This is a genomic window from Streptomyces cirratus (assembly GCF_014650775.1).
GTDB lineage: Bacteria > Actinomycetota > Actinomycetes > Streptomycetales > Streptomycetaceae > Streptomyces > Streptomyces cirratus.
In genome coordinates this window covers 115,344-228,683 of record NZ_BMVP01000007.1, presented here as the reverse complement: position 1 = coordinate 228,683, position 113,340 = coordinate 115,344, and the positions used below count along the sequence as shown (strand labels likewise).

Sequence of the window (113,340 nt, the reverse complement as noted above, 5' to 3'; positions counted from 1 at the left end):
CCAGATCCAGCCGTACATCGCGCCTGCTTCCCTCTCGTTCCACGTTCCTCCCACGCACCGCGGGAGCGGTACCGCAACAGACTAAAGCCAGTGGCCGTAAGAGGGGGGTCACCTCGGCAATCCCCCGGGCGGTCCCTGGGCGGCCGGCCGGGTCCCCGTGAGCTCCGCCCACACCACCAGGCGGTGGCTGTGGCCCCACTCGGGTTCGCAGGTGGTCAGCGTCAGGTACCGGCCGGGGGCGCTGAAGGGGGACCCTTGCGGCACCGGGTCGACCACCCCCGTCTCGGTGGGCAAGACGCGCAGCGGCTCGGCCCGGACGGTGTACGTGTACCAGGCCACGGCGTCCTTGATGATCACGGCGTCCCCGGGGCGCAGCTCCGGCACGTCCTTGAAGGGGTCCCCGTACGTCCGGCGGTGCCCGGCCACCGCGAAGTTCCCCGTCTCGCCGGGACGGGCCGAGCGCGGGTAGTGGCCGAGGCCCTTCTTCAACGGCTCCGGGCCGGTGCCCTCCAGCACGGGCTTGTTCCAGTCCGCGCCGAAGCGGGGGACGTACATCTCGGCGAAGGCCCGCCCCTCGGCGAGCGACGCGGGTGGGTCGGGGGCGGTGGCGGGCGCGGGTGGGGCGGGCCCGGTGGCCTGTGGGGGCGCGGCGGGGGCCGACCAGCGCTCGTGCAGCCGGGCCACCTCGCCGTCCATGGCCCGGTCGGCCCGGACCCCCGTCCACAGCAGCAGGTACGCGACGAACAGCACGATCAGCGTGCCGGCCGTCAGGCACACCTCGCTGAACGTCCTTACCAGCAGGTGCAGTACGAGGTCAGGACGTCGGCGAGGACGTGGATGTGGATGAGGATGTGGACGTAGCGGATTCCACCGGCTTCGCATAGTGGAGGTCCACTGTGCCGGAGTAGCCGGGCAGTGTCAGTGCCTTGTGCTCGTCCACTTTCCAGCCGAGGCCGTACGCGGTGACGTACAGCTGGTAGTTCTGCAGGGCGGGCGAGGCGGCGAGCGCCTTGCGCAACGCACCCGGGTCGCCGACCGCGGAGACCTTGTACGGGGGCGAGTAGACCCGGCCCTGGAGGATCAGGGTGTTTCCGACGCAGCGCACGGCGCTGGTGGAGATCAGCCGCTGGTCCATGATCTGGATCCCGGTGGCTCCGCCCTGCCACAGCGCGTTCACCACGGCCTGGAGGTCCTGCTGGTGGATGACGAGGTCGTTGGGCTGGGGGTCGGGCACGTTGGGGATGCGCGGGGTGGCGTTCGGCGGGGCGTCGTTGAGGGTGACCGACAGTCCCTTGCCGGAGATCTCCTCGGTACCGGAGGCGGCGCGCAGGGCGGCCAGCTTGGCGTCCTCGGCCTTGGTGCTGCCGTCGTCGCGCTCGGCGAGGGCGTCCACCTGGCCGCGCACGGCCGCGGTGGTCTTCTCCAGCTCGGCGTTGTTCTGGCTGCGCTCGTGGATGAGGTCGGAGAGCTTGAGGAGCGAGGCGTCCGTGCGGATGTTCGTACCCTTGGACGTGTTGAAGCTGGTGACGAAGATGAGACCGGCGAGGGCGAAAACGGCGGCGGTCAGCAGCCGGACCGGCCGGAGCCGGCGGCGGGGACCCGCGGAGGAGTCGTGGGAATCGCTCAACGTACCCTTCTCCTTCAACGCCACAGGTCCACTACGCTAACGGACGCCCGGGGCAGGCAAGGTCCCCAGCGCATCGACAGGAGAGCCCCTCGTGCCGAAGTCACGTATCCGCAAGAAGGACGACTACACGCCGCCGCCGACGCGGCAGCCACAGGCGATCAGGTTGACGAACCGCAGCTGGGTGGCCCCGGTCATGCTGGCGTTCTTCCTGATCGGCCTCGCCTGGATCGTCGTCTTCTATGTGACCGACACCCAGCTGCCCATCGAATCCCTGGGCAACTGGAACATCGTGGTCGGTTTCGGCTTCATCGCGGCGGGATTCGGCGTCTCGACGCAGTGGAAGTAGCCCGGCGGGCATAGCGGAAATCCACCGCCGACGGAAGCTCTCCCCATGAGTTATCCACAGCGTCATCCACACCTGAGGAAAAGACAGAAGATCTGTGGATAACTCTGTGGAGAGTTGACGCCGGTGTGATCAGGTGAGTGCGGCCAGCCCGGCCGTCCTGACCACGATCAGCAGCACTGCCAGCAGGAACACCGCCGCGCAGCTCCCCCACTGGAGAAGGCCGCGCTTGCGTCCGGCGGCGGGCAGGAGCAGCCCCATCGTGGCCAGCGCCCCGGTGACCAGACCGCCCACGTGTGCCTGCCAGGAGACGCTGATGTCGCCGATCCGTACGAAGGTCAGCGCCAGCATCAGGGCGACCATGACGATCACCGGGCGCATCTCGTACCGCATCCGGCGCGCGAGGACGGCCGTCGCGCCGAGCAGGCCGAAGACGGCCCCCGACGCGCCGAGCGTCGCGGTGTTCGGCGCGGTCAGCAGGTAGACGAGGGCGCTGCCGCCGAGACCCGACAGCAGGTACACGGTGAGGTAGCGGACCCGGCCGAGGGCGGCTTCCAGCGGGCCGCCGAGCACCCACAGGCCGATCATGTTGCCGATCACGTGCCACCACTCGGTGTGCAGGAACACCGAGGTCAGCAGCCGGTAGTACTGGCCGGTGGACACCCCCTCCAGGGGACCTCCGTAGTACTCCACGTAGCGGCCGAGCAGCTCCAGCCGTACGGGCAGGCCCGGCGCCACCTGCGCGGCGAGGAAGACCGCGATGTTGATCCCGATGAGGATCTTGGTGACGAGGTGCGGATCGGCGGCGACGACGCCGCCCGCCAGTGTCCGCGGTGCGTTCACGGCGGGGTGGCGGCCCGCACCGGAGCCCTCACGCACGCATTCGGGGCACTGGAAGCCGACCGAGGCGCTGATCATGCACTCCGGGCAGATCGGGCGCTCGCAGCGGACACAGCGAATCCCCGTGTCGCGGTCCGGGTGGCGGTAACAGCCCGGCAGGCGGTCGGTGTCCATCGGTTCCCTCGGTTTACGGCGGGACGGGCGCGGGTGCCGCCCCACCGGTCCGGTCAAGGTACGTATCGAGGACGGACGGGCGGGGCGGAAAGGTTCCCGGTGCGGCGCCGCGAGGGATCAGCGCTTCTCGACGACCACCGTCCGGATGATCACGTCGTCCTGCGGCCGCTCGGTACGCGCTTTGGTCGGCAGGGCGGCGATCTCGTCCACGACCTTCCGGCTGGCCTGGTCGGTGACCTCGCCGAAAATGGTGTGCTTGCGGGTCAGCCAGGCGGTGGGCGCGACGGTGATGAAGAACTGGGAGCCGTTGGTGCCCGGGCCTGCGTTGGCCATGGCGACCAGGTACGGCTTGGTGAAGGCCAGGTCCGGGTGGAACTCGTCGGCGAACTGGTAGCCGGGGCCGCCGGTGCCGTTGCCGAGCGGGTCGCCGCCCTGGATCATGAAACCGCTGATGATGCGGTGGAAGACCGTGCCGTCGTACAGCGGATCCGTGGTCTTCTGACCGTCCGTAGGCCTGGTCCATTCGCGTGCGCCGGTGGCCAGCTCCACGAAGTTCCGTACGGTCTTGGGAGCGAAGTTCGCCAGCAGCTCGATCTCGATGTCGCCGTGGTTCGTCTTCAACGTGGCGTAGAGCTTCTCGGCCAACGGGATCTGCCTTCCCTAGTGCTCACTGTCGGTTCCCGATCCTCCCACGGTGCGGGCCGGCCCACGGAAACCCTCCACCCGAATGCCCTGTCTCACATGCCCGTTGGCGCGGGGACAGGCATGATCCGACAAAGGGTGGAAAGGTGAACTGTGTCCGCCACCGAGGAGGAGGATCCCGTGACCCGCAAGGACAGCGTGCGCCTGGCAGCCGAGAACGCCAGGGAAAGCATGCGGCACGCAGCGGAAGTGGTGGCGCCGTACGCAGAAACCGCCAAGGACGCTGCTGTGCACTACGCGCACGAGGCGAACGAGCGGCTGGCGCCGAAGGTCTCGTACGCGGCCGGAGAGGCCGCCCGCCAGGCCCGTACGACCTATGAGAGCCATCTGCACCCGCGCCTCCGGGCCGCGCGGGCCCACGTACCGCCGAACGTCGACCGCGCCGCGACGACCGCCGTGCACCAGACGCGCCGGGTGGCGCGCCAGGCCGCCGACTACACCCAGCCCCGGCTCGGAAGCGCGCTCGCGGCTGCCCAGCCCATGGCCGAGGAGGCTGCGTCGCGTTCCACCGCGGCGCTCGCGGCACTGCGCGGCCAGGTGACGGCCAAGGAGGTGCAGCGGCTGGTGCGCAAGCACGAGCGGCGGGCGCGCGCGGGCCGGCTGCTCAAGGGCGTCGCGATCGCCGGTGTCGTGGCGGGCGCCGCCTTCGCCGCGTGGAAGTGGTGGGACCAGCAGTCCAACCCCGACTGGCTCGTGGAACCCCCGGCGGCCACGGAGATGTCGGGGCGCGGGGCCGAACCGGCCAGCTTCGACGACGAGCTGGCGGCCAAGGAGAACGAGGCGAACTCGAACGGCGAAGCGCAGCAGTAAGCAAGCCGGCAGATACACGCACGGGCGCGGTGAAGGGGCCCGGATCCGGTGGATCCGGGCCCCTTCACCGTGTCGGCGTCTGCGCGGGTCAGCTCGGGAGCATGAGCACCATGCCCGGCCGGATCAGGTCGGGGTTCGGGCCGACGACGGACTTGTTCATGGCGTACAGCTCGCGCCACCGCCCCTCGTTGCCCAGCTCGCGACGGGCGATCGCGGAGAGCGAGTCGCCTGCCTTGACGATGTAGGTGCGCTGCGCCTCGGACGCCGGCTTCGGCGCCGCCGGCACCGCCTTGTGTGCGGCGGAGGCCGGGGTCGGCGTCTTGTGCTGCACGTGCCCGGGGGCCGGTTTCGGCGGGGCCGGGGCGGCCGCCGCCCTGGTTGCCGAGGTGGCGTCGGTGTACTTCCCGCCCATGTCGTTGGGTCCCGCCGCCCTGGCCGGGGACTGCTGCTCGACCTGCTCCCTCGCCTTCTCGGCGGCCTCTTCCTGCCTCTTCTTGTCGGACTTCAGGAAGTCGAAGATTCCCATGGTGTGTGCGCCTCCGGCGTGATGTCGCCCCCCTGGCCACAGTGCCTCACCCCACTCTCGGCCACCATCCCCGTCCCGGCCCCGCGGCGGACCCGTCCGGGCGACGCTGTTTCACGTGAAACAGCGGGCCGCCGAGGGACTCCCGGTACCCGGCCGGACAGACAAAAGACCCCCTTGACCAGCGTTTCCGCAGGTCAAGGGGGTCTCTCACGAGTGGAGCCTAGGAGATTCGAACTCCTGACATCTGCCTTGCAAAGGCAGCGCTCTACCAACTGAGCTAAGGCCCCGAAAACGGATACGCCCGTCCCCCGGTGAAGGAGTGGTCGTTCCGCAGAACAGAGTACCGGGTGTACCCCCTCATCCCGCAAAATGATAGGGACTCCCGCCCCGCGACCACTCTCCGTAAGATGCTCGCGAGGTTCGCACCAGCGAAGGGGAGTTGTCAGCGTGGACGCAGTACAGCAAGAGGCCACAGCCAGAGCCAGGGAGCTCCAGCGCAGTTGGTACGGCGAGCCTTTGGGCGCGCTCTTCCGCCGGCTCATAGACGACCTCGGGCTGAACCAGGCCCGCCTCGCTGCCGTCCTCGGGCTGTCGGCCCCGATGCTGTCCCAGCTGATGAGCGGCCAGCGCGCCAAGATCGGGAACCCTGCCGTCGTCCAGCGGGTCCAGGCGCTCCAGGACCTCGCCGGCCAGGTCGCCGACGGCAGCGTCAGCGCGGCGGAGGCCACCGACCGCATGGACGAGATCAAGCGGACCCAGGGCGGCTCGGTGCTCATCAACAGCGGTCAGACGACAACCGGTTCGGGCGCACCCACGGTCAAGCGGGTCGTGCGCGAGATCCAGTCCCTGCTGCGCTCGGTCTCCGCCGCGGGCGACATCATCGACGCGGCGGACACGCTCGCCACCAGCCATCCGGAACTCGCCGAGTTCCTGCGGGTGTACGGAGCCGGCCGCACCTCCGACGCGGTCGCCCACTACGAGGCCCACCAGAACTGACCGCACGGGCGACGACGGGGGACGGGGACGGGCAGAGCGATGGGTGAGATCTTCGCCGGCCGGTACGAGCTGGTCGACCCGATCGGACGGGGCGGCGCGGGCGCGGTGTGGCGGGCCTGGGACCACCGCCGTCGCCGGTACGTCGCCGCGAAGGTCCTCCTCCAGGGCGATGCCCACACCCTGCTGCGCTTCGTGCGCGAGCAGGCCCTGCGGATCGACCACCCGCACGTGCTGGCCCCGGCCAGCTGGGCGGCGGACGACGACAAGGTCCTGTTCACCATGGACCTGGTCGGCGGCGGCTCCCTCGCCCATGTGATCGCGGACTACGGACCGCTGCCGCCCCGCTTCGTGTGCACACTGCTCGACCAGCTCCTCGCGGGGCTGGCGGCGGTGCACGCGGAGGGCGTCGTCCACCGCGACATCAAACCGGCCAACATCCTGATGGAGGCGACCGGGAGGGGACGGCCCCACCTGCGGCTGTCCGACTTCGGGATCTCGATGCGCAAGGGTGAGCCCCGGCTCACCGACACCCACGTCGTCGTCGGCACTCCGGGGTACTTCGCCCCCGAGCAAATGCTGGGCGCCGAGCCGGACTTCCCCGCCGACCTGTTCGCCGTCGGCCTGCTCGCCCTGTACCTGCTGCAAGGGAGCAAGCCCGATTCCCAGGCGCTGGTGGAGCACTTCCTGGTCCAGGGCACACCCGGAGCACCCGAAGGCGTTTCCGGGCCCCTGTGGGACGTCATCGCGAGCCTCCTCCACCCGAACCCGGAAAACCGTTTCAGGACCGCCACAGGGGCCCGCAAGGCCCTTGCCGAGGCCGTGGGGCTGCTGCCGCCGCCCCCGGCGGACGAAGAGCCCGTGGAAGTGTTCGACCAACTCGGGCCGCTCCCGGCCGGTTTCGGCCCCCACGGGCCCGAAACCCCCGCCCACGGGCCCGAAGCCCCCGCCCACGGGGCGGGGGCTCCCAAGCGTCCGGGAGCCCAGGAGGCGGGACCGCGGGCGCCCGGGACGTCCCTCGGCACGGGAGCACCCCGGGGCACGCCACCAGCGGTCGCCGCCATCCCCGAAGTCGCGCCGCCGGCGGCGCCGCCGCACTCCACGTTCGGGCCGCCGGCGGGCTACGGCCCCTCCGAGACCGGGAGCTTCCACCTCGCGCCCCCGGCCGCGCCCCCGCAGCCGACCCCGGTGCGCTCCGCCATCGCCCCGCCCCCGCGCCGGGTCACGGCCGCCGTCCTCACCGCCGCCCTGCTCTGCTTCGCGCTGGGCACCTGGGCGCTGATGCGGATCTAACGTCGCGGGCCGGCGCTCCGACGGGCCAGCAGGAACCAGCCCCCGAGTCCGAGCAGCAGCACCACCCCGGTGCCGAACCCCGCGGCGGCCACCACCCGCATCAGCGAGCGGTCGTCCTCGGCCGCGGCGGCCTCCGGGCCCGTCAGGCCCTCCTTCGCGGCCGTCCGGTCGGCGGGGGCGACCCCGAACCCGGCCGCGGTCAGGCTCTCCCGGTACCCGGGTGCCTTGCCGGGGGCGCCGATGACGTCCATCCGCAGCGTCAGCGGAACCGGCGTCGCGTCCCGCGTGAACTCCCCGACCTTCCCGCCCAGCGTCACCGCGAGGTAGTACCAGCCGGCCACCCCCGTCCCGCGCACCCCTGCGTCGTTCGAGTAGCGGTTCTCGTACGCCACCGGCGCCGTCTTCGGCAGGGTGACGGCAGCCTGCTTGCCGTCGTAGGAGGTGTCCTCGGAGTCGACCAGTCCCCGGTAGGGGCTGTACAGCGAGACGGTGAGCCCGCCGGCGGCGGACCCGTACGGCTTGGTCATCTCGGCGGCCGCGACCTCCGCCCCGGCCCCCAACTGCTGTCCCCAGTCCAGCGGGACGCGGTAGTACCGGGTCTGCCCGGGCCGCAGGTCATCGCGCCACACCCCGCTCCCCAGGGCCCGTGCGTCGTTGAAGCCGGTCCCGCCGGTGCGGCCCACCGGTTCCGTGCCCGGCAGCGTGGGCGAGGCCGAGGGCCACACGCTGGGCGCGACCGTGGGCACGGCGCCGCCCAGCCCGGGCTCGCGCCGGACCAGGAGTTCCACCGGCCACGCTCCCTGGGCTGAGTCCTTGGCCGCGGTCCGCGTCACCTTGGCGTAGTAGATGCCGCCCGGCTGGCAATCGGCGTCCTCCCGGACCCGCCGGACGGCCGCCGCGCCGATGGGGACGGGGTCGTAACCGAGGCCCGCCCGGCCGGGGTTGGGGCAGTGCCGCCCCTCCTTCGTCATGATCTCGACCTCGACGCCGTCGCTGTAGCCCACTTTGGAGCCCCTGGCGGGCCGGACCACTGCCGAGACGTAGAAGTCGGAGGTGTCGTCGAGGGCGAGCCGGTAGAACCGCTCACCGGGGGAGACGGTGTCCTCGTAGACCGTCCCCGGCTCCAGCGGCGGGGCGTCGGCGCTGGAGGGCTTGCCCTGGATGGTGCGGGCTCCGTCGGCCGCGCGGTACTCGGGCAGCGGCCCGGGCGCCGGTCCGGCCGCGAACGCGGTCCCCGCCGCCCAGACGGCGAGCCCCACGGCGGCCGCCCCGGCCCCCGCCGTTCTCCGCATCCCGCCCCTCACGCGCACCCACACCCCGGATTCACTCCCGCAAGCCCGAACTTTGCGTACCGCAATTTTTCGCCGCAGAACAGCACAAAGCCCCGGCAGCAGCGGCAGCCGGGGCCTGGTGGGAAACAGTGGGTCTCACACGCCGGAACCAGAAGGCACGGAGTCGGTTGCCTCCGTCCACAGGTCCTGCTCGGCGCGGTCCGCCTGGATCTGGCGGTACACGAGGAGACCGCCGATGGCGGCCAGTGCGACCAGGAGCAGCTTCTTCACCGCGCGACCTCGTCTTTCGTTGACGTTGGGTACTTCTGACGGCCCACAATACACACCGACCGATACCGATCGGTTATCTGAGGGCCCCCTCCGGCGGCACTCGACCGGCCCAACGCGGAAGACGTTTGCGATCGACCGGGAGCGGGCGGGGAGACCTCCTCATCGGCCCGCACACAGCAGTGCGGCAGCAGGGCCGTGACGGCGGTGCTGCGCACCCCTTCGGTCGCGGGCACCAGGACGCGGACCCGCAGGTGACTTGAGGACAACGCGAAGACAACGCAGACGACAACGCAGGCGGCAACGAGGACAACGCAAAGACCCCCAACCGTTCCCGGTTGGGGGTCTTTGACACTGTGGGGCTAACAGGATTTGAACCTGTGGCCTCATCCTTATCAGGGATGCGCTCTAACCAACTGAGCTATAGCCCCATCCGCGCTGCGCGCTGACTCCTGAAGGTTAGCGTACAGACCCGGCAGGTCCCAAATCCGTTCCGCGAGGGCGTCCCCGCAGGTCAGTCAGGCTCACTCGTCCTCGGCGAGCGTGAGCTCCACACCACCCACGAAGCCGGCCGAGACGTTGTAGATGAACGCGCCCAGCGTCGCCAGAGCCGTCGCCAGCACGACGTCGATCACCGCGATCACCGAGGTGAAGATCAGCACGCGCGGCAGCGAAAGGAACGACTGGAGGTCGAAGCCGTTGCTCTCGTTGGAACCGGTCGCCTCGCTGATCGTGCCGCCGACGGTCGAGAAGACGCCCATGGCGTCCATGACCATCCACAACACCACGGCAGCCACGATCGTGCAGATGCCGAGCGCGATCGACAGCAGGAAGCTGACCTTCATCACCGACCACGGGTCGGCCTTCGCCACCCGCAGCCGCGCCTTGCGCGTCCGGGGCGCCGTACGGACCCCTGTGCGCGCCTGCCGCTGCGCCACCGGGCCCGCCGACGCCGCGTACGCCTGCGGCGGCGTGTGCGGCTGGGCGCCCGGATCCTGGCCCGCGCCGCCGGCCTTCGGCTTCGGCTTCGGCCCTCGGGTGTCGGTCACGGTGTTCCCCCTGCCCTTTGCGGGGGCGTCCCCGCCTTGAGAATCCGCGGCGGGGCCACGGGCACCGTTCGCTCCAGTCTTGGCCGGTCCGGCGCCCGTGGCTCCACTCACGACTTACTCCTCGTGCTCCCCAGCCGAAGGCTGCGTGCCCTCGGCGGCCTCAGCGGCCTGTCCTTCGGCTTCCTCGGTCTGCGACGGATTCTCGTCGTCGACCTCGTCGGCCTCCTGACCGGCCTCGGCGTTCCGCGCGATGCCCACCACGGCGTCCCGCTTGCCCAGGTTGATCAGCTGGACGCCCATGGTGTCACGGCCGGTCTCCCTGACTTCATTGACGCGCGTACGAATCACACCACCGCTGAGGGTGATGGCGAGAATCTCGTCCGTTTCGTCGACCACGAGCGCGCCGACGAGCGAACCGCGGTCCTCGACGATCTTCGCGGCCTTGATGCCCAGACCACCACGGCCCTGGACCCGGTACTCGTCCACCGGCGTCCGCTTGGCGTAACCGCCGTCGGTCGCGGTGAAGACGAAGGTACCCGGCCGGACCACGCTCATGGAGAGCAGTTCGTCCCCGCCGCGGAAACTCATGCCCTTCACGCCGGAAGTGGCACGGCCCATCGGACGCAGCGCGTCGTCGGTCGCGGTGAAGCGGATCGACTGCGCCTTCTTGCTGATGAGCAGCAGGTCGTCCTCGGCGGACACCAGCTCGGCGCCGATCAGCTCGTCATCGCTGCCGTCCTCCGTCTCGCGGAGGTTGATGGCGATGACACCACCCGAACGGGGGGAGTCGTAGTCCTTGAGCGCCGTCTTCTTCACCAGGCCGCCCTTGGTGGCCAGGATCAGGTAGGGCGCCGCCTCGTAGTCGCGGATCGCGAGGATCTGGGCGATCTTCTCGTCCGGCTGGAAGGCCAGCAGGTTCGCGACGTGCTGACCGCGCGCGTCCCGCCCGGCGTCCGGGAGCTCGTACGCCTTGGACCGGTAGACACGGCCCTTGTTGGTGAAGAACAGCAGCCAGTGGTGCGTGGTGGACACGAAGAAGTGGTCGACCAGGTCGTCCTGCTTGAGCTTCGTGCCGCGAACGCCCTTGCCGCCGCGCTTCTGCGAGCGGTAGTCCTCGGTCTTGGTGCGCTTGACGTAACCGCCGTGGGTGATCGTGACGACGATGTCCTCTTCGGCGATCAGGTCCTCGATGGACATGTCACCGTCGAAGGGCACCAGCTTGGAGCGCCGGTCGTCGCCGAACTTCTCGACGATGGCCGCCAGCTCCTCGCTGACGATCGAGCGCTGGCGCTCCTCGGAGGCGAGGATCGCGTTGTACTCGTTGATCTTGGCCTGGAGCTCGTCGTGCTCGGCGACGATCTTCTGCCGCTCCAGCGCGGCGAGGCGGCGCAGCTGCATCTCCAGGATCGCGTTCGCCTGGATCTCGTCGATCTCCAGCAGGCCCATCAGGCCCTCGCGCGCGATCTCGACCGTGTTGCTGCGCCGGATGAGCGCGATGACCTCGTCGATCGCGTCCAGCGCCTTGAGCAGACCGCGCAGGATGTGCGCGCGCTCCTCCGCCTTCCGCAGGCGGAAGCGGGTGCGCCGGACGATGACCTCGATCTGGTGCTGCACCCAGTGACGGATGAACGCGTCGATCGACAGGGTGCGCGGCACCCCGTCCACCAGCGCCAGCATGTTCGCGCCGAAGTTCGTCTGGAGGTCGGTGTGCTTGTACAGGTTGTTCAGCACGACCTTGGCGACCGCGTCCCGCTTGAGGACGATGACCAGACGCTGGCCGGTCCGCGAGGAGGTCTCGTCGCGGACGTCGGCGATGCCGCCGATCTTGCCGTCCTTGACCAGGTCGGCGATCTTCTGCGCGAGGTTGTCCGGGTTGGTCTGGTACGGGAGTTCGGTGACCACCAGGCACTGGCGGTTCTGGATCTCCTCGACCTCGACCACCGCGCGCATCGTGATGGAGCCGCGACCGGTCCGGTACGCCTCCTCGATGCCCTTGCGGCCGACGACGAGGGCGCCGGACGGGAAGTCAGGGCCCTTGATCCGCTCGATGAGCGCGTCCTGGAGCTCCTCGTGGGAGGCCTCCGGGTGCTCCAGCGCCCACTGCGCGCCCGCCGCGACCTCGCGCAGGTTGTGCGGCGGGATGTTGGTGGCCATGCCGACCGCGATACCGGCGCTACCGTTGACCAGCAGGTTCGGGAAGCGCGCCGGCAGGACCGTCGGCTCCTGGTTGCGGCCGTCGTAGTTGTCCGTGAAGTCGACGGTCTCCTCGTCGATGTCCCGGAGCATCTCCATGGCCTGCGGCATCAGCTTGCACTCGGTGTAGCGCATCGCCGCCGCCGGGTCGTTGCCCGGGGAGCCGAAGTTGCCGTTGCTGTCCACCAGCGGCATCCGCATCGACCACGGCTGGGCCAGGCGGACCAGGGCGTCGTAGATCGAGGAGTCCCCGTGCGGGTGGTAGGTGCCCATGACGTCGCCGACGACGCGGGCGCACTTGTAGAAGCCCTTCTCGGGCCGGTAGCCGCCGTCGTACATCGCGTACAACACGCGACGGTGGACGGGCTTGAGGCCGTCCCGTACGTCGGGCAGCGCGCGGGAGACGATGACGGACATCGCGTAGTCGAGGTAGGAGCGCTGCATCTCCGTTTCGAGCCCGACGGGCTCGATCCGCAGCTGCTGGTCTTCCTCTTCGGTGTTCTCGGCGGTCGGGGTGGTTTCGTCGGCCATTGCTGGTCAGAAGTCCTTTCAGGCAGTCAGCTGAGCCGACTCAGATGTCGAGGAAGCGGACGTCCTTGGCGTTGCGCTGGATGAAGGAGCGCCGGGCTTCGACGTCCTCACCCATCAGCACCGAGAACAGGTCGTCGGCCTGCGCGGCGTCGTCCAGGGTGACCTGGCCGAGCACGCGGTGGTCCACGTCCATGGTGGTGACGCGCAGTTCCTCGGCGTTCATCTCGCCCAGACCCTTGAAGCGCTGGATGGAGTCTTCCTTGATCCGCTTGCCCTGCCCCTTGCCGTGCTCGACCAGGGCGTCGCGCTCACGGTCCGAGTACGCGTACTCGAAGTCGTCACGACCCCACTTGATCTTGTACAGGGGGGGACGCGACAGGTAGACGTGCCCGGCCTCGACCAACGGACGCATGAAGCGGAAGAGGAAGGTCAGCAGCAGGGTGTTGATGTGCTGGCCGTCGACGTCGGCGTCCGCCATCAAGATGATCTTGTGATAGCGGAGCTTCTCGATGTCGAAGTCCTCGTGCACACCGGTTCCGAAGGCGCTGATCAGCGCCTGGACCTCGGTGTTCTGGAGGATCTTGTCGATACGGGCCTTCTCGACGTTCAGGATCTTGCCGCGGATCGGCAGGATGGCCTGGTACATCGGATTGCGGCCGGACTTGGCGGAGCCGCCGGCCGAGTCGCCCTCGACGATGAAGATCTCGCACTTCGTCGGGTCGTTCGACTGGCAGTCGGACAGCTTGCCCGGCAGCGAGGCACTCTCCAGCAGGCCCTTGCGACGGGTGAGGTCACGGGCCTTGCGGGCCGCGACGCGCGCCGTGGCCGCCTGGATCGACTTGCGGATGATGTCCGCCGCCTCGACCGGGTTGCGGTCGAACCAGTCGTTGAGGTGCTCGTGCACGACCTTCTGCACGAAGGTCTTCGCCTCGGTGTTGCCCAGCTTGGTCTTCGTCTGGCCCTCGAACTGGGGCTCGCCCAGCTTGACCGAGATGATCGCCGTCAGACCCTCGCGGATGTCCTCGCCGGCGAGGTTGTCGTCCTTCTCGCGCAGCAGCTTCTTGTCGCGGGCGTAGCGGTTGACGAGGCCGGTCAGCGCGGCGCGGAAGCCCTCTTCGTGGGTTCCGCCCTCGTGCGTGTGGATCGTGTTCGCGAAGGAGTAGACACCCTCGGTGTACTGCGAGTTCCACTGCATCGCGATCTCGACCGAGAGCATGCGCTCCTTGTCCTCGGCCTCGACGTCGATGACGGTCGGGTGGATCAGCTCGCCCTTGCGCGAGTTGAGGTACTTCACGAAGTCGACGATGCCGCCCTCGTAGTAGTACTTCACCGTGCGCGCCACCGGCTCGGCCGCGTCGGCGTCCGGGTTGTCGGCGCCCACCGTCGCCTTGGCGGACTCCCGCTCGTCGGTCAGCGTCAGGGTCAGGCCCTTGTTGAGGAAGGCCATCTCCTGGAAGCGCCGCGACAGCGTCTCGAAGGAGTAGTCGGTCGTCTCGAAGATGTCCGGGTCGGCCCAGAAGGTGACGGACGTGCCGTGCTCGTCGGTCTCCTCGTTCTTGGCCAGGGGAGCCGTCGGGGCGCCGAGCTTGTAGTCCTGGCTCCAGCGGAAGCCGTCCCGCTTGACCTCGACGGCGACCTTCGTCGACAGCGCGTTCACGACGGAGACACCCACGCCGTGCAGACCGCCGGAGACGGCGTAGCCGCCGCCGCCGAACTTGCCGCCCGCGTGCAGGACCGTCAGCACGACCTCCAGCGCCGGCTTGCCCTCGGAGGGCACGATGTCGACGGGGATGCCGCGGCCGTTGTCCACCACGCGCACGCCGCCGTCGGCGAGGATCGTGACGTCGATGGTGTCCGCGTGCCCGGCCAGGGCCTCGTCGACCGAGTTGTCGACGACCTCGTAGACGAGGTGGTGCAGGCCGCGCTCACCGGTCGAGCCGATGTACATGCCGGGCCGCTTGCGGACCGCGTCCAGACCTTCGAGGACCTGGATGTTGCTGCCGGTGTATGAGGACTCACCGGCCTCGCCGCCGGCGGTGGACTCGTTCTTCTCGTTGGGGTTGCCGGAATCGGCCACGAAGCGCCCTTTCTGGCACAGCACAGGCCGTACTCCGGGCCAGCAGGCATGCAAGCAGGAGCGGCTGCGTCGATCTGCGTTGTCAGCGTTTGTCAGCGGATCCCGCAAGCGGGCGGGATTCGCTTCAGTCTACCGGTACCACGGACATGAATGGGGGTTTGCGGGTACCTGAGTCCGCATGTGCCGCCCTGAACCTCCTCTCTCCGACTCCCCATATCCGGGGAGGGGCTCAAAGAGGCTCACACGGGCGTTGAGCGCTTCGACCTGTCAACCTCTCACTACCGTGAGGGACACCACCTTCGGGAGCGCACCGGAGCAGGGCCGCGACCTGGCCGAAACCGTGCCGTCGCCGGCCCGTGATCACCATGCCGCAGCGCGGGCGCGAGGTACCGCTCAGCGGGCGTGGGGGAGGGAAAGAGGGGTGCGCGAGGGGGAAAAGGAGGGGCGCCGGCCGTACGTGCCGACCGAACGTCTCAGCCGTTCGTCTCAGCCGTACGTGTCGCCCGGGCCGGTGCCGCCCGGAACCCGCCACGGCCCGTACTGCTTCGGTCGGCCGCCCGGGCCGTGCACCTTGATCATCCGTACGGTGTCCTGGCCCAGCTCCGCGTTGAGCCGCGCGACCAGCTGCGGAGCCAGCAGTTTCAGCTGCGCCGCCCACGCCGAGGAATCGCAGCGGACCACCAGCTCCCGGTCCTCGTACCGCTCCGGCACGCAGTGCGCGGCGATCTCCGGACCGACGATCTCCGGCCAGCGCTCCATCACGCCGGCCACCGCCATCGGCATCTCCCAGCCGTGCTCGGTCCGCAGCCGGGCCAGCGCCGCCATCAACGGCATCGGATCCCGGCCGTCCGCACGGGCGCCCGACCGCAGTCCCTGCTGCTGCCGCTTCTTGCCCGGCGCCGCATTGCCGCGTGCCCGTGCCTGCTCGCGCGCCGCCGCCAGCGCCTGCCGCGCCAGGTCCACCCCGGACAGCGGCGGGGCCTTGCGCTCCGGGTGCTGCTCCTCGTGGTCGCTCACAGCAGGGTCACCTCACCGCCGGACACCCCGAACCGCGCCCCCGCCAACACATCCGGAACGTCATCGTCCACAGCCGCCGTCACCAGCACCTGCTCACCGGGGGCCACCAGCTCCGCCAGCCGCTCCCGGCGCCGGGTGTCGAGTTCAGCGAACACGTCGTCCAGGATCAGCACCGGCTCGTCGCCCTCCGAGCGCAGGAGCTCGTACGAGGCCAGCCGCAGCGCCAGCGCGTACGACCAGGACTCGCCGTGGCTCGCGTACCCCTTGGCCGGCAGCTCCCCGAGCCGCAGCAGTACGTCGTCGCGGTGCGGACCGACCAGCGTCACGCCCCGCTCGATCTCCTGCTTGCGCACCTCCGACAGGGCCGCCAGCAGTACCTCGTACAGCGCCTCCCGGGTGCGCGCCGCCCCGCTGTCCACGGCCTCGCCGGCCGAGGACCGGTACGCCAGCCCCAGCGGGCCGCCGCCGGGCGCGAGCTGCTCGTACGCCTTGTCCGCCAGCGGCAGCAGGGTGGCGATCAGGTCCAGCCGCTGCGCGAGCAGCTCCGCGCCCGCCCGGGCGAGGTGCTGGTCCCACACGTCGAGGGTCGACAGGTCCATGGAACGCCCGCCGTGGCGGCGGGCCATGGCCGCCGATTTGAGGAGGGTGTTGCGCTGCTTGAGCACCCGCTCGTAGTCGGAGCGGACCGCGGCCATCCGCGGTGAGCGGGCCGTGACGAGTTCGTCCAGGAAGCGGCGCCGCTCTCCCGGGTCGCCCTTCACCAGGGCCAGGTCCTCCGGCGCGAACAGCACCGTACGGACGATCCCCAACACATCACGGGGCCTGACCTGGGAGGACCGGTTGATACGGGCGCGGTTCGCACGCCCCGGATTGAGCTCCAGCTCGACCAGCTGCCGACGCTCGCCCTGCGCCACGGCCGCGCGGATGATCGCCCGGTCCGCGCCCATCCGTACCAGCGGGGCGTCCGAGGAGACCCGGTGGCTGCCCAGCGTCGCCAGGTAGCCGATCGCCTCGACGAGGTTCGTCTTGCCCTGGCCGTTGGGACCCACGAACGCGGTGACGCCCGGACCGAGGGGAACCTCGGCCCGGGCGTACGAGCGGAAGTCGGCCAGTGAGAGATGCGAAACGTGCATTCGGCGCCGACCTCCCCCGGCTTCCTGCTGCTTGCTGTCTTGCGAGTCGTGCTCGTGGTGCTGGTCGTACGGGTGCCGCTGTGGGCGGGTTACTTCTTCTCGACCGCGTGGCCGCCGAACTGGTTGCGCAGCGCGGCGATCATCTTCATCTGCGGGGAGTCGTCCTGCCGGGACGCGAACCGGGCGAACAGCGAGGCGGTGATGGCCGGCAGCGGAACGGCGTTGTCGATCGCCGCCTCGACCGTCCAGCGGCCCTCGCCCGAGTCCTGCGCGAAACCGCGCAGCTTCTCCAGGTGCTCGTCCTCGTCCAGCGCGTTCACGGCGAGGTCCAGCAGCCAGGAACGGATGACCGTCCCCTCCTGCCAGGACCGGAACACCTCGCGGACGTCGGTGACCGAGTCCACCTTCTCCAGCAGCTCCCAGCCCTCGGCGTAGGCCTGCATCATGGCGTACTCGATGCCGTTGTGGACCATCTTCGCGAAGTGGCCGGCGCCGACCTTGCCCGCGTGCACGGCGCCGAACTCGCCCTCCGGCTTGAGGGCGTCGAAGACCGGCTGTACGGCCGCGACGTGCTCCTTCTCGCCGCCGTACATCAGCGCGTAGCCGTTCTCCAGGCCCCACACGCCGCCCGAGACGCCGCAGTCGACGAAGCCGATGCCCTTGGCGGCCAGCTCCTCGGCGTGCTTCTCGTCATCCGTCCAGCGCGAGTTGCCTCCGTCGACGACGATGTCGCCGGGCGAGAGCAGCTCTCCCAGCTCGTCGACGGTGGACTGCGTCGCCGCACCGGCCGGGACCATCACCCACACCACGCGGGGGGCCTGGAGGCCGTCCACAAGTTCCCGCAGGCTGTGGACATCCGCGAGGTCCGGGTTGCGGTCGTATCCGATGACGGTGTGGCCTGCGCGGCGGATGCGCTCGCGCATGTTGCCGCCCATCTTGCCGAGACCGATGAGACCAAGCTCCATCAGGTGCTTCCTTAAGCGTTGTGGCCGTCTGTGCCGGGCTCCCCGGGATCCGGGGCCGTCCCCGGATCCGAGCCTACGCCGGGCCGTCGGGCGGGACCCCACCCAACGTGCCGGTACGCCGTCGGGCCCGGTCCGCGCGTTCGCGAGACCGGGCCCGACGGGACGGACTCAGCCGGACAGGCGGACCGGCATGATCAGGTACTTGTACGCCTCGTCCGCTTCGGCGTCGACGGCGGGACGGCCGCTGAGCAGTGCCGGCTTGGTGGAGGTGGTGAAGCTCAGCTGGGCGGCGGGCGAGTCGATCGCGCTCAGGCCGTCCAGCAGGAACGTCGGGTTGAAGGCGATCGAGATGTCGTCGCCCTCCAGCTTGGCGTCGACGCGTTCCACAGCCTGTGCATCGTCGCTGGAGCCCGCCTCCAGGATGAGCACGCCCTGCTCGAAGCTCAGGCGGACCGGGGTGTTGCGCTCGGCGACGAGGGCCACGCGCTTGACGGCCTCGACGAACGGGGCGGTCTCGATCACCGCGATGGAGTTGAACTCCGTCGGGAAGAGCGTGCGGTACTTCGGCAGGTCGCCTTCGAGCAGGCGGGTGGTGGTGCGGCGGCCCGCGCCCTCGAAGCCGATGAGGCCTTCGCCCGCGCCGGACCCCGACAGGGCAAGGGTGACCGTGTCGCCGCTGGTCAGGGACTTGGCAGTGTCCAGGAGGGTCTTCGCGGGCACCAGGGCCACGGCGGAGGCGTCGGGGTTCTCCGGCTTCCACAGGAACTCGCGGACCGCGAAGCGGTAGCGGTCGGTGGAGGCGAGGGTGACCCGGTCGCCCTCGATCTCGATGCGGACACCGGTCAGCACGGGCAGCGTGTCGTCGCGGCCGGCGGCGATGGCGACCTGGGCGGCGGCGGAGGCGAAGACCTCACCGGGGACGGTGCCGGTCGCGGTCGGCATCTGCGGCAGCGCCGGGTACTCCTCCACAGGCAGGGTGTGGAGTGTGAACCGCGAGGAGCCGCAGACCACGGTCGCCCGTACACCGTCTGTGGAAATCTCCACGGGGCGGTTGGGGAGGGCGCGGCAGATGTCGGCGAGGAGCCGGCCGGAGACCAGGACCGTGCCGTCTTCCTCGACGTCGGCCTCGACGGAGACGCGGGCGGAGACCTCGTAGTCGAAGCCGGAGAGGGACAGCGCGCTGTCCTCGGCCTTGAGCAGCAGGCCCGCGAGAACGGGCACCGGCGGCCGGGCCGGGAGGCTACGGGCAGCCCAAGCCACCGCCTCCGCGAGTACGTCGCGCTCCACCCGGATCTTCACCGGAACCGCCTCCTGCTGTTGCTCGCTCGTCTGCCGGCCTTCGTCGTCGGCTCTCGGCCCAGGGTCTCGACGGACCGAGGCCTCGGTGCCGGGGACCAGTCTGACGTACGGCGCCGACAGTCGGCGCTGTCGGCGGTCAAGTCGGGACCACGGCGTCGGGGCGGCCGGACGACGAGTTGTGCACAGGACCTGCTTGAAAACCGAATCCGGCCTAACTCTCTATGGGGGTAGTAGTAGGGCCTGTGGAAACGGTGGATAAGCCCGTCTTCGCAGGTCAGACCCAGTTTTTTATCCCCACACCCTGTGGGTGGCACCGGTGGACAACACGGTGTCCCTGTGGAGAACGAAAACTTCTGCACAGGCCGTCCCCAGACGACCCTCACTACTCCACAGGTGTGTCCCCAGCTTTTCCCCAGTACTCCACAGAGCAAACACCCGGATCCATGTGACGGCTTTCACTCGGGGCGGTGACGGCGGGGCCCTGGTTGCCGAACAGTGGACAACGGTGTGGAGAAGTCATCGGATCCTGTGCACAGGATGCGGCAACCTGTGAGTGGGCGGTGGACAGAGAGGTGGATGAGCCTGTGGAAGGATTTTCTGTCCACAGGTTGTGGACAGCGGTTGTGCACAATTCCACAGGCGGCTGAACTGCCCTGATGGCCCCTCAACGGGCCTCCCTGTGGACAGATTGTGGGCGACGGAACCCTTCCCCAGGGTGTGGACGGAAGAAAGTCGCCCAATCTGTGGATGAGTTGGCCTCCAGGGGGCGTATTCGAACAGAGCGACGGCGCGCGCATGAAGAAGGGCGCCCCCGGTTCAGTCCGGAAGCGCCCCTGTAGACGAGCGTGCGAAGGCCGCGAAGGCTCCTTGGAGAGGTCCTCGGGGGTCCTCGAAGGGATCCCCGGAGCCTGCCTCAGCCGTTCTTGATGCGGTTGGTGAGCTCCGTGACCTGGTTGTAGATCGAGCGCCGTTCCGCCATGAGGGCCCGGATCTTGCGGTCGGCGTGCATGACGGTGGTGTGGTCGCGGCCGCCGAACTGGGCCCCGATCTTGGGCAGGGAGAGGTCCGTGAGCTCCCGGCACAGGTACATCGCGATCTGCCGGGCCGTGACCAGGACCCGGCTGCGTGAGGAGCCGCACAGGTCGTCCACGGTGAGCCCGAAGTAGTCGGCCGTCGCGGCCATGATGTCCGAGGCGGTGATCTCGGGCGCGCTGTCCTCGCCGCCCGGGATCAGGTTCTTGAGCACGTCCTCCGTCAGACCGAGGTCCACCGGCTGCCGGTTGAGGCTCGCGAAGGCCGTGACGCGGATCAGCGCCCCCTCCAGCTCGCGGATGTTGCGCGAGATGCGGGAGGCGATGAACTCCAGTACCTCCGGCGGGGCGTTGAGCTGCTCCTGGACCGCCTTCTTGCGCAGGATCGCGATGCGGGTCTCCAGCTCGGGCGGCTGGACGTCGGTGATCAGGCCCCACTCGAAGCGGTTGCGGAGCCGGTCCTCCAGGGTGACGAGCTGCTTGGGCGGCCGGTCGGAGGACAGCACGATCTGCTTGTTGGCGTTGTGGAGGGTGTTGAAGGTGTGGAAGAACTCCTCCTGCGTCGACTCCTTGCTCGCGAGGAACTGGATGTCGTCGACGAGCAGGATGTCCATCTCGCGGTAGCGCTTGCGGAACGCGTCGCCCTTGCCGTCGCGGATCGAGTTGATGAACTCGTTGGTGAACTCCTCGGAGCTCACGTAGCGCACCCGGGTGCCCGGATAGAGGCTGCGCGCGTAGTGCCCGATGGCGTGCAGCAGGTGCGTCTTGCCGAGGCCGGACTCCCCGTAGATGAAGAGGGGGTTGTACGCCTTGGCGGGCGCCTCGGCGACGGCCACCGCGGCGGCGTGCGCGAACCGGTTCGAGGCGCCGATGACGAAGGTGTCGAAGAGGTACTTGGGGTTCAGCCGGGCGGTCGGCTCCAGCGGGCCCGATGTCGAACCGCCGGACGGGGCGGAGGGGGCGGGGCGGTTGGGGGCCGGCCGCGGGGAGGGCTGCTCGTACTGGTGCTGCTGGTGCTGCTGGTGTGGCTGGCCCTCGTACGGGGACTGCTCGTACTGCTGCTGCTCGAAGGAACCCTGCTCGTAGGACCCCTGCTCGTAGCCGCCGGGCTCGGACTGCTGGAGGTAGCCGGGCTGCGGGGAGGCGTAGGGGTCGCGCTCCGGGAAGCCGCCGAGGCGTGGCTGCTGCCAGCCGTAGTCGTCCTGCTGGCCGCCGCGGGGCCAGGAACCTGGCTCGGGGCGCTGCTGCTGGTAGTCCGGGTAGGCCGGGCGCGCGGTGGGCAGCCGTTCGTCGTCCGATCCGCCGGGGCCGGTGTGCCCGCCGGACCGCTGGCCGCCGTAGGGCTCGTAGGACTCGCGCTGCTGGGCGGAGGGGGCCGGCGACGTCGGTTCGCCCGCGGAGTCGTCCACGGTGATGGCGATCCGGATGGGCCGGCCGCACTCGCGGCTGAGCGCGTCACTGATGAGGGGGGCGAGCCGGCCTTCGAGGACCCGCTTGCCCCATTCATTGGGAACGGCGAGCAGAGCGGTGTCCGCGACGAGGGCCAGGGGCTGGCAGCGTTCGACCCACTGCTTGTCCTTGGGCTCGATGCCCGGCTGTCCCTCCCCCAGGAGCACGTCGAGCACGCGTGGCCACACTGCGGCAAGATCGGCAGGTACGTCAGCCACAGAGCACGCTCTCTCACAGGTCCCGGTTCCACGAATGTGTGGTTCTTTGGGACGGTCGGGACAAAAAATCCGGGATCAGACAACGGTAGTCAGGCCGGTGGGTACGGTTCAAGTCGTTGTCCACAGCCTGTGCACAGTGTGCGGCAGTCAGGGCTCGGTTTGACCGGATGGCGTAGCCGCGCGTACCGTAACGAGGTCGAGTTGTCGATGGCTGCTGCCGCCTGCCTACCGATGGGCGAAGATCACTGATCGTGGTCATGTAGCGGTGCCACTCGGGCGAACACGCGAGTTTTCCTTCGTGGGCGCACGGTGACAGCCAGGCGATGTCCCGCCACAACGATTCATTCTCTGGAGCCCCCGAGTGAGCAAGCGCACCTTCCAGCCGAACAACCGCCGTCGTGCCAAGACCCACGGCTTCCGCCTGCGGATGCGTACCCGCGCCGGCCGCGCCATCCTGGCGAACCGCCGCAGCAAGGGCCGCGCCGCCCTTTCCGCGTAACACGCGCAGGTCGTGACGTCGTGCTGTCTCCCGAAAATCGGCTGAGGCGGCGCGAGGACTTCGCGAGCGCGGTACGGCGGGGGCGGCGGGCTGGTCGCCCGCTCCTCGTCGTCCACCTACGTACAAGCGGTGCAACGGACCCGCACGAGCCGGGGGAGATCGATCCCTCGACGCGTGCGGGTTTCGTCGTCAGCAAGGCTGTCGGCAACGCCGTCGTACGGAACCGGGTCAAGCGCCGTTTGCGCCATCTCGTCCGGGAGCGGCTGTCCCAGCTGCCCGCCGGTAGCCTGGTGGTGGTACGGGCTTTGCCCGGTGCGGGTGACGCCGGCCTCGACGAGCTGGCCCGTGACCTGGATGCCGCTCTACAGCGGCTCCTGGGAGGCGTGGCTCGATGAAGTACCCGCTGCTCGCTTTGATCAAGCTGTACCAGTGGACGATCAGTCCGCTGCTCGGACCGGTGTGCCGTTACTACCCCTCGTGCTCGCACTACGGGTACACGGCCATCGACCGGCATGGTGCGGTGAAGGGGACGGTTCTTACCGCCTGGCGGATCCTTCGGTGCAATCCGTGGTCCCCGGGCGGTGTGGATCATGTCCCACCCCGGAAACGCCCGCGTTGGCACGAGCAGCTGCGCAGTGCGTTGCGTAGATCTCGCAATGCTCAAGGAGCCTGATTAGTGGACACGATTGCCAGTCTGTTCAGTTTCATCACCACACCCGTCTCGTGGGTCATCGTCCAGTTCCACTCGCTGTACGGCGCGATCTTCGGCCCTGACAGCGGATGGGCCTGGGGCCTGTCCATCGTGTCCCTGGTGGTCTTGATCCGTATCTGCCTGATCCCGCTCTTCGTGAAGCAGATCAAGGCGACGCGTGGCATGCAGGCGCTCCAGCCGAAGATGAAGGCGATCCAGGAGCGCTACAAGAACGACAAGCAGCGCCAGTCCGAAGAGATGATGAAGCTGTACAAGGAGACGGGTACCAACCCGTTGTCCTCGTGCCTTCCCATCCTGGCGCAGTCCCCGTTCTTCTTCGCGCTCTACCACGTGCTCTCGGCCATCGCCAACGGCAAGACCATCGGCGTCATCAACCAGTCGCTGCTGGAGAGCGCGCGTCAGGCGCACATCTTCGGTGCCCCGCTGGCGGCGAAGTTCACCGACAGCGAGGAGAAGGTCGCCGCGCTCGGCGCCTCCCTGACCGACGTCCGTGTCGTGACCGCGGTCATGATCATCATGATGTCGCTGTCGCAGTTCTACACCCAGCGTCAGCTGATGCAGAAGAACGTCGACCTCTCGGTCAAGACGCCGTTCATGCAGCAGCAGAAGATGCTGATGTACATCTTCCCGCTGATCTTCGCCTTCATGGGCATCAACTTCCCCGTCGGTGTCCTCGTCTACTGGCTGACCACGAACGTGTGGACCATGGGCCAGCAGATGTACGTGATCAACCAGAACCCGACGCCCGGAAGCAAGGCCCAGGACCAGTACCTGACCCGTCTGCTCAAGCACGTCGGCACGCACGGTGAGCTCAAGGGCCGGGGCAAGAAGAAGATCGTCGCGGCGATCGTGGCCAAGGGCCCGGACCGCAACGACAACGAGCGCAAGTTCATCACGGCGCTGACGAAGCAGGGCATGGCCGCTCAGCCGGACGGTTCCGTGATCAGGAGTGCCGAGGCGACCGCCGACGCGGATGCGGCGAGCGGCGGTGTAGCCACCAAGCGGCAGCAGCCGAAGCGGCAGACGAAGGCGAAGCGTCAGACGCCTCCCAGCAAGCCCACCAAGAAGTAAGCCCTCGAAGGCAAGCCCTCGAAGAAGCAAGAAGGAGCCCCTCCCGTGACGGAAGGCACCACCACCGCCGCCGCTGAGGGCGGCGACACCTTGACCCGCCTTGAGCAGGAGGGGGAGATCGCGGCCGACTACCTTGAGGGCCTGCTGGACATCGCCGATCTGGACGGCGACATCGACATGGACGTCGAGGCCGACCGGGCCGCGGTGTCGATCGTCAGTGACTCCGCCGGCCGCGACCTGCAGAAGCTCGTGGGCCGCGATGGTGAGGTCCTGGAGGCTCTGCAGGAGCTGACGCGCCTGGCCGTGCACCGGGAGACCGGGGACCGCAGCCGGCTGATGCTGGACATCGCCGGGTTCCGCGCCAAGAAGCGCGAGGAGCTGGCGGCACTGGGCGCCCAGGCGGCGGCCGACGTGAAGGCCTCGGGCGAGCCGCTCAAGCTGGCCCCGATGACGCCGTTCGAGCGGAAGGTCGTCCACGATGCCGTGGCGGCCGCCGGTCTCAAGAGCGAGTCCGAGGGCGAGGAGCCGCAGCGCTTCGTCGTTGTGCTCCCGGCCTGACCGGAAAGCGTGTGGTCGGCCCCGTCTGTCTCGCAGGCGGGGCCGATGTTTGTAAGCCTGGCAGTGCCCGTTGTGTGAAGAGTGAGTTCTGTACGGAAGGACGGTCCCCGTGACGGAGGCAGCAGAGCTTCCCCCGGCGCCCGAAGAGGCGCGTGCGGTATTCGGCGAGTTTTTCCCGGAAGCCGTGCGGTATGCGGAGCTGCTGGCGGACGCGGGGGTCAAGCGCGGTCTGATCGGCCCGCGTGAGGTGCCCCGGCTCTGGGAGCGGCACCTGCTGAACTGCGCGGTGCTGTCGGAGGCGGTGCCCGAAGGCGTCTCGGTGTGTGACGTGGGCTCGGGCGCCGGTCTGCCGGGTATTCCGCTGGCTCTGGTGCGCAGGGACCTCAAGATCACCTTGCTGGAGCCGCTGCTGCGGCGGACCAACTTCCTCCAGGAGGCCGTGGAGCTGCTGGGCCTGGACCACGTGACGGTGGTGCGTGGCCGTGCCGAAGAGGTGCTCGGCAAGCTCCAGCCCGTCCATGTGGTGACGGCGCGGGCGGTGGCTCCGCTTGACCGGCTGGCCGGCTGGGGTGTGCCGCTGCTGCGTCCCTATGGGGAGATGCTGGCGCTCAAGGGCGACACCGCCGACGAGGAGCTGGTGGCGGCCAAGGCGGCTCTGACGAAGCTGGGTGTGGTGAAGACCTCGGTGCTCCAGGTCGGTGAGGGTGTCGTGGACCCCCTGACGACGGTGGTGCGCGTCGAGGTGGGCGAGAGCCCGGGTGGGGTTCGGTTCGCTGCCAAGCGGGCGAAGGCCGCTCGTGTCGGGCGGACTCGGCGCCGCCGTTGATGATCGTCCTTTTGGGGTCGGCCCGCGCCGTTTAAGGCGTGTTGGGCCCTATAGGTATGGATTTCGGAGTGTCGTAGCGGGCGGAAGTCAGTGTCCGGGCATCGTGTTTCACGTGAAACGTCGCTCCCTGCTGCACGGAATCATCAGCCGCGGTCGTGTGGCCGCGTCCCCCCGCTCGCGTGATGGTGCGGGGGTGACGGAGTTGTCCACATCGGTGGATTCATCCACAGGAGTACGGGCCCCGCTGGTTCGTGACCCCGGTGACATGGCAGGCTCTGTTCATCGCGAGCCTGATGCCGAGGAGAGTGAAACCGTGCGGTCCGACGCCAACCTCGCGGGGCCGATGGCCGACCCGGTCCCCGGTCCCCGCTCTGAATCGCCCGGCGAGGACGTCTCCGCCCCAGCTGCCGCTGGGTACGAGACGCCACCTCCGCCCCTTGTGGACAATGACGACACCCCCATCGGGGGGACCGCCCAGCGGGCGGTGGACGCCCTGGGACGGACGGGTGAACCACTGCCGCGGCCGGCGCAGACCCGCGTGATGGTGGTGGCCAACCAGAAGGGCGGCGTCGGCAAGACCACGACGACCGTGAACCTGGCGGCTTCGCTGGCCCTTCACGGGGCCAAGGTCCTGGTGATCGACCTTGATCCGCAGGGCAACGCCTCCACGGCACTCGGAATCGACCACCACGCGGACGTGCCCTCCATCTACGACGTGCTCGTGGACAGCCGGCCGCTGCTGGAGGTCGTGCAGCCCGTGGTGGACGTGGAGGGTCTGTTCTGCGCTCCGGCCACGATCGACCTGGCGGGCGCGGAGATCGAGCTGGTCTCGCTGGTGGCCCGGGAGAGCCGGCTCCAGCGGGCGATCCAGGCGTACGGGCAGCCGCTCGACTACATCCTGATCGACTGCCCGCCGTCGCTGGGGCTGCTCACGGTGAACGCGCTGGTGGCAGGGGCGGAGGTGCTGATCCCCATCCAGTGCGAGTACTACGCGCTGGAGGGCCTGGGGCAGCTGCTGCGCAACGTCGACCTGGTGCGGGCCCACCTGAACCAGGCGCTGCACGTGTCGACGATTCTGCTGACGATGTACGACGGCAGGACGCGGCTGGCCTCGCAGGTTGCGGAGGAGGTACGCACGCACTTCGGCAAGGAGGTGCTGCGGACGAGCATTCCGCGTTCGGTGCGCATCTCGGAGGCGCCGAGCTATGGGCAGACGGTGCTCACCTATGACCCGGGTTCCAGCGGCTCCCTCTCCTATCTGGAAGCGGCGCGGGAGATCGCGCTGCGGGGGGCCGGAATCCATTACGACGCCCGGCAGGCCCATCTGGGCGCCGGCATGAACAGCACACAGAGTATGGCGGAGGGGATCCAGTGAGTGAGCGACGTAGGGGTCTGGGGCGGGGGCTCGGCGCGCTGATTCCCGCCGCTCCCCAGGAGAAGACGCCCATGGTGGGTGCCGGGTCGACGTCGCCGTCGGCGGTGCCGGTACTGACGTCGGAGCGCGGAATCGCTGCGGCGAAGCTGGCGGCGCTGGCACAGGCCGATGTTCCGCTCGGGGCGCCCCCGGCGGCAGGCGACGGAGAAACACTGCCGGCGCTCGTACCCGAGCCGTCGGCGCCGGCCGACGAGGTGGCAGGGGCGACCTTCGCGGAGCTCCCGATGGGCGCCATCACGCCGAACCCGCGGCAGCCTCGTGAGGTGTTCGACGAGGACGCGCTGGCGGAGCTGGTGACCTCCATCAAGGAAGTGGGTCTGCTCCAGCCGGTCGTGGTGCGGCAGTCCGGGCCGGGCCGCTATGAGCTGATCATGGGCGAGCGCCGCTGGCGGGCGTGCCGGGAAGCCGGACTGGAGCGGATTCCGGCGATCATCCGGGCGACGGACGACGAGAAGCTGCTGCTGGACGCCCTCTTGGAGAACCTGCACCGGGCGCAGCTCAACCCGCTGGAGGAGGCCGCTGCCTACGACCAGCTGTTGCAGGACTTCCACTGCACTCATGACCAGCTGGCGGACCGCATCGGGCGATCGCGACCGCAGGTGTCGAACACCCTGCGGCTGCTGAGGCTGTCCGCTCCGGTGCAGCGTCGGGTGGCCGCGGGGGTGCTCTCGGCGGGACACGCGCGGGCGCTGCTGTCGGTGGAGGACTCCGAGGCGCAGGATCGGCTGGCCCACCGGATCGTCGCCGAGGGTCTGTCGGTGCGCGCGGTCGAGGAGATCGTGTCGCTGATGGGTTCGGAGCCGGAGAGCCCGGTGAAGCCGAAGGGCCCGCGGGCGGGCGCCCGGGTGGCCCCGGCGCTCAGCGAGCTGGCGACGCGGCTCTCGGACCGGTTCGAGACGCGGGTGAAGGTGGATCTCGGCCAGAAGAAGGGCAAGATCACCGTTGAGTTCGCCTCGATGGAGGACTTGGAACGCATCCTGGGGACGCTGGCCCCGGGCGAGGGCCGGGTGCTGGAACAGGGCTTGTCCGGCGAGTAGCCCCGGAGCAGGCCCGGGATTCGGGAGGCGAGTCGTACGGCGCGAGCCGGTACGGCTCGCCTCTTTGCCGTAGCGGATACGATGCGTGTATGGGTCGTCGGTTGGTACCGCTCACGCTGGACAACCTCCAGGACCTGCCCCGGCGTTGCCGGACCTGTGTGTTCTGGGAGCTGGATCCGGTCAGTGGTGAGGCCGCCGTGAAGGCGGGCACCGCGGAGCTGGAGAAAGAGGCGTGGATCTCCGCCGTCCTACTGGAGTGGGGATCGTGCGGCCGCGTCGTGTACGTGGACGATGTCCCCGTGGGTTTCGTGCTCTACGCGCCGCCGGCCTATGTGCCGCGCGCGACGGCGTTCCCGACGAGCCCGGTCTCTCCTGACGCCGTCCAGCTCATCACGGCGTGGATCATGCCCGGCTATCAGGGGCAGGGCCTGGGACGGGTGATGGTCCAGACGGTGGCGAAGGATCTGCTGCGGCGTGGTTTCCGGGCGATCGAAGCCTTCGGCGACGCGCAGTGGGAGCGTCCGGCCTGTCTGCTTCCGGCCGACCATCTGCTGTCGGTGGGCTTCAAGACGGTGCGACCGCATCCGGTGCATCCCCGGCTCCGGCTGGAACTGCGCTCGACGCTGTCCTGGAAGGAAGACGTGGAACTCGCCCTGGACCGCCTGCTGGGCGGGGCGCGGGCACGCAAGGAGCCGGCGCTGCGTCCGCTGTGAGCGGCAGCCGCAGGATCTGCGAACGGGGCCGCTCCCATGGGGAGCGGCCCCGTTTCACGTGAAACATCAGACGGTCTTGACCTCGACGAAGGGGTCGAGGTCGCGCAGGATGGCGGCCTTCGGCTTGGCACCGACGATGGTCTTGACGACCTCGCCGCCCTGGTAGACGTTCAGCGTCGGGATGGACATGACGCCGTACTTGGCAGCCGTGGCCGGGTTCTGGTCGATGTTGAGCTTGACGATCTCGATCTGGTCGCCGTACTCGGCCGCGATGGCCTCCAGGGACGGGGCGATCTGGCGGCACGGGCCGCACCATTCGGCCCAGAAGTCGACCAGGACGGGCTTGTCGGCGGCGAGGACGTCGGCGTCGAAGCTGGCGTCGGTCACGTTCTTGAGGGTGCCGGCCACAGCGGCCTCCTTTTTCCTGCGGGGTGTGGGTGGGGTGGTGGGTGGTGGGGTGGTGCGGGGGTCAGACGGTCGCGTTCGCGTGCGCCTGCTCGGCGTCCGCGAGGGCGGCGAGGTAGCGCTCCGCGTCCAGGGCGGCGGAGCAGCCGGTACCAGCGGCGGTGATCGCCTGACGGTAGGTGTGGTCCACGACGTCGCCCGCGCCGAAGACGCCGGTGAGGTTGGTGCGCGTGGACGGGGCGTCGACCTTGAGGTAGCCCTCGTCGTCCAGGTCCAGCTGGCCGGTGAACAGCTCGGTGCGCGGGTCGTGTCCGACGGCGATGAAGAGGCCGGTCACGGGCAGCTGGGAGGTCTCGCCGGTCTTGGTGTTGCGCAGGGTGAGACCGGAGAGCTTCTGCTCACCGTGGATCTCGGCGACCTCGCTGTCCCAGGCGAACGAGATCTTCGGGTCGGCGAACGCCCGGTCCTGCATGGCCTTGGAGGCGCGCAGGCTGTCGCGGCGGTGGACGATGGTGACGGACTTGGCGAACCGGGAGAGGAAGGTGGCTTCCTCCATCGCGGTGTCGCCGCCGCCGACGACGGCGATGTCCTGGTCCTTGAAGAAGAACCCGTCACAGGTGGCGCACCAGGAGACGCCGCGACCGGAGAGGGCGTCCTCGTTGGGCAGGCCGAGCTTGCGGTGCTGGGAACCGGTGGTCACGATCACGGCCTTGGCGCGGTGCACGGTGCCGGCGGTGTCGGTGACCGTCTTGATGTCACCGGTGAGGTCCACGGCCACGACGTCGTCGGGGACGAGTTCGGCGCCGAAGCGCTCCGCCTGACCACGCATGTTGTCCATGAGGTCAGGACCCATGATGCCGTCCTGGAACCCGGGGAAGTTCTCGACCTCGGTGGTGTTCATCAGCGCACCGCCGGCGGTGACGGCACCCTCGAAGACGAGGGGGTTGAGCGAAGCGCGTGCGGTGTACAGGGCGGCCGTGTAACCGGCCGGCCCGGAGCCGATGATGATCACGTTTCGGACGTCGCTCACGGGTTCGTTCCTCGTCTCTGCGGACTGCGTGCTGCCTACCGGGGGGCCGGTGTGGACTGTCATCCCACCCAACGGATCCTACGGCGCTCGCATTCCCGGTCCGGCGCGGCTCAGACCTGAACGAGTCAGGGGCGGGAGTAGGTACCGGTGAGCAGTGGCGTGTCGGGGCCCGCCGAGGGGGTGGCGGCGCAGCCGCTGGGGACGAGGAAGGCGTCCACGCGGGCGGGATCCCCCGGGTGCGCGAGGACGACGAGGTAGACGTCGGTGCCCTGGTAGCTGCCGTGCTCGGCTGCGAGCGGGGTGTCGGAACGGCCGGTGGCCTGCTGGACGCAGGGCGGGACGGCAGGCGCCTGCCGCTCGCCGGGGGCGACGCCCGGGGAGGTACCGGAGGGGCCGTCCGGAGAGGTGCCGGAGGGGACGCCCGGGGAGGCGTTCTGCATCCCGTACGTGTTGTTCCTCTCCTCAGGCTTGCCCTGCTCCTTCGGCTGGCTCTGCGGCGCCGCGCCGGAAGCGAGGAGGTGCTGGACGCTGCCCTGGAGCCCCTGGGACGTGTACGAGCCGCCGGAGGCGGGCGGAGTGGCGGTGGTGCCGGTCCGGGTGGCGGTCTGGTGGGGGGAGCTTCCGCCCAGGGCGCCGGACAGGAAAAGGCCCAGTGCGCAGGCGGCGGCGCCCGCGAGGCCGGCGATGACCGCCATCCGCCGACGGGCCCGGCGTCGGCCGGGACCGGTTGGACCGGTCGGGTGACCCGCGGGCCGGGCTGGGGTGGACGCCGGTGTCTGCCGTGGTGCAACCGTGGGTGACGGGGCGGGCTCGGCACGCCGGGAGGTGGAGTCCAGGAGCGCCTCGGCGGCGAGGGCGGCGTCGATACGCCCCGCGACGTCGGAGGGCATCCGGCTCGGCCCGGGCAGGGTGCCGAGCAGGGACCGGATCTCTTCGAGGGAGGCGAGGACGTCGGCGCACAGGGCGCAGTCGCCGAGGTGGCTGCGTACGGCGGCGGTGCGGGCCGGCGGGAGCAGCCCTTCGGTCAAGTCGGAGATCTCCGCGACGTCCGGGTGCCGGATCGTGCCGGTCGTGCCGGTTGTGGGGCTCACGGTCGTCCACCTCCGCCCTTCACTGCGTCTGGGTCTGGCTGCCTGGATTCTGCCGCTGGTGGGACGGCCGACCCCGGCGTCCGGTTCCTTCCCCGCTCGGCGGAGGTGTTATCCGCGGCATTCGAGCGCAGATGAGTGAGCAGGGGCAGCAGTTTCGCCCGGCCGCGCGCACACCGGCTCTTGACCGTGCCGACGGCGACATCGAGGACGCGCGCGGCTTCGGCGACGGGGTACCCCTGCATGTCGACCAGGACGAGCGCGGCCCGCTGCTCTGCCGGGAGGGTGGCGAGGGCGGCCAGCAGCTGCCGGTGAAGGTCCTGGCGCTCCGCGGGGGCCTCGGCGGACTCGTGCGGCTCCAGGAGGCGCTCCAGCCGGTCCGTGTCGTCGAGGGGTGCCGTCCTGCGGGAGGCTGCCTTGCGGGCCCGGTCGAGGCAGGCGTTGACGGTGATCCGGTGGAGCCAGGTGGTGACGGCCGATTCCCCGCGGAAGGTGTGTGCGGCCCGGTAGGCGGAGACGAGCGCGTCCTGCACGGCGTCGGCGGCCTCCTCCCGGTCCCCGAGCGTGCGCAGCGCCACGGCCCACAGCCGGTCGCGGTGGCGCCGCACGAGCTCACCGAAGGCATCGGGGTCCCCCGCCACGTGCCGTGCCAGCAGCTCTTGGTCACCGCCCCGCTCGGGGTCGTCAGCCGCGGGCTTCATGTTCCCCTCCTGGTGTGAGCCGTGCAGGTATTCAAGCGGGTGGGGCAGGCGTTCGGATAGCACGCGAGGCGAACGGGACTGCGGGGGCGCACCCCTCACAGTCCCGTCCGCCTCGCGTGGTCGCAATCAGGAGCTGCCGGGTCCGGAAAAGCCGACGTTGGTGATGGCCTGCTTGTAGCCGGCCCCGCTGTATTCGTACGGCCCTGACTTCGGCATGGCGGTGAGCCACAGGAGCACGTAACGCGTCTTGACCGGGGCCTGCGTGGTGAGGGCGAGCTGGTTGCCGGAAGTCGTGCCCCCGGCGATCTTGTGCATCGCACCGAGTGGGGTCGACGAAGACATGTTCGGCGCCGCGTAGATCGCGGCGGTGGTGTGGTCGCCGCCGAACTTGAACGCTATCGAGGCCGCGCTGACCTCGTGCTCGGAACCGAGGTCGAAGACGAGACCGACGCCCGCCTTGTAGGCGCCCATGTCGGGGCCATCGGTGAAAGCCTTGGTCCGCCAGTACGACGAAGGGTCGCTGTCGAAGCTGTTCGCGGCGCCTTCCGCGTTCTGGGGGGTCCCGTCCGGGTAATACTCCTCGGCACTCTTGATCTGCAGCGGGACGGGGTCGGGGTTCTTCTTCGAGTCCCCCGTCTCGGACGACTGCGAGTTGCCGGGGCTGCCTCCGTTGCCGCCCTGGTTGCTGTGGTTCAGGAGGGTGTCGGCGAGCTGCCAGCTGCCGAGGCCGAGGGCGGCGATGAGCAGCGCGGCGACACCCCACTTGAGGGCGCGGCCCGTACGGCTCTGCAACGGCGGCGGCGGCGTGACGGAGAGGCTCTGCACGGTGGGCAGGCCGGTCGCGGGGTGGCGGCCGTAGCTGCCCTGCTGGTAGGTGGTGTGCTGGTACTCGGGCGGGGCGGTGAAAGCAGGCTCCGGCGGCCGGATGCGGGGCATCGCGGCGACGGCCTTGGCCAGCTCCTCCGGGGTGGTGCAGGCAGGTTCCTGCCGGGAGGCGGTGGCCCCGTCGTTGGCCAGGGCGCGCATGGCCAGTTCGCCCAGACCCCGGTGCACCCCGGCCCGCACCTGGTCGGGGGCGATCAGGCCGACCCCCTTGGGCAGGCCGGTGAGACCGTAGGCGTCCGTCTCGTACGGCCAGCGCTGCGTGAGGGCCGCGTACAGCAGTGCGCCGATCGCCTCGGTGTCGGCCTGCTGAGGAGTGTCGCTGGTGATGCCGCGCAGGGCGGCGTTCACCGCGAGGCCGCGGATGCGGTACTGGCCGGTGGAGGTGCGCAGTATCGCGCTGGGCGTCAGGCGCAGGTGCGCCAGGCCTTCGCGATGGGCCGCGGCCATGGCCTGCGACACCTGGCTGACGAGCTGGTAGGCCTCGTGGGCCTCCAGCGGGCCGACGGCGAGGATGGCGGTGAGTTCGGTGGCGTCGGGCAGCCACTCGTGCACGACGTAGACGAGGTCGTTCTCTTCCACGGCGTCGAGGACCTGGACGAACCGGGGGTCGCCGAGCAGCGCGGAGGAGCGGGCCGCGGCCAGGACGGTCCGGGCCCGGGGGTGGTCGGCGGGCAGCAGATGCACGCCGACGGCGCGGCGCAGCTTCTCGTCCATCGCACGCCAGCTGCTGAATCCGTCCAGACGGGTGACGCACTCCTCCAAGCGGTAGCGCCTGGCGAGCTTGTGGCCGCTGTGCAGTTCGGGCGCCGCCACGGGCGCGACTGTTCTGCGTTCGCCATCCGTTTCGCGCATGGATCCGTCCGCGGCTCGGTCGTTCTGGATGTCCACCCCGTCGGCCGTGGCCTTGACCGCTTCCGCGGTCAGCGGCTCATCGCCGCTGTTGTCGGCCACGTCGACGGCAGCCGTGCTACGTTCCGCCACCGTCGTCCCTGCCTCCCCATCCGTTGCGCGCTGTCGGCCAGTCTGCGAAGCCATGCCAATTGTGCCCACAGTCCGGCCCTCCGCACGACACGCGAAGGAGGGTCGAACCGTACGGGTCCGTCCGTCAACGTCCCAGACGTCCGCGGACCATTCCGACCATCGCGTTGAGTTCTTCGACGCGCATGCGCTTGGCGGCGGCGAGGAAAACGGCCACCAGGGCGACGAAGCCGGCCACGAGGGCGGCGAGCGACCCTGCGGCTCCGCTGCCCAGCCACTTGGTGACCCCGTAAGCGGCCGCGCCGGCCACTACTGCGGCCGGGACGCAAGCGCCGATGAGGCGGGTGTAGGTGCGCATCACGTGTGCCCCGTCGAGGTCACCGCCGAGGCGGGCGCGCAGGCGGCGCCAGGCGACGCCCACACCGACCGTGTATCCGAGGCCGTAGGCGGCGCCCATGCCGACGACGGCCCAGCGCTCGGGGAGGACGAGGAAGGCGAGCGCCGAGACGCCGGCGTTGACGGCGGCGACGATGACGGTGTTGTAGAAGGGCGTCCGGGTGTCCTCGTAGGCGTAGAAGCCGCGCAGGACGACGTACTGGACGGAGTACGGGATCAGTCCGAGGCCGAAGGCCATCAGGATGTAGCCGATGTTCTGTGCCGTGGCCGAGCCGGATCCGGCGTACAGGAGGGTGGACATCGGGACGCCGAGCGCGAGGAACGCGAAGGCGCAGGGCACGATCGCCACGGCGGAGGTCCGCAGGCCGTAGGAGATGTCGTCACGGACGGCGGCGACGTCCCCGTCGTGGGCCGAGCGGGAGATGCGGGGCAGGACGGCGGTCATGACCGAGACGGTGATGATGGCCTGGGGCATCTGCCACAGGAGCAGCGCGTAGTTGTAGGCGGCGATGCCGGTGCCGTCGTGGCCTTGGCTGTGGGCGACGTCGCCCGCCCAGGTCGCGAGCTGGGTCACCACGATGAGCCCGAGCTGGTTGGCCAGGACGAAGAAGAACGTCCACTTGGCGAGGCCGGCCGCCTTGCCGAGCCCGTGGCCCTTCCAGTCGAAGCGCAGGCGCGGCTTGAAGCCGGCGTCACGCAGGTAGGGGATCATCGCCAGGGACTGGACGGCGAGGCCGAGCAGGGTGCCGAGGCCGAGCAGCCGGACCCCCTCGGGGGTGATGCTCGCCTCGTCGACACCGGTGCTGGTGAAGCCGCCGAACGCCCAGATGAACGCGCCGAAGGTGGCGATGACGACGATGTTGTTGAGGACGGGGGTCCACATCATCGCGCCGAAACGGCCGCGGGCGTTGAGGATCTGACCGAGCACCACGTGCACGCCCATGAAGAACATCGTGGGCAGGCAGTAGTGGGCGAAGGCGACCGCGACGTCCATCCGGTGCGGGTCGTCGGCGATCTTCTGCGACATCATGCCGATGAACAGCGGCGCCGCGAGCACGCAGACGGTGGTGACGGCGCCGAGCAGCACCACGACGAGCGTCAGGAGGCGGTTGGCGTACGCCTCGCCGCCGTCCTCGTCGTTCTTCATCGCACGGACGAGCTGCGGAATGAACACGGCGTTGAGGGCGCCACCGCCGACCAGCACGTAGATCATCGTCGGCAGGGTGTTGGCGACCTGGTAGCTGTCGTTGAGAGTGGTGACACCGATCGCGGTGCCGATCACGAGCGTGCGAAGGAAGCCGGTGATGCGGGACACGATCGTGCCGGCCGCCATCAGGGCGCTCGACTTCAATAGGCCGGAAGCCCGCCCGGCGGGCTTGGCCGGCGCCGGGACGGCGACCGGGGGCTCCTCGGCGGGAACCTGCGGGGCCGCCTCCTGGTCGCGGTACAGGTGTGCGAAGGCATCCGGTTCCGGCTGCTCCTCCGCGGCCTGGGTCACCAGGGAGTCCACACCCACGAACTCCGTGGTCGTGGGGCGGTCACCGTAGGGCAGGTGGCGGGAAGGGCCGTCCGGCTCGGGCGGCGGGGTCTGAGCCCAGACGCGCGCGTCGGGACCGCCGTACGAGGGAGGCTGGGGAGCCGCGTACAGGGGGCCGGGTTCCAGGTAGGTGCCCGGCGGCGGCGGAGGGTGTGAAGCCCGGTCGTACAGGACCTCCGCCACGGGGTCCTGGGCCGACAGGTCCTGCGACCGGTACGGGTCGTAGTCGTAGGCATCCTGGACATACGGGTCGTGATCCGGCGCGGGTACGGGCGCGGAGGCCTGCCCGGGTACCGGGGCACCCGGCGCGGTGCCCTGGGAGGGCGCCGGCCCACCAGTGCCCTGCGCGCGCTCACCGTCGTACGGCGCGTTCATCGAAACCCCACCTCATCGTCCCCAGGCCGACCGGCCACGGCATCGCTTTAACGGTCCACTGTCTCACCCGTGCCGGACCCGCTTGTGCTTTGCGGTCCGGTGTCCGGGGACTCGTCACTCGGCTGCGTGCTCTCCTCGGCGGCCGCGCGGGTCGCCACGCGCTTGCGGCTCGCGTACATCTTGATGCCTGCCAGGACGAGGAGGAGAACGCCGCCCGCGATGACCAGCATGACGGTGGGAGTGACCTCGGTGGCCTCCACGGTGAACTTCTGTTCCTTGCCGTAGGGGACGCCGCTCTTCGTGTACAACTGCGCGGTGACCTCGACGGGACCGCTCGCGGTGGCGTTCGCGGGGAATTTCAGGGTCTGGCTGTGATCGGCCTGGACGGTGACTTCCTGCTCGGCCACTCCGCTGTCGCCGAACATCAACCGAGTGGGGTTGGCCGACTTCACGCGCAGGACCAGGTTGTGGACGTCCTGCACGAGGCTGTTCTGCACGCTGACCGGGATGATCGCGCTGTGCCCGGACAAGGTGGCGTCGGACTTGGGGACGACCTTGACCTTCTCGGTGAGCCCCACGAGGTAGTCCTGCACCTGGTCCCGGTAGACGCCGGCCTCCTCGGGCCGGCCGCGCCACGAGGTGGACATCTCCCGGTTGGTGGTGTTGCCGAAGGGGATCTCGACGCGCTCGGGCGCAGCGAGGATCACCTTGAAGTGGTCGAGGGTCTCCTGCGTCGTCCGGATCTTCTCGAACGCCGAAACAGGGAGTTCCTGGCGGCTGAGGGCCTCCGGGTACTGGCCGGCCCCCGGCACCTGGGTGGCGGCGCCCGGGTCCGGCTTGGCGGAAGCCGCCGCCTCCAGGTCGGAGGGCTGGGTCCAGCGGCCGCCCTGCAAGCCGCGCAGGGCCGCAGCCATCGACTCCGCCTGGCTGGAGGACGGCATCCGCTGCGGCGTGACGACGAAGCTGCGCTGCTCGTCGCCGCCCTGCAGGTTGAGGGCGAGGCTGTGGGCCAGGAACCTCTGCACGGCGAGCGCGGAGTCCCTGGCATTGAGCATGTCGCCTTCGAAGGCCGTCGACAGTTCTGCGTCGGCGACGATCGCCGTGGCACCCGCGCCGATGGGACGGGCGGCCGTCGGGGTGTAACCGAGGGCGCCCGTCTCCTGGAGGCTGTCGCTGCGGGTGAGGACGTTGTGGGCGCCCGCCGAGGTGGCGACATTGACGATCGACGGGTCGATCGCGCCGTTCACCGGCCAGGAGAAGTCGGTGGACGGGGTGACGTGCAGGACCGTCTCGACGGCCTGCTTCGCCTTGTCGGTGGCGGGCCGCAGCTGGCCGAGAGTGCCTGAGACGTCCTTGCCGCGGTGTGCGAGGGAGGCCAGGTCGGGGTCGGCATAGGGCAGCGCGACGACCTTCTTGCCCTGCACCGCGGTTTCCAGCGCGCTCAGCCACTGCTCGGCGACGGCCTTGCTCTTGCCCGGCAGGGGCTTCCCATTGGGGTCGGGGTTGCGGATCCGGTAGCCCTTGGCCATGGCGTCGACCGTGTAGAGCAGGTCCGGATCGATGACCCAGGTGATCGGCAGGTCCTTGCCGAGGGAGACCATCCGCTCCAGGCGGCCTCCCGGTGCCAGCTCCTTGGCGAGGGAGTCGTCGAGGAAGACGGGCGTCTGCGACTCGTCAGAGCCGGTTTCCGCCGTGACCCTGGTGGTGGAGATCAGCGGCCACGCGTAGGTGAGGTAGGAACGCTTCGCGGCGGCCTCGGGCTGCCACGGCAGGAAGGTCCGCCGGATACCGAGCACCTGCTCGTACGGTCGGCTGTCGGTCTCTCCCGACAGCGACACGCCCAGCTGGTAGACACCGTCCTTGCCCAGGTCCAGCTTGCCGACCGGGACGTTGATGGTGAACGGCTGGCTGGCCTTCGAGGGCAACGAGTCGATCTTCACCGCGTAGGCCGGGTCGATCTCCCCCGGGTCCACCCCGGCCCGGAAGCCGGTGCGGTCCGCCACCTCGTCGATGGATGCCCGGTCACCCACGACGGGGCCCAAGCGCAGCCCCACGTGCGCGGCCTTGATCGCCTCGCGGCTGTTGTTGACCACGCTGCCCGAGATGGTGAGGGTGTCGCTCTTCACCGGGGCGTTGGGAGACACCTCGAGCAGTTGGACGTCGACGGCGGAGTCGGCGGCCTGAGCCGGCGGGGCAGGGGCGTAGACCAGGGCGGCGAGGACCGGCGTGCCCGCGAGCAGGACGACTGCCCGCCGCAGCCAGCGGCGCCGGGCAGGGGCGGCTGCCCCCAGGATGTCTGCCGCCTCGGCCACGCGCTCGCCCGTCCCTCGAAGTGTCAGTGGTCGTCGGTTGTGCGTCCACGAATGGTAACGAGGCGCGCTGTGCGCGAGTGCCGCCCCTTGCTCCACATGATCGGGTCCGGCCCGCGGGCGTCGTGGGGCGGGGTGCCGCAAAAACGCGGCGGCCCCCGCCGGGCGGGCCACGTACCCTTTTCTGTTGTGCCGAACGCCAATGAAGACACCCCCAGTGCCCTGAGTCAGGTGCAGCGCCGAGCGGTCAGTGAACTGCTGCGCGTCGCTCCTGTCGCCGACGAGCTCGGCCGCCGTTTCCAGGAGGCGGGCTTCCGCCTCGCCCTGGTCGGCGGCTCCGTGCGCGATGCGCTGCTCGGGCGGCTCGGCAACGATCTCGACTTCACCACCGACGCCCGTCCCGAGGACGTGCTGAGGATCATGCGGCCGTGGGTCGATTCGGTGTGGGACGTCGGCATCGCCTTCGGGACCGTCGGCGCACAGAAGCTGGCTCGCGTCGCGGAGGGCGACCGGAACTTCCAGATCGAGGTGACGACGTACCGCTCGGAGTCGTACGACCGTACCTCGCGCAAGCCGGAGGTCTCCTACGGCGACTCCATCGAGGAGGATCTGGTCCGCCGTGATTTCACGGTGAACGCGATGGCCGTCGCGCTGCCCGAAAAGGAGTTCATCGACCCGCACGGCGGCCTGGAGGACCTCCGGGAAGGCGTCCTGCGCACCCCCGGCACCCCCGAGGACTCCTTCTCGGACGATCCGCTGCGGATGCTGCGTGCCGCCCGGTTCGCCGCGCAGCTGGACTTCGAGGTCGCACCCGAGGTCGTGGCGGCGATGAAGTCGATGTCCGAGCGGATCGAGATCGTCTCGGCGGAGCGGGTGCAGGCGGAGCTGAACAAGCTCCTGCTGTCCGCACACCCCCGAAAGGGCCTCGGGCTGCTCGTGGACACCGGCCTGGCCGACCGGGTGCTGCCCGAGCTGCCCGCTTTGCGGCTGGAGAGTGACGAGCACCACCGCCACAAGGACGTCTACGAGCACTCCCTGACCGTGCTGGAGCAGGCGATCGACCTGGAGGAGGACGGCCCGGACCTCGTGCTGCGTCTGGCTGCCCTGTTCCACGACATCGGCAAGCCCCGCACCCGCAGGTTCGAGAGCGACGGCCGCGTCTCCTTCCACCACCACGAGGTGGTGGGGGCGAAGATGACCAAGAAGCGCATGACCGCTTTGAAGTACTCCAACGACATGGTCAAGGACGTGTCCCGGCTGGTGGAGCTGCACCTGCGCTTCCACGGGTACGGGGACGGGGAGTGGACCGACTCGGCCGTCCGCCGGTACGTCCGTGACGCGGGCCCGCTGCTGGAACGGCTACACAAGCTGACGCGGTCGGACTGCACCACGCGCAACAAGCGCAAGGCCAGTGCGCTCTCCCGGACGTACGACGGCCTGGAGGAGCGGATCGCGCAGCTCAAGGAGCAGGAGGAGCTGGAAGCGATCCGGCCCGACCTGGACGGCAATGAGATCCAGCAGGTGCTGGGTGTCGGTCCTGGCCCGGTGATCGGCAAGGCGTACGCGTTCTTGCTGGAGCTGCGGCTGGAGAACGGGCCGATGGGACACGATGCGGCGGTGGCGGCGCTGAAGGAGTGGTGGGCCTCTCAGGCCTGAGGCAGGGCCGGCCGCATGATGTTTCACGTGAAACCGTCGCCCTGTTTCACGTGAAACCGAGGTGATGTTTCACGTGAAACATCGCGCCGCCGGGCCGTCCCTCGTGGCTACTGCTGGGCGGCGCCCTTGGCGGGGCGTCGGCCCTGCCGCTGGAGGAGCGCCGCCGTGGCGGCGTAGAGGACAGCCACACTCACCACCAGCGCCACGGATCGGCCGTCGGCGGGGAGCATCAGGGAAGCCACCGCGGCCGCTGCCACGAACGCGGCATTGAACAGCACGTCGTAGACGGAGAAGACACGCCCCCGGAACTCGTCGTCCACCTGGAACTGCACGACGGTGTCAGTGGAGATCTTCGCGCCCTGCGTCGCGATACCCAGGGCGAAGGCGGCGACGAGCATCGGTCCTGGCGCGAAGAACAGGCCGAGTGCCGGGACCAGGACTGCCGCGCCACCCGCGCAGAGAGTCATCCAGCCTCGGGTGCCCAGCCTGCCCACCAGCCACGGTGTGACGACGGCTGCCGCGAAGAACCCCGCGCCGGAGACGCCGATCGCGACACCGAGCAGCGCCAAGCCGGCGGACTCGTCGTCCGACCAGGAGTAACGGCAGAGCATGAGCAGGGTGACCAGTAGGGCCCCGTAGCAGAACCGCATCATGGTCATCGCGGTGAGGGCCTGGGCGGCTTCCCGGCGTCCGGCCAGGTGCCGGAGGCCTTCGGCCATGCCCCGTACGGTGAGGGCCGCTCCCTCGGCGAGCGACGGGCGGGACCGGCCAGGGGGGTGGTCGGGCCCGAGCAGGCCGACGGCCAGGCGCAGGGAGACCAGCGCGGCGCACAGGTACAGCCCGGCGCCGAACAGTACGACCAGTGCGTCGGAGTCCGCGGACAGCACCCTGACCAGGAAGGCCAGGCCCCCTCCCGCGGTTGCCGCGAGGGTTCCGGCGGTGGGTGAGAGGGCGTTCGCCGTCACCAGCTGACCGACCCCTACGACATGGGGCAACGACGCTGCCAGCCCGGCCAGGACGAAGCGGTTGACGGCGGTCACCGACAGAGCCGAGACGTAGAACAGCCAGTCGGGGACGTGGGTGACGATCAGCAGGCCGGTCACGCACGCGAGGCAAGCCCGCAGGAGGTTGCCGTAGAGGAAGACCTGCCTGCGGCGCCAGCGGTCCAGCAGCACGCCCGCGAACGGCCCGACGGCGGAGTAGGGCAGGAGTAGCACCGCCATCGCGGAGGCGATGGCCGCGGGTGAGGTCTGCTTCTCCGGCGAGAACACCACGTAGGTGGCGAGTGCGACCTGGTAGACGCCGTCGGCGGCCTGGGAGAACAGCCGTACGGTCAGCAGATTGCGGAAGTCCCTCAGGCGCAGGAGTACGCGCAGATCACGTACGACAGGCATGAGGGCAAGGGTCACATACGCCGAGGGTCCCCGGGCACATTGCCCGGGGACCCTCGGCGGAAGAACAGTCGAAGTCCAGGTGTCCGGAGGACTTGGGCTTCGCGTGCCTTCCTGTGGAACGCGTCGAGCCGGAGCTGCTTAGCGCTCGACCTCGCCCTTGATGAACTTCTCGACGTTCGCGTAGGCCTCGTCGTCGAAGTACTGGACCGGCGGGGACTTCATGAAGTAGCTCGACGCCGACAGGATCGGACCACCGATACCGCGGTCCTTGGCGATCTTCGCGGCGCGCAGGGCGTCGATGATGACACCGGCCGAGTTCGGGGAGTCCCACACCTCGAGCTTGTACTCGAGGTTCAGCGGGACGTCGCCGAAAGCGCGGCCTTCGAGGCGGACGTAGGCCCACTTGCGGTCGTCGAGCCACGCGACGTAGTCGGAGGGGCCGATGTGGACGTTCTTCTCGCCGAGCTCACGGTCGGGGATCTGCGAGGTGACGGCCTGCGTCTTGGAGATCTTCTTCGACTCGAGGCGGTCGCGCTCGAGCATGTTCTTGAAGTCCATGTTGCCGCCGACGTTGAGCTGCATGGTGCGCTCAAGACGGACACCGCGGTCCTCGAACAGCTTCGCCATCACGCGGTGCGTGATGGTGGCGCCGACCTGGGACTTGATGTCGTCGCCGACGATCGGAACACCGGCCTCGGTGAACTTGTCCGCCCACTCCTTGGTGCCGGCGATGAAGACCGGGAGGGCGTTGACGAACGCGACCTTGGCGTCGATGGCGCACTGGGCGTAGAACTTCGCCGCTTCCTCGGAACCGACGGGAAGGTAGCAGATCAGGACGTCGACCTGGCGGTCCTTGAGGATCTGCACCACGTCGACCGGAGCCTCGGCGGACTCCTCGATGGTCATGCGGTAGTACTTGCCCAGGCCGTCCAGGGTGTGGCCGCGCTGCACGGTGACGCCCGTGTTCGGGACGTCACAGATCTTGATGGTGTTGTTCTCGCTGGCGCCGATGGCGTCCGAAAGGTCGAGGCCGACCTTCTTCGCGTCGACGTCGAACGCGGCGACGAACTCGACGTCACCCACGTGGTAGTCGCCGAACTGGACGTGCATCAGACCGGGGACCTTGGCCGCCGGGTCGGCGTCCTTGTAGTACTCGACGCCCTGCACCAGCGAGGCGGCGCAGTTGCCCACGCCGACGATGGCTACGCGAACCGAACCCATTCCGGTTGCTCCCTGTTTGTTCTCGGACGAGGCCTGCGAGATGCAGGTCTCACTTTGCAGTTTCGTCGGACGGACCGGGTCGTCTCTGATCCCGTCCCGCCCGCTCGCTCTCGATGAGCTCGTTCAGCCAGCGCACTTCGCGCTCCACGGATTCCATTCCGTGCCGCTGCAGCTCAAGGGTGTAGTCGTCGAGCCGCTCCCGCGTGCGCGCGAGCGAGGCGCGCATCTTCTCCAGACGCTCTTCCAGCCGGCTGCGGCGGCCCTCCAGCACGCGCATGCGCACTTCTCGCTCGGTCTGACCGAAGAAGGCGAACCGGGCGGCGAAGGACTCGTCTTCCCAGGTGTCCGGGCCGGTGTGGGAGAGGAGCTCTTCGAAGTGCTCCTTGCCCGCGGCCGTCAACCTGTAGACGATCTTGGCTCGGCGCCCCGCGAGTGAAGCGGCGAGAGCGTCTTCCGGGGCGTTGCCCGGCTCTTCGATCAACCAGCCGTTGGCGACCAGCGTCTTGAGGCAGGGGTAGAGCGTCCCGTAGCTGAACGCCCGGAAGACCCCCAGCGAGGTGTTGAGCCGTTTGCGAAGCTCATAACCGTGCATGGGGGACTCGCGGAGCAGGCCGAGGACGGCGAACTCGAGGATGCCTGAGCGTCTGCTCATCCGCCTGCCTCTCCTCCGGCTCCGAGTTTATGTCGAGCTGATGTATCGACTCGATACATCCAGACGATAGAGCGGGTGGCTCGTGGCGACAAGGGGTGGGGTGGTGACCGGCGTCACATCACCAATTCGTACGATGCAAGTTGCCTGATTTGGGGTGAACTTCGGCACTGATTGGGTTTTGACCCTGCGTACTCTTTGCCGCATGACACCGGGGGAACCGGAATGTAACCGCCGCTTCCAGGCCACTCGCCTGCCCGAGGAGTAGTCGTTCGATGAGCGAGCACCGCCGCAAACCGCCGCAGCAGCCCCAAGGCGGCGGGCGTGCCGCGTCCCGCCGGGCTGCCCCGCAGCGCCCGGGCCGTGGCGCCGCGGCCGGGCGTGACGTCCCCATGGACTCACGCAGCGGCCCGCACGGAGGGCCTCAGTCCTCCCAAAGCAGCCGGGCCGAGACACGCAGAGCCGTCCAGCGAGGGCCCGCGGGCCGCGGGCGGGCGGGAGGCAAGGGCCGGCCGGACAAGCGGCTCGTCAACTACCCGCGCTCGGACAAGGACGGCTGGCTGCGTTTCATGCCGTCCTGGAAGCTGGTGAGCGGTACCGTCCTCGGGTTCTTCGCGGTGATCATCGCCGGTGCCGGCATCGGTATCGCCATGGTGAACACCCCGGACGCGAACAAGGCGGCGAAGGCGCAGAACAACGTCTTCTACTGGCAGGACGGTAGCCAGATGGTCGCGACCGGCGGTTCGATGAACCGCCAGATCGTGCCCATCGACAAGATTCCCCTCTCGATGCGCAACGCCGTGATCGCGGCGGAGAACGAGAGCTTCGAGACGGACAAGGGCGTCGACCCGATGGGCATCGCCCGCGCCGTGGTGAACATGGCCAAGGGCGGTTCCACCCAGGGCGGGTCGACCATCACCCAGCAGTACGTGAAGAACACCTACCTCGACTCCAACCAGACGCTGAAGCGGAAGGTGACCGAGCTCTTCATCGCGATAAAGCTCGGTGTCTCGGAGGAGAAGGACAAGGTCCTGGCGGGCTACCTCAACACCGCGTACTACGGCCGTGACGCCTACGGCATCCAGGCCGCCGCACGCGCGTACTTCGGCAAGGACAGCGAGAAGCTGGACCCCTCGGAGAGCGCGTTCCTGGCCTCGATGCTCAAGGGGCCCAACCTCTACAACCCGGACGGCGGCATCGGCTCGGCGGCCACCCCGCGGCTGAACGAGGAGCGGGCCAAGAAGCGCTGGGCCTGGGTGCTGGACCGCGAGGTCGCCGTGGGCCGCATGGACCCGACCGAGCGGGCCAAGTACACCCAGTTCCCCGAGCGCATCGAAGCCGAGCAGGTACGCAGCCTGTCGGGACAGACCGGCTACCTGGTCGAGACCGCCAAGCAGTACGTCACGAAGACCCTGCACATCAGCGCGGACGACCTGGCCCGCGGCGGCTACCAGATCCACACCACCTTCGAGAAGCCGAAGGTGGACGCCTTGGTCAAGGCCGTCGAGGACACCCGCAACGGTTTCATCAACGAGAAGGAACGCCCCGAGTACGACACTTTCGTCCAGTTCGGCGCCGCTTCGGTGGATGTGAACACCGGTGCGATCGTGGCCCTGTACGGCGGCCCGGGCATGGACAAGAAGTACTTCAACAACAACGCCAACACCAGCGGCGTCCCGGTCGGCTCGACATGGAAGCCGTACGTCCTGGCGGCCGCGATGGAGTACGGCACCAAGAAGTCCAAGGGCGAGGGCATCTCGGCCGACAGCAAGTACAACGCCAACGACAAGACGGTGATCAACGACCGGGACGGCAAGCCGCTGCTCGGCAAGGACGGCACGCCGTTCCGGCAGAAGAACGAGAGTGAAAAGGCGTACGGCTACGTCACGCTGAACGAGGCGATGGAGAAGTCCATCAACGTGCCTTTCGCCCAGCTCGTCTTCGACGTCGGTCACAGCAAGGTCCGGGACGTGGCCGCGTCCACCGGCATCCTCAAGGATTCGATGGACCCGAACGACAACGCCTCCTTCGCCCTCGGTACCTCGACCCCCAGCGCCATCCGGATGGCGGACTCCTACGCCACCTTCGCCGCCTCGGGCACCCACCACGAGCCCTACTCGGTCACCAGCGTCGAGAAGAACGGCACGCCCCTGCCGGGCTTCGAAGCCCCGAAGGCACAGCGCGCCATGGACAACTCCGTCGCGGACAACATCACCAAGGTGCTCAAGAACGTCGTCGAGAGCCCCGAAGGAACCGGCATCAAGGCGCAGAAGCTGGGGCGCCCCGTGGCCGGCAAGACCGGTACGACCGACAAGAACAAGTCGGCCTGGTTCGTCGGCTACACCCCGCAGCTCTCCACCGCGGTCACCCTGTTCCGCAGCGACCCGAGCAAGCCGGACCAAGGGCTCCTGTCCATGAACCACGTGGGCAACATCGACTCGATCCACGGTGGTGACATCCCCGCCACCATCTGGACCGAGTACATGAAGGAAGCGCTCAAGGGCAAGCCCGTCAAGGACTTCCCGGAGGCCCAGGACATCGGCGTGGTCGCGGACGCCCCCGGCGCCCCCACCCCCACCCCGGCAGCGCCCACGCCCTCTCCCTCGGCGTCCCAGTCCACGCCGCCGGCGAGCCCGTCGCCGTCGGGCTCCCCGTCCCCCTCGAAGGGCGGCAAGCCGAGCTGCCCGCCCTGGAAGCTGTGTCCCCCGGACAGCAGTGGTGGCACCGACACCGGCACCAGTACCGGTACCAGCAGCGGTGCCAACGGCGGACCGGACGGCGGCACCACCGGGGCGCCTTCGCCGCCCGCAAGCGGCAAACCGGGCCGCCCGGGCGGTACCAGCTGGGGCACCAGTCTCGGCACCGGGGGCTGATCCCCCCCGCTCGACGAGGGCCGTCGCACCCCGTGCGGCGGCCCTCGTGCGTGCCCGGCCCGGTACGGCAGGATGTGCCCATGACGAAGGTGCACGAGGACCGGCCCGTTCTGCCGACCCAGCAGGACGAGGTCGCCGCCGCCGGCAGTGAACTCATCGGCGGCCCGTTCGGCCGTCATGCCCGGCTGGGCGGCCACTGGCTGACCCCGGTCCGAGTGGTGGTCCTCGTCGCGCTCGGCATGTTCGCGCTCGGCATGGTCCAGAAGGTGCCCTGCTACGACTGGGCGTGGTTCCGGGGAGCCGGCTCCCAGTACACCCACGCCTGCTACTCCGACATCCCGCACCTGTACGTGGTGCGGGGCTTCGCCGACGGCCTCACTCCCTACTGGGACCGGCTGCCGGGCGACATGGAGTACCTGGAGTACCCGGTACTCACCGGGCTCTTCATGCAGATCGCCTCCTGGATGACCCCCGGCAGCGGCTCGATGCAGCACCGCGAGCAGATGTACTGGATGGTCAACGCGGGGATGCTGATGGTCTGCGCCGCGGTCATCGCCGTCTGTGTCGCCCGCACCCACCGCCGCCGGCCCTGGGACGCGCTGCTGCTGGCCCTGGCCCCCGCCTTCGCGCTCACCGCGACGATCAACTGGGATCTGCTGGCCCTCGCCCTGACCGCCGTCGCGATGCTGATGTGGTCCCGCGGCCGTACCGTTGTGTTCGGTGTCTTCGTCGGGCTGGCCACCGCGGCCAAGCTCTACCCCGTACTGCTGCTCGGGGTGCTCTTCGTCCTCTGCCTGAGGGCCGGGAAGTGGCGGGCGTTCGGCGGCGCCGCGGTGGGCGCCGCCGGCGCGTGGCTCGTGGTGAACCTGCCCGTCATGCTGTTCGCCTGGGACGGCTGGAAGAAGTTCTACACCTTCAGCCAGGAGCGGCCCATCGACTTCGGCTCGGTGTGGCTGTTGATCTCCCAGCGCTCGGGGAACCCGCTGACGGGCGCTAACACCTACGCCACCGTCCTCACCCTGCTGCTGTGCGCCGGCATCGCGCTGCTCACCCTCAAGGCACCCCGTCGGCCGCGCTTCGCGCAGCTGGCCTTCCTGGTCGTCGCGGCCTTCATCCTGGCCAACAAGGTGTACTCGCCGCAGTACGTGCTGTGGCTCATCCCCCTCGCCGCACTCGCCAGGCCGCGCTGGCGTGACTTCTTGATCTGGCAGGCCGGTGAGGTCCTGTACTTCCTCGGGATCTGGTTCTACCTGGCCTACACGACCAGCGGGGACAAGCACCAGGGACTGCCGGTCGAGGGGTACCAGCTCGCGATCGCCCTCCACCTGCTGGCGACCCTCTACCTGTGCGCGGTGGTCGTACGGGACATCCTCCTGCCCGAGCGTGACGTCGTACGGCGCGACGGTTCGGACGACCCGTCCGGCGGGGTCCTGGACGGGGCACGTGACGTCTTCACGCTGTCCAACGCCGCGAGGGCGCCGCATGACGCGACGCCCCCGGAGGCACAACGGGTGGAGTGGGGCACCGGCCCCCGGCACTGAGCGGGCTCAGGCGTCGACCACCCGGTCGAACTGCGTCGTGGTGTGGCGCAGGTGCGCCACCAGCTCGTCGCCGACCTTCGGCTCGGTGGCGTCGGAGGGAACGAACAGGATCGACACCTGCATGTGCGGGGGCTCCGCGAACCAGCGCTGCTTGCCCGCCCACACGAAGGGCGACAGGTTCCGGTTGACGGTCGCCAGGCCGGCCCGTGCGACGCCCTTGGCCCGCGGCATCACCCCGTGCAGGGCCTTCGGAGCTTCCAGGCCCACGCCGTGCGAGGTGCCACCGGCGACCACGACGAGCCAGCCGTCGGAGGCGGCCTTCTGCTGGCGGTAGCCGAACCGATCGCCCTTGGCCACGCGCGTGACGTCCAGGACGGCGCCGCGGTACTGGGTCGCCTCATGGTCGCCCAGCCACAGCCGGGTACCGATGCGGGCCCTGAAACGGGTCTGCGGGAACTGCTGCTGGAGCCGGGCCAGCTCTTCGGCCCGCAAGTGGCTGACGAACATGGTGTGCAGCGGCAGCCGCGCCGCGCGCAGCCGGTCCATCCAGCCGATGACCTCCTCGACGGCGTCGGAACCGTCCGGGCGGTCGAGCGGCAGGTGGAGGGCGAAGCCCTCCAGCCGCACGTCCTCGATCGCCGACGCGAGCTGGCCCAGGTCCTGCTCCGAAACGCCGTGGCGGCGCATCGAGCTCATGCACTCGATGACGACGCGGGCGCCTACCAGGCCCCGGACCCCGTCCACCGAGGACACGGACCTGATCACGCGGTCCGGCAGCGGAACAGGCTCCTCGCCCCGCCGGAACGGGGTGAGGACGAGCAGATCACCGCCGAACCAGTCCTTGATGCTCGCGGCCTCGTACGTCGTGCCGACGGCCAGGATGTCGGCGCCCATCCGGGTCGCCTCCTCGCACAGCCGCTCGTGGCCGAAGCCGTAGCCGTTGCCCTTGCAGACCGGGATCAACCCGGGGAACTGGTCCGCGATCTGCTTCTGGTGCGCACGCCAGCGCGCGGTGTCGACGTAGAGCGTGAGCGCCATGCCCGTCCGGAACCTCTCCGATAAGCCGCTGGGTGCGGCGGTGCTGTGTTTGTGGATGGGGCGGGTGCCGTCAGCGGCGCGACATGTAGATGTCGAGCGCCTTGTGCAGCACCTTGTTCAGCGGGAAGTCCCACTCGCCCACGTACTCGACCGCCTCGCCGCCGGTGCCGACCTTGAACTGGATCAGACCGAACAGGTGATCGTTTTCGTCCAGGGTGTCACTGATTCCGCGCAGGTCGTAGACGCTCGCGCCGAGCGCGTACGAATCGCGGAGCATGCGCCACTGCATCGCGTTCGAGGGACGGACCTCGCGCTTGTGGTTGGCGGAGGCGCCGTAGGAGTACCAGACGTGCTGGCCGACCGTGAGCATCGTCGCGGCGGCCAGCGGCTCGCCCTCGTGCGTGGCGATGTACAGCCGCATGCGGTTCGGGTCCTCGGAGTTGAGGGCCGTCCACTGGCGCTGGAAGTAACTGAGCGGGCGCGGGCGGAACTTGTCGCGCTCCGCGGTGATCTCGTACAGGTGCTGCCACGTCGGCAGGTCGTCGTAACCGCCCTGGACGACCTCGACACCGGCCTTCTCGGCCTTCTTGATGTTGCGGCGCCACAGCTGGTTGAAGCCCTTGAGGACATCGTCCAGCGAGCGGTTGGCCAGCGGCACCTGGAAGACGTAGCGGGGCTGGACGTCTCCGAAACCGGCGCCGCCGTCCTCGGCCTGCTGCCATCCCATCCGGCGCAGCTTGTCGGACACCTCGAAGGCGCGGGGTTCGATGACCGATGCCTCCACGTCCCGCAGGCGCTTGACGTCCGGGTCCTGGATGCCGGCCTTGATGGCGGCCGCGTTCCAGCGGCGGATGACGACGGGCGGACCCATCTTCACCGTGAAGGCGCCCTGCTGCTTGAGGTGGGCCAGCATCGGCTGGAGCCACTCCTCCAGGTTCGGGGCGAACCAGTTGATGACCGGGCCCTCGGGAAGGTAGGCGAGGTACCGCTTCACCTTGGGCAGCTGGCGGTACAACACGAGGGCGGCACCGACGAGTTCGCCGGACGCGTCGAACCAGCCGAGGTTCTCCGAACGCCATTCGTTCTTGACGTCGGCCCATGCCGGGACCTGGCAGTGGCTGGCCGAGGGCAGGCTCTGGAGGTAACCCAGATGCTGCTCTCGGCTGATGGTCCTCAGGGACAGGCTCATGCGGGGTGCTCCTCCGGCGGCTTCGCTGGCTATGGCGCGAAGCCTACTGCGACGGGGGCGCCGCCCAACTGGGGGACGGGTCGGGGCCCGCCCGGTGCCGGGCGGCGCCCCGTCGCGGAGGTACCCCGGTCAGCCCAGCCAGCCGCCGAAGAGGCCGCCGTGCGCCATGCCGAGGAAGAAGCCCACGGCTGAGGCGCCAAGCCCGATGATCAGCGCGAAGCGCTCGCGTGTCGTCTCCGAGATGAACTGGCCGTAGGCGCCGGTCACGATCCCGATCAGCCCGGTCCAGGAGCTGAGCAGGTGCAGGTTGTGGAAGAAGCCCGTGACGAACGCCACGACGCCGAGGATCACGGTGACCGCCATCAGGGTGTCCTGTAGCGGGTGGGGCTTGCCGTCGGTCGCGAAGAGCGAGATGGAGGACTGAGGTCGCATTGCCTGTGCCATCGGAAGGCACCTCCTGGCTGCCGCAGAGCGGTGCAACGGGGCCGCCTCCGGAGGAGCCGGGGGCATAGCACCGTGCACACCCGATGGATACAGAGTGTGGCCCACTCCTGCCGGATTTCAACCGGAAGGAGTCGAGCAGGTAGTCTGTACGGTCTGCGCGGTGTCTGCTCTGTGGACGCCGTGCGCACGCATCACGACCCTCCTGCCACGGAACGACCGTGGCCGCTGAGTCCAAAGGAGGTGGGTTCCACATGCGTCACTACGAAGTGATGGTCATCCTCGACCCCGATCTCGAGGAGCGCGCTGTCTCCCCGCTGATCGAGAACTTCCTCTCCGTCGTCCGTGAGGGCAACGGAAAGGTCGAGAAGGTCGACACCTGGGGCCGTCGTCGTCTCGCTTACGAGATCAAGAAGAAGCCCGAGGGCATCTACTCGGTCATCGACCTCCAGGCCGAGCCTGCGGTCGTCAAGGAGCTTGACCGACAGATGAACCTGAACGAGTCGGTTCTCCGGACCAAGGTCCTCCGCCCCGAGACCCACTGAACTTCGGTTCAGCGGTAATCGGGACCGAGTAGCACAGCAGCCCAGCAGCAAATCCCCGCCGAGAGGTTCATCCATGGCAGGCGAGACCGTCATCACGGTCGTCGGCAATCTCGTCGACGACCCCGAGCTGCGCTTCACCCCCTCGGGTGCGGCGGTCGCGAAGTTCCGTGTCGCGTCCACCCCCCGCACCTTCGACCGTCAGACCAATGAGTGGAAGGACGGCGAGAGCCTGTTCCTGACCTGCTCGGTATGGCGGCAGGCGGCGGAGAACGTCGCCGAGTCCCTCCAGCGAGGCATGCGCGTCATCGTGCAGGGCCGGCTGAGGCAGCGGTCGTACGAGGACCGTGAGGGTGTCAAGCGCACGGTCTACGAGCTGGACGTCGAGGAAGTCGGCCCCAGCTTGAAGAACGCCACGGCCAAGGTCGCCAAGACCACGGGTCGCGGTGGCCAGGGTGGGTACGGCGGCGGTCAGCCGCAGGCCGGCGGCGGCAACTGGGGCGGAGCCCCCAGTGGCGGCGCGCCTCAGGGCGGCGGAGCTCCCTCCGACGACCCGTGGGCGTCCAGCGCGCCGGCCGGCGGCCAGCAGCAGGGCGGCGGCGGGGGCGGCTGGGGCGGAAGCTCCGGCGGCTCCGGCGGCTCCGGCGGTGGCTACTCGGACGAGCCGCCCTTCTAGGGCAGCTCGCATCCCCACTTCTTGATCACACAGGAGAGACACAATGGCGAAGCCGCCTGTGCGCAAGCCTAAGAAGAAGGTCTGCGCGTTCTGCAAGGACAAGACCGCTTACGTGGACTACAAGGACACGAACATGCTGCGGAAGTTCATTTCCGACCGCGGCAAGATCCGTGCCCGCCGCGTTACCGGCAACTGCACGCAGCACCAGCGTGACGTCGCCACGGCCGTGAAGAACAGCCGTGAGATGGCGCTGCTGCCCTACACGTCCACCGCGCGATAAGGAAAGGGTGACCGACTAATGAAGATCATCCTGACCCACGAGGTCAATGGCCTCGGTGCCGCTGGCGACGTCGTCGACGTCAAGGACGGGTACGCCCGCAATTACCTGATCCCGCGTCGCTTCGCGATCCGCTGGACCAAGGGTGGCGAGCAGGACGTGGCGCAGATCCGCCGCGCCCGCAAGATCCACGAGATCGCGACCATCGAGCAGGCCAACGAGATCAAGGCCAAGCTCGAGGGCGTCAAGGTGCGCCTGGCCACCCGCTCGGGTGACGCCGGCCGTCTCTTCGGTTCCGTCACGCAGTCCGACATCGCTTCGGCGATCGAGGCTTCGGGTGGCCCGAAGGTCGACAAGCGCCGCGTTGAGCTCGGCTCGCCGATCAAGACCCTCGGTTCGTACCAGGTCTCCGTGCGTCTGCACGCCGAGGTCCTCGCGAACGTGGGCGTCGAGGTCGTCGCCGCCTAAGTGCTGCGCACGAAGGGCCGCACCCCAGTGGGGTGCGGCCCTTCGTCGTTTCCCGGGCTCTTCGTTTCACGTGAAACACGCTGTTTCACGTGAAACCGAGCGTGAAGCCGAGGGTGATCGAGCGAGCGGTGTTTCACGTGAAACCACGCCTGTCCGGTGTCAGCGGGTGGCGCCGGCCACCAGCCACCGGCCCGAGCGGGCGCGCAGCTGGAGAGTCGCCATACGGACCACCATCATCAACGTCATGGCCCACCAGAGGGCGGTGAGGCCGCCTCCGAGGCCCGGCAGAATCAGCGCGGCCGGAGTGAAGACGGCCAGGGTCAGTAGCATCGCACCGGCGAGGTAGCGGCCGTCGCCCGCGCCCATCAGGACTCCGTCGAGAACGAAAACGATGCCGCAGACCGGCTGGGAGACGGCGAGTACCAGCAGAGAGGGGAGCAGGGTGTCCTTTACGAGAGGATCACTCGTGAAGAGCGGCACGAAGACGGGCCGCGCCAGAATGACGAGCAGACCCAGTACGAGGCCGCCGATGATCCCCCACCGCACCATTCGCCGACACAGGGCCTTGGCTCCTTCGATGTCCCCGGCACCCAGATAGCGGCCGATGATGGCTTGGCCGGCGATCGCGAGCGCATCCAGCGCGAAGGCCAGCAGTGTCCACAGCGAGAGCAAGATCTGGTGGGCGGCGATGTCCGCGTCGCCCAATCGGGTGGCCACGGCAGTCGCGATCATCAGAATGGCGCGCAGGGACAGGGTGCGGACCAGCAGCGGCGCGCCCGCCCGTGCGCAGGCGCGGATGCCTGCCGCGTCCGGCCGCAGCGTGGCGCCGTGCCGACGGGCGCCGCGGATGACCATGACGAGGTAGACGGCGGCCATGGCGCACTGGGCAATGACAGTGCCCCACGCGGACCCGGCGATGCCGAGGCCGGCACCGTAGACGAGCGCCAGGTTCAGGACCCCGTTGAGAGTGAACCCGCCGATGGCGACATAGAGCGGCGTGCGCGTGTCCTGGAGACCGCGGATCACGCCGGTCGCCGCCAGCACCATGAGCATGGCCGGGATGCCCAGCGCGGAGATCCGCAGGTAGGTGACCGCGTACGGGGTGACCGTGTCGGAAGCCCCGAAGAGGGAGATCAGCCATGGCGCAGCGGGCAGGACGACGGCTATGACGGCGGCACCGAGCAGTAGGGCCAGCCAGATTCCGTCCATGCCCTGCCGGATGGCGGCTTGGAGGTCACCTGCGCCGACCCGTCGGGCGACGGCTGCGGTGGTGGCGTACGCCAGGAAGACGAAGACGCTCACCGCGGTGGTGAGCAGGGCGGCTGCGACGCCCAGGCCGGCCAGCTGTGGGGTACCGAGGTGTCCGACGATGGCGCTGTCGGCCATCACGAAGAGCGGCTCGGCGACGAGCGCGCCGAAGGCCGGGAGGGCAAGCGCGAGGATCTCGCGGTCATGCCGTCTCGGGTCCGCTTCCGGTGCTGTGGAGGCCTGTTTCATACGCCCAATCTAATCTTCCACAGGTAATAGATACAACCGATCTAGGACCCTTACTGAGCCACTGACTTGGAAGTTCTGCGCACCCCTTTGGAGGCGATCTTGAGACAGTGGCCAAGAATTTTCTCCCCCACAGCCTGAGGAAGAAGAAAGTGCAGGTCAGCTGACCACTGGGAGCGGTCAGGTGATTTTGTCCACAGCGTCGTCCCCCGGTCCGTGCACAGCTTCGGCCGACTTACCCACAGCATTGGTGCCGTCGTCCACATCTCATCCACACAGCCTGTGGATAACAAGATTGGCTGACGTCGTCCGCGGCCCTACCGTTGTGCGTTGCCCCGATGCGCCCACAGCCGATCCGGGGTCCCCGAATGTCAGAGCCGTGCCCTAGAAAGAGTGGCACGGCGAGGTCCGCGTTGCGGACGGGAGGAGGCGGCCCGGTGAGTATGCCCGAGCCCATGGACGACCCCTGGGCCGACAGCGGTCCGGGTGACCGTCTGCCCGCCCGCTCCCGCCGCAACGGTGACGGCCGCGGCCGCGGAGACGACCAGTCGGACCGCGGGCGCGAGAGCGGCTCCTGGGACGGTGGGGGCGGCGGCTTCGAACGGGTCCCGCCCCAGGACCTCGATGCCGAGCAGTCGGTCCTCGGCGGCATGCTGCTGTCCAAAGACGCCATCGCCGACGTGGTCGAGGTGCTCAAGGGGCACGACTTCTACCGGCCGTCACACGAGACGATCTACCAGGCCATCCTCGACCTGTACGCCAAGGGAGAGCCCGCCGACCCGATCACCGTCGGCGCGGAGCTGACCCGGCGCGGCGAGATCAGCAAGGTGGGCGGCGCCGCTTACCTGCACACCCTGGTGCAGTCCGTACCGACGGCGGCAAATGCCGAGTACTACGCGGAGATCGTCCACGAGAGAGCCGTGCTGCGTCGCCTGGTCGCCGCCGGCACCAAGATCACGCAGATGGGGTACGCAGCGGACGGCGACGTCGACGAGATCGTCAACAGCGCCCAAGCCGAGATCTACGCGGTCACCGAGCAGCGGACGTCGGAGGACTACCTGCCACTGGGCGACATCATGGAAGGCGCCCTCGACGAGATCGAGGCGATCGGCTCGCGCAGCGGCCAGATGTCCGGGGTTCCCACCGGTTTCACCGACCTCGACTCCCTGACCAATGGTTTGCACCCCGGTCAGATGATCGTCATCGCGGCGCGCCCCGCGATGGGCAAGTCGACGCTCGCCCTGGACTTCGCCCGCGCCTGCTCCATCAAGAGCAACCTGCCCAGCGTCATCTTCTCCCTGGAAATGGGGCGCAACGAGATCGCGATGCGCCTCCTCTCGGCGGAAGCCAGGGTCGCGCTGCACCACATGCGCTCCGGCACCATGACGGACGACGACTGGACCCGGCTGGCCCGTCGGATGCCCGACGTCTCCGCCGCACCCTTGTACATCGACGACTCACCCAACCTGTCGATGATGGAGATCCGCGCGAAGTGCCGTCGGCTCAAGCAGCGCAACGACCTCTCGCTCGTCGTCATCGACTACCTCCAGCTGATGCAGTCCGGCGGCTCGCGCCGTCCCGAAAGCCGCCAGCAGGAGGTCTCGGACATGTCGCGAAACCTCAAGCTGCTGGCGAAGGAGCTGGAGGTCCCGGTCATCGCCCTGTCCCAGCTGAACCGTGGACCCGAGCAGCGCACGGACAAGAAGCCCATGGTCTCCGACCTGCGTGAGTCCGGATCGATCGAGCAGGACGCGGACATGGTGATCCTGCTGCACCGTGAGGACGCGTACGAGAAGGAGTCGCCCCGCGCGGGTGAGGCCGACCTGATCGTGGCCAAGCACCGTAACGGTCCGACGGCGACGATCACCGTGGCCTTCCAGGGCCACTATTCGAGGTTCGTGGACATGGCCAACACGTAGCATCCGATCATGTCTGCTGTATCTGATGACCACCAACTGCTTCCCGCCACCCGTCGCGCGCTGAGGCACCGGATCGCGCTGGCACAAAGCGAGGGACGTGCGCCGTCCGTCGTCGCGGCCGTGGTGCGCGGCGGGGAGGTGGTCTGGGAAGGGTCCCGGACCTCCGTCGAAGGACACGGCCCGGACGGGAACGTGCAGTACCGGATCGGGTCGATCACCAAGACGTTCACCGCCGTACTGGTGATGCGCCTGCGGGACGAGGGGCTGCTGGAACTCGGTGACCGGCTGGAGAAGCACCTGCCGGGTACGGGGGCCGGGGAGGTGACCGTCCGCCAGTTGCTGGCCCACACGGGCGGCCTGGCGGCCGAGACGCCGGGCGAGTGGTGGGAGCGGTCGCCGGCCGGCCTGCGGCCGACGCTGGGGGCCGTGCTGGGAGACGCGCCGTTCCTTTTCGAGCCGGGCTTGCGCCACCACTACTCCAACCCGGGCTACACCCTGCTCGGTTCGCTCGTCGAGGCCCTGCGCGGAAAGCCCTGGGAGGAGGTGCTCCGAGCGGAGTTGCTGGAGCCCCTGGGACTGGACCGTACGACGGTCGGCCCGCAGACACCGCACGCCGGCGGCTGGGCCGTGCACCCGTGGGCGGACGTGATGATGCCCGAGCCGGTCGAGGACCTCGGGATCATGGCGTCGGCCGGTCAACTGTGGTCCACCACCACCGATCTCGCCCGGTTCGCGGCATTCCTCGTGCGGGGTGACGCCCGAGTGCTGAGCGCGGAATCACTCCGGGAAATGCGTACACCGGCCGTCGCTCCAGAGTCGGGTGCCACCGCGAACGGCTACGGCCTCGGGCTGCAAGTACTGGACCACGGTGGGCGCTCTCTCGCCGGACACGGGGGATCGCTGCCCGGGTTCGTCGCCGGGCTGTGGCTGAGTGAGTCGGACGACGTGGCCGCGGTGGTGCTGGCGAACTGCACCTCCGGACTGCCCGCCACCACCGTTGCCGTGGACCTGGTGGGGATCGTTGCGGAGGCCGAGCCCCGTATCCCCGAACCATGGCGACCCTTCCTCGGGTCGGATCCCGTGGCGCTCGAGCTGTGCGGCCCCTGGTACTGGGGCACCGCGGCCCAGGTCGTGCGGCTGACGGCGGACGGGCTGCTGGAGCTGGGCCCGATGGGACCCGCCGGTCGCACGGCCAGGTTCCACGCCGAGCAGGACGGCAGCTGGACGGGACTGAACGGCTATTACGCGGGTGAGACACTGCGCGCGGTACGGCGGGCGGACGGTTCCGTGAGCCACCTCGATCTTGGTTCGTTCGTGTTCACCCGGGAACCGTACGACGCCGGGGCCCCGGTTCCGGGTGGCGTGGACCCCCAGGGCTGGCGCGGCATCGGCTAGGCGGCCCGGAGCGCGAGCAGTGGTCCGGGCGGCCGTTGCTCAGGAGACCGACTCGTCAGGAGACCAGCTCGCGCTCCAGCGGAGTGCGGAAGCGGGGAGTGATCCGGGCGTCCCCGATCCATTCGGCGAGGCGGCCGGCTTCGGTGGCCACGGCCCGCTCAGCGGCGTGGCCCGGGTTTCCCAACAACCGCCAGACGATCCGGCCGTCACCGCGCTGAGCCCAGCCGCCGATGATCTCGCCGTTCCACCACACGGTCGGCCCGATGTTGCCGGCGTAGTCGAACAGGGAGGCTCGGAAGGCGGGATCCAGGTGGAAGCCGCGGTCGGCCCAGCCCATACCGCTGGGGTCCAGCGCCGGAAGCAGGGCGGCCCAAGGCTCCGGGGCGGGCTCGGGGAGGGTGTCGCCGGGGCTGACGAGTGCAGTGGTGCCGTCGTCCAGGCGCACTGGTTCCGCGCCGATGGCGGCGAGTGCCTTCCGCGCGTCGGTCAGGGTCCAGCCGGTCCACCACTTGAAGTCGGCCTCGGTGGCCGGACCGTACGCGTGCAGCCAGCGGCCGGCGATCTCGGCGCGGGCCTCGGCAACGGGAACGGCCGGCCAGGGCTCGGTGTGGACCCAGCGGTACTGGCTGGAGGTCCAGGCCCCGCGGGGACGGTCGCGCCGGATCCGCCCGTCGGCCGCCAGGAGACGGATGACGCGGGTTGCGACACCGGTCTCCGCCTCGTACTTCTTGCCCCGGCCGACGGTGATCTTCCGACGCAGCGCTGGTACGGCGGCGGACAGCTGGCTGCCGGTCGAAGCACCTCGGGTGTCGAGCGCGTCGAGGGTGGCCCGCTCCGCCTCGGCCAGCCAGGCGGCGTCGAGGCCCTGGCCGTCTTCTTCGAGGTGCTTGAGCAGGCTCCGGCGCTCCTTGACCGCGATGGCCCGGGCCGTGGACGAGTCGACGTGGGGCGCGAGTTCCGTGGAGACGGCGAACAGCGTATTGCGCATGCTCAGCAACCGGACCAGGCTCACGTCTGCGTAGAGGGCCTGCTCGATCGCGGCGGGGTTGCTCGCGGTGAGCCGTGCACGGGCGGAAAGGAATACGGTCGCGGCGTCGGTGGCGTGCAGGGCGACGACGGCGTCCGCCGCCTGGACGACGGTGGCCGCGCGCGCCGAAGGAGCCAGGCAGTGGCGGCGGCCCAGCCGGTGACGGCGCTCGGCCTGTGTGATGAGGGGGAGGGCGGCATTCACCCTCCTGATCGTAGGCCGGGCCACGGACAGCGGCCCGGCCGTCCGAGCGGCCCTCAGAGCGCGAGTTTGAATCCGACGTGGGAGGCGGTGAAGCCGAGCCGTGCATAGAAGCGGTGCGCGTCGGTCCGTGTGACGTCCGAGGTGAGCTGGACCAGCGCACAGTTCTCCTGGCGGGACCGCTCGATCGCCCATTCGATGAAGCGTGTGCCCAGACCGGTGCCCCGTTCATCGGCGTGAACGCGAACCCCCTCGATGATGGAGCGGGTGGCACCCCTTCGGGAGAGCCCGGGGACGATGGTGAGTTGGAGGGTACCTACGACCCGCTCACCTCGGACGGCGACCATCACGTGCTGGTGGGGATCGTCCGTCAGTCTCTTGAGGGCCTCGACGTAGGGAGCGAGGTCGTCCGGGGATTCGCGGGCCGCCCCGAGCGGGTCGTCGGCGAGCATGGAGACGATCTCGGGCAGATCGGCCTCGGTGGCGGGGCGGATGGTCAACTCGGTGTCGTCGGCCATGGTGGTTCCTTCCTCAGCTGGCGGCGACGGTGATCGGAGCCCAGCGCCGCGTCCAGTCGCCCGGGAGAGGAGCGATGTCCCGGGTCATCACGGCATTGACGGCCAGAGAGCCGAGACCGCGGGCCTTGAGCCACTCGATGAGCCCTTCGTGGCGTGTGTCGACATCGGTACGCAACGGTCGCTCGGTGGTAGCCGCCAGTGCGGTGACCAGCGCTCGGGCGGTGGCCGCTTCTTGGGCGACCAGCGGCCCGATCACATGGGTCTCCATGTTGGGCCAGATGGCGGCGTAGCCGATCAGGTCACCGGAGGCGTCCTCGGCGACGAACAGCCTGTCTGAGAAAGCCGGCAGTCGCGTCAGCAGGTGGGTGCGATCGGTACCGGACACCTCCGTGTCCAAGTGGACGATTCGGGCGAGGTCTTCGGCGGTGGCCGGTCTGACGATGTCGGCTCCGGATCCGGACGGTGCGGGGTCCGGTTGGAAGTGTCCCTGCAGCATCTCCGCGCTGCCGATGACATCGAAGCCGAGTTCCTCGTAGAGCGGGCGTCCGTAGGGTGTGGCGTGGAGAGTGAGCGGGACGCCCTTGAGGACGTCGTCGCAGATGTACGTCATGAGGCGGCGCCCCAGGCCTTGTCGGGCGTACCGGTCGGCGACGAGAACCATGCCGATCGCCGCAAGCTCCGGATCGGCATGTGGCCGGCCGTACCGGGTGACGACGCACACCGCGGCGAGTCCTGTGCCGTCGGGAGCGTCGATGCCATAGCCGTCCCCGGCCGCAAGGAGGAATCCCCATTTGTGGTCCTCGCGGGGCCAGCCACGGTCCTCGGAGAGGTCGGCGCAGTGGCGGAGATCGTTCAGGGCCAGTGAGCGGATCGGGAGGTCGGTGAGCTCTGGTGGTGTCACCGACTCAGCCTGGATCATGACACGGAGGCCGTCCAGAGGATTTGGCAGACCAAGGTGCTCTGCACGCAGGACGTTTCACGTGAAACATCCCGCGATGTCGCCCGCTCCGGCAACGTGTAGCGTGAAGCCCGCCTGTGTTTCACGTGAAACAGGCTGTTTCACGTGAAACGTGGAGGCTAGCCTCGACGACTATGACGCGTCTGCACCTCTTCGATCTCGACGGCACCCTGATGTACGGATCGGCGGCACCCGTCGAGATCTCCCGGCAGATTGGCGTCACCCTGGAAATCGCCGAGCTCGAAAGGGCCTTCGCCGCACGGGAGATCGGTCCGCACGAGTTCTCCCTGGCGGCCCACGCCTTGTGGTCCGACCTTACGGCTGCCCACGTCAGGGCGGCGTTCGACGGTGCCCCGTGGCTTGAGGGGATCCGAGAGGTATGGCGGGAGATCAGGGAACGTGGTGACCTCTGCGCGGTGATCTCACTGTCTCCCTCGTTCTTCGTCGAATTGCTCCTGGAGTGGGGAGCGGATGCCGCGCACGGCTCGGTGTACCCCGCAGTCCCCTTCGCCGGGCCCATGGACGTCACCGGGATCCTCACCCCCGAGGGGAAGGTCGACGTCGCAGACCGGTTGTGCGCCCGGTTCGGAGTCAGCCGGAACGACTGCGTCGCGTACGGCGACTCCCTGACCGATTCAGTGCTCTTCGAGGCGGTGCCGGTATCGGTAGCGGTCAATGCGCAGCCGTACCTCGCGGAGCGGGCTACCTACACCTACCAAGGACGCGACCTCCGTGAGGCATACCAGCTCGTGGGGACGACACGTCACGAAGTCGCCGCATCTTAGGGGGACAGGGGGATACAAGCGCCAAGTTTCCTCATTCACCCGCGGGGCACACGGTCCGCTGGCACGCTGTAAAGCCCGGAACCACGGATTCGACCGTGGTGTGTGCAGACCGACCGACATGCTCTAAGCGAGGCACCGCATGGACGCTCCGCCCACCAGACCGGCAAGACGGGGGACGGACCGGATACCGTCCGGCGCCGGGGTGACCGAGCCCTCCCCCGATGCCGTAATCATCCGCAAAACGCTCGCGGAGATCGCTCCCATCGCCGACAAGGTCACTTCGTACTTCTATGCCCTGATGTTCACACGGCACCCCGAGGTGCGGGACATGTTCCCCGTGGCCATGGACGCCCAGCGCGACCGGCTGTTGAAGGCACTCCTCACGGCCGCCGAACACATCGACGATCCCGAGGTACTCACCCCTTATCTACGCCGACTCGGCACCGGACACCGCAAGTACGGCACCATGGCCGGCCACTACCCCATGGTGGGCGAGGCACTGATGGGGGCGCTGTCCCGGTACGCGCAGCTGACCTGGGGGCCCGAAACCGAGGCCGCATGGGTAAGGGCGTACACCGCGATTTCCCAGATCATGATCGACGCGGCGGCCGAGGACGAGTTCAGGGCGCCGGCCTGGTGGCATGCGGAAGTGGTCGCCCACGATCTGCGGACGCCGGACATCGCGGTGCTGACGGTGCGCCCTGACCGTCCGTACGCCTTCCTGGCGGGCCAGTACACCAGCTTGGAGACCCCGTGGTGGCCGAGGGTCTGGCGGCATTACTCCTTTGCCTCCGCCCCGCGCGCCGACGGATTGCTGTCCTTCCACGTCAAGGCCGTTCCGGCGGGTTGGGTCTCGAACGCCCTGGTACGTCACGCCCGGCCGGGCGATGTCCTACGCCTGGGGCCGCCGGCCGGATCGATGGTGGTGGACCACAGCACGGACAACGGGATGCTCTGTCTCGGCGGCGGAACGGGCATCGCTCCGATCAAGGCTTTGATCGAGGATGTGGCAGAGCACGGTGAACGGCGCCGGATGGAGGTCTTCTTCGGGGCGCGCAGCGACACCGACCTCTACGACAAGGACACCCTGCTCGGGCTCCAGCGCTCGCATCCCTGGCTTTCGGTGCGTCCGGTCGTCGGAGAAGGGCTTGCGGGGCAGCTGCCCCAGGCCGTCGGTGAGAACGGGCCCTGGAGCTCGTACGACGCCTTCATCTCGGGACCACCGGCCATGATCCGCAGCGGTGTGGACGCCCTCAAGCGGATCGGGATTCCGTGGGAAAGGATCCGCTACGACTCGGTCGAGGAGCTGGTGGGCGCCGCCGGCTGACCCGGCCCCCGTCGACCGGTTCCTCGGTCGATCACCCCAGGTCTGGGGCGTGCATCGCCCGTACACCTTCGATGTTGCCGTCGAGGTAGTGGCGCAGGGACAGCGGGACGAGGTGGACCGCCGCGATGCCGACCCGGCTGAACGGCACGCGGACGATCTCGTACTCGCCCTCGGGCTCGTCGATCTCCGGGCCGTGCCGTTGGGCGGGGTCCATGGATTCCAGACGGCAGACGAAGAAGTGCTGCACTTTGACGCCGGTCACTCCGCCGTCGGCGATGTGCTCGACGGTGTCCACGAAGCAGGGCACCACATCGATGATCTTGGCGCCGAGTTCTTCGTGTACTTCCCGGTGCAGGGCGTCGACAACGGTCGCGTCCGTGGGCTCCACTCCCCCGCCGGGAGTGAGCCAGTACGGGTCGACGCCGGGCTTGGTGCGCTTGATGAGGATCAGGTCGTCACCGTCGAGCAGGATCGCGCGGGCGGTGCGTTTGACCACGGGACGTTCGGTCATGGGAGAAGAGTGGCCCACTCTTCCGCTTCTGAAACGCCTGGCGGTGAAACGCGCGGTTTCGGCGATCTGTAGTCCGCGGCGGCGGATCACCAGTCCACGGCGGCGCGCAGCAGCCGGTCATGGGCTCGGGCGAGATGGGCAAGTGCCAGACTGCCGGTCCGCACGACGACGAACCAGGTGCGCAGGGGCGGTACCGCGGGCTCCAGCAGAGAGACGATCTGGCCGCGGTCGAGGGCGTCCTGGCAGAGATAGCGGGGCAGAACGGCGAGCCCCGCCCCGGCCCGGACGCACTCCCGTACGGCCCTGAGGTCGGGCACGACGACGGTGGCGGCGGCTTCCGGAAGCGCGTCGAAGACGGCGGCCCAGTAGCGCGTGATGAGGGGGAGGCTCTCGTGGACCTCCACGACCGGGATCCCTTCGAGGGCGGCCGGGCTGCCGGCGTCCTTGTCGCGCAGCAGGTCCGGGTCGACGAGTGCGGCCCAGTAGGGCGCGGCGACGAGGACCTGTTCCTCGTCGCACAGGGCGGTGGCGGTGACCGGCCCCCCACGTGGCCGTGCGGTGGTGACCACGAGGTCGTGCTGCCCGGCGGACAGCCCGTCGAGGGCCTCCTCGGCGTCGGCCTTGAGCGCGGTGCGCAGGGTCTGGCCTTGACCGACCAGAGGGGCGAGGGCGGGAAGCACGCGCTGGCACACGAACTCGGGGGGCCCGGCGATGTGCAGCGTGCGTAAGGCGCCGGCGGCCTCGCGCTCCGTCTCGGCAATGCGCAGCAGCGCGTCGAGGTGCGGGGCGGCTTTGTGAGCGAGCTCGTCACCGATGGCGGTGGGCGTGACCCCTCGGGCCCGGCGGTGGAAGAGCGGTCGGCCCAGTTGCCGTTCGAGGGTGCGGATCTGCGAGGTGACGGCGGGCTGGGACAGCCCGAGGAGTGCGGCGGCCCGGGTGAACGAGCCGGCCCGGTGCACCGCGACGAAGGTACGCAGCAGGGCCAGGTCCATGGCGGCCCCTCTCGTTGGGGCCTTCAACTATAAATATGCCGATAGGCCCCTGTCGCTACCGTGATTGGACTCTGACGCTGAGTCAACTAGCCTTGTCAATGTGGTTCTTCACCGAGGGAACCAAGGGGTGGTCCGAGCCAAGAGGGGGGAGGCTCGGACCACTCCTGCTCGTCCACTCAGCCGTGCCGGTCCGCCGAATCAAGGGCCCGCAGTACGTCTGCGATCAGGTCGTCGGTGTCCTCGGCTCCGGCCGAGAAGCGGATGAAGCCTTCCGGCACGGCGTCGCCGCCCCACCGTCCGCGCCGCTCGGCGGTGGACCGCACTCCACCGAAACTCGTGGCGTCCTCCACCAGGCGCAGGGCGCTCATGAAGCGTTCCGCGTGCGCACGGTCGGAAAGGGTGAACGAGAGCACCGACCCGAAGCCGCTCATCTGCAGGGTGGCCGTCTTGTGCGAGGGGTCCGATGACAGTCCGGGATAGCGCAGCCCGGTCACATCGGCGCGCTCGCGAAGCGCTTCGGCGAGTGCCAGTGCGTTGGCCCATTGGCGCTGTGCCCGGAGCTGGATCGTGGCCAGCGAGCGGTGGGCCAGCCAGGCTTCCATCGGTCCCGGGATGGCTCCGACGATCTTGCGCCAGCGGCGGACCGCTGCGGCCAACTGAGGGTCGCGGCAGGTGACGTAGCCGATCAGGAGGTCACCGTGGCCGGTGAGTCCCTTGGTGCCGCTGGCGACGGAGAAGTCCGCGCCGAGTTCCAGCGGCCGCTGTCCGAGCGGGGTGGCGAGTGTGTTGTCGACCGCGACCAGGGTGGAGCCGGCGTGCGCGGCGGCGACCAGGCGTCGTACGTCGCACACGTCGAGGCCGGGGTTGGACGGCGTCTCGATCCAGAGCAGCCGGGCTCCGTCGAGTTCCGAGAGCTGGGCATCACCACCGGTCGGGGCCGTGCGGACGTGGATTCCGTACGCCGTGAGCTGCTCCTGGAGCAGCGGCAGTGCCTGGTAGCCGTCGGAGGGCAGGGTGACGGTGTCGCCCGATCGGGTCTGCGACAGGAGGACCGCTGAGATGGCGGCCATGCCGGAAGCGAAGACGACGGTTTCCACGCCGTCCTGCCCCGGGGCCTCCAGCTCGCTGATGGCCCGTTCCAGCAGGGTCCAGGTCGGGTTGCTGTCCCGGGCGTACGCGTACGGTCCCTCGACGTCGCCGGGGAGGTGGAAGTGGGCGGCGAAGACGGGCCCCGGCAACGGCGGCTCGTTCTTCACGGGGTCGGGCAGCCCGGCGCGGACGGCCCGGGTCCCATCGCCGTACCGGTCCGCCGATGCGGCGCGATGATCGTTCATGGGGTGGGCTCCTTCAACACACGCGGTACGTAGCCGGTCAGCTCTTGTCGGGCAGGGCGAGGTTCACGGCCCAGGAGACGACGGAGATGATCAGGCCGCCGGTGATCGCGGTCCAGAACCCTTCGACATGGAAGCTGAGGTCGAACTGCTTGGCGAGCCAGGAGGTCAGCAACAGCATCAGGGCGTTCACCACGAGGGTGAACAGGCCGAGCGTGAGTATGAAGAGCGGCAGCGAGAGCAGCTTCACCACGGGCTTGACGATGAAGTTGACCAGGCCGAAGACCAGAGCCACCAGGACCAGGGTGAGGACCCGGTTGCCGGTGCTGTCCCCGCCTTCGTCGAGCGTGATGCCGGCGACCAGCCAGATGGCCACGGCCAGGGCCGCCGCGTTGGCGAGCGTCTTGACTACGAAGTTCGTCATGGGTCCGATCGTTGCAGAGAAGACCCTGGTGGGACATCGTCAGATCAGCGGATTCCACGGCACTGCGGAACAAGGGGTAGGACAAGCATGAAAGCCTTCCGGCTGGATGAGCTCGAAGCGGAACGGGCTGCGAATGACGGCGCGTACCTGCAGTTCCTGAGAGAGCGCAACATGTCGGTCGGGCTGTACGCGCTCGACGCCGGACAGAGCGACCCCCAGCAGCCGCATCACCAGGACGAGGTGTACTTCGTCGTGAGCGGCAGGGCCTCGATCACGGTCGGGGAGGAAACGACGACGGTGGCCAACGGGAGCGTCGTCTACGTCCCGGCCGGAGTGCCGCACAGGTTCCACCACATCACCGAGCCGCTGAAAGTGATGGTGGTGTTCTCCCCGCCGGAGGGCTGAGGGTCGGGCCCCTGATCCCCCTAAGGGTCGGATCAGGGGGTTCCGAGGGCTCGGGGGCACCCGGACGAGACCGTGGCCTCCTAGCATCGAAAGCAGGAAGTCACCGACGAGGAAAAGGTTGTGGACATGGACGGGATCCGAGCGATGTTCGAGGGCATGCCCTGGTGGGTCAAGTGGGTCGCCGTTCCGCTGCTGGCACTGTTCGTCTTCGGTGGAGTCATCACGACCATCCTCGGGACACTGATCGCCTTCGTCTTCAAGCTGCTGCTCTTCGCAGCCCTTGTCGGCGGACTGGTCTTCGTGGTCAAGAAGTTCACCCGCGGTGGATCGAAGTCCTCCGCCGGTGAGTGGTAGGACACGCCAACCGGGCAGTACCGGGATTAACCCAGGTGAGGGAACGTGGGGGGTGAAACCTCTCATCGGACCTGGACCGACGGCTACAGTGCCAGTCTGGGCCGTCCCTGGGTACCCCTAGCGGTATCACCGTTCTGACCTGCGGTTATCTCCGTCAGCTGTCGAGCGCGACCCCCAGGATCCACGGCATACGCGGGGGCGGCCCCCGCAGGGCGGGCCACCCTGGAGCCCGCCTTCACGCCTGGGGGTGAGCTTTGTCCGCAGTCCACAACGCTGGTGTGCCGACGCTGATCGGTTCGGTGCAGAGGGCGCTGAGACTGCTCGAAGCAGTGGGTGCCCACGGCGACGGAGCTCCGGCGAAACAACTGGCACGTGAAGCCGGCCTTCCGCTTCCCACCGCGTACCACCTGCTGCGCACCTTGACCCATGAGGGCTACCTGCGCCGCGAAGGCGGCGTCTTCGTGCTCGGTGACGCCGCTTGGCGCCTGGCGCGCGGTGGATTGCAGCAGAAACGTCGCAGCATGATCGTGGACTCCCTCGCGCACTTCCGCGACGTGGTCGGGGCTCCCGTCTACTTCGCGGTCTACCGGGAGGGTGAGATCGAGGTGGTGGGCGTATCGGACACTCCAGCCGCCCCCGCCTGCGAGGAGTGGGCCGATTTCCGTGAGACCGGCCACGCACACGCCATCGGCCAGTGCCTTCTCGGCCAACTCGACGAGAAGGCGCGCAGGGACCACTACGACCGGCATCCGGTCGGTGCGGTCACCCCATACACCCTGCGGGACGAACGCGCTCTGGAACAACGCCTGGCCTCCCTCCAGCGCATGGAGCCGGTTACGGAGCGTCAGGAATATGTATTGGGCACAGTGTGCGCCGCCATCCCGATTACGGCGGGAGATGCCGCTGCAACCATGGCGATTTCGTTCCCTTTGCACCAAGAAGACCGTTTGCGCTATGCAGTTGACCGCCTGCGTAGAGAAGTAGGCGCGCTGTTGAACACCCTCTCCTTCTCTATCAGTATCTGAAATCTCACTCCTTGTGATCTGCTAGCGCTTACACCACTCTTGTCAAGAGGGCCCATGGGGGGACCATTCCTGGCCACTTCCACAACATCGGGGTAGTCAATGCGCGAGTCGGTACAGGCAGAGGTCATGATGAGCTTTCTCGTCTCCGAGGAGCTCTCCTTCCGGATCCCGGTGGAACTCCGGTACGACGCTCACGACCCCTACGCAGTGCGACTGACCTTCCACCTTCCCGGAGACGCACCCGTGACCTGGGCGTTCGGCCGGGAGTTGCTCCTCGATGGCATCAACAAGCCCTGTGGCGACGGGGACGTGCACATCGCGCCGTCCCACCCCGACGAACTGTCGGACGTCCACATCCGTCTACAGGTGGGCGGTGAGCGGGCTTTGTTCCGCGCGGGAGCGGCGCCGCTGGTCGCTTTCCTCGACCGCACCGACCGGCTGGTTCCGCTCGGTCAGGAACGAAACCTCGGCGACTTCGAGGGGACACTCGACGAGGCTCTCGACAAGATCCTCGCCGAAGCCCGGCACAACGAGCAGAACGCCGGCTGAGGGCGACCACTGCGTGGCCCACCCGACCCCTGGCTCAGCGCTTGCGCCGGCGCCCCCGGCCACCGCGTACCGGCCCGGCCGCCGGGGCGGTGCCCGAGGTCCCCGGACGGTCGGCGGAAACCACCAGTGCGGCCAGGGCGGTGGTCACCGGCACGGAGGCCACGAGCCCGATGGAGCCCACCAGGGTCCTGACGATCTCCTCGGCGACCAACTCGCTGTTGGCGACCGAGCCCATGCTGCTGTTCGCGATGGAGAAGAGCAGCAACAGGGGAAGTGCGGCGCCCGCATAGGCGAGCACCAGGGTGTTGACCACCGAGGCGATGTGGTCGCGTCCGATCCTGATGGCGGCCCGGTACAGGGCGCGGGACCCCATCGTGGGATCGGCTTGGTGGAGCTCCCAGACGGCGGACGTCTGGGTGACCGTCACGTCGTCCAGCACGCCCAGAGATCCGATGATCACGCCGGCGAGCAGCAAACCGCTCATGTCGATGTCGGGATAGAGACCGTGGATCAGTCCCGTGTTGTCGTCGGTGTTGCCGCTGAGGAAGGCCCAGTCGATGAAGAGTGAGCCCAGCAGACCGATGAGCAGCAGCGACACCAGCGTGCCGAGAACGGCGACCGAGGTGCGTGCGGTCAGGCCATGACACATGTAGAGCGCGATCAGCATGATGGCGCTGGCCCCGACCACCGCCACGATCAGCGGGTTGGAGCCTTGCAAGATCGCCGGGAGGATGAAGAGCGTCAGCACGCAGAAGCTGACGGCCAGCGCGATCAGGGCGAACAGTCCGCGCATCCGCCCGACCACGACGACGGCGACGGCGAAAATGAGCGCCAGCAGGGCCATCGGGAATTTCCGGTTCAGGTCGATGACCGAGTACTGGAGGTCCCGAGGGGCGTCCGGCGCGTAGGCCACTACCACCTCCTGGCCGTTCGCCAGTTGCCGAGGGGCCCCCGGCTGCACGATCTCGACGAAGGTGCGGCCCTTGTCCGGGCCGGTACCGACTTCGACGGTCGCCTTCTTGCACGCACCGGTCTGCTCCGCCGTTGCCTCGCGCCCCGACGGGGTCGAGGTGTCACCGGTGGCCGGGACCTGAGCGGCATTGACGGACTTGCAGTCGACGCTCGCCAACGCGACGACCTTGCCCTGCTGGGTCTGCCGGTCGAATCCGACGCCGGTCCGCTCGTGCGCGGGGGCTCCGCCCGGCCAGAGCACCACCATCCCGACGAAGACGGTGGCCGCGAAGGGGATCAGCACGGCGGCGATGACCTTGCGCAGGTGGAGGGAGACGGGCGCGGCCGGGCCGTGTCCATGGCTGTGGGAGTGCCCGTGCGCGGACCCGTGGGAAGGCTCGTGGCCATGCCCGTGGGGTGCGTGCTCGTGGTCGCTGGGACCACCGGGCTCGGTGAGGTGGTTGGGAGGCTGTGGCAAGGACGTCACCGGCCGATCATCGCAAGAGATGAGGGGGCCCACTATTCAGCACGCCACAGATGACGCTAGCGTGGGGGCTACTTTGCACAACGCGGGAGCTCGGAGCACCGGGCTGAGAGGGCGCTGATCACCGTACGCACGCCGGAAGGCGGCTATGGGAAGAGGCTGCGTCGACCGCCGAACCTGTTACCGGGTAATGCCGGCGTAGGGAGATAGGTCTCATGACCATTCAGGACGCACGCACGCCTGCCGTCAGCCAGGACGCCGACGGCCAGACCGCGCGCCAGCCGGGCTGGCACAAGGGATACGTGGCGGGCTCCCGCCCCGACATCCGGGTGCCGGTCCGCCAGGTCCACCTCACCAACGGCAAGGACGTGACGCTGTACGACACGTCCGGTCCGTACACCGACCCCCAGATCGACACCGACGTCCGCCGGGGCCTGGCCCCGCTCCGTGAGAACTGGATCATCGGGCGCGGAGACACCGAGGAGTACGCGGGACGCCCGGTGCGCCCCGAGGACGACGGCATCAAGCACACGTCGCCCCGCGGTGGCCTCAAGAACCTCGACGCGGTCTTCCCGGGCCGCCCGCGCCAGCCGCGCCGGGGCCGTGACGGCGCGGCGGTCACCCAGCTCGCGTACGCCCGCCGGGGCGAGATCACCCCGGAGATGGAGTACGTGGCGATCCGCGAGAACGTCTCTCCCGAGATCGTCCGGGAAGAGATCGCCGCAGGTCGCGCCGTGCTGCCGGCCAACGTCAATCACCCGGAGATCGAGCCGATGATCATCGGTAAGCGGTTCCTGGTGAAGGTCAACGCCAACATCGGCAACTCCGCGGTCACCTCCTCGATCGAGGAGGAGGTCGACAAGATGACCTGGGCGACCAAGTGGGGCGCCGACACGGTCATGGACCTCTCCACCGGCCGCAACATCCACACGACGCGTGAGTGGGTGCTGCGCAACTCCCCGGTCCCGATCGGTACGGTGCCGCTCTACCAGGCGCTCGAAAAGGTCGACGGCCGCGCCGAAGAGCTGACGTGGGAGATCTACAAGGACACCGTCATCGAGCAGGCCGAGCAGGGCGTCGACTACATGACGGTGCACGCCGGCGTGCTGCTGCCGTACGTGCCGCTGACCGCCCGGCGCAAGACGGGCATCGTCTCGCGCGGTGGGTCGATCATGGCCGCGTGGTGTCTCGCCCACCACAAGGAGAACTTCCTCTACACGAACTTCGAGGAGCTTTGCGAGATCCTCGCGACGTACGACGTCACCTACTCGCTGGGTGACGGACTGCGTCCCGGTTCCATCGCGGACGCCAACGACGCGGCGCAGTTCGCGGAGCTGAAGACGCTGGGTGAGCTGAACACGATCGCCAAGCGGCACAACGTCCAGACCATGATCGAGGGCCCGGGCCACGTCCCGATGCACAAGATCAAGGAGAACATCGACCTCCAGCAGGAGATTTGCGAGGAGGCGCCGTTCTACACCCTCGGCCCGCTGACCACGGACGTCGCGCCCGCGTACGACCACATCACCTCGGGCATCGGCGCCGCGATGATCGCCTGGTGGGGTACTGCGATGCTCTGCTACGTCACACCCAAGGAACACCTGGGTCTGCCCAACCGGGACGACGTGAAGACCGGTGTCATCACGTACAAGATCGCAGCTCATGCCGCGGACCTGGCGAAGGGCCACCCCGGCGCGCAGGAGTGGGATGACGCCCTGTCGGACGCGCGGTTCGAGTTCCGCTGGGAGGACCAGTTCAACCTGGCCCTGGACCCGGACACCGCTCGCGAGTTCCATGACGAGACGCTGCCGGCCGAACCGGCCAAGACCGCGCACTTCTGCTCCATGTGCGGTCCGAAGTTCTGCTCGATGAAGATCTCCCAGGACATCCGCCGCGAGCACGGTGGGGATCTCAAGGCCGACGAGATCGAGGCCGGTATGGCGGAGAAGTCCGCGGAGTTCGCAGCATCCGGCAACCGGGTCTACCTCCCGCTGGCCGACTGACGGCAGCACCCGCACGGAACGGACCCGCTACCCATGGGGGGAGTGGCGGGCCCGTCCGCGCTGGGTGTTTCACGTGAAACATCACTCCCGGTCGGACTCGGAGCCCCCGAAATCGGGACTGGTGAAGTCCGGTGGGGTGTAGTCGGGGCGAGGACCCTTGGACGTGGCCCCGGGGCTGGTGAAGTCCGGCCTGGTGTATCCCAGGGTGGGGATGCGGCCGGCGTGCGGAGTCCGGGGGACCGGATACCCGGGACCCGCGCTCGGGTCGGCCAGCGCGTCCCGGAGGAACGGCATGATGCCGCGCTCCAGCAGGGCGTTGCGCCACGCCTCCCGCGCACGAGAGAGCTCGTCGGGTACCGCGACCGACTCCTCAGCAGCCACCTCGGTGGAGCTGTTGCGGACTGCGGTCACGAGCAGGCCGATCACCGCGAAGAGCAGCGCGGCCACGGTGAGCCCACCGAAGAGCCACCCCGCAGTGAGCATCGTGCGGGCGAAGGCCGGCTCGGGGTCGATCATCTTGAGGCTGTAGCCGACCAACAGGAAGATCAGCATGGCGGTGCCGGCCAGGACCGGCGCGAGGACCGCGACCACGGCGCTCACTCCCACGCCGCCGCTCTGCCCCTCGCCATCGCTGTCGCCCGTCATGCCGGGGGCCGAGAGACGTTCGTCGCGAAGTTCCGCGCGGACCTTGACGTAGTGGTCGTACTCGGCCGCGGCCGCTGCCGTCAGCAAGGCGATGGCACTCATGGCCATGGTGCGCAACTGTTCGGCGTTCAGTCGTTCGCCCATGGAAGCGAGCTCCGGCCGTTCGCTCGCCGTGCGCAACGTCTCGTCGAGGAGCCGATCGAACTCCGGTCGGTCTTCGGTGAGCAGGTGCGGAGCGCTGGTCATGTGCATCCCCCGATGCTCCGTACAAGCCGGTATGCCCGCGTAGATTCGGGCGCCGGCACAAACGGAGGAGAGCCTGCTACGGATAGGGCGATGGTAGAGCGCCCATGCCACCAGGTGACAGGGGCTTTCCGGAAATACCCTCTCGGGGAACGCTCAGTCGCTCAGAGGCAGTTGGACCACGAGCAGCTTGCCGGCCATGGTCACGCCGCCGTCCATCGCGATCGCCAGACCGTCCGCGTACACGTGCGGGCCGTTCACGGACTCCGGACCGTGGGCGTCGTCGCCGTCCTCCGTGCCCACCTCGCCGAGCAGGTACGGGATGGGGCTGTGACCGTGGACGACGCGGCCGCCGCCATAGGTGCCGAGCAGTTCCCGTACGGCCTGGGGGCCGGTTTCCTCGTCCCGGAAGGCGAACCGCTTGGTGAACTTGCGGAACAGGTCCCAGGTGATGTCGGCGTCGTTGCGGGTGAGCAGCTCGTGGATGGTGTCGTTGACGTCCTCGATGGAGTTGCCGTAGTCCAGGTACGCGGTGGTGTCCGAGTGCAGCAGCAGGTGTCCGTCCTCCAGCGTGGCGGCGTCGAGCCGCGACATCCACTGGAGGTGAACGTCCTGGAGGCGTTCCATGTCGGTTCGCTGACCGCCGTTGAGCAGCCAGGCGGCCTGGAAGGTGGCGGTCCCGGCGCCGGACACCACGGGGGTGTCACCGAATCGCTTGGCGCCGATGAGCAGCAGCTCGTGGTTGCCCATCAGGGCCTTGCAGTAGCCGCCTGCGGCGGCGGCCTCGGCGGAGAGCCGCATGACGAGGTCGATGACGCCGATGCCGTCCGGGCCGCGGTCGGTGAAGTCGCCGAGGAACCAGAGCCGGGCGTTGCCGGCGGACCAGTGGCCGTCGGCGTCGATCAGACCTTGAGCCCGGAGTTCGGTGAGGAGCTCGTCGAGGTAGCCGTGTACATCGCCGACGACGTACAGCGGCCCCGGGCCGGTGGCTTCCTGGTCCTGGGGCACGTAGTGGACCTGGACGGTGTCACCGGGACCACCGGGACCTTCGGTCGCACCGCGGCCGATCACGGGCAGATCGCGCTGCGTGGGCGTGTAACCGTCGGGCTCCTCGTCCGGTGCGGCCGCGGCAGGGGCGTCCGGCCGGGTCGTGGGCGGGGCTGCCTCGGGCGCGTAGACGGGCCGCGGAGGCACGGGGGCACCTTCCTCGTAGTACGCCGGGTACTCGCCGTACACCGGAGCCTCACCGGGCACGCCGACGGACGCGGTGTACGGGGCGGGTTCGGTGACGGGAACCCGGAAGTCCCGCAGCGTGTCCGTCCGCATCGCGGGTCCCTGACCGGCCCCCTGAGTCATCGACCCCTCCACCACCGTCGCACTGCCGTACACCTGCGGACCCTCCTGGCCTCCGTGGCGGAGGGTCCGTGATGTCGTGCGCCCATCATAGGAATGCAGCTCGCGCTCTGTGACGCACCAGGGGTGGTGAATCCTGGCCGGAGCCGTTCCTTCCTGCCGCTTTCTCCCTATATGGGTGGTTGTTGAAAAATCCGGCGAGGCCGTCCGCCCCGCCGGTGTGGCGCCAAGTCCCGGTCGTGCGCGGTGTGATCAGTCCTGGGCGGGTGAGCGGGGCGGGCTGACGGTCGTACGGGGCTGCCTGCGCTGCGAGGAGGTGCGGATGATGAGTTCGGTCGGGACCACCTGCTCGACGGGCCGGCCCGTGTCGACCCCTTCGATGGCGTCGATCAGGAGCTGGACCACGGCCGTGCCGATGCGGCGCGGCTTGAGGGAGAGCGTGGTGATGGGCGGTTCCGTGTTGGCGTAGACGGTCGATTCGCTGCAGCAGACGAGCAGCAGGTCCTCGGGGACGCGCAGACCGTAGCGCCGGGCGGCAGCGAGGAGATCGGTGCCGTTGGGGTCGAAGAGCCCGTAGACGGCGTCGGGCCGGTCGGGCCGGGCCAGCAGTCGATCGGCGGCGACGGCGCCGGCGCACGGGTCGTGGGCCGGGTAGGACTCGTAGACCGGGTCCTGGCCGACGCGCTCGCACCAGCTGAGGTACGCGGTGGTCGAGAGCCGGGTGTACGTGTCGGTCGTGGTGCCGGTGAGGAGCCCGATCCTGCGGGCTCCCGCGGCGGCGAGGTGGTCGAGGAGGTTGAGGACGGCGGCCTCGTGGTCGTTGTCGACCCAGGCGGTGACGGGGAGGGACCCGGCCGGACGGCCGTCGGAGACCACTGGCAGGCCCTGGCGGACCAGTTCGCTGACCACGGGGTCGTGGTCGGAGGGGTCGATGACGACGGTGCCGTCGAGGGCGACGTTGGACCACACGTCGTGGCGTGAGGTGGCGGGGAGGATGACCAGGGCGTAGCCGCGGGCGAGCGCGGCGGAAGTGGCGGCCCGGGCCATTTCCGCGAAGTAGGCGAATTCGGTGAAGGTGAAAGGTTCATCCCCGTACGTGGTCACGGTCAGGCCGATGAGGCCGGACTTGCCGGTACGGAGGGTGCGTGCGGCGGCGGAGGGCCGGTAACCCAGCCGGTCGGCGACTTCGCGAACGTGGCGGCGGGTGGCGTCGGGCAGCCGTCCCTTGCCATTGAGCGCGTCGGAGACGGTCGTGATGGAGACGCCGGCCGCGGCGGCCACGTCCCTGATGCCGGCCCGGCCCTGTCGGCCGCCGACCCGCCGGGTGGTCTCGGTCCGGCTCACCTGATGCTTCCCTGCTGCTGTCATGGCGAGCCGATAGTAGGGCTCGGAGGGGCGGCTGGTCCGGCTGCATATGCACCCGTTGACAGGCACGATTCTGCACGGTTCGCCACCCCCAATGACCATGGAATACAAGGCCATTGATCACCGATGACGGCTAAGGCGCTAGTCGGTAAGGATGGGCTTGCCGAAACGGTGCCGCCTTGGGCGGTTCTCAACTCACCTGCACGAGGGATGCGCGCCACGGCGCAGGCCACCAGCGCGCGCATATATGCGCGCGCTCCCCCGGTGATCCTGGCGCCCGCCATTCTCTGATCGGCGGAATCCTCATAAGGTGAGCAGTATTGAGTCGACGGCGACGTCGACGGACGGTCGAGGAGGACCTGCGGTGAGCGAGAAGAGCCCGAAGCTGCGCGCCGAGCTGGATGGCATCCCCACTTACAAGCCGGGCAAGCCGGCGGCGGCGGACGGGCGCGTCGCGTTCAAGCTGTCCTCCAACGAGAACCCGTATCCGCCGCTGCCGGGGGTCCTGGAGACCGCGGTCGCGGCGGCCGGCCACTTCAACCGCTACCCCGACATGGCCTGCACGGGCCTGGTGAACGAGCTCGCCGAGCGGTTCGGCGTGCCGGTCGAGCACATCGCCACGGGCACCGGCTCGGTGGGGGTGGCCCAGTCGCTGATCCAGTCGACGGCCGGTCCGGGCGACGAGGTCATCTACGCCTGGCGCTCCTTCGAGGCATACCCGATCATCACGCAGATCTCGGGCGCGACGTCCGTGCAGGTTCCGCTCACCGACGGGGACGTGCACGACCTGGACGCGATGGCGGACGCCATCACCGAGCGGACCCGACTGATTTTCGTCTGCAACCCCAACAACCCCACCGGTACCGCGGTGCGCCGTGCCGAGCTGGAGCGGTTCCTGGACCGGGTGCCGTCGGACGTGCTGGTGGTCCTGGACGAGGCGTACCGGGAATTCGTGCGCGACACGGACGTTCCGGACGGCATCGAGCTCTACCGCAGCCGCCCGAACGTATGTGTGCTGCGTACGTTCTCCAAGGCGTACGGTCTGGCCGGCCTGCGGGTCGGTTTCGCGGTAGCGCACGAGCCGGTGGCCGCGGCGCTGCGAAAGACCGCGGTGCCTTTCGGTGTCAGCCAGCTCGCCCAGGATGCGGCGGTCGCCTCGCTGCAGGCGGAGGACGAGCTGCTCGGGCGGGTCGGTTCGCTGGTCTGCGAGCGCAAGCGGGTGCACGACGCGCTCCTCGCCCAGGGCTGGACCGTGGTCCCGGACACGCAGGCGAACTTCGTCTGGATGCGGCTGGGGGAGCGGACCGTGGAGTTCGCGGCGGCCTGCGAGAAGGCCGGTGTGGTGGTCCGGCCGTTCCCGGGTGAAGGCCTGCGGGTCACGATCGGTGAATCCGAGGCGAACGACATCTTCCTGCATACGGCGGAGGCGTTCTTCAAGGAGATGTAGCCGCACCGCGCAGGCGGGACCCGGTTACGCCAGTTCTACGCGGACCGGGTCGCCGTCGCGGACGGTGGCCAGCAGGCGGGGGTCGCCGTCGAACGAGCCGAGCACGTTGCAGGGGCTCGCGAGGCGGCTCTCGCCGGCACGCGAGATGGGCGTCGGGCCGTACGGCAGCGCGAGTGCGTCGCCTTCGGTCCAGAACGCGACCGTTCCCGGCTCGACGACCTGCCGGGCGTCGTGCTCCAGTGCGACGGAGACGCCGGTGTCGAAGTAGACCTCTTCGCCCCAGGTGTGGGCGGAGGCGGAGATCGGGAGCGCCGCGGCCAGGGCCTTGCTGGTCGGGGTCTCTTCCAGGCTTGCGGTGAGCTGGCCCGCGGGCCATGAGATGCGAATCTTCATGAGCCACATTCAACAATTTGTTGAACGAGCTGGCTAGGGGGGACCCCCGGCGAAAAGATCGGAAAGCGTGTGCGCCATAATGCTTGTGAATGTGAACGCGTTCACAAGCTCGCCTGTTTCCTCCCGTATCGCGTGGGATGTGACGGGCGGGGTGAGGCTTTGTCGACCCACGGCGACCCGAAGGAGATGACGACGTGGACCTGGCTCTGGCGCCGGAGACTCTGGCGCGATGGCAGTTCGGAATCACCACCGTCTACCACTTCCTCTTCGTCCCCCTGACGATCTCGCTCGCCGCGCTCGTCGCGATGCTGCAGACCGCCTGGGTGCGCACCGAGAAGGAGAAGTACCTCAGGGCGACCAAGTTCTGGGGCAAGCTGTTCCTGATCAACATCGCGATGGGTGTCGTCACCGGCATCGTCCAGGAATTCCAGTTCGGCATGAACTGGTCCGACTACTCGCGCTTCGTCGGTGACATCTTCGGGGCTCCGCTGGCCTTCGAGGCGCTGATCGCCTTCTTCTTCGAGTCCACCTTCATCGGGCTGTGGATCTTCGGTTGGGACAAGCTCCCGAAGAAGATCCACCTCGCCTGCATCTGGATGGTCTCGATCGGCACCATCCTCTCCGCCTACTTCATCCTCGCCGCCAATTCCTGGATGCAGCACCCGGTCGGATACCGGATGAACAAGGAGACCGGGCGCGCCGAGCTGACCGACTTCCTCCAGGTCCTCACCCAGAACACGGCCGTCGCGCAGGTCTTCCACACCCTCACGGCGGCCGCGCTGACGGGCGGAGCCTTCATGGTCGGCATCGCCTCCTACCACCTGCTGCGCAAGAAGCACATCCCCGTGATGCGCACCTCGCTGCGGCTCGGCCTGATCGCCGTCGTCATCGGCGGCCTGCTGACAGCGATCAGCGGCGACACGCTGGCCAAGGTCATGTTCAAGCAGCAGCCGATGAAGATGGCCGCCGCCGAGGCGCTCTGGGACGGGCAGAAGAGCGCGCCCTTCTCGGTCTTCGCCGTCGGTGACGTCGACAAGGGCCACAACAAGGTCGCCGTGGAGCTGCCCGGCCTGCTGTCCTTCCTCGCCGACAGCGACTTCGACTCCTTCGTGCCCGGCATCAACGACGTGAACAAGTCCGAGCAGGAGAAGTTCGGCCCCGGCGACTACAGGCCCGCGATCCCGGTCGCCTACTGGGGCTTCCGATGGATGATCGGTTTCGGTATGGCGTCCTTCGGTATCGGTGCCCTGGGCCTGTGGCTGACCCGGCGCAAGTTCCTGCTGCCGGCCGCCCTGCGTACCGGCGACGACGAACGGCCGCACCTGGTCCTGTTCCGGACGGCCCTGAACCCGCGCCTGACCCGCCTGTACTGGCTCACCGCCATCGGGACGCTCGGCTTCCCGCTGATCGCCAACTCCTGGGGCTGGATCTTCACCGAGATGGGCCGCCAGCCGTGGGTCGTCTACGGAGTCCTGCGCACCCGTGACGCGGTCTCCCCCAGCGTCACGCAGGGCGAGGTGCTCACGTCCATGCTCGTCTTCACCGCCCTGTACGCCGTGCTCGCCGTGATCGAGGTCCGGCTGCTCGTGAAGTACGTGAAGGCCGGCCCTCCGGAGCTCACCGAGGCCGACCTCAACCCGCCCACCAAGATCGGCGGGGACGACAAGAATTCCGACCGGCCGATGGCCTTCTCGTACTGAGGCTGAGGAGTCCACACCATGCAACTCCACGACGTCTGGTTCGTGCTCATCGCCGTCCTGTGGATCGGCTACTTCTTCCTGGAGGGCTTCGACTTCGGGATCGGCGTACTCACCAAGCTGCTCGCCCGCGACCGGCAGGAAAAGCGGGTCTTGATCAATACGATCGGACCCGTCTGGGACGGCAACGAGGTCTGGCTGCTCACGGCCGGTGGTGCGACCTTCGCCGCCTTCCCCGAGTGGTACGCCACCCTTTTCTCCGGCTTCTACCTGCCGCTGCTGGTCATCCTGGTCTGTCTCATCGTCCGCGGTGTCGCCTTCGAGTACCGGCACAAGCGGCCCGAGGACAAGTGGCAGACCAACTGGGAACACGCGATCTTCTGGGCCTCACTGATCCCCGCGTTCCTGTGGGGTGTCGCGTTCGCCAACATCGTCCGAGGCGTCAAGATCGACCAGCACAAGGAGTACGTCGGCACCTTCCTCGACCTGCTCAACGTGTACTCGATCCTTGGCGGTCTGGTCACGCTCACCCTGTTCACCTTCCACGGCGCCATGTTCGCCTCGCTCAAGACGGTCGGTGACATCCGGGACCGGTCGCGCCGGCTCGCGACCCGGCTGGGAGTCGCAACCGCCGTCCTGGCGGTGGTCTTCCTGCTCTGGACCCAGTCCTCGCGCGGTGACGGCAAGAGCCTGATCGCCATGGCCGTCGCGGTCGTGGCGCTGCTCGCCGCCCTGGGCTTCAACCTGGCGGGCCGAGAGGGCTGGTCGTTCGCGCTGTCCGGGATCACCATCGCGGCAGCCGTCGCGATGCTCTTCCTGACGCTCTTCCCGAACGTCATGCCCTCTTCGCTGAACGACTCCTGGAACCTGACCGTCACCAACGCCTCGTCCAGCCCGTACACGTTGAAGATCATGACCTGGTGTGCCGCAGTGGCCACCCCGATCGTCCTGCTCTACCAGGGCTGGACCTACTGGGTGTTCCGCAAGCGGATCGGAACCCAGCACATCATCGACGCGCACTGATCCGGTGCGCTGACCGACTCTCCCGCTTGACCCTCCCGAGGGGATGTTTCACGTGAAACCGATCGACCCGCGCCTGCTGCGCTACGCCCGGTCCACCCGCCTCTTCCTGGCTGCGGTGGTAGCCCTCGGGCTGGCGGGAGCCGGGCTGGTCGTCGGACAGGCGATGCTCCTCGCCGAGATCGTGGTCGGCGCCTTCGAGGAGGGGCTGAGTGCGGGAACGCTCCGGACGCCACTGCTGTTGCTCGCAGCGGTGGCGCTGGGGCGGGCCCTGATCGCCTGGCTCACGGAGCGCGCCGCGCACCGTGCGGGCGCCGCTGTGAAGTCGGAGCTACGAGGCCGGCTGCTGGACAGGGCTGCGGACCTCGGGTCCGGCTGGCTGAGCGGGCAGCGCACCGGCTCACTGGTGGCGCTGGCCACCCGAGGTGTCGACGCTCTCGACGACTACTTCTCCCGCTACCTCCCCCAGCTGGGACTCGCGGTGGTCGTACCCGTGGCGGTGCTCGCCCGGATCGTCACCGAGGACTGGGTCTCGGCGGCCATCATCGTGGTCACGCTGCCGCTGATTCCGCTGTTCATGATCCTGATCGGTATGGCCACACAGTCCCGGATGGACCGCCAGTGGAGGCTGCTGTCCAGGTTGTCGGGGCACTTCCTTGACGTGGTGGCGGGGCTCCCGACGCTCAAGGTCTTCGGCCGGGCCAAAGCCCAGGCCGAGTCGATCCGCAAGATCACCGACGATTACCGGGAAGCCACGATGCGGACACTGCGCATCGCCTTCCTGTCCTCGTTCGCCCTGGAACTGCTGGCCACGCTCTCGGTCGCGCTGGTGGCGGTGACCATCGGCATGCGACTCGTCCACGGGGACCTCGACCTGTACACCGGGCTGGTCATCCTCATCCTGGCGCCCGAGGCTTACCTTCCGCTGCGCCAGGTGGGAGCGCAGTACCACGCGGCAGCGGAGGGCTTGGCGGCCGCGGAGGAGATCTTCGAGGTCCTGGAGACGCCGGTGACCACTTCCGGCGGCGCCGGTGAGGTGCCCGCCCGGGGGCTGCGGATCGAATTCGACGAGGTGGCGGTCCGGTACCCCGGACGGGGTGAGGACTCACCCGGACCCGTATCGCTGGCCGTCGAGCCGGGGGAATGCGTCGCCCTCACCGGGCCGAGCGGGGCGGGGAAATCCACCCTGCTCCAGGTTCTGCTGGGCTTCGTGACGCCCACCTCCGGGCGGGTACGGGTGGCAGGCACAGACCTGACCGAACTGGCGCTCAAGGATTGGCGGGAGCGGATCGCGTGGGTGCCGCAGTCGCCGCACCTGTTCGCGGGCACGATCGCCGAGAACGTACGACTGGCCAGGCCCGCCGCCTCCGACGATGCGGTGTGCCAAGCGCTGCGGGACGCGGGGGCGTTGGACTTCGTGACCGCGCTTCCCCGAGGTCTGGACACCACGTTGGGCGAGGGCGGTACGGGTCTTTCGGCGGGCCAGCGCCAGCGGCTGGCGCTGGCCCGGGCGTTCCTGGCGGACCGGCCGGTACTGCTGCTGGACGAGCCGACCGCAGCGCTGGACGGGGAGACCGAAGCGAGCGTCGTGGACGCCGTCCGGCGCCTCGCCGTGGGGCGGACGGTACTGCTGGTGGTGCACCGGCCGGCCCTGCTCGCGGTCGCGGACCGGGTGGTGAGGCTTCCGGCAGCCGCCCCGGCGGCAGAAGCGGTGGCCGACCCGGCGGCAGAGGCGGCGGTAGAGGCCGGCTCGGTTCCGGCTCAGGGCTCCGCCGAGGCGGCCGGGCAGGAGAGGCCGGGGCCCGCCGGCGAACCGTCCGGACCCGGCGAATGGATTCTCGGCCGGGCGCCCGAACGGACCGCACAGGGGCACGGTCCCGGCACTGGCGGGGCACACCCCCTGGCCCGCGTCAGGGCGGTGGCCAAAGCGCGGCAGGGTCGCTTCCGGCTCGGCCTGCTGCTCGGAGCGCTGGCAGTCGGATGCAGCGTCGGCCTGATGGCCGTGTCTGGCTGGCTGATCTCCCGGGCCTCCGAACAGCCGCCCGTGCTGTATCTGATGGTGGCCGTGACCGCCACCCGCACCTTCGGAATCGGCCGGGCCGTCTTCCGCTATGCGGAGCGGCTCGTCTCCCATGACGCGGTGCTGCGGATGCTGGCCGACCTGCGGGTCTGCGTGTACCGCCGACTGGAACGGATCGCGCCTGCCGGACTGCGCGAGCAGCGGCGGGGAGACCTGCTTTCCCGGCTGGTGGCCGATGCCGACACCCTCCAGGACTACTGGTTGCGTTGGCTCCTGCCCGTCGGAACGGCTGTGCTCGTCGGATCAGGGTCAGTCGCCTTCACCGCATGGCTCCTCCCCGAAGCGGGCGCCGCCCTCGCCGTCGGGTTGATCGCTGCGGGAGTGGGAGTACCGCTGGTGAGCGGGGCCGTCGCCCGCCGTGCGGAGCACCGGCTCGCGCCCGCCCGCGGCGAGCTCGCCACCCGGGTGGCCGATCTGCTCACCGGCACTGCCGAGCTGACGGTGGCCGGTGCACTGGACGGGCGCAAGGACACCGCGAAGCAGAGCGACCGGAGCCTGACCGTGATCGCATCGCGGGGCGCCGCCGCGACCGGTCTGGGCAGCGGACTGTCCGCCCTGGTGTGCGGGCTGACCGTGGTGTGCGCTGCCGCTCTGGGTGCGAACGCGGTGGCCGGGGGACGGCTGGCGGGAGTGGCGATGGCGGTGGTCGTACTGACGCCGCTCGCCGCCTTCGAGGCCGTCACCGGACTCCCACAGGCCGTCCAGTACCGGCAGCGGGTGCGCCGCAGTGCCGAGCGGATCTACGAGGTCATCGACGCGCCCATGCCGGTCAGCGAGCCGGAGCAGGCCGCCGCGCCTCCCGCCTCGCCGTTCCCGCTCAGGCTCACGGGCATCGCGGCCCGGTACCCCGGGCAGGAGACGGACGCGTTGCACGGGCTGGACCTGACCCTCGAAGCGGGCCGCCGGATCGCCGTCGTAGGACCGTCCGGCTCGGGCAAGACGACGCTGGCGCAGATTCTGCTGCGGTTCCTGGACCAGCGCGAAGGCTCGTACAGCCTCGGCGGCACAGAAGCACGAGCCCTCGACAGCGACGACGTACGCAGCCTCGTCGGCCTGTGCGCCCAGGACGCACACCTCTTCGACAGTTCGGTGCGGGAGAACCTCAGGCTCGCCCGGACCGACGCCAGTGACGCCCGGCTGCGGGAAGCGCTGTCGGCGGCCCGGTTGCTGGATTGGGCCGACAGCCTTCCAGACGGGCTGGACACCCTGGTCGGTGAGCATGGGGAGCGCATGTCGGGTGGCCAGCGCCAACGGCTGGCCCTGGCCCGGGCGCTGCTCGCGGACTTCCCGGTACTCGTCCTGGACGAGCCGGCCGAGCACCTGGACCTGCGCACCGCGGACGCGCTGACGGTGGACCTGCTGGCCGCCACCGAGGGCCGTACCACGGTTCTGATCACCCACCGGCTGGCGGGGCTGGAGGCGGTGGACGAGGTGCTCGTACTGGATCGGGGACGTGTCGTGCAGCGCGGCGCGTACGAGGAGCTGGCCACTGCCGAAGGGCCGCTGCGGCGGCTCCTGGAGCGTGAAAGGGCGACCGATGGGACGTTGGCCGACTTTCCCAGCTAATTGGGGCTAACTAGGCTCAAGGGCATGTCAGCTGAGCAGTCTCAGGAATCGCCGGAACCACCACGGGCATCACCGGACCCGCTGGAGGCTGCCGCTCAGGCCACGCGCAGTCTGCAGGGGCTGTCCACCGAGCTCACCGCCCGGGTTCCGCAACTGCTGGAGGCGATGCGCTCGGTCGGTACCGGCCTGGAACTCCACTCCACCCTCGACCGCATCTGTGAGACGGCCGCCGAGCTCGCCAACGCCCGCTACGCGGCGATCGGGGTCGTTGACACCGACCGCCAGGGCCTGTCCGATTTCGTCACCTTCGGCCTCAGCCAGGCGCTGGCCCGGAAGATCGGGCACCGCCCGGACGGGAAGCGGGGCCTGCTCGGAGCGTTGATCTCACACGCCGACACGGTGCGGCTCCCGGATCTCACCAAGGATCCGCGTTCGGCGGGTTTCCCGGCCCATCACCCGCCCATGAAGACCTTCCTCGGCGTTCCCATCCGAGTGCAGGGCGAGATCTTCGGCAACCTGTATTTGGCCGAGAAGAACGATGGCGGCGAGTTCAACGACTACGACGTCCACATGGTCCGCGTCCTGGCCACCGAAGCGGGCATCGCCATCGGCAACGCCCGGCTGTACGAGGCCGCCACACAGCGCGAGCGCTGGATCGACGGCTCGGTGGCCGTCACCACGGCCCTGCTGTCCGGAGGCGACGCGGACGACGCCCTCGCCGTGGTGGCCGAGCAGGCCCGCCGACTGGCAGACTCCGCCGCCGGAATCGTGATGTTGCCGGCCGAAGAGGGCGGAATGGAGATCGTCGCCGTCTCCTCCGACAACCCGGCCACCTCGCTCGGCCTGGTGATCCCGCCCGAAAGCCCCGTCGTGAACGAGTTGCTCCGAGGCGAACCCGTCTTCGTCGAGGACGCCGCAGCGGACTCCCGCATGATCAGCCGGCTCACCAGCCAGTACGGGCCCTGCATGATGCTGCCGCTGCAGAGCGGCGGGCGGGTGCTGGGTGCGTTGGTGACCCCCAGGGCGCGGGGCGGACGGCCGTTCAGCGAGGCCGAGCGCACCCTCGCCACGCAGTTCGCCTCGCAGGCGGCGCTCGCGCTGATGATGGCGGAAGCCCAGCGCGACAGGGAGCGGCTAGCGGTCTTCGAGGACCGCGACCGGATCGCCCGGGACCTGCACGACCTCGTCATCCAGCGGCTCTTCGCGACGGGGATGATGCTGGAGGGTGCTCAGCGCCGCTCCATCGTCCCCGAAGTCCGTGACGGTGTCGGCAAGGCGGTGGATGAGTTGGACGTGACGATCCAGGAGATCCGTACTGCGATCTTCGCACTGCAACAGGGACCGGCGGAGGCCCCGTCGGGGCTGCGCACGCGGGTGCTGCGTGAGATCAACATGGCCGCCGTGCCGCTGGGTTTCAAGCCCGCGCACCGGTTCATCGGCCCGATCGACGCGGCCGTAGGCGAGCTGGTCGGCAAGAACCTGATCGCGGCCCTGCGCGAAGCCTTGTCCAACGCGTTCCGGCACGCGCAGGCGTCCCGGATCGAAGTCCTGGTGGACTCCACGGTCCACCTGGCCGATGGACGACCCGGTGTCCGGCTTGAGGTCGCCGACGACGGCGTGGGCATCGCCGAGGGCGGTCGGCGCAGTGGACTGCGCAATCTTCGCCGACGGGCTGAGTCGCTGGGCGGCGCGAGCTGGTACGGCCCGGGCCTCGCCGAGAACGGAGGCGGGACCACAGTCGTGTGGGAGGCCCCGCTCTAGCGCTGTCGCGCTGGTCAGAGCCCCGGCTGCCGGGCGGAACCTTGGTCCAGGATGCGTTCGATCACGAGGGCGACCCCGTCCTCGTTGTTGGCGACGGTCCGGTCCGAGGCGCTCGCGAGCACATCAGGGTGGGCATTGCCCATCGCGTACGAGGTGCCTGCCCAGGTCAGCATCTCCAGGTCGTTCGGCATGTCCCCGAAGGCGACGACCTCTGCGGGGGAGATACCGCGCTCGGCGCAGCACAGGGCCAGCGTGCTCGCCTTGGAGACGCCGAGCCCACTGATCTCAAGCAGGGACGTAGGGCTGGAGCGGGTGATGGAGGCGTACGCGCCGGCAGCGGAGCGGGCCAGAGCGAGGAAATCGTCCGGCGCGATGTCGCGGTGGTGGGCCAGCAGCTTCAGCACCGGGGCAGCGGTGTCGTCCAGCTCCGCGCTCAGCAGCTTCTCCGCGATGGCGACGGCGGCTCCGGGATCCTGGAAGAACGGCGGATACGACGGCTCGTAATTGATGCCGGTGGTCAGTTCGACAGCGAACGACGTACCGGGTGCGGCGGCCCGCAGTGCGTCCACGACCGTCAGTGCGGTGGCCCGGGGCAGGGACCGGACCTGAACGAATTCGCCCCCGGCATGGAGGTCGACCACGGCGGCGCCATTGGCACAGATCGCCAGGCCATGGCCGTGGACGTGATCGCTGACCACACCCATCCAGCGGGCCGGACGGCCTGTGACGAAGAAGACCTCGATACCGGCCTGCTCGGCGGCGGCGAGCGCGGCGACCGTACGGGCGGAGACGGTCTTGTCGTCGCGCAGCAGGGTGCCGTCGAGGTCGGTGGCGATGAGCCGGGGAGCGGAGAGGGGCCCGTCCGGGCGCTGGGGAGCCGAGGTCACCGCTCCATCTTCGCCCATGGGTGCAGGCGACCGGACCAAGATCAGCCAGGCGGTGCCCCTGCCGATGTTTCACGTGAAACAGCGCCGCGGCTGATGTTTCACGTGAAACATGCGCGGGGCCCGTGGTGCGGAGATGCGTAGTTGTTGCGTGGGCGCCGTACGCTCGAACGCATGAGTCTGCGTTTGAGCACTGTGATCCTCCCGGTACGGCCTTGGCACGCCGGAGGCCGTGACCAGTGGGTACGGGCCGAGCGGCTCGGGTTCCACACCGCCTACACCTACGACCACCTGTCCTGGCGGACCTTCCGGGACGGGCCGTGGTTCGGCGCCGTCCCCACTCTGACCGCGGCGGCTGCCGTCACCGACCGGCTGCGCCTGGGCACGCTCGTCACCTCACCGAATTTCCGGCACCCCGTGACGCTTGCCAAGGACCTCATGTCGCTGGACGACATCTCCGGCGGTCGTATCACCCTCGGCATCGGCGCCGGCGGAAACGGGTTCGACGCGACCGCGCTGGGCCAGGAGCCGTGGACGCCGCGAGAGCGGGCCGACCGCCTGGCCGAGTTCGTGCCGCTTCTGGACCGGCTGCTCACCGAGGGTGCAGTCACGCATCACGGCACGTTCTACTCCGCCGAGGAGGCTCGCAACATTCCGGGCTGCGTCCAGGGTCCGCGGCTGCCCTTCGCGGTCGCGGCGACCGGTCCGCGGGGCATGAAGCTCGCCGCCCGGCATGGCCAGGCCTGGGTGACCACCGGCGACCCGAAGCTGAAGGAGGACGGTACTCCGGAGCAGTCGCGGGAAGCCCTGCGTGGCCAGCTGGAGAAGCTGGACAAGGTCTTCGCCGACATCGGGCGGGACCCCGCCTCGATGGACAAGATCCTTCTCACCGGCTTCACCCCGGAAGGCGGCGCGGTACTGGATTCCGTCGACGCCTTCGTGGACTTCGCGGGCCGCCACCAGGAGCTCGGCTTCACCGAGCTGGTCATCCACGCGCCGATTCCGGACTCCGACTTCGCGGCCGACGAGACCGTCTTCGAGCGGATCGCCACCGAGGCGCTGACCCAGCTGGACGACTGAGCCGGGAAGCCGCACCTGGCCCGCTTACCGCCGTCTGCCTCCGCCGCTGATGAGTGACGGGGGCAGACGCATCGGGACACGTCTCAGGACAGCGGGCCGCGTGAATTCCGCGGCTACCGGAAGCGCAGGAACCGCGGCGGCACCGCATCGACCAGCCATACCCCGTTGGCGCTGATCCGGAAGACATGTCCGGCCGCGCGCATCGCGGCGGCGTCCACGGCGAGGACGACCGGCCGTCCGCGCCGGGCGCCGACCCGGGTGGCGGTCTCCCGGTCGGCCGACAGGTGTACGTGGTGGCGGGCCATCGGCCGCAGACCCTCGGAGCGGATCGCGTCCAGGGCGGTGGTCACGGTGCCGTGGTACAGGTACGCGGGCGGCTCGGCCTCCGGCAGGCCGAGGTCCACCGTGACGGTATGGCCCTGGCTGGCCCGGATCTTGGTGCCCTCGACGGCGAAGCGCTGTTTGTCGTTGGTTTCCACGACGTGGTCGAGTTCGGCCCGGCTGAACGGGAACCCGTGGGCCGACGCGGCGCGGATCAGGTCTTCGATCTCCACCCAGCCCTGAGGATCCAGCACCAGACCGATCCGTTCCGGCTGATGCCGCAGGTGTTTCGAGACGTATTTGGACACCTTCACGGTGCGTCTGTCGTCCATCGTCCCAGGGTGCAGCCTGGAAGCCGGTGGCAGCAGTGAATTTTCTCCGGTCCCGTGAACCGGTACGCCCTCTATCGCGTTTCCAAGATACGGAATACATTTTCCGATTAGTCGCTTCTCAGGGGGAGGAATCATGCCCATCGACGCTTCACTGCCGCGCCGCGCCGCCGCCGAACTCATCGGCACCGCGGGCCTGCTGGTGGTGGTGATCGGCTCCGGGATCCAGGCCAAGGCCCTCAGCCGTGACGCCGGTGTCGCACTCGTCGCCAACTCGCTCGCCACGGCCATCGGCCTCGGGTTGATCATCACCCTGCTCGGCCCGCTGTCCGGAGCCCACCTCAACCCGGTGGTCACCCTCACCTCCTGGTGGGCGCGGCGGTCCGGCGGCGAGGGGGTGGGCGGCCGGGACGTCCTCGTCTACACCGCCGCCCAGACGGCGGGTGCGATCGGCGGGGCCGTCCTCGCCGAGGTCATGTTCGGCCGCGTCCCGGGGACCTTGGCCACCCAGGTCCGCGACGGTGGCCACCTACTGATCGGTGAGATCGTCGCCACCGCCGGACTGGTGCTGGTCATCCAGGGCCTCGGCCGCGTCGGTCGCCCGAAGCTGATCCCGGCGGCTGTCGCCGCGTACATCGCGGCAGCGATCTGGTTCACCTCTTCGGGGTCCTTCGCCAATCCGGCCGGCACCGTCGGGCGTGCCTTCAGTGATTCGTTCACCGGGATCGCGCCGCAGTCGCTGCCCGGGTTCGTCGCCGCCCAATTGCTCGGCGGTGCCCTCGGCCTCGCGCTCGCCGGGCTGCTCTACGGCGCTCAGCGCGGAACCCGGCGCGGTGGTGCCAAGCCGGTGCTCCAGGAGGTCGCCCCCGGCCCGTCGGATAACGCCGAACCGGCCACGGCGGTGGCTGGTTTCCCCCGCTCGAACGCCTCGGAATCGCTCCCCATGTGAGACAGCGCCCGGGTTGCCCACAGGAAGGGCCGAGTTGTCCACAGCCGGTTCGGCGGGTTTTGGCGGCAAGAGCGTGATTCGCCCTGTGGACTACTGATCGAGCACTACCGGCCGCCGCCCCGGCTGGCCAGTTCGTTCATGGTCCGCGCCTGGAGCTCCCGCTCCGTGGCGGCCCGGACGAATTCCCCCACGTGTTCGGGACCCACCAGATCCTGCACCGCCCGCACCGTCTCGGCCGGCAGCGGCACCGTAGTAGGCCCCGAGGCCTGTGCCGTTCCGGCGGCGCCCAGGTGCCGCTGCAGGTGACGGGTCGCGAACAGCCGCATCGCCCGCGCGAGCTCGGCGTCCACCGTCTGCTGCGCCAAAGGGCGCAGTCTCCGTACCATCGTCGCCGCCTCCGCGGCGTCGGCGTCCGTGGGCGGGACGTGCCCCAGGTAGCGGGCGAAGACGTGCTCGGTGGTGAACTCCAGGAAGCGCGAGGCGATGTGCTCCACCTGACCGCGCAGCTCCCGCAGGTGCCCGGTGATCGCCGACAGCGGCACCCCTGCCGCGTACAGCTCGGCGGCCACCGCGAGCTCCTGTGGGGAAGGCACGAGGAACTCGTCGGGCCGCCCGGGAATCGGTTCCAGGACCCCCAGCTCGCACGCCTCCCCCACCGCCTCGTCGTCGGGCCTGCCCCCGAACCGCTCGTTGAGTTCGGCGCGGCTGATCCGCGCCGCCTCCTCATCGGTCCAGGGGCCGTGCACCTCGGCGACCAGACCGAGTACGCCGCCCAGCCCGCGCCCCGCGTCCCAGGCCTCCAGCAACTCTTTGATGGAGGCGAGGGTGTAGCCGCGGTCCAGCAGGTCGGCGATCTGACGCAGCCGCGCCAGATGGGTGTCCCGGTACACGTTGGACCGGCCGCGCCGCTCCGGCTTCGGCAACAGCCCGCGGTCCTGGTAGGCGCGGATCGTACGCACCGTCGCCCCGCTGTGATGCGCCAGATCCTCGATCCGGTACTCGGCTAGCGCCCGATCGGACAATCCCGGCTCCCTACGACATGGCGGCTCGGCCGGCCGCGCCCGCCGCGGCCCGGGCAGCCGGTGACGCCGCCAGGTGCTCGACCGCCCTGCGCAGCGAGCCCTCCTGCGAGGGATGGTACGACCGCCGCTGGTAGCCGGATACGGCCGTGCCGCGCTCTCTGTGGGCAGTCGAGCCGGTCCGGCTCACAGCCTGGGCTCCAGCTTCGCGATCCGCCGCAGGGTGCGCGGTGCGAAGCGGGACATCCACAGGGCCCCCTTGGACTCCGGAGTCACCGGCACGACGGCCTGGTTCTGCACCACGGCGAGCAGGATCGCGTCGGCGACCTTCTCCGGCGGGAAGTTGCGCAGTCCGTACAGCCGGGAGGAACGCTCCTGGCGGCGCTTCTCCTCGGCCGCGTCCACTCCGGTGAACCGGGAGGTGGCGGTGATGTTGGTGTTGACGATGCCCGGACAGATCGCCGAGACGCCGATCGACTTCGAGGCCAGCTCGGCCCGCAGGCACTCGCTCAGCATCAGGACCGCCGCCTTCGAGGTGCTGTAGGCGGGCAGGGTTTTGGAGGGCAGGTAGGCGGCGGCGGAAGCGGTGTTGACGATATGACCGCCCTGGCCGCGCTCGGCCATCTGCTTCCCGAAGATCCGGCAGCCGTGGATGACGCCCCACAGGTTGACGTCGAGGACCTTCTTCCAGTCCTCCGAGGTGGTTTCCAGGAAAGGGCCGGAGAGCCCGATGCCGGCGTTGTTGACCAGGACGTCGACGATCCCGTACTCGGTGGCGGTCCTCTCCGCCAGCTTCTCCATCGCCTGCTCGTCGCTGACGTCCACGCACTCGCCCCAGGCTTCCGGAGCGCCGACCAGGCGGGCCATGTCGGCGGTGCGCGCCGCGCCCTCACCGTCCCGGTCCACGCACACCACCCGGGCCCCGGCCTCCGCGAACGCGAACGCGGTGGCCCGCCCGATGCCGCTGGCGGCGCCGGTGACCAGCACCAGCTGTCCGCCGAACCGGTCGGCGTGCTTGCCCGGAGCCTTCCGCTCCGGCGCGCGCGTGGCGGGCTCCTCCGTGGCGGTGACGAACTCCGCGATCCACGCGGTCACCTGGTCCGGCCGGGTCCGGGGCACCCAGTGCTGCGCGGGCAGGGTCCGCCGCACGAGATCCGGAGCCCACCGTTCGAGCCCGTCGTAGAGCCGTTCCGAGAGGAACACGTCCCCGGTCGGGACGATCAGCTGGACCGGTACGTGCGCGTACGCGTCGGCGCGCGGACGGCGCATACGGGGTCGCACGTTGTCGCGGTAGAGCCAGGCACCGTGTGCCGCGTCCGAGGACAGCGAGGCGGTCGGGTAGTCGCCGGCCGGGACCTTCTCGACGCGCTCGAGCATCCCCGGCCACCGCTTGCCGAGGGGGCCGCGCCAGGCGAGCTCCGGCAGCACGGGGGTGTGCAGCATGTACACGTACCAGGACTTGCGGAACTGGTTCAGGAGTTGGGCGGCCCGCCGCGGGGTGGGCCGCGCCATCCGCTCCTTGACCCAGTGCCCGAAGTGGTCGAGGGAAGGCCCCGACATGGAGGTGAAGGAGGCGATCCGGCCCTCGGTGCGGGCGACCGTCGCGAACTCCCAGCCCTGGACCGAGCCCCAGTCGTGGCCGACCAAGTGCACCGGCCGGTCCGGACTGACCGCGTCCGCCACAGCCAGGAAGTCGTCCGTGAGCTTCTCCAGGGTGAAGCCGCCGCGCAGCGGAACCGGAGCCGAGGAGTGCCCGTGGCCCCGTACGTCGTACAGCACGACATGGAAGCGCGTGGCCAGCCGCGCGGCGACCTCCGACCAGACCTCCTTGCTGTCGGGGTAACCGTGCACCAGCACCACGGTCGGCCGGCCCGTCTCACCGAGTTCGACGACGCACAGATCGACGCCGCCGGTGCGCACCCGGCGCTCGCGCGAGCCCGCGAGACCTGCTCCGTTCATGCCGCTCATGCCGCGTTCTCCTCAGCCCAGCGCCGCACGTGCGGCAGATCGTCGTCCAGCCAGAAGGCGCTCTCCTCGGGATCCCGGGAGTCGGTGACGACCAGGATCTCCTCGAATTTCGCGCCGGTTCCCCGGAAGCCCAGGTGCGGCTCCACCGCCCACAGTCCGGGCTGTGGCGGGTGGTCGGAGAAGTGGTACGGGCTCCACAGCGGCGACCAGCCCTCACGATGCCCGTGCAGGGCGTCGCTCGCCAGGCCCTTGAGGGACTGGGTGCCGAACCCGAAGGCGGTCGGTGACCAGCGCCGCTCCTTGACCCGGTCCATCTTGTGCGCGATCACGCCGAAGGGGTAGGCGCGGTGCCGGTTCGTGTAGCCCTGGCGGGTCATGAGCCGCTCGACGTTCTCGTATATCTCGCGCAGCGGGCGTCGCTCGCGCACCTGTTCCAAGATCAGCTCTCGATGGGGTCGCAGATCGGACATCAGGCGGTCCTGCACGGGGTTGAGTCCGAGGCTGCCCGAGTAGCCGATGTCGGCCGCGTACCCCTTGTAGACCGGAGCCATGTCGAGGATGAACGGCATCCCCGGCTCCAGCTGCCGGTTCGTGGGGAAGAACTGGAGGGGGATCTTGAAGTTCACGAAGGCGGTGCGGTCCCCGAACCAGGCGAACGGCATGTGGAACCAGTCCCGCACCCCGCGCTCGCGCAGCCATTCACGCTGCATGCGCGCCGCCTCCCGCTCGGTCACCCCGGCGCGCAGCTGCGCCGCGACCGCCTCGGCGCACTCGTAGGCGAGGCGCTGCACCTCCTGGAATCCGCGCAGCTCGGTGGAACGCGCGGTGAGCGGCGGACCTGCGGTGCCGTGCATCGTGAGTTGCGTGGTGTCCCCAGCCATGTCAGCCGTCCGTCCGTATAGCCGTACGCGTCCGTAACTTGACACTGATGAATGTGACAATGACCGGAGGGCACGTCAAGGGCCGTGCACAGACCTGTGGATAAAGTTCGTCGCCCCGCAGGATCGCCTCCGGACCGATCCCCCCGCGTAAGCCTTCTGTCAGGGTCCGTAGTCCTCAAGGCGGAGACGGGATCCCGCTCCAGGTCTGACGATCGGGGCGCTCCGCGCCACTAACGTCGGGGCCGTGACTGTCATCGCGACCGAAAGCCTGAGCAAGCGGTACCCCCGAGTGACCGCGCTCGACCGGCTCTCCCTGGACATCGGGCCCGGCGTTACCGGCCTGGTGGGTGCCAACGGAGCCGGCAAGTCCACGCTGATCAAAATTCTGCTGGGACTGTCCCCCGCCACCGAGGGCCGCGCCGCCGTACTCGGACTCGACGTCGCCACGCACGGCAGCGCCATCCGCGAACGCGTCGGCTACATGCCCGAACACGACTGTCTCCCCCCCGACGTCTCGGCCACCGAGTTCGTCGTGCACATGGCACGCATGTCGGGGCTGCCACCGACCGCCGCCCGCGAGCGGACCGCCGACACGCTGCGCCACGTGGGGCTCTACGAGGAGCGCTACCGCCCCATCGGCGGCTACTCCACGGGCATGAAGCAGCGGGTGAAGCTGGCCCAGGCGCTCGTCCACGACCCCCAGCTGGTCCTCCTGGACGAGCCGACCAACGGCCTGGACCCGGTCGGCCGCGACGAGATGCTCGGCCTCATCCGTCGTGTCCACACCGACTTCGGCATCTCGGTCCTCGTCACCTCCCACCTCCTGGGGGAACTGGAGCGGACCTGCGACCACGTCGTCGTGGTCGACGGCGGCAAGCTGTTGCGCTCCAGTTCCACCAGCGACTTCACGCAGAACACCACGACGCTGGCGGTGGAGGTCACCGACTCCGACGCCCACCCGGACGGCAGCGCCGCCCTGCGCAAGGCGCTCACCGAGGCGGGCCTCACCCTGCACGCGGCCGACGAACAGGGTCTGCCAGGAGCGGGCCACATCCTCCTCGTCGAGGCGACGGGCGAGGAGACGTACGACCAGGTCCGCGACACCGTCGCCGATCTCGGTATCGGGCTGGTCCGCATGGAGCAGCGCCGCCACCACATCGCGGAGGTCTTCCGCGACAACGGCCAGAGCGAAACCCACCAGCAGAAGGGAGCCGGTTCCGATGGCGCCTGACACCTCGACCCAGATCCACAACATCGGTTACCGGTCCTACGACGGCCCCCGGCTCGGGCGCGCCTACGCCCGCAAGTCGCTGTTCTCGCAGTCCCTGCGCGGCGCCTACGGGCTCGGCCGGTCCGCCAAGTCCAAAGTGCTGCCGATGATCCTCTTCGCGGTGATGTGCGTTCCCGCGCTGATCCTCGTCGCCGTCGCCATCGCGGTACCGGGCTCCACCGACCTTCCGATCAAGTACACGACGTACGCCCTGACCACGCAGGTGGTGATCGGCCTGTACCTCGCCTCCCAGGCGCCACAGTCCGTCTCCCGGGACCTGCGCTTCAAGACGGTGCCGCTCTACTTCTCGCGTCCCATCGAGCGCGTCGACTACGTCGTGGCGAAGTACGCGGCCATGGCGTCGGCATTGTTCATCCTCACCGCCACCCCTTTGTTGATCATGTACGTGGGCTCGCTGCTGGCGAAGTTCGACTTCGGGGACCAGACCAAGGGATTCGGGCAGGGACTGGTGTCCGTACTGCTGCTGTCGCTGCTGTTCGCCGGTGTGGGCCTGGTCATGGCCGCTCTGACGCCGCGCCGCGGGTTCGGTGTCGCCGCCATCATCGCCGTGCTCCTGATCCCCTTCGGCGCGGTGACCGCCGTACAGGGCATCGCCTACAACACCGGCTCCGCCGGTGCCGTCGAGTGGATGGGCCTGTTCTCCCCGATCACCCTGATCGACGGCTTCCAGACGGCCTTCCTCGGTGCGACCTCCGCCTTCCCCGGCGGTGAGGGCCCCGGCCCCGGTGCCGGCGCCGTCTACCTGCTCGTCATCCTCGCCCTCATCGCCGGCTCCTACGCCGCCCTGATGGCCCGCTACCGGAAGGCCGGGCTGTGACCATCATCGACATCGACCACACCTCCCGCTGGTTCGGGAACGTCGTCGCCGTCAACGACGTGACCATGCGCATCGGTCCGGGCGTCACCGGACTGCTCGGCCCCAACGGTGCCGGGAAGTCCACCCTCATCAACATGATGGGCGGCTTCCTCGCGCCCTCCACGGGCAGCGTCACCCTCGACGGCACGCCGATCTGGCGCAACGAGCAGGTCTACAAGCAGGTCGGCGTGGTGCCCGAGCGCGAGGCCATGTACGACTTCCTGACCGGTCGCGAGTTCGTCGTCGCCAACGCCGAACTTCACGGGCTCGACGACGCGGCCGCTCAGCGGGCGCTCGCCACCGTCGAGATGGAGTATGCCCAGGACCGCAAGATCTCCACGTACTCCAAGGGCATGCGCCAGCGCGTGAAGATGGCCTCCGCCCTCGTCCACGAGCCGTCCGTGCTCCTCCTCGACGAGCCGTTCAACGGCATGGACCCGCGCCAGCGCATGCAGCTGATGGAACTGCTGCGGCGCATGGGAGACGAAGGCCGCACGGTGCTGTTCTCCTCCCACATCCTGGAGGAGGTCGAGCAGCTCGCGTCGCACATCGAGGTGGTCGTCGCGGGCCGGCACGCCGCCTCCGGTGACTTCCGCAAAATCCGTCGCCTGATGACGGACCGCCCGCACCGCTACCTCATCCGCTCCTCCGACGACCGGGCGCTCGCGGCGGCCCTCATCGCCGACCCGTCCACCGCCGGCATCGAGGTCGACCTCAAGGAAGGCGCCTTGCGCATCCAGGCCGTCGACTTCGGCCGTTTCACCGAGCTGCTGCCGCGCGTCGCCCGCGCGTCCGGCATCCGGCTGCTGACGGTCTCCCCCTCCGACGAGTCCCTCGAGTCGGTCTTCTCCTACCTCGTCACGGCCTGAGGAGCTGGCTTTCATGTACAACCCCACCGTTGCCCGGCTCACTTACCGTGCTCTGCTCGGCCGGCGGCGCGCGCTGATCCTCTTCGCGCTGCCCGCACTGCTGATCCTCATCTCCGTCGCCGTACGCGCCCTCACCGGCGTGGACGACAAGGTCGCATCCGACCTGCTCGGCGGCTTCGCCCTCGCGACGATGGTCCCGCTGATCGGAGTCATCGCAGGAACCGGTGCCATCGGCCCCGAGATCGATGACGGCTCGATCGTCTACCTGCTCTCCAAGCCGGTGAAGCGACCGACGATCATCATGACCAAGCTGATCGTGGCGATCGCCGTCACCATGGCGTTCTCCGCGATCCCTACGCTGATCGCCGGTTTCATCCTCAACGGCAACGGCCAGCAGATCGCCGTCGCCTACACCGTTGCCTCCCTGGTCGCCTCGATCGCCTACAGCGCGCTGTTCCTGCTGCTGGGCACGGTCAGCCGGCACGCGGTCGTCTTCGGCCTGGTCTACGCCCTGATCTGGGAGTCGCTCTTCGGCAGTCTGGTCTCCGGTGCGAAGACGCTCAGCGTGCAGCAGTGGTCCCTGTCCCTGGCGGAGAAGATCGCCGGAGAAGGCTATGTCGACGCCACCGTGGCGCTGCCGACAGCCGCGGTCCTGCTCGTCGTGGTCACCGTCGGGGCCACCGTCTACGCCGGCCAGAAGCTGCGCAGGCTGACCCTGGCCGGCGAGGAATAGCCCTCTTCCCGCATCCCGTCCCCTTGTGCCCCGCCCGGCCCACCGGCCAGGCGGGGCACGAGTGCGCCGGGCATCATCGGGGCATGACGCCCCACCCCGAGGCCGAGCCGTCCAGGCCCTTGTGGTCCTGGATACGTTCCTCGCCCGGTACGCACATCTGGCTGCTGATCATCGCCGTCACCAGCGTCATCGTCGTGGTCGCGCCCGACCGTCTGGAGCACGTCCTGCTCCACCGCAACAGCAGCAATATCCACGAGCTCACACGACACCCGGTAAGGGCGCTGGTATCCAGCGCCTTCTGGATCGAAAACCCGGCCTCGCTCGCCCAGTACGCCGTGCTCTTCGAGGTTTTCCACGCCCCGGTCGAGCGCTGGCTCGGCACGCTCCGCTGGCTGGTGATCGTGGCGACTGCCCACATCACCGCCACCTTGATCAGCCAGAGGGTGGTCCTCATGGCCATCCAGGACCACCGGGCCCCGCGCAGCATGGTCCATGTCGTCGACATCGGCGTGAGTTACGGGCTCGCGGCCGCCGCGGGAGTCCTCACGTACCGGCTGCCCGGTCCGTGGAGATGGCTCTACCTCGCCGGAATCGTCGCCTTCTTCGGGATCCCGCTCGTCACCGGCGGCACCTTCACCGACCTCGGGCACGCGATCTCGCTCGCCGTCGGCCTCCTCGCCTGGCCGCTGACCCGTCATCCGCACGGGATCGCGTCGCGGCCGGCCATGCATGTTTCACGTGAAACATGACTCCGGGCCCAGGAGAAAATCACTGGTATGCGGCATGTGGGCGGGGCAGAGTGAGGCGTGCGGGGAGTAACAAAAGGTCCGGAACAGCCACTTCGAGCGCGTCTCAGGACGCGGGCTGTTCCGGATCTTTCCCCGTTCAGGTTCGGGCAGGACCTTGGCGCACCGCCGTCAGGCAGCGCCCAACAAGCGTTCCAGGACCACGGCGATCCCGTCGTCCTGGTTGGACGTCGTGACCTCATCGGCCACGGCCCTCAGTTCCGGATGGGCGTTGGCCATCGCCACGCCGTGCGCAGCCCAGGCGAACATAGGGATGTCGTTGGGCATGTCACCGAAAGCGATGGTATCCGCGGCCTTCACGCCCAGGCGGCGTGCGGCCAGCGAGAGTCCGGTGGCCTTCGTCAGCCCCAGGGGCAGTATTTCGACTATTCCGGGACCGGCCATGACGATGTCGACCAGGTTGCCCACGATCTCCCGGGACGTCTTGACGAGCGTGTCGTCGTCCATGCCGGGGTGCTGGATGTACAGCTTGTTCAGCGGGGCGCTCCACACGGCGGAGGTGTCCTCCAGGTAGAGGGCCGGCAGGCCTTCCTGTACCTGGTAACCGGGCCCGAACAGCACCTCGCCGTCCACCCCGTCCCGGCTGGCCGCGAGGGCCAGCGGACCCACCTCGGCCTCGATCTTGGAGAGCGCCAGCCCCGCGAGCTGCCGGTCCAGGGTGACCGAGGTCAGCAGGCGGTGCGCGCCCGCGTCGTACACCTGGGCGCCTTGCCCGCACACGGCGATCCCCTTGTAGCCGAGATCGTCCAGTACGCCCCGGGTCCAGGGCACGGCCCGCCCGGTGACGATGATGTGCGCCGCGCCCGCCGCGGTGACCGCGGCGAGCGCTTCACGGGTGCGTTCCGAGACGGTGTCGTCGCTGCGGAGCAGAGTGCCGTCGAGGTCGGTGGCGACGAGCTTGTACGGGAACGGGGCCGGGCTCACTTGGCGATCGGCTCCAGGACTTCACGACCGCCCAGGTAGGGACGGAGCACCGGGGGCACCCGGACGGAACCGTCGGCCTGCTGGTGGTTCTCCAGGATGGCCACGATCGTGCGCGGAACCGCACACAGGGTGCCGTTGAGCGTGGACAGGGGCTGGGTCTTCTTGCCGTCGCGGTAGCGGATCGACAGGCGGCGGGCCTGGAACCCGTCACAGTTCGAGGCGGAGGTCAGCTCGCGGTACTTGCCCTGCGTCGGGATCCAGGCCTCGCAGTCGAACTTGCGGGATGCCGAGGCGCCCAGGTCGCCGGTTGCGACGTCGATCACCTGGAAGGGGAGTTCGAGGCTGGTCAGCCACTGCTTCTCCCACTCCAGGAGCCGCTTGTGCTCGGCCTCGGCCTCCTCCGGCGCGACGTACGAGAACATCTCGACCTTGTCGAACTGGTGGACGCGGAAGATTCCGCGGGTGTCCTTGCCGTACGTGCCCGCCTCGCGGCGGAAGCACGGCGAGAAGCCGGCGTAGCGCAGCGGCAGCTTGTCCGCGTCGATGATCTCGTCCATGTGGTAGGCGGCGAGCGGGACCTCGGAGGTGCCGACCAGGTAGTAGTCGTCCTTCTCCAGGTGGTAGACGTTCTCCGCCGCCTGACCGAGGAACCCGGTGCCCTCCATGGCGCGAGGACGGACCAGCGCGGGGGTCAGCATCGGGATGAAGCCGGCCTCGGTGGCCTGTGCGATCGCCGCGTTGACCAGGGCCAGCTCCAGCAGGGCGCCGACGCCGGTGAGGTAGTAGAAGCGGGATCCCGACACCTTCGCGCCGCGCTCGACGTCGATCGCGCCGAGGGACTCGCCGAGTTCGAGGTGGTCCTTGGGCTCGAAGCCCTCTGCTCCGAAATCACGGATCGTGCCGTGCGTCTCCAGCACGGTGAAGTCCTCTTCGCCGCCGACCGGCACGTCGCTGTGGACGATGTTGCCGAGCTGGAGGAGAAGCTGCTTGGCCGCCTCGTCCGCCTCGTTCTGCTCGGCCTCGGCGGCCTTGACGTCGGCCTTGAGCTGTTCGGCCTTCGTCAGCAGCTCCGCCCGCTCCTCCGGAGAGGCCTTGGGGATCAGCTTGCCGAGCGACTTCTGCTCATTGCGCAGTTCGTCGAAGCGCATGCCGGAGGACCTGCGGCGCTCGTCGGCGGAGAGCAGTGCGTCGACGAGGGCGACGTCCTCTCCACGGGCGCGCTGCGAGGCGCGGACACGGTCAGGGTCTTCACGGAGCAGCCGGAGGTCAATCACCCCTCCAGGCTACCGGGCTGGGATTCCGGGGATCACATCGATATCACGTTGCGTGTCGCTATGTCCCAATTGAGGCGAATGTATAACCATCGCCCTCCTCGCCGGGTGGGCGTCCGGCAGGCCCCCGGGGCGGCTGGCAAAAAGCGGTTCCTTTCCCCGGAAAGCGGTCACAACGCTGCGGAGGGGCGGATTTGAACAGGGCGGAGGGCGTTCCTTGCCTGTTCCTTGTCCACAGGAATTCCTCTGAGAGCCGTCTTATCCACAGGCTGTGCGCCGGATCTGTGGACACGGAAATAGATCATTCCCGACCGGTGGACGTGCGCCGGGAAACAGGGTTCAAACCACCCTCACACACTCATTCGGGTGGGAAAGACTCGCTCCAAAGAGTTGAACGGTGATACCGGGGTGACGCCGTTCACTCAACGCTCTCTTGCGTGAAACCTGAGGCCCCGGGCCGATTTGTCGACCTTGTCGCGCTGCACTGTCGACTTGTCCCCAGGCCCGCATCTCGGCCTGTGGATAACTCTGTGGACAGTGGGAGGCCGCTAGGCCCGGCCGTCCAGACAACGCCCCAGCCAGTCGGAGGCATCCGTGAAGTCGCTGTCCGAGGTGCCCGGCCGCGCGGCGCGTACGTCACCCACAGCAACACCGGCGCGTGGGTAGGACCCCAGGAAGCGGACCTGCGGGCAGGTCCGCTTGAGACCCATCAGTGCCTCACTGACCCGGCGGTCGGAGATGTGGCCCTCGGCGTCGACCGCGAAGCAGTAGTTGCCGATGCCCGCACCAGTCGGCCGGGACTGGATCAGCATCAGGTTGACCCCGCGGACGGCGAACTCCTGCAGAAGTTCCAGAAGCGCACCGGGGTGGTCGTCCCCGAGCCACAGAACGACCGAGGTCTTGTCGGCGCCCGTCGGGGCGGCCGGCCGCGCCGGGCGGCCGACGAGCACGAAGCGGGTCTCGGCGTTCTCCGCGTCGTGGATTTCGGTGACCAGCGGCTCCAGCCCGTACGTGACGGCGGCGAACTCGCCGGCGAAGGCCGCATCGAAGCGGCCCTCCTGTACCAGTCGAGCACCGTCGGCGTTCGAGGCGGCGGATTCCCACACCGCGTCGGGCAGGTGGGCGCGCAGCCAGTTGCGGACCTGCGGCTGCGCCACCGGGTGCCCGGTGACGGTCTTGACGTCCGACAGCTTCGTCCCGGGCCGTACGAGCAGCGCGAACGCGATGGGCAGCAGGACCTCGCGGTAGATCATCAGCGGTTCGCCCGAAGCGAGCTCGTCCAAAGTGGCGGTCACCCCGCCCTCCACCGAGTTCTCGATCGGCACCAGCGCGGCGGCTGCCTCACCGTTGCGCACGGCGTCCAGGGCGGCCGGCACCGACACCATCGGGACGAGCTCCCTGGTGGCGGCTTCCGGCAGCGTGCGCAGGGCGGCTTCGGTGAAGGTGCCCTCGGGACCGAGATAGGTGAAGCGGGTGGCCGACATGCGATCAGCCTAATGCCGTGGCGGCGGCGCCCGGTGGGATGTTCACCCTTCGAGCAGCCGTTGTCCGACGTACTCCCCGGGCCGCGGGCCGGGCGGGACCGCGTACAGCCCGCTGGACTCGTGCCGGATGAACTCGGACAGCGCGTCACCCCTGTCGAGTTTGCGCTGGACGGGCACGAAGCCCCGCAGCGGGTCGGCCTGCCAGCAGATGAACAGCAACCCCGCGTCGAGGGAGCCGTCCGAAGCGATGCCGTCGTGGAAGGAGAACGGCCGACGGAGCATGGCGGCCCCGCCGTTCTGCTCCGGGGCCGAGATCCGCGCGTGCGCGTTCGAGGGGATCACCGGCTTGCCATCGGCGGCCAGCTTCGCGAGGTCCATCTTCGTGGTCTCGCCTCCGCCCGTCAGGGGGGCACCCGTGGCCTTCGTACGGCCGATGACCTGCTCCTGCTGAGCGGTGGACTGCTTGTCCCAGTCGTCGAGCAGCATCCGGATACGGCGTACGACGGCGTACGAGCCCCCCGCCATCCAGGAGTGCTCGGCCGGGCCCGGCCCCGCGGCCGGCACGAAGATCCGCTTGTCGAAGTCGGGGTCCGCCGGCTTCGGGTTCGCGGTGCCGTCCACCTGGCCCATCAGGTTCCGGGCAGTCATCGGGGTGCCCGTGGCGCCGGGGGACCGGTTGAAGCCGTTCATCTGCCAGCGGACCCGGGCGGCTTCCCCGGCGTCCTTCTGCAGGGCCCGCAACGCGTGGAAGGCGACGAGCGCGTCGTCGGCCCCGATCTGGACCCAGAGGTCACCGTTGCTGCGCTGGGGGTCGAGCCGGTCGGAGGAGAAGTCCGGCAGAGGGTCGAGGGCGGTCGGGCGGCGTGAGGTGAGTCCGGTGCGCTCGAAGAAGGAATGGCCGAACCCGAAGGTGACGGTCAGGGACGAGGGCCCGGCGTCGAGGGCGATCCCGGTGTCGGCCGTGGGGGCGGTCTCGCCGGCCATCAGCCGCCGGGCGGTGTCCGACCAGCGGCGCATCAGGGCGGCCGCTTCCGTACGGCCGGCGCCCGGTGCGAGGTCGAAGGCGAGGACGTGCCCCTTGGCCTGGAGCGGCGTGGTGATGCCGGACTGGTGGTCCCCGTCAAAGGCGATCCGGGTGGCTCCGAGCGAGGCGACGGCCCCCGCGCCGCCCGTCGAGGCGGCCTCCGGCGAGTCGGTGAGCGCGGAGTGCACCAGGGCGCCGCCGGTGGCGCCGAGTGCCAGGCCGGCGGCGCCCGCGGCGCCCACCGTCCCCAGCAGGCGGCGCCGCGAGATCTCGATGTCGGGGTTGCTCTCGGTGCTGTCGGTCACGCTGGTCAGCCGATCTTCACGTTCTTCTGGACGGTCGTCTGGTCGATGTCGGAGGTCCGTACGGTGATGTCGATGCGCCATTCGCCCGCGAGCGGCAGCTGCACACCGTCCGCGCTCCAGTGTCCGGGAGCCGCGCGGTCGGGGAGGACCGGCAGTGGGCCGATCTCCTTGGCCGGGAGGGTGAACGAGACCTTCACCTCGGGCAGGTCGAGGGGCTGCCCGTCGGGCGCCTCCGCCCACAGGTGGAGGCCATTGGCGCCGACCCGGCCCGGGGTGAGCTCCAGCCGGACGGTGCCCTTGCCCTGGGGGCCACCCGTGTCGAAGGGCAGGGTGATCTTGATGGGCCGGTTGGGGACGGCGGTGGCCGCCGTCGAGCCCTGCCCGCTCGCCAGCTCCGCGGTGCGCCCGGGCTCGGTGTTGGTCAAGACCGTGGTGACGGCCAGCAGCGCGACCGCGACGGCGGCTTCTGCCAGAACGGTACGGCGCAGGCCGGCGCGCCCGGGGTCGGCATCCCGCACTTGCTTGGAGCGGGCGTTGTCCCGGGCGGCACGCTGCCGTGCCAGCTGGGCGGCACGCCGGGGGTCGGCGGGGACCGTCACGAGCGCTTGCTCTTCCTGAGGCGCCGTTTCACGCTCCGATGTTTCACGTGAAACGTCGGAGTGCGAGAGCTCCACCTGCGCCGGTTCCGCCCCGCTGTCAGAGAGCCGAGCGGTCCACGACCGGGAGAGGTAGGCGATGGCGACGAGGACGCCGACGAGCGCGACCTTGATCAGCAGGAGCCGCCCGTAGCTGGTGCCCGTCAGGGCGGACCAGCTGCCCAACTGCCGCCAGGACTGGTAGACCCCGGTGATGACCAGCACCAGGACGCTGATGAACGCGACCTTCGAGAAGCGCCGGACGGCCTCGCGCTCGATGCCGGGCACCTTGTACAGGGCGACCAGCAGCGCGGCGAGACCGCCGAGCCAGGTGGCGACGGCGAGCAGGTGCAGGATGTCGACCGGCATTGCGATCGCCGGCTGGACACCGGTGGAGGCATGCTCCGACAGGGCCCACGTGGCCGCGATGCCGCCGGCCACGACGGCCCCTCCGACACCGAGTCCGAAAGCGAGGTCGCTCGTGTCCTTGCCTTCGTCCACCGCGTCGTCGGTCGCGCGCAACCCGTCGTCTTCGACCGGAGCGACGTTCCCGCCCTGCGCGGCGCCTTGCTGGCGGCGCGCGTAAGCACCGAAGAGCACGGCCACGAAGAGCGCCGCCGCCCCGAGCAGCAGCAGCCTCGACACGAGCGAGGCGCCCGCCTTGGTGTCGAGGACGGCCTTGAGTCCGTCGAGGTCGAAGGCGTCGGTGAACTTGCCCGACCCGGTGTACGGGTTGCGGAGCATCAGCATCGCCAGGGTGGAGGCGGTCAGCAGCACCCAGCCGCGCAGCACCAGCTTCTGCAGGGACCGCTCGGCCGAGCCGCGGCGCCAGCACAGCAGGATGAAGGCGGCGCCGCCGACGAGGATGGTGAAGCCGATATAGGCGGCGTACCGGGCGACGCCGTACGCGGTGCCGACGGGGCCGCCGCCCGCCTTCTGAGTGGGAAGGGCGACCTGAGTGGCCGACGGGGCCCCGATGGAGAAGGTGAAGGCGCCGGAGACCGGGTGGCTGTCGGCCGAAACGGCCTGCCACGCGACCGTGTACGTGCCGTTGGGCAGCCCGGAGTGCAGGGCGGTGCCGTAGCGGATGGTGGACCCGCTGCACATGTCGCGCAGTTCGCCGGTGTCGACCCGCTTGCCCTGGGGGTCCATCACGCGGATCGAGTCGTCGCCCATGGCCACCTGCTCCGAGAAGGAGAGGGTGACCTGGGCGGGGGCCGTGGCGACCACCGCCCCGTCCTTCGGGTCGCTCGCGGTGAGTGCGGCGTGCGCCGTGGCCGGTCCGGCCGCGGTGAACATGGTTGCCAGCAGGGCTGCGAGGACCAGCGCGAGCCGCGGCAGGAATGCCGTGGTGCGGGCGCGGGCCGGGGCGGGGGCGATGGCCGTCATGGCGTGTCAGTTCCTCGGTCCGTCAGTGGGCGTTGGAGCTCTGCCCGGTGTACGTACGGTCCTTCACGTCCAGCTCGATCGTGACCGGGTCGGCCTTCGCGAACTTGAGCTCGACCTTGACCTTGTCCCCGACCTTCGGCTTGGTCTTGAGCCCCATGAACATGACGTGGCTGCCACCGCGCTCCAGGCTGAGCCGGCCGTTCGCGGGCACGTCCAGGGAGGCGACCTGCCGCATCTTCTGGTCCTTGGTCTCGTGGATCTGGAGATCGTCCGAGAGCGGGCTGGTCAGACCGGTGAGCTTGTCGGGCGTCTTCGAGTCGTTGGTGATGACCATGAAGGCGCCGGCCATCTTGTCGTCGACGGGCTCGGGCATGAAAGCCCCGCTGACCGTCAGCTTCGGAGTGGCGTCCTCGGTCTTGCCCTCCGGTTCGGAAGAGCAGCCGGATATCGCGAGCGCTGCCGTCAGGGAGAGCGCGGCGGCGAGGGTACGGGTGGTGCGGGCGTTCACGGGTTCTCCCCCTTGATGATCTTCGGCAGGTCCTTGGTGTAGTCATCGACGGTGGTGCTCTCGCCGTAGAGGAGGTAGCCCTCGTCGGTCTTGGGAGAGAACGCGAGGACCTGGGCGCCGTGCATGGAGACGACGCTGCCGTCGGCCTCCTTCTTGGCGGCCTCGATACCGATGCCGAGTGACCGGGCTGCGGTCTGGATGGTGGCGAAGTCCCCGGTCAGCCCGATGAAGGACGGGTCCTGGGCCTTGAGCCACTTACCGAGGGATTCGGGGGTGTCCCGCTCGGGGTCGGTGGTGACGAAGACGACCTGGAGCTTGTCCTGGTCCGCCTTGGGCAGTGCCTTCCGCGCGACCGCGATGTTGCTCATGGTCAGGGGGCACACGTCGGGGCAGTTGGTGTAGCCGAAGTAGATCAGTGTCGGCCGGCCCTTGGTCTGCTCGCGCAGGTTCCACGGCTTGCCGGTGGTGTCCGTGAGGACGAGGTCCGGCTTGTCGAAAGGGCGGTCGAGGACGGTCGCCGACCCGGCCTTGCCGGTGCCGGTGATCTGGGTGACCGAGCCGCTGGACTTGGCCGGCTCACCGCCACAGGCGGTGAGGGCGAGCGCGGCCGCCGCCACGAAGGCGGCGACCGTCACACGTGTGGTGCGCATGGGGAGGATCCCTGGTATCGGGGTTTCGGATGGTCTCAATGACAGGGCCCGTGGGGCCCGTGGGTCAGGAGGCGCGGCGACGCGAGGCGAAGCCGAACGCGACGCCACCGAGACCGAGCACGATGCCGGCGATGCCGAGGGCGCGTGCGGTGGTGTCCGAGCCGCTGGTGGCGGCCTCGTCGTGGCCGTCCTCGTGGCCCTTGGCGTCGTCGGCCTTCGTGGCGCCGTCGTCGTGGTGGTCGTCGGAGCCCGCCGCCGCGGTCAGCTTGAGGACGGGCGCCGGGTTCTGCGGCTCGGGGGCGCCTGCCTTGGTCTCTTCGATCCAGCGCACGACCTCGTTGTTGTCGTAGGTCTGGATCGCCTTGAAGACCATCTGGTCCGCGTTGTCGGGCAGCTTGCCGAGGGAGACCGGGAACTGCTGGAACTTGCCGGGCTCGATCTTGCCGCCGCTCCACGTCACCTTGGTGACGGCCTCGTTGACCTGCTTGCCGTGCACGGTGAGCGGCTTGTCGAGCTTGCTCTTCTCGACGTTCACGGTCCAGCCGGGAACGTCTTGCGGCATCACGGAGGTGAGCGGCTGGTCGATCGGGAAGTTGACCTCGAGCTGCGTGGTCGACGCGTTGTCGCGCTCGTTCGGGACCTTGAAGTTGATCACCGCGTAACCGCCCTTGGCGGCCTCGCCCGGCTGCACGCCGACGTGGGCGAAGGCAGGACCGGAGAGGACGAGGACGGCGCCGGCGGCGAGGGCGGCGGCGAAGGAGACACGAGAGGTCTTCATGGCAGGAACACTCCAGGAAACGGTGGTGACATGGCTCCGCGTGCGGGCGCGCGCGGTTCACGGCACCGGTGCTCCCGTGACGCCCTGGGAGTGGAGGTGCCGCGTCAGGCTGCGAGGGTGAGGGGCGCCCTCGGCGGCCCGCGCCTGATCACTGTGTGCTGGAGCGCTCCACGACCGGTGGAGACTTCGGGGGAGGGCGTGCTCCGGGGAGCCCGCGCAAGGCGACCCGGCGCGTCCGGCAACCCCGACACGAGGGCTCGTACCAGGGCCATGGCGGTACGCAGGGGACGTACGGGGTCCGCCTCCGTGGACAGCCGGGACAGTTCGACGAGCCGGAACAGAGCCGCATCGCCCCGCCCGAGCAGCCAGCCGGCGGCGAGCGCGGCCAACAGGTGGCCGATCAGCATGGCGGGGCTGAACAGGGCGGTCTGCGGCGCGTGGACCAGGTGGTCGTGGGCCATGTGCCCGTGCGCGGCCATGGCGGCCGGGTCCAGACCGGCGGTCTCCAGGATCCGCCGGGCGTCTTCCGGGCTCGGCGGTACGGAGTTGCCCCCGCAGATCAGCTGCGCGGCGAGGGCGGCGAGCGAGGAGTCCGAGGAGTCCGAGGAGGCGAACCCCACCGGAGCCGCGGCGCCGTGCTGGCCGAGGCCGAACACCGCGTGCAGGGCCACCTGGCCGGCGGCGAGCGCCGCGGCGATGCCGGGCAGCGAACGCCGACGCCCCGCCAGAGGGGCGGTGACCGCGAAGAGGGCGAGGAAGCCGAGGCCCAGGGCCCACCACGGCACGGTGGCGCAGGACGCCATGGCGTGCCCGACCGCGGACAACACGACGCAGACCGCGGTGAACACCGCGGCCCGTATCGTCCGGAGGCCCGCTCCGGCATGCGTCGCGTGGGGGGCAGTCATGGCCGGGCCATCATCGCACTGCTCCCGCGCCGGTCCTACGGCAGGTCCGGAACATCCCATCCGTCCCCATGGCACCCCGAGCGGGGTTCGAGCGGTCGACTCGCAACGGTGCCCGGCCCGGCCACCGGCCGCCCCCCGGCTGCATACACCGGCGGCCGGAAGGCCGCATCGGCCGAACGAGGGCTCGCGCGGCCGAATGAGGGCTCCGGCGGCCGCGGGGGGCTTACGCGTGACCGAGGGCGGCAATAGGTAACCGTATGAGCATCTGGTGGTCTCTCCACTTGAGGCGCGAAGCCGCGAGCGTGCCGCTCGCCAGGCGACTGCTGCTCGGGACGATGGAGACCGCGGGGGTGGACCCGGACATCTGTTTCGATCTGTCGGTGGCGCTGAGCGAGGCGTGCGCGAACGCGGTGGAGCACGGCGGCCCGGTCGCCTGCCCTTCCCGCGCCGGAAAGCCGGACCCCGCGGTCTGTACCCAGTACCGCGTGACGGCGTATCTGGACGGCGACCGCTGCCGCATCGAGGTGACCGACTCGGGTCCGGGGTTCCCGCCGTCGACGGTCGCCGGACACAGACCCCGTCCCGCCGGGCCGTCGGAGAAGGAGCACGGCCGGGGCCTGGGACTGATCGCGGAGCTTTCCGACCACGTCCGTCTCCGCAACCGCCCGGGCCGGGGCGCGGTGGTCAGCTTCGACAAGGTGCTCAAGTGGCGCGAGGGTGCGCTGCTCAAGGTCTCGTAGACCCTGCCGGTCCTTCCCGGATACGCCGGTGGGCGGGCCCCTCACGGGAACCCGCCCACCGGCGTGTGAAGCAGCTGATCAGCCCTTGAGGCGCGCCATCCACGCCTCGACCTCGTCCGAGGCACGGGGCAGGCCGGCCGACATGTTCCGGTTGCCGTCCTCGGTGACGAGGATGTCGTCCTCGATCCGGACGCCGATGCCGCGGTACTCCTGCGGCACGGTCAGGTCGTCGGCCTGGAAGTACAGACCGGGCTCCACGGTCAGGCACATGCCCGGCTCGAGCGTGCCGTCCACGTACGCCTCGGTGCGCGCGGCGGCGCAGTCGTGGACGTCCATGCCGAGCATGTGGCCGGTGCCGTGCAGGGTCCAGCGGCGCTGGAGGCCGAGTTCCAGCACCCGCTCGACGGGGCCTTCCAGCAGGCCCCATTCGACGAGCTTCTCCGCCAGCACGCGCTGCGAGGCGTCGTGGAAGTCGCGGAACTTGGCGCCCGGCTTCACGGCGGCGATGCCGGCTTCCTGGGACTCGTAGACCGCGTCGTAGATCTTGCGCTGGATGTCGGTGTAGGTGCCGTTGATCGGCAGGGTGCGCGTGACGTCGGCGGTGTAGAGGGAGTGGGTTTCCACACCGGCGTCGAGCAGCAGCAGGTCACCGGAGCGGACGTCGCCGTCGTTGCGGACCCAGTGCAGGGTGCAGGCGTGCGGGCCGGCGGCGCAGATGGAGCCGTAGCCGACGTCGTTGCCTTCGACCCGGGCGCGCAGGAAGAAGGTGCCCTCGATGTAGCGCTCGGAGGTCGCCTCCGCCTTGTCGAGGACCTTCACGACGTCCTCGAAGCCGCGGACGGTGGAGTCGACGGCCTTCTGCAGCTCGCCGATCTCGAACTCGTCCTTCACGGCGCGGGCCTCGGACAGGTAGACCCGCAGCTCTTCGTCGCGCTCGGCGGTGACCTTGTCGGTCAGCGCCTTCTCGATGACGGCGTCGTGGCCACGCAGGAAGCGCACGGGGCCGGTGGCCTCGGCGAGGGCTTCGGGCAGCTCGCGGACGTCCTTCGCGGGGAGGCCCAGCAGCTGCTCGGCCTCGGCGAGGGAGTGGCGGCGGCCGACCCACAGCTCGCCTTGCCCGGACAGCCAGAACTCACCGTTCTCGCGGTCGGAGCGGGGCAGGAGGTAAATGGTGGCGGTGTGGCCGTTCTCGCCCGTGGGCTCCAGCACCAGGACGCCGTTCTCGGCCTGGTCGCCGGTGAGGTACGCGTACTCGGTCGATGCCCGGAAGGGGTACTCGGTGTCGTTCGAGCGGGTCTTGAGCCGGCCCGCGGGCACGACCAGGCGCTCGCCGGGGAAGCGCGCGGACAGGGCGGCGCGGCGCTCGGCGGTGTGGGCGGCCTGGGCGATCGGCTCCAGCCCGCGCAACTCCGTGTCGGCCCAGCCGGTGCGCATGTTCTCCGCGAGTTCCTCGCTGACGCCCGGGTACAGCGCGTTCTTGCGCTGCTTGTGCTTCTTCTGGGGCTGCTCTTCTTCCGGGGTCTCCGGGGGGAGCTCGTCAGCCACGTCTTCTCCTCAGCTACGACAGAACGGACCGGGTGTGGGCCTTGTCCATCGTATGGGTGAGCGGAAGACCCACGTCGGCTCATGTGACAAATCAGTCAAACCGGACCGCGAGCAGGACGATGTCCTCGGCCGGGTCCGCACCGGCGCCGCCGTCCCCTTCCTCACCGTCCGCCTGGGGGAACACCGTGCGCAGGATGTGGTCGCAGACGGCCGCCGGATCGTCGCGGGCGCTGCGGGGAACCCCCGCGGCCGCGGCGTGCAGCCGCGCGTAGGCCCGGTCCATGGGGTCGCCGGTGCGCCGGAGCAGCCCGTCGGTGTACAGCAGCACCGTTTCTCCGGGTGCGGGTTCGATCTCCACGCTCGGCGCCTCCCAGCAGGCCAGCATGCCCAGCGGCGCGGACAGCGAGGTCTCCACGTACTCCGTGCGCCGCTCGCTGATGAGCAGCGGCGGGGCGTGGCCGGCCCCGGCCACGATCATCTTGCGGGAGGCCGGCTCGCAGTAGGCGAACAGGGCGGTCGCCGAGCGGGCGGGCTCGGTCAGCCGCAGCAGCAGTTCGAGGTCGGACAGGACGGCCACGGGGTCCTCGCCCTCCATGACCGCGTACGCGCGCAGCGAGGCGCGCATCCGCCCCATCGCCGCGACCGCGCTCGGCCCCGAGCCGCTGACGGAGCCGACGGCCAGCCCCATGGCCCCCTCGGGCAGCGGCAGCGCGTCGTACCAGTCGCCGCCGCCGCGCGGTCCGGTGTGGTGCCGGGCCGCGAGCTGCACTCCGGCGATCCGGGGCAGCCGGCTGGGCAGCAGTTCCTCGGCGACGGTGGCCAGCCGGGAGCGGGAGCGCTCGACTTCCATCATCCGCGCGAGGTGCTCGGCGGCGTGCCGGACGTAGAGCCCGGCCAGGTCGCGCTGGCGTTCGCTCGGTTCGGCCTGCTCGTCGTAGAGCCAGACGGCCGCGCCGAGCCGGCCGGTGGCCTCCGCGGCCAGCGGGAGCGCGTAGCTGGCGGCGTAGCCCAGCCGGGCGGCGACCTCGCGGTGGCGGGGGTCCACGGGGACGCCGAACCCGCCCGTCCCCGGTGCGGCACCGGGCTCCGGGAGCACTTCCGCACCCCCCTGCGCGTCCGGGAGACCGTCGAGGATCCGGCCGTACGAGGTGGCGCTGCGGGGCACCGTCTCGATGTGACCGAGGTCCGCGTGACCGAGCCCGAGGCCGATGGTGGTGCTCGGACCGAGCCCGTCGGACGGCTCCAGGACGACCAGGCCGCGGCGCGCACCGACGAGCGCCGCGCCGGCGCGCACGAATTCACGCAGGGAGGCGTCGAGATCGACGGCCCGGGCGAGGCGTTCGGTCAGCTCGTGGAGGGTGGTCAGGTCGGAGACCATGCCCGCCAGCCGGTCCTGGATGACGGTGCTCGCGGCGGGCGGCACGGTCGGGACGGGGGCAGCGGAGCGTGCGGGAGCAGCCGCGTTGGGCGCGGCAGTCTGCGGTGACGCGGTAACTGCCGGATCGATTCCAGCCACTTTCGGCAGATGCGAGGCGCTCATGGCGTCCGCCTTTCCACCTGGTGCGATTCGCCATATAGCATCGCAAACCCCCAGATCGTGCTGCGCCGCCATCAATGGATCCACATCTACACGCACACGAGGAGCGATGTCCAGCATTGCCCAGGTGGGAATCCTGGTGTCCGCAGAACCACAACTCACTGTCCGGCCAAGGGTAAAACTTGGCTGGAAAAAGCCGGAAGCGGACGGTTTTTGCGATCGACTGAGCGGGCGTCCCAGCGGGTCCGGGTACGTAAACGGTGATGCCCGGGGTCACTTGACGCCTCCCGGCACTCGCTGGGAACCGCCCTGCGCGTGCCGTCGTCCTAAGCGGCGGCAGCCGGTCCCGGTAACGGTGGGGGTCGCGCTCGGCCCCGCCGTACGTTGGATGGACCCGTAAGAAAACTGCACGAACCGTGTGAACCTGCTCCGGCGGACAGTGACGCGAAACGTGTACGTGTGGTGTAACACCGCTTACGTGGTGTGATGTGGCCCTCGGCGTTCAACGGAAAGGAACGAGCGCTCATGCGCGAGATCCTCGGAAGGCGTCTCCAGCGGCTCCGCGATCGCTTGAAATCCCGGTTCTCGACTTCTACCGCCGCCCACGACCCGGACGGCGACGCCGCGTCCCTGCTCGATGCGGCCCTGACCTGCGCGAGCGTATGGCAATGGCCCGTACTGCCCGGCGTGGGCCGGGCCGGCTCCGACAGTGCCCGATGCGCCTGTCCCGACCCCGACTGCGTGGTGCCCGGCGCGCACCCCTTCGACCCCGGCCTGCTCGCGGCGACCAGCGACCCCCGGATGGTGGCCTGGTGGTGGGCCAGGCGGCCCGCCGCCCCGGTCCTCATGGCCACCGGTGGCGCGGCGCCGTGCGCGGTCAGCCTCCCCGCCGTGGCGGCGGCGCGTGCCGTCGTACGACTGGACGCGCAGGGCATGCGGCTGGGCCCCATCGTCGCGACGCCCACCCGGTGGTCGCTTCTGGTGGCGCCGTATTCGCTGGAGCGGCTCGGCGAACTCCTCTACGCCAAGGACCACGTGCCCTCCTCCCTGCGCTTCCACGGCGAGGGGGGCTACCTCCTGCTTCCGCCCTCCCCGGCGTCCGGTGGCGGGCACGTCCACTGGGAGCGCGAGCCGTCCGCCGGACCGGAGGGCGTCCGGCTGCCCGAGGTCGAGGAACTCGTACACGCGTTGGTGGAGGCGAGCAGCGGGGCGCCGGGCGGCGGGAGCCGGCTCGCGTACTGATGCCGCAAGCCTGCCGGATCACTCTTACGGGTGTCGGCGGGGCCGGTTTGCAGGGGAATTGGGCGCGGGGATCTCCGTGCCCCATTCCCGCATCGCTATCTTCGGCGAATGAATCTCCGCCTGATCGGTATCGGTGCCGGTGTGCTCATCATCTTGTCGCTTCCGCTTGCCGGAGCGATCGCCGGGCCGGATTTCGCCGGTCAGGGCGACGGAAAGGCGGGCGGGTTGCTCTCCTCGCTCGGCCTTTCCGACTCTTCCCGTACGTCGGACAAGGCGCGGGCCGCTACCCACCGGGCTCAGCCGGGTCCGCCGGAGCAGCCCCGCACGGACTCGCGGTGTGGCCCCGAACTCGCCTCGCCGCACGGCCTGGAGGCCCAGACCTGCGTCCTGACGAGCGAGGGGAACACCTGGGGCCGCAGCTACTACCGCAACACCAGCGGCCGTCCGCTGGAAGCCGTGTTGACCGTGATGGGGCCGGCGGGGCGCACGGTGCAGATCCGCTGCGCGGTGGGCGCCGGGGACGAGCCGGGACTGTGTGAGACGCCGAGGGACGCTTCGGCGGGCGCCGCGAACGGTTACTCGGCCGTAGCGGAGTTTGCAGTTCCGGATGATGAAGGTGCACTGCTACTGCGGTCCGGGAGCAACCCACCGGCACCGGGCGGTCGTTGAGCACCACCGCAAATGGAAGGGCCCGGTCGCTGGCGACGGGGGATGCACCAGCGACCGGGCTACAAGAACGGTAACAAGAGATCGCCTGTTCGCAAATTCGATCTCTGATATTCAGACACCGATTTGCAGGCGATTAGCGGGAGTTGTGACCCCAGTCACCGCACCCGCCGGGGAGCGGCGCGGTCAGCTGAGCGTCACCTGACGGTTGGTCAGCCCGCCGCGCGCCCGGCGCTCGTCGTGGGTGAGCGGGGCGTCCGTCGCCAGGGCCGCGGCCAGGCGCTCCGCGAGTTCCGCGGCGGGCTTCTCCACGTCGTCGGCGGAGACTCCGGTGGGCAGATCCCATACGGGAACCATCAGGCCGTGGGCGCGGAAGGACCCGACGAGCTTGGTGCCCTCGCCGAGCGAGGAGGTACCGGCCGCGTGCAGCCGCGCCAGGGCGTCGAGCAGCTTCTCCTCGGGGTGCGGCATGACCCACCGCAGGTGGTTCTTCTCGGGGGTCTCGCACCAGTAGGCAGCGTCGACGCCGGTCAGCTTGACCGTCGGGATGGCGGCGGCGTTGGCGCGTTCCAGCGAGGCGGCGACCTCCGGGGAGGCGTTCTGAGCGCTCTCCGCATCCGGAATCCAGAATTCGAAGCCACTGTGCACAACCGGCTCGAAAACGCCGTCGACGTCGAGGAGATCCTGAAGTCGCGGGCCCTCGGCCGGAACCCGGCGGGCCGGAACAGGAGAGCCCGGCTCCGCGGTCAATGCCCGCTCCAGGGTGTCTGCCATGTCCCTGGCGAGGTCCCCGGTGGTGGAGTCGTTCTGGAGGGCGAGGAGGACGGAACCGTCCTCGCGGCGCAGGGCCGGCCATGCCATCGGCAGAACGGTGACCAGTGTGACGGACGGGACGCCTTCGGGCAGGCCGCCCTTGAGGGTCAGGGGGACGGTGGCCGCGGGCACGAGCTCGCGCAGCGCCACCCAGTCGCACTCGCCCGGCAGGCCCTCGAAGGGGCGCTGCACGTGCTCGGTCACGGCGTGCGCGGCGGCGGCGCCGTGGCAGGCCTTGTAGCGGCGCCCGGATCCGCAGGGGCAGGGCTCGCGTGCACCCACCACCGGGATCTCCCCGTTGTGGAGCTGCGGCTTCGCGGTCTTCGCGGCGGGGCGCTTCTTTGCCATCGTGGGTGTCTCCCGGTT

102 protein-coding genes, 2 tRNA genes and 3 pseudogenes (1 of these 107 cut by a window edge) are annotated in these 113,340 nt (G+C 69.4%); 44 read left to right on the top strand and 63 right to left on the bottom strand.

The annotated features are described in order from the left end of the window. The 3 genes from IE207_RS19945 to IE207_RS19935 form a co-directional block, all read right to left on the bottom strand. Window positions 1–18, bottom strand: the start of a protein-coding gene (locus IE207_RS19945) for a hypothetical protein (protein WP_190185599.1). The gene continues 159 nt to the left of window position 1, outside the view; only the first 18 of its 177 coding nucleotides appear in the window; its start codon is at window positions 16–18; the stop codon falls past the left edge of the window. Between the two features lie 90 nt (window positions 19–108). After that, entirely contained in the window at window positions 109–807 is a 699-nt protein-coding gene (locus IE207_RS19940; protein ID WP_268250192.1) for a class E sortase, read from the bottom strand. 7 nt (window positions 808–814) lie between these two features. Next, window positions 815–1,627: a DUF881 domain-containing protein gene (locus tag IE207_RS19935; protein WP_190185597.1), complete on the bottom strand. Its 813-nt coding sequence runs from the start codon at window positions 1,625–1,627 to the stop codon at window positions 815–817. 91 nt (window positions 1,628–1,718) lie between these two features. On the opposite strand from IE207_RS19935, the gene crgA reads away from it, so the two are divergent. Then, window positions 1,719–1,973, top strand: coding sequence for a cell division protein CrgA (gene crgA / locus IE207_RS19930; RefSeq protein WP_190185596.1), 255 nt, complete (start codon window positions 1,719–1,721; stop codon window positions 1,971–1,973). Window positions 1,974–2,102: 129 nt separating this feature from the next. On the opposite strand, the gene IE207_RS19925 is transcribed toward crgA, so the two are convergent. Further along, window positions 2,103–2,984 (bottom strand): rhomboid family intramembrane serine protease, encoded by an 882-nt coding sequence (locus tag IE207_RS19925; protein ID WP_190185595.1) that lies wholly within the window; start codon window positions 2,982–2,984, stop codon window positions 2,103–2,105. 117 nt (window positions 2,985–3,101) lie between these two features. Next, window positions 3,102–3,629: a peptidylprolyl isomerase gene (locus IE207_RS19920; RefSeq protein WP_190185594.1), complete on the bottom strand. Its 528-nt coding sequence runs from the start codon at window positions 3,627–3,629 to the stop codon at window positions 3,102–3,104. A 177-nt stretch (window positions 3,630–3,806) separates the two neighbouring features. Between IE207_RS19920 and IE207_RS19915 the strand changes: the two genes are divergently transcribed. After that, window positions 3,807–4,496 (top strand): DUF5324 family protein, encoded by a 690-nt coding sequence (locus IE207_RS19915; RefSeq protein ID WP_190185593.1) that lies wholly within the window; start codon window positions 3,807–3,809, stop codon window positions 4,494–4,496. Window positions 4,497–4,584: 88 nt separating this feature from the next. On the opposite strand, the gene IE207_RS19910 is transcribed toward IE207_RS19915, so the two are convergent. Together IE207_RS19910 and IE207_RS19905 are read right to left on the bottom strand one after the other, a co-directional pair. Beyond that, the gene (locus IE207_RS19910) at window positions 4,585–5,022 is read right to left on the bottom strand and encodes a LysM peptidoglycan-binding domain-containing protein (RefSeq protein ID WP_190185592.1); all 438 of its coding nucleotides are present in this window, start codon (window positions 5,020–5,022) and stop codon (window positions 4,585–4,587) included. Window positions 5,023–5,236: 214 nt separating this feature from the next. Further along, a tRNA-Ala gene (locus IE207_RS19905) sits at window positions 5,237–5,309 on the bottom strand. Window positions 5,310–5,469: 160 nt separating this feature from the next. Between IE207_RS19905 and IE207_RS19900 the strand changes: the two genes are divergently transcribed. After that, window positions 5,470–6,018, top strand: coding sequence for a DNA-binding protein (locus IE207_RS19900; protein ID WP_190185591.1), 549 nt, complete (start codon window positions 5,470–5,472; stop codon window positions 6,016–6,018). 39 nt (window positions 6,019–6,057) lie between these two features. Next, window positions 6,058–7,308 carry a serine/threonine-protein kinase gene (locus IE207_RS19895; protein ID WP_190185590.1) on the top strand — a complete coding sequence of 417 codons (1,251 nt, stop codon included), beginning with the start codon at window positions 6,058–6,060 and terminating at the stop codon, window positions 7,306–7,308. Here the strand turns inward: IE207_RS19895 and IE207_RS19890 are convergent. The 12 genes and pseudogenes from IE207_RS19890 to dnaA (IE207_RS34330) form a co-directional block, all read right to left on the bottom strand. Continuing rightward, window positions 7,305–8,600, bottom strand: coding sequence for a hypothetical protein (locus IE207_RS19890; RefSeq protein ID WP_190185589.1), 1,296 nt, complete (start codon window positions 8,598–8,600; stop codon window positions 7,305–7,307). The two genes, IE207_RS19895 and IE207_RS19890, sit on opposite strands and share 4 nt — an antisense overlap. Window positions 8,601–8,735: 135 nt before the next feature. After that, window positions 8,736–8,870 (bottom strand): DLW-39 family protein, encoded by a 135-nt coding sequence (locus tag IE207_RS33240; protein ID WP_208809277.1) that lies wholly within the window; start codon window positions 8,868–8,870, stop codon window positions 8,736–8,738. Between the two features lie 354 nt (window positions 8,871–9,224). Next, window positions 9,225–9,298 (bottom strand) — tRNA-Ile (locus IE207_RS19880). A 93-nt stretch (window positions 9,299–9,391) separates the two neighbouring features. After that, window positions 9,392–10,027, bottom strand: a complete 636-nt coding sequence (locus IE207_RS19875) for a DUF3566 domain-containing protein (protein WP_190185588.1) — start codon at window positions 10,025–10,027, stop codon at window positions 9,392–9,394. 3 nt (window positions 10,028–10,030) lie between these two features. After that, the gene (gene gyrA / locus IE207_RS19870; protein WP_190185587.1) at window positions 10,031–12,640 is read right to left on the bottom strand and encodes a DNA gyrase subunit A; all 2,610 of its coding nucleotides are present in this window, start codon (window positions 12,638–12,640) and stop codon (window positions 10,031–10,033) included. 40 nt (window positions 12,641–12,680) lie between these two features. Further along, on the bottom strand, window positions 12,681–14,741 hold the full coding sequence (gene gyrB / locus IE207_RS19865) for a DNA topoisomerase (ATP-hydrolyzing) subunit B (protein ID WP_190185586.1): 2,061 nt from the start codon (window positions 14,739–14,741) through the stop codon (window positions 12,681–12,683). A 462-nt stretch (window positions 14,742–15,203) separates the two neighbouring features. Beyond that, window positions 15,204–15,734 (bottom strand): DciA family protein, encoded by a 531-nt coding sequence (locus tag IE207_RS19860; RefSeq protein WP_190185585.1) that lies wholly within the window; start codon window positions 15,732–15,734, stop codon window positions 15,204–15,206. Continuing rightward, window positions 15,731–16,867 carry a DNA replication/repair protein RecF gene (gene recF / locus IE207_RS19855; protein ID WP_190185584.1) on the bottom strand — a complete coding sequence of 379 codons (1,137 nt, stop codon included), beginning with the start codon at window positions 16,865–16,867 and terminating at the stop codon, window positions 15,731–15,733. The genes IE207_RS19860 and recF overlap by 4 nt, the downstream gene beginning before the upstream one ends. Before the next feature lie 89 nt (window positions 16,868–16,956). Further along, window positions 16,957–17,832 (bottom strand): phosphogluconate dehydrogenase (NAD(+)-dependent, decarboxylating), encoded by an 876-nt coding sequence (gene gnd, locus IE207_RS19850; RefSeq protein WP_190185583.1) that lies wholly within the window; start codon window positions 17,830–17,832, stop codon window positions 16,957–16,959. Window positions 17,833–18,000: 168 nt separating this feature from the next. Next, window positions 18,001–19,131: a DNA polymerase III subunit beta gene (gene dnaN, locus IE207_RS19845; protein WP_190185582.1), complete on the bottom strand. Its 1,131-nt coding sequence runs from the start codon at window positions 19,129–19,131 to the stop codon at window positions 18,001–18,003. A 913-nt stretch (window positions 19,132–20,044) separates the two neighbouring features. After that, window positions 20,045–21,448 (bottom strand): annotated as a pseudogene (gene dnaA / locus IE207_RS19840) (chromosomal replication initiator protein DnaA); the annotation flags it as partial. A gap of 90 nt (window positions 21,449–21,538) precedes the next feature. Continuing rightward, a pseudogene (gene dnaA / locus IE207_RS34330) lies at window positions 21,539–21,829 on the bottom strand (chromosomal replication initiator protein DnaA); the annotation flags it as partial. 361 nt (window positions 21,830–22,190) lie between these two features. Between dnaA (IE207_RS34330) and rpmH the strand changes: the two are divergent. The 9 genes from rpmH (at window position 22,191) to IE207_RS19795 (ending at window position 28,680) form a co-directional block, all read left to right on the top strand. Continuing rightward, window positions 22,191–22,328 (top strand): 50S ribosomal protein L34, encoded by a 138-nt coding sequence (rpmH, locus tag IE207_RS19835; protein WP_018547628.1) that lies wholly within the window; start codon window positions 22,191–22,193, stop codon window positions 22,326–22,328. A 20-nt stretch (window positions 22,329–22,348) separates the two neighbouring features. After that, window positions 22,349–22,723 (top strand): ribonuclease P protein component, encoded by a 375-nt coding sequence (rnpA, locus tag IE207_RS19830; RefSeq protein WP_136210321.1) that lies wholly within the window; start codon window positions 22,349–22,351, stop codon window positions 22,721–22,723. Beyond that, window positions 22,720–23,001 (top strand): membrane protein insertion efficiency factor YidD, encoded by a 282-nt coding sequence (yidD, locus tag IE207_RS19825; protein ID WP_075970728.1) that lies wholly within the window; start codon window positions 22,720–22,722, stop codon window positions 22,999–23,001. The genes rnpA and yidD overlap by 4 nt, the downstream gene beginning before the upstream one ends. A gap of 3 nt (window positions 23,002–23,004) precedes the next feature. After that, window positions 23,005–24,111, top strand: a complete 1,107-nt coding sequence (gene yidC, locus IE207_RS19820) for a membrane protein insertase YidC (protein ID WP_190185580.1) — start codon at window positions 23,005–23,007, stop codon at window positions 24,109–24,111. A gap of 45 nt (window positions 24,112–24,156) precedes the next feature. Continuing rightward, entirely contained in the window at window positions 24,157–24,669 is a 513-nt protein-coding gene (locus IE207_RS19815; RefSeq protein WP_136210325.1) for a Jag family protein, read from the top strand. Between the two features lie 109 nt (window positions 24,670–24,778). After that, window positions 24,779–25,495 (top strand): 16S rRNA (guanine(527)-N(7))-methyltransferase RsmG, encoded by a 717-nt coding sequence (gene rsmG / locus IE207_RS19810; protein WP_190185579.1) that lies wholly within the window; start codon window positions 24,779–24,781, stop codon window positions 25,493–25,495. A 265-nt stretch (window positions 25,496–25,760) separates the two neighbouring features. Continuing rightward, the gene (locus IE207_RS19805) at window positions 25,761–26,870 is read left to right on the top strand and encodes a ParA family protein (RefSeq protein ID WP_190185578.1); all 1,110 of its coding nucleotides are present in this window, start codon (window positions 25,761–25,763) and stop codon (window positions 26,868–26,870) included. After that, entirely contained in the window at window positions 26,867–27,967 is a 1,101-nt protein-coding gene (locus tag IE207_RS19800; protein ID WP_190185577.1) for a ParB/RepB/Spo0J family partition protein, read from the top strand. Before IE207_RS19805 ends, IE207_RS19800 begins: the two co-directional genes overlap by 4 nt. Before the next feature lie 89 nt (window positions 27,968–28,056). Then, window positions 28,057–28,680: a GNAT family N-acetyltransferase gene (locus tag IE207_RS19795; protein WP_190185576.1), complete on the top strand. Its 624-nt coding sequence runs from the start codon at window positions 28,057–28,059 to the stop codon at window positions 28,678–28,680. A 66-nt stretch (window positions 28,681–28,746) separates the two neighbouring features. On the opposite strand, the gene trxA is transcribed toward IE207_RS19795, so the two are convergent. From trxA to IE207_RS19760, 7 genes are all read right to left on the bottom strand, one after another. Further along, window positions 28,747–29,088 (bottom strand): thioredoxin, encoded by a 342-nt coding sequence (gene trxA / locus IE207_RS19790; RefSeq protein ID WP_190185575.1) that lies wholly within the window; start codon window positions 29,086–29,088, stop codon window positions 28,747–28,749. A 61-nt stretch (window positions 29,089–29,149) separates the two neighbouring features. Beyond that, on the bottom strand, window positions 29,150–30,115 hold the full coding sequence (trxB, locus tag IE207_RS19785; protein WP_190185574.1) for a thioredoxin-disulfide reductase: 966 nt from the start codon (window positions 30,113–30,115) through the stop codon (window positions 29,150–29,152). A gap of 125 nt (window positions 30,116–30,240) precedes the next feature. Continuing rightward, window positions 30,241–31,206 carry an anti-sigma factor family protein gene (locus IE207_RS19780; protein WP_190185573.1) on the bottom strand — a complete coding sequence of 322 codons (966 nt, stop codon included), beginning with the start codon at window positions 31,204–31,206 and terminating at the stop codon, window positions 30,241–30,243. Further along, the gene (sigM, locus tag IE207_RS19775) at window positions 31,203–31,904 is read right to left on the bottom strand and encodes an RNA polymerase sigma factor SigM (protein ID WP_190185572.1); all 702 of its coding nucleotides are present in this window, start codon (window positions 31,902–31,904) and stop codon (window positions 31,203–31,205) included. Before sigM ends, IE207_RS19780 begins: the two co-directional genes overlap by 4 nt. A 126-nt stretch (window positions 31,905–32,030) precedes the next feature. Then, window positions 32,031–33,770 (bottom strand): protein kinase family protein, encoded by a 1,740-nt coding sequence (locus IE207_RS19770; RefSeq protein ID WP_190185571.1) that lies wholly within the window; start codon window positions 33,768–33,770, stop codon window positions 32,031–32,033. A gap of 124 nt (window positions 33,771–33,894) precedes the next feature. Next, window positions 33,895–36,075: a murein biosynthesis integral membrane protein MurJ gene (gene murJ / locus IE207_RS19765; RefSeq protein ID WP_190185570.1), complete on the bottom strand. Its 2,181-nt coding sequence runs from the start codon at window positions 36,073–36,075 to the stop codon at window positions 33,895–33,897. Between the two features lie 47 nt (window positions 36,076–36,122). After that, complete coding sequence (locus tag IE207_RS19760) at window positions 36,123–38,387, bottom strand: DUF6049 family protein (RefSeq protein ID WP_190185569.1); 2,265 nt, start codon at window positions 38,385–38,387, stop codon at window positions 36,123–36,125. A gap of 186 nt (window positions 38,388–38,573) precedes the next feature. Between IE207_RS19760 and IE207_RS19755 the strand changes: the two genes are divergently transcribed. Then, the gene (locus IE207_RS19755) at window positions 38,574–40,040 is read left to right on the top strand and encodes a CCA tRNA nucleotidyltransferase (protein WP_190185568.1); all 1,467 of its coding nucleotides are present in this window, start codon (window positions 38,574–38,576) and stop codon (window positions 40,038–40,040) included. Between the two features lie 107 nt (window positions 40,041–40,147). Here the strand turns inward: IE207_RS19755 and IE207_RS19750 are convergent, their stop codons facing one another. The 3 genes from IE207_RS19750 to IE207_RS19740 all read right to left on the bottom strand — a co-directional run bounded on the left by IE207_RS19750 (window position 40,148) and on the right by IE207_RS19740 (window position 43,307). Further along, window positions 40,148–41,434 carry an MFS transporter gene (locus IE207_RS19750; protein WP_190185567.1) on the bottom strand — a complete coding sequence of 429 codons (1,287 nt, stop codon included), beginning with the start codon at window positions 41,432–41,434 and terminating at the stop codon, window positions 40,148–40,150. A gap of 138 nt (window positions 41,435–41,572) precedes the next feature. Further along, the gene (locus IE207_RS19745) at window positions 41,573–42,655 is read right to left on the bottom strand and encodes an inositol-3-phosphate synthase (RefSeq protein WP_136210353.1); all 1,083 of its coding nucleotides are present in this window, start codon (window positions 42,653–42,655) and stop codon (window positions 41,573–41,575) included. A 49-nt stretch (window positions 42,656–42,704) separates the two neighbouring features. Next, entirely contained in the window at window positions 42,705–43,307 is a 603-nt protein-coding gene (locus IE207_RS19740; protein ID WP_136210355.1) for a PadR family transcriptional regulator, read from the bottom strand. A gap of 272 nt (window positions 43,308–43,579) precedes the next feature. On the opposite strand from IE207_RS19740, the gene IE207_RS19735 reads away from it, so the two are divergent. Together IE207_RS19735 and IE207_RS19730 are read left to right on the top strand one after the other, a co-directional pair. Continuing rightward, the gene (locus tag IE207_RS19735; protein ID WP_190185566.1) at window positions 43,580–46,177 is read left to right on the top strand and encodes a transglycosylase domain-containing protein; all 2,598 of its coding nucleotides are present in this window, start codon (window positions 43,580–43,582) and stop codon (window positions 46,175–46,177) included. A gap of 80 nt (window positions 46,178–46,257) precedes the next feature. Beyond that, a complete protein-coding gene (locus tag IE207_RS19730) occupies window positions 46,258–47,718 on the top strand; it encodes a glycosyltransferase family 87 protein (protein ID WP_190185565.1) in 1,461 nt (486 codons plus the stop codon). Window positions 47,719–47,724: 6 nt separating this feature from the next. Here the strand turns inward: IE207_RS19730 and IE207_RS19725 are convergent, their stop codons facing one another. The 3 genes from IE207_RS19725 to IE207_RS19715 form a co-directional block, all read right to left on the bottom strand. Further along, window positions 47,725–48,756, bottom strand: coding sequence for an alanine racemase (locus IE207_RS19725; protein ID WP_190185564.1), 1,032 nt, complete (start codon window positions 48,754–48,756; stop codon window positions 47,725–47,727). A 70-nt stretch (window positions 48,757–48,826) separates the two neighbouring features. Next, a complete protein-coding gene (locus IE207_RS19720) occupies window positions 48,827–49,945 on the bottom strand; it encodes a lipid II:glycine glycyltransferase FemX (RefSeq protein ID WP_190185563.1) in 1,119 nt (372 codons plus the stop codon). A gap of 129 nt (window positions 49,946–50,074) precedes the next feature. Then, window positions 50,075–50,389 (bottom strand): hypothetical protein, encoded by a 315-nt coding sequence (locus IE207_RS19715; RefSeq protein ID WP_190185562.1) that lies wholly within the window; start codon window positions 50,387–50,389, stop codon window positions 50,075–50,077. Between the two features lie 251 nt (window positions 50,390–50,640). On the opposite strand from IE207_RS19715, the gene rpsF reads away from it, so the two are divergent. The 4 genes from rpsF (at window position 50,641) to rplI (ending at window position 52,349) form a co-directional block, all read left to right on the top strand. After that, the gene (gene rpsF, locus IE207_RS19710; protein WP_004950685.1) at window positions 50,641–50,931 is read left to right on the top strand and encodes a 30S ribosomal protein S6; all 291 of its coding nucleotides are present in this window, start codon (window positions 50,641–50,643) and stop codon (window positions 50,929–50,931) included. Window positions 50,932–51,004: 73 nt separating this feature from the next. After that, window positions 51,005–51,604 carry a single-stranded DNA-binding protein gene (locus IE207_RS19705; protein ID WP_190185561.1) on the top strand — a complete coding sequence of 200 codons (600 nt, stop codon included), beginning with the start codon at window positions 51,005–51,007 and terminating at the stop codon, window positions 51,602–51,604. A gap of 43 nt (window positions 51,605–51,647) precedes the next feature. Next, window positions 51,648–51,884 carry a 30S ribosomal protein S18 gene (gene rpsR, locus IE207_RS19700; RefSeq protein WP_005315025.1) on the top strand — a complete coding sequence of 79 codons (237 nt, stop codon included), beginning with the start codon at window positions 51,648–51,650 and terminating at the stop codon, window positions 51,882–51,884. A gap of 18 nt (window positions 51,885–51,902) precedes the next feature. Beyond that, on the top strand, window positions 51,903–52,349 hold the full coding sequence (gene rplI / locus IE207_RS19695) for a 50S ribosomal protein L9 (protein ID WP_136210369.1): 447 nt from the start codon (window positions 51,903–51,905) through the stop codon (window positions 52,347–52,349). Between the two features lie 159 nt (window positions 52,350–52,508). Here the strand turns inward: rplI and IE207_RS19690 are convergent, their stop codons facing one another. Further along, a complete protein-coding gene (locus IE207_RS19690; RefSeq protein WP_190185560.1) occupies window positions 52,509–53,846 on the bottom strand; it encodes an MATE family efflux transporter in 1,338 nt (445 codons plus the stop codon). 452 nt (window positions 53,847–54,298) lie between these two features. On the opposite strand from IE207_RS19690, the gene dnaB reads away from it, so the two are divergent. After that, window positions 54,299–55,762, top strand: a complete 1,464-nt coding sequence (dnaB, locus tag IE207_RS19685; protein ID WP_190185689.1) for a replicative DNA helicase — start codon at window positions 54,299–54,301, stop codon at window positions 55,760–55,762. A 9-nt stretch (window positions 55,763–55,771) separates the two neighbouring features. After that, complete coding sequence (locus IE207_RS19680) at window positions 55,772–57,157, top strand: serine hydrolase domain-containing protein (protein WP_190185559.1); 1,386 nt, start codon at window positions 55,772–55,774, stop codon at window positions 57,155–57,157. Window positions 57,158–57,212: 55 nt separating this feature from the next. Here the strand turns inward: IE207_RS19680 and IE207_RS19675 are convergent, their stop codons facing one another. The 3 genes from IE207_RS19675 to IE207_RS19665 are packed head-to-tail and all read right to left on the bottom strand — an operon-like array spanning window position 57,213 to window position 59,822. Then, window positions 57,213–58,388 (bottom strand): winged helix DNA-binding domain-containing protein, encoded by a 1,176-nt coding sequence (locus IE207_RS19675; protein WP_190185558.1) that lies wholly within the window; start codon window positions 58,386–58,388, stop codon window positions 57,213–57,215. A 53-nt stretch (window positions 58,389–58,441) separates the two neighbouring features. After that, window positions 58,442–58,903, bottom strand: a complete 462-nt coding sequence (locus IE207_RS19670; protein ID WP_190185557.1) for a GNAT family N-acetyltransferase — start codon at window positions 58,901–58,903, stop codon at window positions 58,442–58,444. Between the two features lie 13 nt (window positions 58,904–58,916). After that, the gene (locus tag IE207_RS19665) at window positions 58,917–59,822 is read right to left on the bottom strand and encodes a GNAT family N-acetyltransferase (RefSeq protein WP_190185556.1); all 906 of its coding nucleotides are present in this window, start codon (window positions 59,820–59,822) and stop codon (window positions 58,917–58,919) included. Between the two features lie 173 nt (window positions 59,823–59,995). Here IE207_RS19665 and IE207_RS19660 point away from each other — a divergent pair, with 173 nt between their 5' ends. Both IE207_RS19660 and IE207_RS19655 read left to right on the top strand, forming a co-directional pair. Beyond that, window positions 59,996–60,646 carry an HAD family hydrolase gene (locus IE207_RS19660; protein WP_190185555.1) on the top strand — a complete coding sequence of 217 codons (651 nt, stop codon included), beginning with the start codon at window positions 59,996–59,998 and terminating at the stop codon, window positions 60,644–60,646. A 202-nt stretch (window positions 60,647–60,848) separates the two neighbouring features. Continuing rightward, entirely contained in the window at window positions 60,849–61,973 is a 1,125-nt protein-coding gene (locus IE207_RS19655) for a globin domain-containing protein (RefSeq protein ID WP_373304736.1), read from the top strand. Between the two features lie 31 nt (window positions 61,974–62,004). Here IE207_RS19655 and IE207_RS19650 read toward each other — a convergent pair whose 3' ends face one another. From IE207_RS19650 to IE207_RS19635, 4 genes are all read right to left on the bottom strand, one after another. Further along, window positions 62,005–62,484 (bottom strand): NUDIX domain-containing protein, encoded by a 480-nt coding sequence (locus IE207_RS19650; protein ID WP_190185553.1) that lies wholly within the window; start codon window positions 62,482–62,484, stop codon window positions 62,005–62,007. Window positions 62,485–62,570: 86 nt separating this feature from the next. Then, window positions 62,571–63,476, bottom strand: a complete 906-nt coding sequence (locus IE207_RS19645) for a LysR family transcriptional regulator (RefSeq protein ID WP_190185552.1) — start codon at window positions 63,474–63,476, stop codon at window positions 62,571–62,573. 176 nt (window positions 63,477–63,652) lie between these two features. After that, a complete protein-coding gene (locus tag IE207_RS19640; RefSeq protein ID WP_190185551.1) occupies window positions 63,653–64,810 on the bottom strand; it encodes a cystathionine gamma-lyase in 1,158 nt (385 codons plus the stop codon). A 37-nt stretch (window positions 64,811–64,847) separates the two neighbouring features. Next, window positions 64,848–65,231: a phage holin family protein gene (locus tag IE207_RS19635; protein ID WP_190185550.1), complete on the bottom strand. Its 384-nt coding sequence runs from the start codon at window positions 65,229–65,231 to the stop codon at window positions 64,848–64,850. A gap of 87 nt (window positions 65,232–65,318) precedes the next feature. Here IE207_RS19635 and IE207_RS19630 point away from each other — a divergent pair, with 87 nt between their 5' ends. The 4 genes from IE207_RS19630 (at window position 65,319) to IE207_RS19615 (ending at window position 67,564) form a co-directional block, all read left to right on the top strand. Beyond that, window positions 65,319–65,636: a cupin domain-containing protein gene (locus IE207_RS19630; RefSeq protein ID WP_190185549.1), complete on the top strand. Its 318-nt coding sequence runs from the start codon at window positions 65,319–65,321 to the stop codon at window positions 65,634–65,636. Between the two features lie 126 nt (window positions 65,637–65,762). Next, window positions 65,763–65,990, top strand: a complete 228-nt coding sequence (locus IE207_RS19625; RefSeq protein ID WP_373304735.1) for a DUF5326 family protein — start codon at window positions 65,763–65,765, stop codon at window positions 65,988–65,990. Window positions 65,991–66,277: 287 nt separating this feature from the next. After that, window positions 66,278–67,015: an IclR family transcriptional regulator gene (locus tag IE207_RS19620; RefSeq protein WP_229873840.1), complete on the top strand. Its 738-nt coding sequence runs from the start codon at window positions 66,278–66,280 to the stop codon at window positions 67,013–67,015. A gap of 99 nt (window positions 67,016–67,114) precedes the next feature. Then, a complete protein-coding gene (locus IE207_RS19615; protein WP_190185547.1) occupies window positions 67,115–67,564 on the top strand; it encodes an SsgA family sporulation/cell division regulator in 450 nt (149 codons plus the stop codon). 34 nt (window positions 67,565–67,598) lie between these two features. Here the strand turns inward: IE207_RS19615 and IE207_RS19610 are convergent, their stop codons facing one another. Beyond that, window positions 67,599–69,002 (bottom strand): YibE/F family protein, encoded by a 1,404-nt coding sequence (locus IE207_RS19610; RefSeq protein ID WP_373304734.1) that lies wholly within the window; start codon window positions 69,000–69,002, stop codon window positions 67,599–67,601. A gap of 212 nt (window positions 69,003–69,214) precedes the next feature. Between IE207_RS19610 and thiC the strand changes: the two genes are divergently transcribed. Further along, on the top strand, window positions 69,215–71,002 hold the full coding sequence (gene thiC / locus IE207_RS19605; protein ID WP_229873829.1) for a phosphomethylpyrimidine synthase ThiC: 1,788 nt from the start codon (window positions 69,215–69,217) through the stop codon (window positions 71,000–71,002). Window positions 71,003–71,083: 81 nt separating this feature from the next. Here thiC and IE207_RS19600 read toward each other — a convergent pair whose 3' ends face one another. The 3 genes from IE207_RS19600 to IE207_RS19590 all read right to left on the bottom strand — a co-directional run bounded on the left by IE207_RS19600 (window position 71,084) and on the right by IE207_RS19590 (window position 74,611). Beyond that, a complete protein-coding gene (locus IE207_RS19600) occupies window positions 71,084–71,899 on the bottom strand; it encodes a hypothetical protein (protein WP_190185545.1) in 816 nt (271 codons plus the stop codon). A gap of 147 nt (window positions 71,900–72,046) precedes the next feature. After that, window positions 72,047–73,261 carry a metallophosphoesterase gene (locus IE207_RS19595; protein ID WP_190185686.1) on the bottom strand — a complete coding sequence of 405 codons (1,215 nt, stop codon included), beginning with the start codon at window positions 73,259–73,261 and terminating at the stop codon, window positions 72,047–72,049. 234 nt (window positions 73,262–73,495) lie between these two features. Continuing rightward, window positions 73,496–74,611: a LacI family DNA-binding transcriptional regulator gene (locus tag IE207_RS19590; RefSeq protein WP_190185544.1), complete on the bottom strand. Its 1,116-nt coding sequence runs from the start codon at window positions 74,609–74,611 to the stop codon at window positions 73,496–73,498. A gap of 361 nt (window positions 74,612–74,972) precedes the next feature. On the opposite strand from IE207_RS19590, the gene hisC reads away from it, so the two are divergent. Beyond that, window positions 74,973–76,055: a histidinol-phosphate transaminase gene (gene hisC / locus IE207_RS19585; protein ID WP_190185543.1), complete on the top strand. Its 1,083-nt coding sequence runs from the start codon at window positions 74,973–74,975 to the stop codon at window positions 76,053–76,055. Between the two features lie 24 nt (window positions 76,056–76,079). Here hisC and IE207_RS19580 read toward each other — a convergent pair whose 3' ends face one another. Further along, the gene (locus IE207_RS19580; protein ID WP_190185542.1) at window positions 76,080–76,448 is read right to left on the bottom strand and encodes a cyclophilin-like fold protein; all 369 of its coding nucleotides are present in this window, start codon (window positions 76,446–76,448) and stop codon (window positions 76,080–76,082) included. Window positions 76,449–76,642: 194 nt separating this feature from the next. Between IE207_RS19580 and IE207_RS19575 the strand changes: the two genes are divergently transcribed. Genes IE207_RS19575 through IE207_RS19560 form a run of 4 tightly spaced genes read left to right on the top strand, consistent with a single transcriptional unit; the run spans window position 76,643 to window position 84,572 of the window. After that, entirely contained in the window at window positions 76,643–78,148 is a 1,506-nt protein-coding gene (locus IE207_RS19575; RefSeq protein WP_190185541.1) for a cytochrome ubiquinol oxidase subunit I, read from the top strand. An 18-nt stretch (window positions 78,149–78,166) separates the two neighbouring features. Then, on the top strand, window positions 78,167–79,168 hold the full coding sequence (gene cydB / locus IE207_RS19570) for a cytochrome d ubiquinol oxidase subunit II (RefSeq protein ID WP_190185540.1): 1,002 nt from the start codon (window positions 78,167–78,169) through the stop codon (window positions 79,166–79,168). A 43-nt stretch (window positions 79,169–79,211) separates the two neighbouring features. Next, window positions 79,212–82,811 (top strand): thiol reductant ABC exporter subunit CydD, encoded by a 3,600-nt coding sequence (gene cydD / locus IE207_RS19565; protein WP_190185539.1) that lies wholly within the window; start codon window positions 79,212–79,214, stop codon window positions 82,809–82,811. A 24-nt stretch (window positions 82,812–82,835) separates the two neighbouring features. Continuing rightward, a complete protein-coding gene (locus IE207_RS19560) occupies window positions 82,836–84,572 on the top strand; it encodes a sensor histidine kinase (protein ID WP_190185538.1) in 1,737 nt (578 codons plus the stop codon). 14 nt (window positions 84,573–84,586) lie between these two features. Here the strand turns inward: IE207_RS19560 and IE207_RS19555 are convergent, their stop codons facing one another. Next, window positions 84,587–85,477: a Cof-type HAD-IIB family hydrolase gene (locus tag IE207_RS19555; RefSeq protein ID WP_190185537.1), complete on the bottom strand. Its 891-nt coding sequence runs from the start codon at window positions 85,475–85,477 to the stop codon at window positions 84,587–84,589. Between the two features lie 153 nt (window positions 85,478–85,630). On the opposite strand from IE207_RS19555, the gene IE207_RS19550 reads away from it, so the two are divergent. Beyond that, complete coding sequence (locus IE207_RS19550) at window positions 85,631–86,536, top strand: LLM class flavin-dependent oxidoreductase (RefSeq protein WP_190185536.1); 906 nt, start codon at window positions 85,631–85,633, stop codon at window positions 86,534–86,536. A gap of 113 nt (window positions 86,537–86,649) precedes the next feature. Here the strand turns inward: IE207_RS19550 and IE207_RS19545 are convergent, their stop codons facing one another. After that, complete coding sequence (locus IE207_RS19545; protein ID WP_190185535.1) at window positions 86,650–87,189, bottom strand: RNA 2'-phosphotransferase; 540 nt, start codon at window positions 87,187–87,189, stop codon at window positions 86,650–86,652. 133 nt (window positions 87,190–87,322) lie between these two features. Between IE207_RS19545 and IE207_RS19540 the strand changes: the two genes are divergently transcribed. Further along, window positions 87,323–88,135, top strand: coding sequence for an aquaporin (locus IE207_RS19540; RefSeq protein WP_190185534.1), 813 nt, complete (start codon window positions 87,323–87,325; stop codon window positions 88,133–88,135). Between the two features lie 104 nt (window positions 88,136–88,239). Here the strand turns inward: IE207_RS19540 and IE207_RS19535 are convergent, their stop codons facing one another. The 4 genes and pseudogenes from IE207_RS19535 to IE207_RS19525 all read right to left on the bottom strand — a co-directional run bounded on the left by IE207_RS19535 (window position 88,240) and on the right by IE207_RS19525 (window position 91,976). Further along, complete coding sequence (locus tag IE207_RS19535; RefSeq protein ID WP_190185533.1) at window positions 88,240–89,157, bottom strand: MerR family transcriptional regulator; 918 nt, start codon at window positions 89,155–89,157, stop codon at window positions 88,240–88,242. Window positions 89,158–89,167: 10 nt separating this feature from the next. Next, window positions 89,168–89,317 (bottom strand): annotated as a pseudogene (locus IE207_RS33235) (metal-dependent hydrolase); the annotation flags it as partial. A gap of 23 nt (window positions 89,318–89,340) precedes the next feature. After that, window positions 89,341–91,113 carry an SDR family oxidoreductase gene (locus IE207_RS19530; RefSeq protein ID WP_190185685.1) on the bottom strand — a complete coding sequence of 591 codons (1,773 nt, stop codon included), beginning with the start codon at window positions 91,111–91,113 and terminating at the stop codon, window positions 89,341–89,343. A gap of 5 nt (window positions 91,114–91,118) precedes the next feature. Then, complete coding sequence (locus IE207_RS19525; RefSeq protein ID WP_190185684.1) at window positions 91,119–91,976, bottom strand: M24 family metallopeptidase; 858 nt, start codon at window positions 91,974–91,976, stop codon at window positions 91,119–91,121. 271 nt (window positions 91,977–92,247) lie between these two features. Between IE207_RS19525 and IE207_RS19520 the strand changes: the two genes are divergently transcribed. The 5 genes from IE207_RS19520 to IE207_RS19500 all read left to right on the top strand — a co-directional run bounded on the left by IE207_RS19520 (window position 92,248) and on the right by IE207_RS19500 (window position 96,501). After that, window positions 92,248–93,234 carry an ABC transporter ATP-binding protein gene (locus IE207_RS19520; RefSeq protein ID WP_190185532.1) on the top strand — a complete coding sequence of 329 codons (987 nt, stop codon included), beginning with the start codon at window positions 92,248–92,250 and terminating at the stop codon, window positions 93,232–93,234. After that, window positions 93,224–94,111, top strand: coding sequence for an ABC transporter permease (locus tag IE207_RS19515; RefSeq protein WP_190185531.1), 888 nt, complete (start codon window positions 93,224–93,226; stop codon window positions 94,109–94,111). Before IE207_RS19520 ends, IE207_RS19515 begins: the two co-directional genes overlap by 11 nt. Next, window positions 94,108–95,019: an ABC transporter ATP-binding protein gene (locus tag IE207_RS19510; RefSeq protein ID WP_190185530.1), complete on the top strand. Its 912-nt coding sequence runs from the start codon at window positions 94,108–94,110 to the stop codon at window positions 95,017–95,019. Before IE207_RS19515 ends, IE207_RS19510 begins: the two co-directional genes overlap by 4 nt. Before the next feature lie 13 nt (window positions 95,020–95,032). Then, the gene (locus tag IE207_RS19505; RefSeq protein ID WP_190185529.1) at window positions 95,033–95,752 is read left to right on the top strand and encodes an ABC transporter permease; all 720 of its coding nucleotides are present in this window, start codon (window positions 95,033–95,035) and stop codon (window positions 95,750–95,752) included. Between the two features lie 83 nt (window positions 95,753–95,835). After that, entirely contained in the window at window positions 95,836–96,501 is a 666-nt protein-coding gene (locus IE207_RS19500; protein ID WP_190185528.1) for a rhomboid-like protein, read from the top strand. Window positions 96,502–96,669: 168 nt separating this feature from the next. Here IE207_RS19500 and IE207_RS19495 read toward each other — a convergent pair whose 3' ends face one another. The 9 genes from IE207_RS19495 to IE207_RS19455 all read right to left on the bottom strand — a co-directional run bounded on the left by IE207_RS19495 (window position 96,670) and on the right by IE207_RS19455 (window position 106,431). After that, complete coding sequence (locus IE207_RS19495) at window positions 96,670–97,482, bottom strand: HAD family hydrolase (protein WP_190185527.1); 813 nt, start codon at window positions 97,480–97,482, stop codon at window positions 96,670–96,672. Then, window positions 97,479–98,756, bottom strand: a complete 1,278-nt coding sequence (gene serS, locus IE207_RS19490; RefSeq protein ID WP_190185526.1) for a serine--tRNA ligase — start codon at window positions 98,754–98,756, stop codon at window positions 97,479–97,481. The genes IE207_RS19495 and serS overlap by 4 nt, the downstream gene beginning before the upstream one ends. Window positions 98,757–99,301: 545 nt before the next feature. After that, on the bottom strand, window positions 99,302–100,237 hold the full coding sequence (gene pheA / locus IE207_RS19485) for a prephenate dehydratase (RefSeq protein ID WP_190185525.1): 936 nt from the start codon (window positions 100,235–100,237) through the stop codon (window positions 99,302–99,304). 42 nt (window positions 100,238–100,279) lie between these two features. Beyond that, window positions 100,280–101,566, bottom strand: coding sequence for an iron uptake transporter deferrochelatase/peroxidase subunit (gene efeB / locus IE207_RS19480; protein WP_229873828.1), 1,287 nt, complete (start codon window positions 101,564–101,566; stop codon window positions 100,280–100,282). 5 nt (window positions 101,567–101,571) lie between these two features. Then, complete coding sequence (locus IE207_RS19475) at window positions 101,572–103,590, bottom strand: copper resistance CopC/CopD family protein (protein ID WP_190185523.1); 2,019 nt, start codon at window positions 103,588–103,590, stop codon at window positions 101,572–101,574. Between the two features lie 22 nt (window positions 103,591–103,612). Then, entirely contained in the window at window positions 103,613–104,098 is a 486-nt protein-coding gene (locus IE207_RS19470; RefSeq protein ID WP_190185522.1) for a copper chaperone PCu(A)C, read from the bottom strand. After that, window positions 104,095–104,748, bottom strand: a complete 654-nt coding sequence (locus IE207_RS19465; RefSeq protein ID WP_190185521.1) for an SCO family protein — start codon at window positions 104,746–104,748, stop codon at window positions 104,095–104,097. The genes IE207_RS19470 and IE207_RS19465 overlap by 4 nt, the downstream gene beginning before the upstream one ends. Before the next feature lie 64 nt (window positions 104,749–104,812). Next, the gene (locus tag IE207_RS19460) at window positions 104,813–105,526 is read right to left on the bottom strand and encodes a YcnI family copper-binding membrane protein (RefSeq protein WP_190185520.1); all 714 of its coding nucleotides are present in this window, start codon (window positions 105,524–105,526) and stop codon (window positions 104,813–104,815) included. 104 nt (window positions 105,527–105,630) lie between these two features. Next, complete coding sequence (locus IE207_RS19455) at window positions 105,631–106,431, bottom strand: hypothetical protein (RefSeq protein ID WP_190185519.1); 801 nt, start codon at window positions 106,429–106,431, stop codon at window positions 105,631–105,633. A 257-nt stretch (window positions 106,432–106,688) separates the two neighbouring features. Between IE207_RS19455 and IE207_RS19450 the strand changes: the two genes are divergently transcribed. Then, entirely contained in the window at window positions 106,689–107,171 is a 483-nt protein-coding gene (locus IE207_RS19450; protein ID WP_190185518.1) for an ATP-binding protein, read from the top strand. A gap of 78 nt (window positions 107,172–107,249) precedes the next feature. On the opposite strand, the gene IE207_RS19445 is transcribed toward IE207_RS19450, so the two are convergent. Together IE207_RS19445 and IE207_RS19440 are read right to left on the bottom strand one after the other, a co-directional pair. Continuing rightward, a complete protein-coding gene (locus IE207_RS19445) occupies window positions 107,250–108,716 on the bottom strand; it encodes an aminopeptidase P family protein (RefSeq protein ID WP_190185517.1) in 1,467 nt (488 codons plus the stop codon). Window positions 108,717–108,807: 91 nt separating this feature from the next. Then, complete coding sequence (locus IE207_RS19440; RefSeq protein WP_190185516.1) at window positions 108,808–110,373, bottom strand: PP2C family protein-serine/threonine phosphatase; 1,566 nt, start codon at window positions 110,371–110,373, stop codon at window positions 108,808–108,810. Between the two features lie 405 nt (window positions 110,374–110,778). Here IE207_RS19440 and IE207_RS19435 point away from each other — a divergent pair, with 405 nt between their 5' ends. Beyond that, a complete protein-coding gene (locus IE207_RS19435; protein WP_190185515.1) occupies window positions 110,779–111,495 on the top strand; it encodes a bifunctional DNA primase/polymerase in 717 nt (238 codons plus the stop codon). A gap of 108 nt (window positions 111,496–111,603) precedes the next feature. Continuing rightward, a complete protein-coding gene (locus IE207_RS19430) occupies window positions 111,604–112,164 on the top strand; it encodes a hypothetical protein (RefSeq protein ID WP_190185514.1) in 561 nt (186 codons plus the stop codon). A gap of 183 nt (window positions 112,165–112,347) precedes the next feature. Here IE207_RS19430 and IE207_RS19425 read toward each other — a convergent pair whose 3' ends face one another. Beyond that, entirely contained in the window at window positions 112,348–113,322 is a 975-nt protein-coding gene (locus tag IE207_RS19425) for a DUF5926 family protein (protein WP_190185513.1), read from the bottom strand. Window positions 113,323–113,340 lie beyond the last annotated feature (18 nt).

Excerpts from the sequence above, each read along its gene's own strand:
- IE207_RS19925 (WP_190185595.1), bottom strand. The coding sequence starts at position 2,984 with ATGGACACCGACCGCCTGCCGGGCTGTTACCGCCACCCGGACCGCGAC.
- IE207_RS19910 (WP_190185592.1), bottom strand. The coding sequence starts at position 5,022 with ATGGGAATCTTCGACTTCCTGAAGTCCGACAAGAAGAGGCAGGAAGAG.
- IE207_RS19895 (WP_190185590.1), top strand. The coding sequence starts at position 6,058 with ATGGGTGAGATCTTCGCCGGCCGGTACGAGCTGGTCGACCCGATCGGA.
- IE207_RS19890 (WP_190185589.1), bottom strand. The coding sequence starts at position 8,600 with ATGCGGAGAACGGCGGGGGCCGGGGCGGCCGCCGTGGGGCTCGCCGTC.
- gyrA (WP_190185587.1), bottom strand. The coding sequence starts at position 12,640 with ATGGCCGACGAAACCACCCCGACCGCCGAGAACACCGAAGAGGAAGAC.
- recF (WP_190185584.1), bottom strand. The coding sequence starts at position 16,867 with ATGCACGTTTCGCATCTCTCACTGGCCGACTTCCGCTCGTACGCCCGG.
- gnd (WP_190185583.1), bottom strand. The coding sequence starts at position 17,832 with ATGGAGCTTGGTCTCATCGGTCTCGGCAAGATGGGCGGCAACATGCGC.
- yidD (WP_075970728.1), top strand. The coding sequence starts at position 22,720 with ATGAAGTACCCGCTGCTCGCTTTGATCAAGCTGTACCAGTGGACGATC.
- IE207_RS19805 (WP_190185578.1), top strand. The coding sequence starts at position 25,761 with ATGGCAGGCTCTGTTCATCGCGAGCCTGATGCCGAGGAGAGTGAAACC.
- IE207_RS19795 (WP_190185576.1), top strand. The coding sequence starts at position 28,057 with ATGGGTCGTCGGTTGGTACCGCTCACGCTGGACAACCTCCAGGACCTG.
- sigM (WP_190185572.1), bottom strand. The coding sequence starts at position 31,904 with ATGAAGCCCGCGGCTGACGACCCCGAGCGGGGCGGTGACCAAGAGCTG.
- murJ (WP_190185570.1), bottom strand. The coding sequence starts at position 36,075 with ATGAACGCGCCGTACGACGGTGAGCGCGCGCAGGGCACTGGTGGGCCG.
- IE207_RS19750 (WP_190185567.1), bottom strand. The coding sequence starts at position 41,434 with ATGCCTGTCGTACGTGATCTGCGCGTACTCCTGCGCCTGAGGGACTTC.
- IE207_RS19745 (WP_136210353.1), bottom strand. The coding sequence starts at position 42,655 with ATGGGTTCGGTTCGCGTAGCCATCGTCGGCGTGGGCAACTGCGCCGCC.
- IE207_RS19740 (WP_136210355.1), bottom strand. The coding sequence starts at position 43,307 with ATGAGCAGACGCTCAGGCATCCTCGAGTTCGCCGTCCTCGGCCTGCTC.
- IE207_RS19735 (WP_190185566.1), top strand. The coding sequence starts at position 43,580 with ATGAGCGAGCACCGCCGCAAACCGCCGCAGCAGCCCCAAGGCGGCGGG.
- IE207_RS19730 (WP_190185565.1), top strand. The coding sequence starts at position 46,258 with ATGACGAAGGTGCACGAGGACCGGCCCGTTCTGCCGACCCAGCAGGAC.
- IE207_RS19725 (WP_190185564.1), bottom strand. The coding sequence starts at position 48,756 with ATGGCGCTCACGCTCTACGTCGACACCGCGCGCTGGCGTGCGCACCAG.
- IE207_RS19720 (WP_190185563.1), bottom strand. The coding sequence starts at position 49,945 with ATGAGCCTGTCCCTGAGGACCATCAGCCGAGAGCAGCATCTGGGTTAC.
- IE207_RS19715 (WP_190185562.1), bottom strand. The coding sequence starts at position 50,389 with ATGGCACAGGCAATGCGACCTCAGTCCTCCATCTCGCTCTTCGCGACC.
- rpsF (WP_004950685.1), top strand. The coding sequence starts at position 50,641 with ATGCGTCACTACGAAGTGATGGTCATCCTCGACCCCGATCTCGAGGAG.
- IE207_RS19705 (WP_190185561.1), top strand. The coding sequence starts at position 51,005 with ATGGCAGGCGAGACCGTCATCACGGTCGTCGGCAATCTCGTCGACGAC.
- rpsR (WP_005315025.1), top strand. The coding sequence starts at position 51,648 with ATGGCGAAGCCGCCTGTGCGCAAGCCTAAGAAGAAGGTCTGCGCGTTC.
- rplI (WP_136210369.1), top strand. The coding sequence starts at position 51,903 with ATGAAGATCATCCTGACCCACGAGGTCAATGGCCTCGGTGCCGCTGGC.
- IE207_RS19690 (WP_190185560.1), bottom strand. The coding sequence starts at position 53,846 with ATGAAACAGGCCTCCACAGCACCGGAAGCGGACCCGAGACGGCATGAC.
- dnaB (WP_190185689.1), top strand. The coding sequence starts at position 54,299 with ATGGACGACCCCTGGGCCGACAGCGGTCCGGGTGACCGTCTGCCCGCC.
- IE207_RS19680 (WP_190185559.1), top strand. The coding sequence starts at position 55,772 with ATGTCTGCTGTATCTGATGACCACCAACTGCTTCCCGCCACCCGTCGC.
- IE207_RS19670 (WP_190185557.1), bottom strand. The coding sequence starts at position 58,903 with ATGGCCGACGACACCGAGTTGACCATCCGCCCCGCCACCGAGGCCGAT.
- IE207_RS19665 (WP_190185556.1), bottom strand. The coding sequence starts at position 59,822 with ATGATCCAGGCTGAGTCGGTGACACCACCAGAGCTCACCGACCTCCCG.
- IE207_RS19660 (WP_190185555.1), top strand. The coding sequence starts at position 59,996 with ATGACGCGTCTGCACCTCTTCGATCTCGACGGCACCCTGATGTACGGA.
- IE207_RS19650 (WP_190185553.1), bottom strand. The coding sequence starts at position 62,484 with ATGACCGAACGTCCCGTGGTCAAACGCACCGCCCGCGCGATCCTGCTC.
- IE207_RS19645 (WP_190185552.1), bottom strand. The coding sequence starts at position 63,476 with ATGGACCTGGCCCTGCTGCGTACCTTCGTCGCGGTGCACCGGGCCGGC.
- IE207_RS19640 (WP_190185551.1), bottom strand. The coding sequence starts at position 64,810 with ATGAACGATCATCGCGCCGCATCGGCGGACCGGTACGGCGATGGGACC.
- IE207_RS19635 (WP_190185550.1), bottom strand. The coding sequence starts at position 65,231 with ATGACGAACTTCGTAGTCAAGACGCTCGCCAACGCGGCGGCCCTGGCC.
- IE207_RS19630 (WP_190185549.1), top strand. The coding sequence starts at position 65,319 with ATGAAAGCCTTCCGGCTGGATGAGCTCGAAGCGGAACGGGCTGCGAAT.
- IE207_RS19625 (WP_373304735.1), top strand. The coding sequence starts at position 65,763 with ATGGACGGGATCCGAGCGATGTTCGAGGGCATGCCCTGGTGGGTCAAG.
- IE207_RS19615 (WP_190185547.1), top strand. The coding sequence starts at position 67,115 with ATGCGCGAGTCGGTACAGGCAGAGGTCATGATGAGCTTTCTCGTCTCC.
- thiC (WP_229873829.1), top strand. The coding sequence starts at position 69,215 with ATGACCATTCAGGACGCACGCACGCCTGCCGTCAGCCAGGACGCCGAC.
- IE207_RS19600 (WP_190185545.1), bottom strand. The coding sequence starts at position 71,899 with ATGCACATGACCAGCGCTCCGCACCTGCTCACCGAAGACCGACCGGAG.
- IE207_RS19590 (WP_190185544.1), bottom strand. The coding sequence starts at position 74,611 with ATGACAGCAGCAGGGAAGCATCAGGTGAGCCGGACCGAGACCACCCGG.
- IE207_RS19580 (WP_190185542.1), bottom strand. The coding sequence starts at position 76,448 with ATGAAGATTCGCATCTCATGGCCCGCGGGCCAGCTCACCGCAAGCCTG.
- cydB (WP_190185540.1), top strand. The coding sequence starts at position 78,167 with ATGCAACTCCACGACGTCTGGTTCGTGCTCATCGCCGTCCTGTGGATC.
- cydD (WP_190185539.1), top strand. The coding sequence starts at position 79,212 with ATGTTTCACGTGAAACCGATCGACCCGCGCCTGCTGCGCTACGCCCGG.
- IE207_RS19560 (WP_190185538.1), top strand. The coding sequence starts at position 82,836 with ATGTCAGCTGAGCAGTCTCAGGAATCGCCGGAACCACCACGGGCATCA.
- IE207_RS19555 (WP_190185537.1), bottom strand. The coding sequence starts at position 85,477 with ATGGGCGAAGATGGAGCGGTGACCTCGGCTCCCCAGCGCCCGGACGGG.
- IE207_RS19550 (WP_190185536.1), top strand. The coding sequence starts at position 85,631 with ATGAGTCTGCGTTTGAGCACTGTGATCCTCCCGGTACGGCCTTGGCAC.
- IE207_RS19545 (WP_190185535.1), bottom strand. The coding sequence starts at position 87,189 with ATGGACGACAGACGCACCGTGAAGGTGTCCAAATACGTCTCGAAACAC.
- IE207_RS19540 (WP_190185534.1), top strand. The coding sequence starts at position 87,323 with ATGCCCATCGACGCTTCACTGCCGCGCCGCGCCGCCGCCGAACTCATC.
- IE207_RS19530 (WP_190185685.1), bottom strand. The coding sequence starts at position 91,113 with ATGAACGGAGCAGGTCTCGCGGGCTCGCGCGAGCGCCGGGTGCGCACC.
- IE207_RS19525 (WP_190185684.1), bottom strand. The coding sequence starts at position 91,976 with ATGCACGGCACCGCAGGTCCGCCGCTCACCGCGCGTTCCACCGAGCTG.
- IE207_RS19515 (WP_190185531.1), top strand. The coding sequence starts at position 93,224 with ATGGCGCCTGACACCTCGACCCAGATCCACAACATCGGTTACCGGTCC.
- IE207_RS19505 (WP_190185529.1), top strand. The coding sequence starts at position 95,033 with ATGTACAACCCCACCGTTGCCCGGCTCACTTACCGTGCTCTGCTCGGC.
- IE207_RS19500 (WP_190185528.1), top strand. The coding sequence starts at position 95,836 with ATGACGCCCCACCCCGAGGCCGAGCCGTCCAGGCCCTTGTGGTCCTGG.
- pheA (WP_190185525.1), bottom strand. The coding sequence starts at position 100,237 with ATGTCGGCCACCCGCTTCACCTATCTCGGTCCCGAGGGCACCTTCACC.
- IE207_RS19475 (WP_190185523.1), bottom strand. The coding sequence starts at position 103,590 with ATGACGGCCATCGCCCCCGCCCCGGCCCGCGCCCGCACCACGGCATTC.
- IE207_RS19465 (WP_190185521.1), bottom strand. The coding sequence starts at position 104,748 with ATGCGCACCACACGTGTGACGGTCGCCGCCTTCGTGGCGGCGGCCGCG.
- IE207_RS19460 (WP_190185520.1), bottom strand. The coding sequence starts at position 105,526 with ATGAAGACCTCTCGTGTCTCCTTCGCCGCCGCCCTCGCCGCCGGCGCC.
- IE207_RS19455 (WP_190185519.1), bottom strand. The coding sequence starts at position 106,431 with ATGACTGCCCCCCACGCGACGCATGCCGGAGCGGGCCTCCGGACGATA.
- IE207_RS19450 (WP_190185518.1), top strand. The coding sequence starts at position 106,689 with ATGAGCATCTGGTGGTCTCTCCACTTGAGGCGCGAAGCCGCGAGCGTG.
- IE207_RS19440 (WP_190185516.1), bottom strand. The coding sequence starts at position 110,373 with ATGCTGGACATCGCTCCTCGTGTGCGTGTAGATGTGGATCCATTGATG.
- IE207_RS19435 (WP_190185515.1), top strand. The coding sequence starts at position 110,779 with ATGCGCGAGATCCTCGGAAGGCGTCTCCAGCGGCTCCGCGATCGCTTG.
- IE207_RS19430 (WP_190185514.1), top strand. The coding sequence starts at position 111,604 with ATGAATCTCCGCCTGATCGGTATCGGTGCCGGTGTGCTCATCATCTTG.
- IE207_RS19425 (WP_190185513.1), bottom strand. The coding sequence starts at position 113,322 with ATGGCAAAGAAGCGCCCCGCCGCGAAGACCGCGAAGCCGCAGCTCCAC.